General features: G+C 33.7%; 106 protein-coding genes, 2 tRNA genes, 1 other RNA gene, 1 pseudogene, 2 riboswitches and 1 other annotated feature (2 of these 113 only partly in view). Of the genes and pseudogenes, 30 read left to right on the top strand and 80 right to left on the bottom strand.

The features are described 5' to 3' along the window. Window positions 1–45: the beginning of a hypothetical protein gene (locus CLOST_RS00990; protein ID WP_013360388.1), read on the bottom strand. Its footprint begins 354 nt before the window's first position; the window shows 45 of its 399 coding nt (coding positions 1–45); it begins with the start codon at window positions 43–45; the stop codon falls past the left edge of the window. Window positions 46–183: 138 nt separating this feature from the next. Here CLOST_RS00990 and CLOST_RS00985 point away from each other — a divergent pair, with 138 nt between their 5' ends. Continuing rightward, window positions 184–1,017 carry a hypothetical protein gene (locus CLOST_RS00985; protein WP_013360387.1) on the top strand — a complete coding sequence of 278 codons (834 nt, stop codon included), beginning with the start codon at window positions 184–186 and terminating at the stop codon, window positions 1,015–1,017. A gap of 7 nt (window positions 1,018–1,024) precedes the next feature. On the opposite strand, the gene CLOST_RS00980 is transcribed toward CLOST_RS00985, so the two are convergent. Beyond that, window positions 1,025–2,104 (bottom strand): PIN/TRAM domain-containing protein, encoded by a 1,080-nt coding sequence (locus CLOST_RS00980; RefSeq protein WP_013360386.1) that lies wholly within the window; start codon window positions 2,102–2,104, stop codon window positions 1,025–1,027. 131 nt (window positions 2,105–2,235) lie between these two features. Between CLOST_RS00980 and CLOST_RS00975 the strand changes: the two genes are divergently transcribed. Then, a complete protein-coding gene (locus tag CLOST_RS00975; RefSeq protein WP_013360385.1) occupies window positions 2,236–2,622 on the top strand; it encodes a nucleoside triphosphate pyrophosphohydrolase family protein in 387 nt (128 codons plus the stop codon). 201 nt (window positions 2,623–2,823) lie between these two features. On the opposite strand, the gene radA is transcribed toward CLOST_RS00975, so the two are convergent. From radA to CLOST_RS00950, 5 genes are all read right to left on the bottom strand, one after another. Next, window positions 2,824–4,185 (bottom strand): DNA repair protein RadA, encoded by a 1,362-nt coding sequence (gene radA / locus CLOST_RS00970; protein ID WP_013360384.1) that lies wholly within the window; start codon window positions 4,183–4,185, stop codon window positions 2,824–2,826. A 22-nt stretch (window positions 4,186–4,207) separates the two neighbouring features. After that, window positions 4,208–6,673 carry an ATP-dependent Clp protease ATP-binding subunit gene (locus CLOST_RS00965; RefSeq protein WP_013360383.1) on the bottom strand — a complete coding sequence of 822 codons (2,466 nt, stop codon included), beginning with the start codon at window positions 6,671–6,673 and terminating at the stop codon, window positions 4,208–4,210. 14 nt (window positions 6,674–6,687) lie between these two features. Further along, on the bottom strand, window positions 6,688–7,722 hold the full coding sequence (locus CLOST_RS00960; RefSeq protein WP_013360382.1) for a protein arginine kinase: 1,035 nt from the start codon (window positions 7,720–7,722) through the stop codon (window positions 6,688–6,690). Further along, window positions 7,722–8,225 carry a UvrB/UvrC motif-containing protein gene (locus CLOST_RS00955; protein ID WP_013360381.1) on the bottom strand — a complete coding sequence of 168 codons (504 nt, stop codon included), beginning with the start codon at window positions 8,223–8,225 and terminating at the stop codon, window positions 7,722–7,724. The genes CLOST_RS00960 and CLOST_RS00955 overlap by 1 nt, the downstream gene beginning before the upstream one ends. Window positions 8,226–8,365: 140 nt before the next feature. Beyond that, window positions 8,366–8,737: a VOC family protein gene (locus tag CLOST_RS00950; RefSeq protein WP_013360380.1), complete on the bottom strand. Its 372-nt coding sequence runs from the start codon at window positions 8,735–8,737 to the stop codon at window positions 8,366–8,368. A 277-nt stretch (window positions 8,738–9,014) separates the two neighbouring features. Between CLOST_RS00950 and CLOST_RS00945 the strand changes: the two genes are divergently transcribed. Then, entirely contained in the window at window positions 9,015–9,470 is a 456-nt protein-coding gene (locus CLOST_RS00945; protein ID WP_013360379.1) for a Dps family protein, read from the top strand. 169 nt (window positions 9,471–9,639) lie between these two features. Here the strand turns inward: CLOST_RS00945 and CLOST_RS00940 are convergent, their stop codons facing one another. The 3 genes from CLOST_RS00940 to mnmA form a co-directional block, all read right to left on the bottom strand. Continuing rightward, window positions 9,640–9,948, bottom strand: coding sequence for a CGGC domain-containing protein (locus tag CLOST_RS00940; protein ID WP_013360378.1), 309 nt, complete (start codon window positions 9,946–9,948; stop codon window positions 9,640–9,642). A gap of 168 nt (window positions 9,949–10,116) precedes the next feature. Beyond that, window positions 10,117–11,022 carry a DMT family transporter gene (locus CLOST_RS00935; protein WP_013360377.1) on the bottom strand — a complete coding sequence of 302 codons (906 nt, stop codon included), beginning with the start codon at window positions 11,020–11,022 and terminating at the stop codon, window positions 10,117–10,119. Window positions 11,023–11,087: 65 nt separating this feature from the next. After that, a complete protein-coding gene (mnmA, locus tag CLOST_RS00930; protein WP_259369991.1) occupies window positions 11,088–12,233 on the bottom strand; it encodes a tRNA 2-thiouridine(34) synthase MnmA in 1,146 nt (381 codons plus the stop codon). Window positions 12,234–12,582: 349 nt separating this feature from the next. Between mnmA and rpsD the strand changes: the two genes are divergently transcribed. Beyond that, window positions 12,583–13,161: a 30S ribosomal protein S4 gene (gene rpsD / locus CLOST_RS00925; RefSeq protein WP_013360375.1), complete on the top strand. Its 579-nt coding sequence runs from the start codon at window positions 12,583–12,585 to the stop codon at window positions 13,159–13,161. Between the two features lie 76 nt (window positions 13,162–13,237). Here rpsD and CLOST_RS00920 read toward each other — a convergent pair whose 3' ends face one another. From CLOST_RS00920 to CLOST_RS00900, 5 genes are all read right to left on the bottom strand, one after another. Further along, window positions 13,238–14,302, bottom strand: coding sequence for an HD-GYP domain-containing protein (locus tag CLOST_RS00920; RefSeq protein WP_013360374.1), 1,065 nt, complete (start codon window positions 14,300–14,302; stop codon window positions 13,238–13,240). 2 nt (window positions 14,303–14,304) lie between these two features. Further along, complete coding sequence (locus CLOST_RS00915) at window positions 14,305–14,997, bottom strand: beta/alpha barrel domain-containing protein (RefSeq protein ID WP_013360373.1); 693 nt, start codon at window positions 14,995–14,997, stop codon at window positions 14,305–14,307. Window positions 14,998–15,031: 34 nt separating this feature from the next. Beyond that, window positions 15,032–15,517 (bottom strand): phosphatase PAP2 family protein, encoded by a 486-nt coding sequence (locus CLOST_RS00910; protein WP_231853137.1) that lies wholly within the window; start codon window positions 15,515–15,517, stop codon window positions 15,032–15,034. A 116-nt stretch (window positions 15,518–15,633) separates the two neighbouring features. After that, the gene (locus CLOST_RS00905; protein ID WP_013360371.1) at window positions 15,634–16,248 is read right to left on the bottom strand and encodes a hypothetical protein; all 615 of its coding nucleotides are present in this window, start codon (window positions 16,246–16,248) and stop codon (window positions 15,634–15,636) included. 33 nt (window positions 16,249–16,281) lie between these two features. After that, a complete protein-coding gene (locus CLOST_RS00900) occupies window positions 16,282–17,304 on the bottom strand; it encodes an HD-GYP domain-containing protein (RefSeq protein ID WP_013360370.1) in 1,023 nt (340 codons plus the stop codon). A 322-nt stretch (window positions 17,305–17,626) separates the two neighbouring features. On the opposite strand from CLOST_RS00900, the gene CLOST_RS00895 reads away from it, so the two are divergent. Further along, window positions 17,627–19,261: a methyl-accepting chemotaxis protein gene (locus CLOST_RS00895; RefSeq protein WP_162091636.1), complete on the top strand. Its 1,635-nt coding sequence runs from the start codon at window positions 17,627–17,629 to the stop codon at window positions 19,259–19,261. Between the two features lie 5 nt (window positions 19,262–19,266). On the opposite strand, the gene CLOST_RS00890 is transcribed toward CLOST_RS00895, so the two are convergent. The 4 genes from CLOST_RS00890 to CLOST_RS00875 form a co-directional block, all read right to left on the bottom strand. Continuing rightward, window positions 19,267–19,902 carry a hypothetical protein gene (locus CLOST_RS00890; protein ID WP_013360368.1) on the bottom strand — a complete coding sequence of 212 codons (636 nt, stop codon included), beginning with the start codon at window positions 19,900–19,902 and terminating at the stop codon, window positions 19,267–19,269. Next, window positions 19,902–22,214: a homocysteine S-methyltransferase family protein gene (locus tag CLOST_RS00885; protein WP_013360367.1), complete on the bottom strand. Its 2,313-nt coding sequence runs from the start codon at window positions 22,212–22,214 to the stop codon at window positions 19,902–19,904. Before CLOST_RS00885 ends, CLOST_RS00890 begins: the two co-directional genes overlap by 1 nt. 59 nt (window positions 22,215–22,273) lie before the next feature. Further along, window positions 22,274–22,377: riboswitch (SAM riboswitch) on the bottom strand. Next, window positions 22,378–22,665: a GIY-YIG nuclease family protein gene (locus CLOST_RS00880; RefSeq protein WP_013360366.1), complete on the bottom strand. Its 288-nt coding sequence runs from the start codon at window positions 22,663–22,665 to the stop codon at window positions 22,378–22,380. 12 nt (window positions 22,666–22,677) lie between these two features. After that, complete coding sequence (locus CLOST_RS00875; RefSeq protein WP_013360365.1) at window positions 22,678–22,935, bottom strand: TfoX/Sxy family protein; 258 nt, start codon at window positions 22,933–22,935, stop codon at window positions 22,678–22,680. A 334-nt stretch (window positions 22,936–23,269) separates the two neighbouring features. Next, window positions 23,270–23,493 (top strand) — a binding site (T-box leader). Window positions 23,494–23,545: 52 nt separating this feature from the next. Between CLOST_RS00875 and CLOST_RS00870 the strand changes: the two genes are divergently transcribed. The 7 genes from CLOST_RS00870 (at window position 23,546) to CLOST_RS00840 (ending at window position 31,255) form a co-directional block, all read left to right on the top strand. After that, window positions 23,546–24,811 carry an argininosuccinate synthase gene (locus tag CLOST_RS00870; RefSeq protein ID WP_013360364.1) on the top strand — a complete coding sequence of 422 codons (1,266 nt, stop codon included), beginning with the start codon at window positions 23,546–23,548 and terminating at the stop codon, window positions 24,809–24,811. A gap of 20 nt (window positions 24,812–24,831) precedes the next feature. Then, entirely contained in the window at window positions 24,832–26,148 is a 1,317-nt protein-coding gene (gene argH / locus CLOST_RS00865; RefSeq protein WP_013360363.1) for an argininosuccinate lyase, read from the top strand. A gap of 108 nt (window positions 26,149–26,256) precedes the next feature. Further along, the gene (argC, locus tag CLOST_RS00860; RefSeq protein ID WP_013360362.1) at window positions 26,257–27,303 is read left to right on the top strand and encodes an N-acetyl-gamma-glutamyl-phosphate reductase; all 1,047 of its coding nucleotides are present in this window, start codon (window positions 26,257–26,259) and stop codon (window positions 27,301–27,303) included. Window positions 27,304–27,320: 17 nt separating this feature from the next. Continuing rightward, window positions 27,321–28,547, top strand: coding sequence for a bifunctional glutamate N-acetyltransferase/amino-acid acetyltransferase ArgJ (argJ, locus tag CLOST_RS00855; RefSeq protein ID WP_041487059.1), 1,227 nt, complete (start codon window positions 27,321–27,323; stop codon window positions 28,545–28,547). A 12-nt stretch (window positions 28,548–28,559) separates the two neighbouring features. Continuing rightward, a complete protein-coding gene (gene argB, locus CLOST_RS00850) occupies window positions 28,560–29,420 on the top strand; it encodes an acetylglutamate kinase (protein WP_013360360.1) in 861 nt (286 codons plus the stop codon). A 4-nt stretch (window positions 29,421–29,424) separates the two neighbouring features. Beyond that, entirely contained in the window at window positions 29,425–30,639 is a 1,215-nt protein-coding gene (locus CLOST_RS00845; protein ID WP_013360359.1) for an aspartate aminotransferase family protein, read from the top strand. 94 nt (window positions 30,640–30,733) lie between these two features. Further along, window positions 30,734–31,255: a GNAT family N-acetyltransferase gene (locus CLOST_RS00840; protein WP_013360358.1), complete on the top strand. Its 522-nt coding sequence runs from the start codon at window positions 30,734–30,736 to the stop codon at window positions 31,253–31,255. 2 nt (window positions 31,256–31,257) lie between these two features. Here the strand turns inward: CLOST_RS00840 and CLOST_RS00835 are convergent, their stop codons facing one another. Continuing rightward, entirely contained in the window at window positions 31,258–32,493 is a 1,236-nt protein-coding gene (locus CLOST_RS00835) for a DEAD/DEAH box helicase (RefSeq protein ID WP_013360357.1), read from the bottom strand. A 320-nt stretch (window positions 32,494–32,813) separates the two neighbouring features. Here CLOST_RS00835 and CLOST_RS00830 point away from each other — a divergent pair, with 320 nt between their 5' ends. The 3 genes from CLOST_RS00830 (at window position 32,814) to CLOST_RS13350 (ending at window position 36,488) form a co-directional block, all read left to right on the top strand. Then, on the top strand, window positions 32,814–34,397 hold the full coding sequence (locus CLOST_RS00830; protein WP_013360356.1) for an ABC-F family ATP-binding cassette domain-containing protein: 1,584 nt from the start codon (window positions 32,814–32,816) through the stop codon (window positions 34,395–34,397). A gap of 180 nt (window positions 34,398–34,577) precedes the next feature. Beyond that, the gene (locus CLOST_RS13355) at window positions 34,578–36,143 is read left to right on the top strand and encodes a methyl-accepting chemotaxis protein (RefSeq protein ID WP_013360355.1); all 1,566 of its coding nucleotides are present in this window, start codon (window positions 34,578–34,580) and stop codon (window positions 36,141–36,143) included. Between the two features lie 33 nt (window positions 36,144–36,176). Beyond that, window positions 36,177–36,488, top strand: a complete 312-nt coding sequence (locus CLOST_RS13350) for an ATP-binding protein (protein WP_259369990.1) — start codon at window positions 36,177–36,179, stop codon at window positions 36,486–36,488. Window position 36,489: 1 nt separating this feature from the next. On the opposite strand, the gene CLOST_RS00820 is transcribed toward CLOST_RS13350, so the two are convergent. From CLOST_RS00820 to CLOST_RS00795, 6 genes are all read right to left on the bottom strand, one after another. Next, entirely contained in the window at window positions 36,490–38,070 is a 1,581-nt protein-coding gene (locus tag CLOST_RS00820) for a response regulator (RefSeq protein WP_013360353.1), read from the bottom strand. Window positions 38,071–38,181: 111 nt separating this feature from the next. Next, on the bottom strand, window positions 38,182–39,048 hold the full coding sequence (locus tag CLOST_RS00815; protein ID WP_013360352.1) for a radical SAM protein: 867 nt from the start codon (window positions 39,046–39,048) through the stop codon (window positions 38,182–38,184). 14 nt (window positions 39,049–39,062) lie between these two features. Further along, entirely contained in the window at window positions 39,063–39,380 is a 318-nt protein-coding gene (locus tag CLOST_RS00810) for a YbjQ family protein (protein ID WP_013360351.1), read from the bottom strand. Then, entirely contained in the window at window positions 39,361–39,591 is a 231-nt protein-coding gene (locus CLOST_RS00805) for a hypothetical protein (RefSeq protein WP_013360350.1), read from the bottom strand. Before CLOST_RS00805 ends, CLOST_RS00810 begins: the two co-directional genes overlap by 20 nt. A 1-nt stretch (window position 39,592) precedes the next feature. Continuing rightward, window positions 39,593–41,659, bottom strand: a complete 2,067-nt coding sequence (locus CLOST_RS13345) for a sensor domain-containing diguanylate cyclase (RefSeq protein WP_013360349.1) — start codon at window positions 41,657–41,659, stop codon at window positions 39,593–39,595. Between the two features lie 38 nt (window positions 41,660–41,697). Continuing rightward, window positions 41,698–44,025, bottom strand: a complete 2,328-nt coding sequence (locus CLOST_RS00795; RefSeq protein WP_013360348.1) for a bifunctional diguanylate cyclase/phosphodiesterase — start codon at window positions 44,023–44,025, stop codon at window positions 41,698–41,700. Between the two features lie 388 nt (window positions 44,026–44,413). Between CLOST_RS00795 and mgtE the strand changes: the two genes are divergently transcribed. Then, a complete protein-coding gene (gene mgtE, locus CLOST_RS00790; protein ID WP_013360347.1) occupies window positions 44,414–45,748 on the top strand; it encodes a magnesium transporter in 1,335 nt (444 codons plus the stop codon). A gap of 64 nt (window positions 45,749–45,812) precedes the next feature. Here the strand turns inward: mgtE and CLOST_RS00785 are convergent, their stop codons facing one another. The 9 genes and pseudogenes from CLOST_RS00785 to CLOST_RS00745 form a co-directional block, all read right to left on the bottom strand. Next, window positions 45,813–48,347, bottom strand: a complete 2,535-nt coding sequence (locus tag CLOST_RS00785) for an HD domain-containing phosphohydrolase (protein WP_013360346.1) — start codon at window positions 48,345–48,347, stop codon at window positions 45,813–45,815. A gap of 416 nt (window positions 48,348–48,763) precedes the next feature. After that, window positions 48,764–49,438 (bottom strand): Crp/Fnr family transcriptional regulator, encoded by a 675-nt coding sequence (locus CLOST_RS00780; RefSeq protein ID WP_013360344.1) that lies wholly within the window; start codon window positions 49,436–49,438, stop codon window positions 48,764–48,766. A gap of 119 nt (window positions 49,439–49,557) precedes the next feature. Next, complete coding sequence (pcp, locus tag CLOST_RS00775) at window positions 49,558–50,199, bottom strand: pyroglutamyl-peptidase I (protein ID WP_013360343.1); 642 nt, start codon at window positions 50,197–50,199, stop codon at window positions 49,558–49,560. A gap of 23 nt (window positions 50,200–50,222) precedes the next feature. Beyond that, complete coding sequence (locus tag CLOST_RS00770) at window positions 50,223–51,137, bottom strand: DUF979 domain-containing protein (protein WP_013360342.1); 915 nt, start codon at window positions 51,135–51,137, stop codon at window positions 50,223–50,225. Window positions 51,138–51,139: 2 nt separating this feature from the next. After that, a pseudogene (locus CLOST_RS00765) lies at window positions 51,140–51,828 on the bottom strand (DUF969 domain-containing protein). Between the two features lie 236 nt (window positions 51,829–52,064). Further along, window positions 52,065–52,286 (bottom strand): DUF1653 domain-containing protein, encoded by a 222-nt coding sequence (locus CLOST_RS00760; protein WP_422665476.1) that lies wholly within the window; start codon window positions 52,284–52,286, stop codon window positions 52,065–52,067. 48 nt (window positions 52,287–52,334) lie between these two features. Continuing rightward, on the bottom strand, window positions 52,335–52,898 hold the full coding sequence (locus CLOST_RS00755; protein ID WP_013360338.1) for a pyridoxamine 5'-phosphate oxidase family protein: 564 nt from the start codon (window positions 52,896–52,898) through the stop codon (window positions 52,335–52,337). 123 nt (window positions 52,899–53,021) lie between these two features. Continuing rightward, complete coding sequence (locus CLOST_RS00750; RefSeq protein ID WP_013360337.1) at window positions 53,022–53,720, bottom strand: pirin family protein; 699 nt, start codon at window positions 53,718–53,720, stop codon at window positions 53,022–53,024. Window positions 53,721–53,770: 50 nt separating this feature from the next. Continuing rightward, complete coding sequence (locus tag CLOST_RS00745) at window positions 53,771–54,370, bottom strand: nitroreductase family protein (protein WP_013360336.1); 600 nt, start codon at window positions 54,368–54,370, stop codon at window positions 53,771–53,773. Window positions 54,371–54,540: 170 nt separating this feature from the next. Here CLOST_RS00745 and CLOST_RS00740 point away from each other — a divergent pair, with 170 nt between their 5' ends. After that, window positions 54,541–54,867, top strand: a complete 327-nt coding sequence (locus CLOST_RS00740) for a winged helix-turn-helix transcriptional regulator (RefSeq protein ID WP_013360335.1) — start codon at window positions 54,541–54,543, stop codon at window positions 54,865–54,867. A gap of 874 nt (window positions 54,868–55,741) precedes the next feature. On the opposite strand, the gene CLOST_RS00735 is transcribed toward CLOST_RS00740, so the two are convergent. The 5 genes from CLOST_RS00735 to ffs form a co-directional block, all read right to left on the bottom strand. After that, window positions 55,742–56,584 (bottom strand): DUF3800 domain-containing protein, encoded by an 843-nt coding sequence (locus CLOST_RS00735; RefSeq protein WP_013360334.1) that lies wholly within the window; start codon window positions 56,582–56,584, stop codon window positions 55,742–55,744. 369 nt (window positions 56,585–56,953) lie between these two features. Continuing rightward, window positions 56,954–57,556: a recombination mediator RecR gene (recR, locus tag CLOST_RS00730; protein WP_013360333.1), complete on the bottom strand. Its 603-nt coding sequence runs from the start codon at window positions 57,554–57,556 to the stop codon at window positions 56,954–56,956. A gap of 12 nt (window positions 57,557–57,568) precedes the next feature. After that, window positions 57,569–57,916 carry a YbaB/EbfC family nucleoid-associated protein gene (locus CLOST_RS00725; RefSeq protein ID WP_013360332.1) on the bottom strand — a complete coding sequence of 116 codons (348 nt, stop codon included), beginning with the start codon at window positions 57,914–57,916 and terminating at the stop codon, window positions 57,569–57,571. A 45-nt stretch (window positions 57,917–57,961) separates the two neighbouring features. Next, window positions 57,962–59,620: a DNA polymerase III subunit gamma/tau gene (dnaX, locus tag CLOST_RS00720; RefSeq protein WP_013360331.1), complete on the bottom strand. Its 1,659-nt coding sequence runs from the start codon at window positions 59,618–59,620 to the stop codon at window positions 57,962–57,964. Window positions 59,621–59,783: 163 nt separating this feature from the next. Beyond that, window positions 59,784–60,048: signal recognition particle sRNA large type (ffs, locus tag CLOST_RS13705), an RNA gene on the bottom strand. 173 nt (window positions 60,049–60,221) lie between these two features. Beyond that, window positions 60,222–60,301: riboswitch (Fluoride riboswitch) on the top strand. A 66-nt stretch (window positions 60,302–60,367) separates the two neighbouring features. Here ffs and CLOST_RS00715 point away from each other — a divergent pair. Continuing rightward, window positions 60,368–61,570, top strand: a complete 1,203-nt coding sequence (locus CLOST_RS00715; RefSeq protein ID WP_013360329.1) for a cation:proton antiporter — start codon at window positions 60,368–60,370, stop codon at window positions 61,568–61,570. On the opposite strand, the gene CLOST_RS13340 is transcribed toward CLOST_RS00715, so the two are convergent. The 4 genes from CLOST_RS13340 to CLOST_RS00695 all read right to left on the bottom strand — a co-directional run bounded on the left by CLOST_RS13340 (window position 61,542) and on the right by CLOST_RS00695 (window position 64,786). Continuing rightward, the gene (locus CLOST_RS13340; protein WP_013360328.1) at window positions 61,542–62,177 is read right to left on the bottom strand and encodes a C40 family peptidase; all 636 of its coding nucleotides are present in this window, start codon (window positions 62,175–62,177) and stop codon (window positions 61,542–61,544) included. The two genes, CLOST_RS00715 and CLOST_RS13340, sit on opposite strands and share 29 nt — an antisense overlap. A gap of 81 nt (window positions 62,178–62,258) precedes the next feature. Then, on the bottom strand, window positions 62,259–63,950 hold the full coding sequence (locus tag CLOST_RS13335; RefSeq protein ID WP_013360327.1) for a diguanylate cyclase: 1,692 nt from the start codon (window positions 63,948–63,950) through the stop codon (window positions 62,259–62,261). Between the two features lie 164 nt (window positions 63,951–64,114). Beyond that, window positions 64,115–64,204, bottom strand: a tRNA-Ser gene (locus CLOST_RS00700). 108 nt (window positions 64,205–64,312) lie between these two features. Then, window positions 64,313–64,786 (bottom strand): nucleoside deaminase, encoded by a 474-nt coding sequence (locus tag CLOST_RS00695; RefSeq protein WP_013360326.1) that lies wholly within the window; start codon window positions 64,784–64,786, stop codon window positions 64,313–64,315. A 135-nt stretch (window positions 64,787–64,921) separates the two neighbouring features. Between CLOST_RS00695 and CLOST_RS00690 the strand changes: the two genes are divergently transcribed. The 4 genes from CLOST_RS00690 to CLOST_RS00675 all read left to right on the top strand — a co-directional run bounded on the left by CLOST_RS00690 (window position 64,922) and on the right by CLOST_RS00675 (window position 69,291). Then, the gene (locus CLOST_RS00690; RefSeq protein WP_013360325.1) at window positions 64,922–65,737 is read left to right on the top strand and encodes a copper amine oxidase N-terminal domain-containing protein; all 816 of its coding nucleotides are present in this window, start codon (window positions 64,922–64,924) and stop codon (window positions 65,735–65,737) included. Window positions 65,738–65,873: 136 nt separating this feature from the next. Beyond that, entirely contained in the window at window positions 65,874–66,752 is an 879-nt protein-coding gene (gene pdxS / locus CLOST_RS00685; RefSeq protein ID WP_013360324.1) for a pyridoxal 5'-phosphate synthase lyase subunit PdxS, read from the top strand. 1 nt (window position 66,753) lies between these two features. Beyond that, window positions 66,754–67,329, top strand: coding sequence for a pyridoxal 5'-phosphate synthase glutaminase subunit PdxT (gene pdxT / locus CLOST_RS00680; RefSeq protein ID WP_013360323.1), 576 nt, complete (start codon window positions 66,754–66,756; stop codon window positions 67,327–67,329). 339 nt (window positions 67,330–67,668) lie between these two features. After that, on the top strand, window positions 67,669–69,291 hold the full coding sequence (locus CLOST_RS00675) for a methyl-accepting chemotaxis protein (RefSeq protein ID WP_013360322.1): 1,623 nt from the start codon (window positions 67,669–67,671) through the stop codon (window positions 69,289–69,291). A 104-nt stretch (window positions 69,292–69,395) separates the two neighbouring features. Here CLOST_RS00675 and CLOST_RS00670 read toward each other — a convergent pair whose 3' ends face one another. Both CLOST_RS00670 and CLOST_RS00665 read right to left on the bottom strand, forming a co-directional pair. Then, window positions 69,396–71,639 carry a U32 family peptidase gene (locus tag CLOST_RS00670; protein WP_157858272.1) on the bottom strand — a complete coding sequence of 748 codons (2,244 nt, stop codon included), beginning with the start codon at window positions 71,637–71,639 and terminating at the stop codon, window positions 69,396–69,398. A gap of 20 nt (window positions 71,640–71,659) precedes the next feature. Beyond that, window positions 71,660–73,396, bottom strand: a complete 1,737-nt coding sequence (locus CLOST_RS00665) for an ABC-F family ATP-binding cassette domain-containing protein (protein ID WP_013360320.1) — start codon at window positions 73,394–73,396, stop codon at window positions 71,660–71,662. Window positions 73,397–73,658: 262 nt separating this feature from the next. On the opposite strand from CLOST_RS00665, the gene CLOST_RS00660 reads away from it, so the two are divergent. After that, window positions 73,659–75,455: a methyl-accepting chemotaxis protein gene (locus CLOST_RS00660; protein ID WP_013360319.1), complete on the top strand. Its 1,797-nt coding sequence runs from the start codon at window positions 73,659–73,661 to the stop codon at window positions 75,453–75,455. Window positions 75,456–75,555: 100 nt separating this feature from the next. On the opposite strand, the gene CLOST_RS00655 is transcribed toward CLOST_RS00660, so the two are convergent. From CLOST_RS00655 to CLOST_RS00535, 26 genes are all read right to left on the bottom strand, one after another. Further along, window positions 75,556–77,370 carry an ABC transporter ATP-binding protein gene (locus tag CLOST_RS00655; protein WP_013360318.1) on the bottom strand — a complete coding sequence of 605 codons (1,815 nt, stop codon included), beginning with the start codon at window positions 77,368–77,370 and terminating at the stop codon, window positions 75,556–75,558. 32 nt (window positions 77,371–77,402) lie between these two features. After that, window positions 77,403–77,561, bottom strand: a complete 159-nt coding sequence (locus CLOST_RS13990) for a hypothetical protein (RefSeq protein ID WP_013360317.1) — start codon at window positions 77,559–77,561, stop codon at window positions 77,403–77,405. 228 nt (window positions 77,562–77,789) lie between these two features. Then, window positions 77,790–78,260: a hypothetical protein gene (locus CLOST_RS00650; protein ID WP_013360316.1), complete on the bottom strand. Its 471-nt coding sequence runs from the start codon at window positions 78,258–78,260 to the stop codon at window positions 77,790–77,792. A gap of 253 nt (window positions 78,261–78,513) precedes the next feature. Continuing rightward, entirely contained in the window at window positions 78,514–79,581 is a 1,068-nt protein-coding gene (locus CLOST_RS00645; protein WP_013360315.1) for a uroporphyrinogen decarboxylase family protein, read from the bottom strand. 126 nt (window positions 79,582–79,707) lie between these two features. Next, window positions 79,708–80,556, bottom strand: a complete 849-nt coding sequence (locus CLOST_RS00640) for a MetQ/NlpA family ABC transporter substrate-binding protein (protein ID WP_013360314.1) — start codon at window positions 80,554–80,556, stop codon at window positions 79,708–79,710. 32 nt (window positions 80,557–80,588) lie between these two features. Continuing rightward, window positions 80,589–81,245: a methionine ABC transporter permease gene (locus CLOST_RS00635; RefSeq protein WP_013360313.1), complete on the bottom strand. Its 657-nt coding sequence runs from the start codon at window positions 81,243–81,245 to the stop codon at window positions 80,589–80,591. Beyond that, entirely contained in the window at window positions 81,235–82,209 is a 975-nt protein-coding gene (locus tag CLOST_RS00630) for a methionine ABC transporter ATP-binding protein (protein WP_013360312.1), read from the bottom strand. Before CLOST_RS00630 ends, CLOST_RS00635 begins: the two co-directional genes overlap by 11 nt. A 118-nt stretch (window positions 82,210–82,327) precedes the next feature. Continuing rightward, window positions 82,328–83,149 (bottom strand): DUF169 domain-containing protein, encoded by an 822-nt coding sequence (locus tag CLOST_RS00625; protein WP_013360311.1) that lies wholly within the window; start codon window positions 83,147–83,149, stop codon window positions 82,328–82,330. 9 nt (window positions 83,150–83,158) lie between these two features. Beyond that, the gene (locus CLOST_RS00620; RefSeq protein ID WP_013360310.1) at window positions 83,159–84,802 is read right to left on the bottom strand and encodes an ABC transporter substrate-binding protein; all 1,644 of its coding nucleotides are present in this window, start codon (window positions 84,800–84,802) and stop codon (window positions 83,159–83,161) included. A 53-nt stretch (window positions 84,803–84,855) separates the two neighbouring features. Continuing rightward, window positions 84,856–85,818: an ABC transporter ATP-binding protein gene (locus CLOST_RS00615; RefSeq protein ID WP_013360309.1), complete on the bottom strand. Its 963-nt coding sequence runs from the start codon at window positions 85,816–85,818 to the stop codon at window positions 84,856–84,858. Window positions 85,819–85,851: 33 nt separating this feature from the next. Then, the gene (locus CLOST_RS00610; RefSeq protein ID WP_013360308.1) at window positions 85,852–86,817 is read right to left on the bottom strand and encodes an ABC transporter ATP-binding protein; all 966 of its coding nucleotides are present in this window, start codon (window positions 86,815–86,817) and stop codon (window positions 85,852–85,854) included. 17 nt (window positions 86,818–86,834) lie between these two features. Beyond that, entirely contained in the window at window positions 86,835–87,659 is an 825-nt protein-coding gene (locus tag CLOST_RS00605; RefSeq protein ID WP_013360307.1) for an ABC transporter permease, read from the bottom strand. Between the two features lies 1 nt (window position 87,660). Continuing rightward, window positions 87,661–88,608 carry an ABC transporter permease gene (locus CLOST_RS00600; RefSeq protein WP_013360306.1) on the bottom strand — a complete coding sequence of 316 codons (948 nt, stop codon included), beginning with the start codon at window positions 88,606–88,608 and terminating at the stop codon, window positions 87,661–87,663. A 50-nt stretch (window positions 88,609–88,658) separates the two neighbouring features. Beyond that, complete coding sequence (locus CLOST_RS00595) at window positions 88,659–89,711, bottom strand: uroporphyrinogen decarboxylase family protein (protein ID WP_013360305.1); 1,053 nt, start codon at window positions 89,709–89,711, stop codon at window positions 88,659–88,661. Between the two features lie 25 nt (window positions 89,712–89,736). Then, on the bottom strand, window positions 89,737–91,524 hold the full coding sequence (locus CLOST_RS00590) for an ASKHA domain-containing protein (protein ID WP_013360304.1): 1,788 nt from the start codon (window positions 91,522–91,524) through the stop codon (window positions 89,737–89,739). Next, on the bottom strand, window positions 91,517–92,548 hold the full coding sequence (locus CLOST_RS00585; RefSeq protein WP_013360303.1) for a methylcobamide--CoM methyltransferase: 1,032 nt from the start codon (window positions 92,546–92,548) through the stop codon (window positions 91,517–91,519). Before CLOST_RS00585 ends, CLOST_RS00590 begins: the two co-directional genes overlap by 8 nt. A 13-nt stretch (window positions 92,549–92,561) precedes the next feature. After that, window positions 92,562–93,218: a corrinoid protein gene (locus CLOST_RS00580; protein ID WP_013360302.1), complete on the bottom strand. Its 657-nt coding sequence runs from the start codon at window positions 93,216–93,218 to the stop codon at window positions 92,562–92,564. A gap of 35 nt (window positions 93,219–93,253) precedes the next feature. Beyond that, on the bottom strand, window positions 93,254–94,324 hold the full coding sequence (locus CLOST_RS00575; protein WP_013360301.1) for a uroporphyrinogen decarboxylase family protein: 1,071 nt from the start codon (window positions 94,322–94,324) through the stop codon (window positions 93,254–93,256). A gap of 27 nt (window positions 94,325–94,351) precedes the next feature. Then, entirely contained in the window at window positions 94,352–95,218 is an 867-nt protein-coding gene (locus CLOST_RS00570) for a methylcobalamin--coenzyme M methyltransferase (RefSeq protein ID WP_013360300.1), read from the bottom strand. Beyond that, on the bottom strand, window positions 95,215–96,150 hold the full coding sequence (locus CLOST_RS00565) for a CobW family GTP-binding protein (RefSeq protein ID WP_013360299.1): 936 nt from the start codon (window positions 96,148–96,150) through the stop codon (window positions 95,215–95,217). The genes CLOST_RS00570 and CLOST_RS00565 overlap by 4 nt, the downstream gene beginning before the upstream one ends. Before the next feature lie 27 nt (window positions 96,151–96,177). Then, window positions 96,178–97,194, bottom strand: coding sequence for an ABC transporter ATP-binding protein (locus tag CLOST_RS00560; RefSeq protein WP_013360298.1), 1,017 nt, complete (start codon window positions 97,192–97,194; stop codon window positions 96,178–96,180). 10 nt (window positions 97,195–97,204) lie between these two features. Continuing rightward, window positions 97,205–98,248 carry an ABC transporter substrate-binding protein gene (locus CLOST_RS00555; RefSeq protein WP_013360297.1) on the bottom strand — a complete coding sequence of 348 codons (1,044 nt, stop codon included), beginning with the start codon at window positions 98,246–98,248 and terminating at the stop codon, window positions 97,205–97,207. A 30-nt stretch (window positions 98,249–98,278) separates the two neighbouring features. Beyond that, window positions 98,279–99,124: an ABC transporter permease gene (locus CLOST_RS00550; RefSeq protein WP_231853136.1), complete on the bottom strand. Its 846-nt coding sequence runs from the start codon at window positions 99,122–99,124 to the stop codon at window positions 98,279–98,281. Next, window positions 99,081–99,899: a DUF169 domain-containing protein gene (locus tag CLOST_RS00545; RefSeq protein ID WP_013360295.1), complete on the bottom strand. Its 819-nt coding sequence runs from the start codon at window positions 99,897–99,899 to the stop codon at window positions 99,081–99,083. The genes CLOST_RS00550 and CLOST_RS00545 overlap by 44 nt, the downstream gene beginning before the upstream one ends. Before the next feature lie 212 nt (window positions 99,900–100,111). Continuing rightward, on the bottom strand, window positions 100,112–100,576 hold the full coding sequence (locus tag CLOST_RS00540; protein WP_013360294.1) for a nucleoside deaminase: 465 nt from the start codon (window positions 100,574–100,576) through the stop codon (window positions 100,112–100,114). Between the two features lie 314 nt (window positions 100,577–100,890). Beyond that, complete coding sequence (locus CLOST_RS00535; RefSeq protein WP_013360293.1) at window positions 100,891–102,021, bottom strand: RNA-guided endonuclease InsQ/TnpB family protein; 1,131 nt, start codon at window positions 102,019–102,021, stop codon at window positions 100,891–100,893. A 100-nt stretch (window positions 102,022–102,121) separates the two neighbouring features. Between CLOST_RS00535 and CLOST_RS14045 the strand changes: the two genes are divergently transcribed. From CLOST_RS14045 to CLOST_RS14135, 4 genes are all read left to right on the top strand, one after another. Continuing rightward, window positions 102,122–102,346 (top strand): hypothetical protein, encoded by a 225-nt coding sequence (locus CLOST_RS14045; protein WP_013360292.1) that lies wholly within the window; start codon window positions 102,122–102,124, stop codon window positions 102,344–102,346. A 378-nt stretch (window positions 102,347–102,724) separates the two neighbouring features. After that, complete coding sequence (istA, locus tag CLOST_RS00525; protein ID WP_013360291.1) at window positions 102,725–104,302, top strand: IS21 family transposase; 1,578 nt, start codon at window positions 102,725–102,727, stop codon at window positions 104,300–104,302. Then, entirely contained in the window at window positions 104,299–104,799 is a 501-nt protein-coding gene (locus tag CLOST_RS00520) for an ATP-binding protein (RefSeq protein WP_013360290.1), read from the top strand. The genes istA and CLOST_RS00520 overlap by 4 nt, the downstream gene beginning before the upstream one ends. Beyond that, on the top strand, window positions 104,793–105,056 hold the full coding sequence (locus tag CLOST_RS14135) for a transposase (RefSeq protein WP_013360289.1): 264 nt from the start codon (window positions 104,793–104,795) through the stop codon (window positions 105,054–105,056). Before CLOST_RS00520 ends, CLOST_RS14135 begins: the two co-directional genes overlap by 7 nt. Before the next feature lie 613 nt (window positions 105,057–105,669). Here the strand turns inward: CLOST_RS14135 and CLOST_RS00515 are convergent. From CLOST_RS00515 to CLOST_RS00505, 3 genes are all read right to left on the bottom strand, one after another. Next, complete coding sequence (locus tag CLOST_RS00515) at window positions 105,670–105,993, bottom strand: hypothetical protein (protein ID WP_013360288.1); 324 nt, start codon at window positions 105,991–105,993, stop codon at window positions 105,670–105,672. Between the two features lie 4 nt (window positions 105,994–105,997). Continuing rightward, window positions 105,998–107,908, bottom strand: a complete 1,911-nt coding sequence (locus CLOST_RS00510; RefSeq protein WP_013360287.1) for a DEAD/DEAH box helicase — start codon at window positions 107,906–107,908, stop codon at window positions 105,998–106,000. A 153-nt stretch (window positions 107,909–108,061) separates the two neighbouring features. Beyond that, window positions 108,062–108,138 (bottom strand) — tRNA-Arg (locus tag CLOST_RS00505). A gap of 258 nt (window positions 108,139–108,396) precedes the next feature. On the opposite strand from CLOST_RS00505, the gene CLOST_RS00500 reads away from it, so the two are divergent. Continuing rightward, window positions 108,397–108,834, top strand: a complete 438-nt coding sequence (locus CLOST_RS00500) for a GNAT family N-acetyltransferase (RefSeq protein WP_013360286.1) — start codon at window positions 108,397–108,399, stop codon at window positions 108,832–108,834. Between the two features lie 683 nt (window positions 108,835–109,517). Here CLOST_RS00500 and CLOST_RS00495 read toward each other — a convergent pair. The 4 genes from CLOST_RS00495 to CLOST_RS00480 all read right to left on the bottom strand — a co-directional run bounded on the left by CLOST_RS00495 (window position 109,518) and on the right by CLOST_RS00480 (window position 112,253). Continuing rightward, window positions 109,518–110,123, bottom strand: coding sequence for a class I SAM-dependent methyltransferase (locus tag CLOST_RS00495; protein WP_013360284.1), 606 nt, complete (start codon window positions 110,121–110,123; stop codon window positions 109,518–109,520). A 102-nt stretch (window positions 110,124–110,225) separates the two neighbouring features. Further along, on the bottom strand, window positions 110,226–110,960 hold the full coding sequence (locus CLOST_RS00490) for a M48 family metallopeptidase (RefSeq protein WP_162091635.1): 735 nt from the start codon (window positions 110,958–110,960) through the stop codon (window positions 110,226–110,228). Continuing rightward, window positions 110,908–111,573: a FlxA-like family protein gene (locus tag CLOST_RS00485; protein WP_013360282.1), complete on the bottom strand. Its 666-nt coding sequence runs from the start codon at window positions 111,571–111,573 to the stop codon at window positions 110,908–110,910. Before CLOST_RS00485 ends, CLOST_RS00490 begins: the two co-directional genes overlap by 53 nt. A 29-nt stretch (window positions 111,574–111,602) precedes the next feature. Beyond that, the gene (locus tag CLOST_RS00480; protein ID WP_041487058.1) at window positions 111,603–112,253 is read right to left on the bottom strand and encodes a hypothetical protein; all 651 of its coding nucleotides are present in this window, start codon (window positions 112,251–112,253) and stop codon (window positions 111,603–111,605) included. A gap of 127 nt (window positions 112,254–112,380) precedes the next feature. On the opposite strand from CLOST_RS00480, the gene CLOST_RS00475 reads away from it, so the two are divergent. Continuing rightward, entirely contained in the window at window positions 112,381–112,893 is a 513-nt protein-coding gene (locus tag CLOST_RS00475) for a hydrolase (protein ID WP_013360280.1), read from the top strand. Window positions 112,894–113,023: 130 nt separating this feature from the next. Here the strand turns inward: CLOST_RS00475 and yjeM are convergent, their stop codons facing one another. Further along, window positions 113,024–114,544, bottom strand: a complete 1,521-nt coding sequence (gene yjeM, locus CLOST_RS00470; protein ID WP_157858270.1) for a glutamate/gamma-aminobutyrate family transporter YjeM — start codon at window positions 114,542–114,544, stop codon at window positions 113,024–113,026. Between the two features lie 394 nt (window positions 114,545–114,938). Here yjeM and CLOST_RS00465 point away from each other — a divergent pair, with 394 nt between their 5' ends. Continuing rightward, window positions 114,939–115,343, top strand: partial view of a Y-family DNA polymerase gene (locus CLOST_RS00465; RefSeq protein ID WP_013360278.1) — the beginning only. 903 nt of this gene lie beyond the right edge of the window; the window shows 405 of its 1,308 coding nt (coding positions 1–405); the start codon lies at window positions 114,939–114,941; its stop codon lies beyond the right edge, outside the window.

Genomic DNA, 115,343 nt, shown 5'->3' with positions numbered 1-115,343 from the left:
TATATCCTGACTGTCATAGACTTCATCGCCTAAAATTTGATACATAGCTTATACCTCCTTTTCACAAAATATATTTAAATAACTGTTTTATAATGGTATTATACACTATATATCAGTAGTTTTGAAAATTAGGTTTAGATTTTATTTGAAATAGCTATTTGTAGTAGGTTTGGAGGAAATAATATGGTAGTACGTTCAAGCTTAATCAGAGGTTTTGATATAAAAGAAAAATCCAGCAAATGGCTTATAGGCATTTTGATCGCTTCACTAATAAGCTTTTATATTTGGAGTATATATAGTGGAAATGGTGTGCTTGAGGCTGTAAAACACAGCCTAGTAAAAACTATGGGATTTTATCTTAGCTGGTGCTTTGCAAGAGAGCTAGACCCTGATGCAAAAGTGGAAGCTTTTTATGGCCTTGCCCCTCTTTTTATAATATTTATTTTTGTAGATGAAGTTCTCATACTGCCAGGGATATTTTTTTTGCTTCTCACTAGGATTCTAACTAGAAGCTCAGGAAGTATGGTTACAAATTTTGATTTGATTTTCGTCTTGTTTTTTTCAGTGTATCTTTATTTCTTTTATAGCTTTATTTTTCCTCTTAGCGCCTCTATATTTATATTTGCTGATTACAAGCTAAAGGGAGGTCAAAAAAGAAATATTCCTTATGCTAGCTTCATGCTTATTATTTCACTGCTTTCTTTTTTGAATCTGTATACTATAGAAAAAACAGAAACCTCTATAATAGATATACTTATGGTGTCTTTAATCACGCCTATGTTTGCATTTAGGCTATCTACTTTAAAAAATATCCTCTCTACCTCTGATAGAGATAAATATTTTCTAAGTCCAAAAAGAATAAAGCTAGCAGGAATACTGCTACTTATGTCATCGACTGCACTAGCTATTAATTACGGCTATATATTTCAGATGGGCTTTTTGTGGATGGCAATGCTTGGAATATCTATCCCTCATATCAAAAACTTAAAAACCCTCCAAAAACCATTGGAGGGCTAAGTTAACTTTATTTTGGCTTTGCAAATATCATACGACCTGCTGCTGTCTGAAGAACTGAGGTGACAAGAACTTGAAAAGTCTGGCCGATGAGCTTTCTAGCTCCTTCAACTACTATCATCGTTCCATCATCTAGATATGCTATACCTTGATTTTGCTCTTTACCTTCTTTTACAATAGTAACTAGCATCTCTTCTCCAGGAATTACAAGTGGCTTGATAGAGTTTGCCAGCTCATTGATATTTAGAACCTTTACACCTTGAAACTGAGCTACTTTATTTAGGTTATAATCATTTGTAAGTACCTTTCCATCTAGTACCTGTCCTAATTTTAAAAGCTTCATATCGACTTCAGCTATATCGTCAAAATCCATTTCACAGATTTCTACATCTAGCTTAAGCTCTGTCTGCATCATGTTTAATATATCGAGGCCTCTGCGTCCTCTTGCTCTTTTTAAATCATCTGCAGAGTCAGCTATATGTCTAAGCTCCTCTAAAACGAAAGTAGGTACCACTAGCTTGCCTTCTACAAATCCCGTCTGAGCAATATCAGCTATTCTTCCATCGATTACCACGCTAGTATCTAAAATCTTAGGTGGTATAGCATGACTGCTTTTCTTGCTGCTACCTTTTTCTTTGCCACCAATTGGTTTAACTGCATTTATTAGATTGGCTAAATCCTCTTTTCTTCTGCTTGCTATATTATAGCCTATATATCCGAAGAATATATAAATAAGTGTGGCTATAGGAGTTCCAACTAGTGGAATATTAATAACCAAACCGCTTATAAAATACGCTATTATAAGTCCTATTATAAGTCCTATACTCGAGGTTAGAATTTCACCCGTGGGCATTGATGAAACCTCATTCTCAATTTTGTTTGCTGCTTTTTGGCCTAGATTCATGATATAAGGAGAGAAAAAATAAAATATAAGTCCGAATGAAAGTGAAATAATAGAGGCTAATCCTATTTTTAATACTAAACTTTCAGGCGCATATTGTGGAACAATACGTTCCAAATAAATATAAAATGCTGCACCTATAGTTACTCCAACTAAAGATACGATTATTCTTAAAATCTTCTTTACCATGTGTTCACCTACCTTTCTAATTTTTTTGCCTAGACCCTAGTACATTATAGCACAATTTAATCAAATCTTCGCAGTTGACCTTTTACAGCATCTTTAAGTATAATAATATATAAATACAAGGAGGTAAAAAGATGGAGCTAAATGAATTTACCCAAAAAGTTGAAGAGGTTCTAATAAGACATAAAAGTATACTCGACATAATGACAAAGCTTCAAGAAACTGATGCCAGAACAACTAGAGCTGTAGCAAAAGCCGTTACAGAGTGTGGCTGTATCAGTATCAAGGCCTCCAAACAGCAGCTATCTACAGAAGTGGATTACTCTGAGCTTGATAAATTTACAAGTAATCATATAGATGGAGAGCTTTGTCCTAGATGCAAAGAACAGCTAGTTCATGAAATAGGCGATCATATTTTTTATATATCTGCACTGTGCAACACATTGAATTTAAGCCCTGGAGATATCTTAAGCAAAAAACATGACGAAATAACAACCCTAGGCAAGTTCAGTCTTTTTTAAACATCTTCACAGTACTATTTTACAATATATTAACCCTGTTATGATTTACAAATGACTTACAATACTGTGGAAATTCTGAGGAAAATAATATGTAAATTTAGGTAAAAGTCTATTTAAATTAGGCTTTTACCTTTTTTATTGTGAATAAATGAAGCTTTCTAGAGCTTATTACAATTCATAATTGAATTATTGATAATCTTCTTATTTAAATGCCTCAGCAAGAGCCATCTTTACATCTTTTACTCCTGTAATCTTAATTGAATTTATATTTTTAAGGTCCTTTGCTGTACTATAAGGCACTATAACCTCTTCAAATCCAAGCTTTAAGGCTTCATTAATACGTTTTTCTCCAAAGCTCACTGAGCGAATCTCTCCTGTTAAGCCTATCTCTCCAAAAAACGCCACATTGTTTTTGATTTCTCTGTTTGAAAAGCTCGATGCCACTGCGCAGGCTATCCCTAAATCAAGTGAAGGCTCGTAAATTTTTATTCCTCCAGTCAAATTCACATAGACATCCTGGCTCTGAATTCTAAGCCCAGCTCTTCTTTCTAATACAGCCAAAAGCATGTTTAGCCTATTAAAATCAATTCCTGTAGCTGTTCGTCTAGGTACTGCAAAGGTAGTTGGAGCAACAAGAGCTTGGATTTCCACTAGCATAGGTCTTGTGCCTTCCATAGTACAAACAATAGCAGTTCCTGGAGCTCCCACGCTGTGCTCAGATAGTAGAATTTTGGATGGATTGCTTACCTCTATCAAGCCTTTATCTGTCATTTCAAAAACTCCAAGCTCATTTGTAGAGCCAAAACGATTTTTTACAGCTCTTATCATTCTATAGGTATTGAATCGCTCACCTTCAAAATAAAGCACAGTATCCACTAGATGCTCTAGAACTCTTGGGCCTGCAATAGCTCCTTCTTTTGTTACATGGCCTACTAGAAAACAGCTGATGTTATTTGCCTTTGCTATATTCATAAGCCTTCCAGTTGCTTCTCTAACCTGAGAAACACTTCCTGGAAGAGATGTAAGCTCTGGCGATGATACCGTCTGAACAGAGTCTATTACTACTACGTCAGGCATAACTGCAAGTATCTCTCCTTCTATAGTATCTAGATTCGTCTCTGCCAGTATGAGCATATTCATATCACCAGAAAAAAGGCGAGAAGCCCTTAGCTTAATCTGCTGAGCTGACTCCTCACCTGAGATATACAGCACCTTTTTTTCCTTTGAAATATGGTGGGCTAATTGAAGCAGCAAAGTGGACTTTCCTATCCCTGGATCTCCTCCTATAAGAACAAGAGAGCCTCTTACTATTCCTCCACCAAGCACTCTGTCAAATTCAGAAATATGAGTAGTGAATCTATCAGCCTCAGTTCCCTCTACAGATTTTAAATCCACAGATTTTTGCAAATGTGAGCTTTGTTTTTTTGCTCTAGCAGTTTCCTTCTGGGTATAAGCTTCCTCTACCATAGAGCCACCGCTATTGCACTCTGGACAGATTCCCCACCATTTTGCGGATTCATAGCCGCACTGCTGACAGATATATTTGGTCTTTACCTTTGCCATATTTTAACCCTAGCCTTTCATTTTAAACTGTTTTTGTCTTTACTACGAAATCTAGCTTGTCATCCACTGCTGTAACTTTTATATTGTCAGAATCATTTATTTCTCCTCTTAAAAGCTTTTCAGAGATTTCATCTTCAAGCAGTCTTTGAATAGCACGCTTTAGAGGTCTTGCGCCAAACTCTAAATCATAGCCATTTTTAGTGATGAGCTTCATTGCAGCCTCATCTAGCTCTATAGTAATATTTTTATCCATAAGACGTTTTTCCAGATTTGATATCATTAGATATACGATTTTTTCAAGCTCTCTATCTGTAAGCGCATGGAATACTATAATATCGTCTACACGATTTAGAAACTCTGGTTTAAAGCTTCTCTTAAGCTCAACCATAACATTGTCCTTCATCTTTTCGTAAGCTGCTTTTTCTTTCTTTTCTTCATCTGTTACAGTGCTAAATCCAAGAGTCTTTTGCTTTTGGATAGTAGTTGCACCTACGTTTGAAGTCATGATGAGCACTGTATTTTTGAAATCCACAGTACGTCCTTTAGAATCTGTAAGTCTTCCATCGTCTAGAATCTGAAGCAGCATATTAAATACATCTGGATGAGCTTTTTCTATCTCATCAAATAATACCACAGAATATGGCTTTCTTCTGATTTTTTCCGTAAGCTGCCCGCCTTCATCATAGCCTACATATCCTGGAGGAGAGCCTATGAGTTTTGATACAGAATGCTTTTCCATATACTCACTCATATCTATTCTAACTATAGAATCCTCATCTTCAAACATAGCTTCTGCTAAAGCCTTTGAAAGCTCAGTTTTTCCTACTCCTGTAGGCCCTAGGAATATAAATGAGCCTATAGGTCTCTTTGGATCCTTCATACCTGTTCTAGCTCTTCTTATGGCTCTTGATATAGCTTCTACTGCTTCTTCTTGACCTATAACTCTTTTGTGAAGTATATTTTCTAAATCCAAAAGCTTAGTAGATTCTTCCATTTGAAGTCTAGTAACTGGAACTCCTGTCCATGAAGATACTATTTCAGCTATGTCCTTTTCTAATACTACTTCAGTGCTAGTATAGTTTTTCTTAGTCCACTGCTCTTTATTTTCGCCTAGCTGCTCTTTGATTTGCTTTTCTTCATCTCTAATTTTAGCAGCCTTTTCAAAATCCTGAGTAGCTATTGCTTCTTCCTTTTCCATAGAAAGCTTGGATAGTTTATCCTCTAGCTCCTTGATATTATCAGGCTCCATATATTTTCTAAGCCTTACTCTAGAAGCTGCTTCATCTATTAAATCTATAGCTTTGTCAGGCAAAAATCTATCAGTGATATATCTATGCGATAAATCAACGGCCGCCTTTATTGCTTCATCAGTAATCTTTACCTTATGGTGAGCTTCATATCTATCTCTAAGGCCGTGAAGTATTTTTATAGAATCCTCAGTGTTAGGCTCATCTACCATTACTGTCTGGAATCTTCTCTCTAGAGCAGAATCCTTTTCTATGTGCTTTCTGTATTCATCTATAGTAGTAGCTCCCATAACCTGGATTTCACCTCTAGCTAGTGCAGGCTTCATGATATTTGATGCATCTATAGCACCTTCAGCTCCACCGGCTCCTGCTAGATTGTGGATTTCATCTATAAATATAATCACATCTTTATTTGCTTTTAATTCCTCTACTATTTTTTTAACTCTCTCTTCAAACTCGCCTCTGTACTTAGCTCCTGCAAGAAGGTTTCCCATTTCGAGAGTCATAATACGCTTGTTTTTAAGGGTAGATGGGATATCTCCCGAGTTTATTTTTTGAGCTAGTCCTTCTATTATAGCTGTCTTTCCTACACCCGGGTCGCCTATAAGGACAGGGTTATTCTTAGTTCTTCTACTTAAAATTTGAATTATTCTTTCTATTTCTTTACTTCTACCTATTACAGGGTCAAGTCTGTTTTCATCAGCTTCTTTGGTCAAATCCACACCGTACTGGTTAAGTGTAGGGGTGTTTGGATTTTGACTATTCATAGAGCTTGTATTTCCTGCTTGATTAGGCTCTTTGCCTGCACTGCTTCCTCCAAGAAGATTCATAATCTCTTTAAATACCAGATTATAGTCTATACCTTTTTCCATTAGAAGCCTGCATCCTATGCACTCTTTTTCCTTTAGCAAGGCTAGAAGTAAATGCTCAGTACCTATATAGCTATGGCCTAGCATTTTTGCTTCCATTATACTCAGCTCAAAAATCCCTTTAGTTCTAGGGCTAAAGCCTTGAAAGTGAGTATTTGGAAGTCCAATACCCTCTAAATCTATTATTTCTCTTACTAGTGATTCAAGCGTAAGACCAAATTTGTATAGCACTTGATAAGCTATTCCTTGTCCTTCAGCCATCAGTCCCAAAAGAATATGCTCACTGCCAGCAATATTATGACCTAGCTTGCTAGCTTCCCTCTTTGCAAGCTCTATGGCTTGCTTTGCTCTTTCTGTAAAATTCTCCATCATTTTTGTAATCCTCCTTATCCTACAAAGTCAACATCTTTAAAAATCGTCCTGAGCAGATTTGCTCTACCTGTATCTATTTGTTCTTGGCTCTTTGCTTTATAATCTATGATTTGATTTCCTGGCTGTACCTTTATCATGATTCTGTTTATTTCTTCATCTGATATTCCTGTAATCCAGCCTAATCGTATTCCTAGCTTGATTTTAGAAAGATAGTTCATAGATTCATTTATCTTCATGACCCTGCTAGTCGCTAATATCCCAAGGCATCTAGAAATTCTGTCTTGTAATACTATACCCAGCTTTGAAACTAATATTCTTTCCGCTTCTATTTCCTTTTCGATTATTTGCCTAGTTATACCCATAATGCTGTTTACTATTTCTTCTTCCTTGAAGCCTAAAGTAAGCTGATTTGAAACCTGAAAAAGCGAACCTATAAACTGCGTTCCCTCTCCATAAAGCCCTCTAACTGCAAGGCCTATTTGAGTAGCATTTTCAAGTATTGGAGTTATAAAGCCCATCTCAACTAGCGCTGGCAGATGAACCATTACAGAGGCTCTCATTCCTGTGCCTAGATTTGTAGGGCAAGAAGTCAAATACCCTAGGTTCTCCCTAAATGCGTATCTTAAGTTTTTTTCCAGTAAATCATCCAGTTTATCGCACATCTCATAAGCATTATCCATATGGAGTCCTGGAAGAAGAGCTTGAATTCTCAGATGGTCTTCTTCATTTACCATTATCGACAGGGTATTTTGCTCATTTATAAATACTGCTCCTTTTGCTTCTTCTGACATTTCCTTGCTTATCAAATGATTTTCAAGCAGATATTCCTTGTAAAGCATATCTGCCTCAGCCATTATTACAGCGTTAAAGTTTATATCATAGCCATCTAAGCTTTCTTTTACCTTTGAGATAATGTCCTTTGCTTCATTTGCTTCTAATTTATTTGGAAAATTGTAGTCCTCCAAATTTCTGGCAAGTCTTACTCTAGAGCTCACAACTATGCTTTTTCTCATGTCCTCAAGCTTGCTTGCTTCTGCATTTTCGTTCATTATCCCACCTCTTTCTCAAGGAGCTTGATTTTATCTCTTAGCTCAGCTGCTTTTTCAAATTCTTCTGCCTGTATAGCATGAGAGAGCTCCGTTTTGAGCTTAGTGATTTCTCTTTTTCGCTTTATGTCAAAAGCCGCATGCTCAGGTATTTTTCCTATATGTTCTCCTTTTATTTGCACTCTTCTTATAAGAGGACTCAGCTCATCTTTAAAGGTTTCATAGCAAGCCTCACAGCCTACCTTGCCAAGAGATTGAAATCTGCTGTAGGTAGAGCGACATTTTGGGCAGGCTTTTTCTTTTTCAGCCTCATAGGTACTGCTCTTGTCCATATCCATTAGACTTGCAAACAAATCCTTGACTGAAAAAGGTATATTTATATCTATGGGCTTTATTTTTTTCTCATGAGCGCAATCTTCACAGAGCGATACCTTTGTAACTGCACCATTTATAACTTGCATATATGATATAGATGCTTCGTTTTGCTTACAATTTTGACAAAGCATGAAATCGCCTCACTTTCTATCCTAATTATTGCCTATTTTTTCATTTCTAAACTGGCTTGCTAAGTTTTTTTGAATTCAAAAGAGTGCCCCCATATTTTTATATGAGGACACCCTGGTATTTTACCTTATTGATTTATCTCTTATCTGTTTTGAGGTAATATCTCTAGCCAATAATTATCTGGGTCTGCTATAAAATAAATACCCATTGATGGATTTTCAAATACTATGCAGTCCATCTGCTTGTGATGCTCATGAGCCTTTTCATAATCATCCACAGTAAAGGCTATATGAAACTCATTATCCCCAAGATTATAAGGTCTATCCCAGTCTCTAAGCCAAGTAAGCTCTAGCTGATGAGCAGAGCTTCCATCTCCTAGATATACGAGTATAAAGCTTCCGTCAGAAGCTTCCTTTCTTCTTACTTCTTTAAGCCCTAGTGCTTTTTCATAAAAAGCCATGCTTTTTTCTAAATCTAGTACATTTATATTGTTATGTGCAAATTTAAATTCCATTGTGCCCTCCTTATATTTATGTTTACAACCGGATTAGTTCTAAATTGTCTGTTTTGAAATTATTGACTTTTAACAATCCTCATAAATATTATATACCACAAAAAAACTTATTCAAAAAAATTTTTTTAAAAAGATGTTTAAACTTATTTTAAGTGGTTATAATTGTATTATAGACAACTTTGAAATGATTACAATATAGTTTAATTAAATCATTTCTGGGTAAACTAATTAATATGATAAAAATAAATTTTATATAATTTTAAGGAGGAATTTTATTATGGCTAACAAGAAAAACGCTAACACTGTAACTCAGTTTCTAAATGTTCATCTATCAGATCTTCACGTTATGTATACTAAGCTTCACAACTATCACTGGAACGTAGAAGGAAGAGGTTTCTTCCAGCTACATGCAAAACTAGAGGAGCTATATGATGGCGTAGCAGGAGAGCTTGATGAAGTTGCTGAAAGAATCCTACAGTTAGGTGAGCGTCCATTTGCAACTATGAAAGACTATCTAGCAAATGCAAAAATTAAGGAAGTTGAAAGCAAAGGCATAAGCCCAGATGAAGTGCTATCTGCTCTTCAAAAGGATTATGAATATACAATCGAATCTCTTAAAAACGGTATTGATATAGCTGGAGAAGCAGACGACCCTGTGACAGAAGATATGCTGACAGGAATGCTAGCTGGCTATGAAAAGAATCTATGGATGATTAAAGCGTATCTAGCATAAATAAATTCTAAGCTAATAAATAATCAAACCCTCCTTGAAGTTTAAGAATCAGCTTAAGCTTCAAGGAGGGTTTTTAATTGTTTAAAACTCATTAGCTTTATATGATTATTAAACAATAATACTCATAGTATATATAGTAATCCCATAATCCTATTTAATCCTAAAGATATTAATCTAATATCGCTCTTCCATGAGTATAGCCTTTAACTTCAAAGTCCTTTGAGAGCCTTTCTAAAAGCTCCTGATATCCTGAGTAGCGTCTTCTAAGACAACTCGAAAGATGAACTGCTTCAACTTTATTTTTCTTTAATTTTTCTATTTTATGCTCCAAATCTCCGCCCACATGAGTAAAGCCTAGAATCTGAGCCTCTGGTCCATAGTCTGAAAACGAATCAAGCCTATTGAAAAACGCATTGAAGCAACCTTTTCCTGTACATCTTTTCATAGTATCTTCATTTACTAATATAGCTATTTTCATTTATTACCCTCCAGATGATTTGATAATCTTGTATTAAATAATTAAGTCCAATCAGGTTAATAGGCGATTGGACTTATAACCTTAATGTATTCACAGTAAAGAAATTAAGCTGATTCGTCTGTGATTTTTATCAAGGCTTAATATATAATTTCGAAATTATTCTCTCATCTACTGTGATATTTCTCTTTTAATCATCTTCACAGGTGGCTTGTTCATTGCTACTATAGACACCAGTATTATGGCTACACCTATAAGATTGCCCAGTCTTACAGGTTCTTTTAAAAATACTGCAGCAATTGCAATCGATACTATTAGCTCAACAGATGCAATAACTCCTAGCTTTGAAACCTGCACATTGTGAAGTGACGGTATGTAAAGGCAGTAAGGCATAGCTGCTACAAATATACTAAAGGCTATAAGTAATACTACAAGTCTTAAATCTTGAAGCATATATAGCTCGTTCATCGGCTTTGCAAATGGAAGTAGCATGAGGCTTCCAAACATAAAGCTGTAGATTATAATAGTAAAAGGATTATATGAGGATGCTGTTTTCTTGCTAAGTGCTGGCATCAGTGAATAGCTAAGGGATGCAATAAGTCCTAGGGATATTCCAGGAAGATCTGCTTTCAATGCTGAAAAGTCTCCACCACTTACTCCAAATATACAGCCTGCAAAGCATATCAGCACTGAAATTATTTTTCTTTTATCAGCTTTTTCCTTGTACATAAAGGTTCCTAGCAAAAACATAAACACAGGGGAAAAATAAAGCAGAACTACCGCTGTAAAGGTTCCTACTCTTTGAATAGACGCAAAATAAGTAAGATTAAATAATCCCTGCGAAATCACACCTATAACGCAAGCAGAAATCAGTCCCTTTAGGTCTATTTTTAAAATGCTCGGATCTTTTATTAAAAACCATCCTGCAAGCAAAGCAAATCCCAGAAATACTCTAGAAAATGCTACAAATTCTGCACTTAATCCAAATCCTCTAAGTGTCTGAACGAAAATACCAATCATGCCCCATAAACTGCCAGCTAGGGCAATCTTTAAATAGCTTTTTGTCTCTTTGTCCATTTTGACTACCTCATAGACTTTTTATCAAGTCTGTCCTTTGCATGTATTTTAATAAAGCTTTTTATCTAAAATGTCGGGTTAAGATATTTATACTTACTATTTACAGGCTCTATGGATTTTATAATGCTGCTTCCTAAACAGATATCTGCATCATAAAGTACAGCTACCTGTCCTGGAGTAACTGCTTTTACTGGATTGTCATACACTATATGAATGTTTCCATCTTCCATCTTGTGTACAGTAACAGGAATATCTTGCTGTCTGTATCTGAATTTTGCAGTGCAGTGAAGTGGAAATACTGGCTCCTCATCTAGCGTCCACGCTGGAGCTTCTCCTATTAAGGAAGTAGAATAAAGCGCTTCATGCTGCTCTCCTTGAGCTACATATAGAAGATTCTTTTTAAGATCCTTTCCAACTACAAACCATGGCTCTCCGCTTCCTACTCCACCTATTCCTATGCCTTTTCTTTGTCCTAGCGTATAGTGGTAAAGCCCATGATGCTGGGATATCTTTTTGCCTGTATCTACATTTATCATATCGCCTTTTTTCGAAAGCAGGTATTTGTCAAGGAAGGCATCAAAATCACGCTCACCTATAAAGCAAACTCCTGTAGAATCTTTTTTCTTTGCAGTGTAAAGCTCATTTTTTTCAGCTATTTCTCTCACTTTAGATTTTTCAAGTTCGCCTATTGGAAAAAGTGATTTAGAAAGAGCTTTTTGGCCTATTCTAGACAAGAAATAGGTCTGGTCTTTATTATTATCAACGCCTCTTAGCAAGTAAAATTTACCATCTCTTTCTTCTACTCTAGCGTAATGTCCCATAGCTATGTAATCAGCGTCAAGCTTAAGCGCGTAATCTAAAAATGCATTAAATTTAATCTCTTGATTGCACATTACATCTGGATTTGGTGTTCTTCCTTTATTGTATTCATCCAGAAAATAGCTGAACACTCTATCCCAGTATTCCTTTTCAAAATTCACTGTATAATATGGGATTCCAAGCTGGTCAGCAACTCTTCTTACATCTTCGTAATCCTCTGTAGCTGTACAAACTCCATCTTCATCCTTTTCATCCCAATTTTTCATAAAAATACCGACTACATCGTAGCCAGCTTCTTTTAAAATTACTGCTGATACAGAGGAATCTACTCCTCCGCTCATACCTAAAACAACTCTTTTTTTCATAATATCATCCTTTATTTTATACTTAATAAATTTAATGTAAATGCAATATATTATTATATCATAGCTATTAATTTGAAAACCAGTATCTTAGCTTCTAGTTTTTCTTAATACCTCTTAATTATATTATCCTCTTATTTTTATAAAACTCAATCCCTTTCACAAAACTAAAGTTTTTATAGTAAATCTTATACGGCTTTTAAGAGGCTCTCTTACAGCTATATCCTTTACTAAAGCTATAGCATTATTAATTATTTATTCGAATCTATATATCAATTGATTTAAATTATCGTTTACATCTCTTGGATTTTATCGTATAATAATAATCGGCTGCTGGACGTAATTTTATTATGTTTAGTATTTTTGAGGAGGAAACATATTGGCAAGACCAATGGGACCTAGATTTAAAGTGGCAAGAAGTCTGGGCGTAAATGTATTTGATCACCCTAAAGCGTTAAATAGAGGGGTAAAGCCACAAAAGAAAATATCAGAATATGGAAAACAACTAAGAGAAAAACAAAAACTAAAAGCCTATTACGGCGTACTGGAAAAACAGTTTAAAATCTATGTGGAAGCTGCTATGCATTCAAAAGGAAACTCTGGTGAAAAGCTAGTTCAAAGACTAGAACAAAGACTGGACAATATGACATATAGACTGGGCTTTGCATCTACCTTAAGGCAAGCTAGGCAGATGGTAGTTCATGGTCATATCCTAGTGAATGGAAAAAAAGTAGACAGACCATCTTATAAAGTAGAAGTGGAAGATACCATTTCTCTAAAAGAAAAATCAAAAAGCATAGCTATTTTCAAAGATAGCTTTACAAGCACAACAACCAATTTACCTTATCTAGAGAAAAATCTAAATGATTTTTCTGGAAAGCTAATTGCTGAGCCAAAACGAGACCAGGTGCCTATAGAGGTGACTGATTCATATATCATAGAGTTTTACTCTAAGTAGTATAATTAATAAAAAAAGCCTAAATCAAACTAAATGGTTTCATTTGAAACTTAGTTGAATTTAGGCTTTTTAAGTTCTATAAAAATTCTACTATTTCTAATTTAGCGTTTTCTTTATTTCCTAAATCTATCAGTTTATCGCCCTGAGTAGTTTTAATAACTGGTCTTGACAACTTATGTACAGATAAGAACACTATCTCACCTATCGTATCATCATTTAGCTTTACAGGATTTCCTATGTAGTTTTCCGCTATTCGCTTCAAAAATTCAGTAAGTATGGTTACGTCAAGCTTATCCATGAAATCTCTTTCCATGATTTTAAGTGCTTCAAAAGGAGTGAGTTTCTCTCTTTGTGGTCTCTTTGAAGTCAGTGCTGTATATACGTCAGCTATAGCTATAATCTTGGCATAGTAAGGTATCTTATCTCCTTTTAATCCCTCTGGGTAGCCTGAACCATCTTCTCTCTCATGATGGTAGCGTATAGCATTCTTAACTTGTTCACTTATAGGATACCCATCTAACATATCATATGAATACTGAACGTGCTTTTTCATTTCATTTAGTTCCTGTTCAGTTAAAAAACCTTTTTTCATAAGAATTTCCTTTGGAACTGAAGCCTTGCCTGCATCAGCTAAAATTGCACTTAAAGTCAATTCCTTTAACTCCTCTTCAGATAGCTTAAGCCATTTCCCTATAGCATAGGCTGATAGTGACACACTGTAGCAATGTGAGTAGGTAACATCATCGCTATCCTTTACCTTTTGCATCATCTGAAAAATATTCAATGTAGTTCCTGATTGCATACTGAGACTAGACTCAACAAGGCTGTTTAATTTTTCTTCCTCAATTTCTCCACCTAAAATACTTGAAATTTCATTTTCGATAGTGCTTACTGTGTCATGAAACTCCAATTTAAAATCCACTATTTCTTGATCAATTTTTTCTTTAGGCGATGGCGGTGCTACTTCCTCTGATAAAGTCAATACTTTTACTTTGTCTACCCTATGCTGTCTTAGAAGATTTTTTAGTATCATAGCATTGGAAACAGAGAAACCTCTGCCCACTATGAGGTTTCCCTGATTACTATATACATCTTCATCGATGATCATATCCTTTTGAATATCTTCAACCTGAATTCTCATTCTTACTTAAGTCCCCCTCTGTAATTTTCCATTATTTGCGAGAAAAGCTCTCCACTGCTCGGTGGAGTATAGGTTATAGCATTTGCTCCAGCATTAATAGTTTCTAGTATGCTCTCTGGCGTAGGTCCTCCAGTTGCAATAATTGGCATCTCAGGAAACTCATCTCTTATTTTCGAAACAATGGAAGCTGTTTTTGCCCCCCCAGATACGTTAAATATCGAAACACCCGCTTTTATTCGGGCTGCAATATCTTCTTTTTCAGATACCACAGTTATAACTATTGGTATATCTATACGTTTTTTCATTTCCATAATAAGAGCATTTGGAGTAGGTGCATTAAGTACTACTCCAAATGCACCATTTAGCTCTGCATGAAGAGCAATATCTATAGAGCGCTGCCCTGTTGTAAGTCCTCCTCCTACTCCGCAAAAAACAGGACTAGGAGAAACCTCTATGATAGCCTGAGTTATTGATAGCTGAGGTGTAAAAGGGTATACCGCAATAACCCCATCTGCATTTGAATTCTTTATAAGTGCTACATCGGTAGAAAACATAAGCGACTTAATACGTTTGGCAAAAATATTAATCCCACTTGCTTGATATATTTCCTTTGGAACTTCTACTATTTTTTTTCTTAGCTTTGACTCTATAACAGGAACAAATTTTTTATCCTTTGGAACACAATTATTTTCCATAATCTGTCTCCTCTCTTTTTCTTAAATTTCGAATTTATGTCTGGAGTTTTTTTCTAAGATATAGCCTATACACTAAATAGGCATCCATTAAGCCAAGCACTGCTCCTCCAAGTACATCAGTGAAATAATGCACTCCTAGATACAGCCTAGAAAAAGCAATCAGAAAGGCTAGAATAAAACAACTAAATCTATATTTCTTTATACCAAATAAAAAGATTCCTAAAACGGTAAATGATGAAGCTGTATGTCCAGAAGGAAATGAATAGCTTATAGGATGATTAATAATCACATCAAAGCTGTGCTTTATAAAAGGTCTGTCTCTTTGTATTATATTTTTTATTATTCCTTCTCCTAAAACCAATGTGAGCAGCAAAGCCATAATCATAGCAATGCCATAGGTTCTTGTTTGCTTGTAATATAGCATTATAAGTGCTAATAAAATCCAAATCAGACCCTTGTCTCCTAGCTTTGTTATAAAAGTCATGACATTGTCAAATAAAGGATTTGAAATACTATTCATAAATTGTAAAACAAATATATCTATCATTTTTCTTCACAAGCTTTCACATATAGTATTTTTAATATAACATATTATACCCTTTTAGTGGGAACTAATTTTGGTAAAAAAAATACCCACTAAAGGGTATTTTTAAAGTTTATGAATTCATTTGCAAATTCAATAAATTTATCTTTGGATGCAAAGTCGGCTCTTACATCACTGTTTTTATGGAAATCCTCCTCATACTTAGCAAGGTTCTCCATTCTATTGCTCACTTCTCTTAGTACATTTTCATCTAGAGTAATCCTTCTGCGAGTTCTAAGACAAGCTCTTACACTGCTATCTACCATCTCCATACGGTGAAGAAGTGCTACTGCTTGATATAAAACTCCTGGCTCCTGAAATCTCTGTACAGAGTCTAAAACCTTAGATACAGCTTCGCATAAAGCTTTAGGTTCGTTAGGGATTTTAGTTATCGCCTTTATTGCATATTCCGTATGAACTGAACTCTTTAAGTCTTCTAGTAGATTGACTAGACTATAGAATAAGCTTTCGTGGGATAACCACTCTGCAAACCTATAGAGTCTTATTGCCTTCGGATCATTTTTTTCCGACATTTCTTCAAGGTCCTCAAAAAACTCTCCTAGGGTTTCATAGCCTCCTAGATTCCTAAATTCTGCCATCAAAAGTCGTTGATCTTTTTCGTCTTTTTCTGCGATGATGTCTTCCAGGTTCATTTCCATAACATACATAAAATGCGCCCCCTATTAAGTTTTAAAAAAATACTAAAAAATTTCTACTATATGTTTATCCTTATACTCAGGACTTTGAAGGTTGACTACATGTCCATCCTCTAGCTTGATATAAGGCATAGAAACCTCATTCTCCGGCACAAAAACTATCTCTCCTACAGTTCCGTCGCTTAATCTCACAGAGCTTCCTATAAACTTGCTTCCAACTCTGTGTAAAAATACATATAAGGACTTTACATCTAGCTTTGTAATATATTCTCTTTCCATTATCCTTACAGCCTCAAAAACTGAAAGCTTTTCTGCAAGCTCTCCTCCAGTTGTAAGGTTTTGGAACACATCTGCAACAGCTATCACTTTTGCATATGGATGAATCTGAGTTCTAGTGAGTCCTTTTGGATAGCCTGAGCCGTCCATTCTCTCTTGAATCTGAAATGCTGCCTTTAATATATCTGTTGATACTGAATTTGCTCCCTTTACACTTGCAGGGTCTTGGTTAAAATCAAAATGAGCATACTCCATTATCTGACTAAGAAGTGCCGCTTCAGAAATTTCTTTAAGTTCTTTTTCACTAAGATACAGCCACTTTCCAATAGAGTATGCAAGAAGTGAAGTTTCTACTATCTGAGCATAATCATCTTGGTTTTCTAGCTTAATTTTTTCTATCATCTGGAAAAGGGTAAAAATTGAGTTTTCATACTCATGAGCTAGCTCTAATCCTTTATCTAAATCCTTAATCTCAGATATGTCGTTTGTTTCTTCAAAACGTCTTACATCTTCTTTTACTTCATTCATAATCTGAACAAATTCTTCTTTAAATAGCCTTACTTCATGAGCAATCCTTTGCTTTACGTCCTCTGATTCAACTACTTTTACAACTTCAGAAGGCACCTCATTTTTCACTAAAATTTGATCTATTCCATTTCTGTGTAAAACGATTGCAACAAGATCAGGATTCTCTATTTTGAAGCCCTTATATAATAATAATGCTCCTTTTTTACTAAAAATATCGCTATCAATAATCATGCCTTTTTCTAATTCTTTAATAGATACCTTCATAATTTCCCACTCCCGTCACATACTTTTCATATTTCATCGGCAAAATCTTAGTATTTATCCATAGAACTTAAGTATCATATTTATTTTTACATATCCTTATTATATCGTATAAATACATAAATATTACTACCCTTTTTTTATTATAACTATCAATTCTTAGAATTTATCAGAATTATTTTAAATTATTTAATTTTTATAATATTCCATTTTTATCCTTGTGTTAAAATAATTTAACTAATATAATGAATAATAATACCTACTTATATTAAATTTACATTTCGTATAAATTTCCCAATAAGGATGTGAATCAATGCTTAACCTCATGAATTTGAAAATCAGAACAAAAATCCTCGTTATTCCTCTAGCTATCTTGATAATATCAAATATTCTCTTAGCTGGAGTATCTACTTATGTAGCCCAGATGTATCTAAATCAGCAGATGGTCCAAGATGGAGAGCTCTTTGCAAATAATGCTCTTGAAAACTACAGGCGTATGAAATTTGTAAACGACAAGGAAATTAATAAATACCTGAGAGAGATTAGCGAATCAGAATACCTAATATATGCTAGTTTTTCTAGAAGCGACGGCACTATAACCTATCATAGCAACGAAGAAATGCGCGACCAAAAATACACAGACAAAACCATACTAGGATTGATGGAGACAAAAAAAGGTGGCTCTGCTAATTATTATTATCCTGCAATAAAAAAAGAGGTACTAAATATATCTATCCCTCTTAATGCTCAGGCAGGCTCATTTTTTCACATAGGTCTTTCTCTTGATAATGTACATAACAGCGTAAGAACCTTGATGATGGCTTTTTTAGTAGTTACAGCTGCTATACTTGCTGTTTCATTTATAATTTTACTAACTATTTCTAAAAAAATTATCAATCCTATACAAAGCTTATCCCTATCGTGCAACGAGCTTGCTAATGGAGATTTAACCAATGAAACTCCTGCCTTTGGAACCGATGAGCTAGGCGAAATGAGTCTAGGCTTTAATACGATGAAAGAAAATCTAAAATCCATGGTAAGAAGCATAGTAGATATATCAAACACAGTAAAGGATTCTTCTTCGCAAATAAATGTATCCTCTGAGCAACTGACTCAGACATCTGAGCACATAGCCTCTGCTATAGGTGTTTTAACTGAAGGCTCAGAAAAGCAAGTTGATTTCATGGAAGAAATCATGGAAAATGCAAATGACATCGGACAGCAAGTAGATCAAGTTGATGGAGAAATGCAAAAGCTTTCTAGCAGCTCAAAAATTATGAACAAGGATTTAGATGAGGTTCTTACAAGTATGCAAAGCATGGAAATGCAAATGGATATAATTTCAGACAGCACTGAAAAATCCCTTCATACAATTAAGGATATGGACCTGATATCAAACCAAATCGGAAATATAGTCGAGGTTATAAACGATATTGCCAATCAAACTAACCTTCTTGCACTAAATGCTGCTATAGAATCAGCTAGAGCTGGAGAAGCAGGAAGAGGCTTTGCCGTTGTTGCCGATGAAATTAGAAAGCTAGCTCAAAAATCCATAGAATCTGCTAACGATATATCGGAGCTTATTAAAACTACTCAGCAGACTATAGGAAAATCTAGAGATTCTATAGCTCAAGGTCAACAAGAAAGTAGTAAGGGTAAAGAAGTAGTACATCAAGTGGCTTCATCAGTGAAAAATGTTCAGTCCACTTTTAAAATGAATATAGATAATATGAGCAATCTTGGAAACAGCTTGCAGCTTCTTACTAACAGCAAGGAAAATATCATAAAAAACCTAACAGAAATAAATGCTATAATATCAGACTACGCTGCCTCTGCCGAGCAGGTATCAGCATCTACTGAGGAGCAAACAGCTTCTATGCAAGAAATGAGCTCTCTAGCTGAGGAATTGTTTACAAAGGCTGAAGAGCTAGATGGCCAAATCACAAAATTTAAAATTTAAATTTTTCAGGTTTTCATGCATGCCCAGGTTTTACAAGCATAACAATTTTCTCCTCTACACAGCCCTATGCCTTTTGGATAATTCCTAAGCTCAAGAGTAGATGAGGTTCCTACTATAGCAGTTATGCTCTTTTGAGGTATGAGCATTGAGCCATTGTAGCTTATAGTACAGGTATCATCTAGCTTTATAAGCTTTTCAGATTCATCTATAGCAATATCTCCATACCCAGGACTATATCTAAGAGTTAGAAATTTTCTCTTTTTGATATAGTCCTGTTTTAATCTCAAGTAAAGCTTTTCCATCAAAAAATCCACAGCAAATGATGCTAATTCATCGAGGAGTGTAGCCTTGTATATTTTATCTTCGCTTAGCAAGTCATGAATTTTATCATCTAGCTCTTTGCCTAGGGTAGCCCATATAAATATTGCCTTAGTAGAATTTTCAAGACCTTTAGCAAGATAATAGGATTTTATATCATACCCACAAAGCTTTACCATGAAGTCTGTAATGTTTGCAGGCAAAACCTTGTAACCTAGACTAGGTTTGATTTCTGATATAAGCTCAGATACCTCTGCTTCATCATAGGGTCTATCTATATATTTTAGTAGCTCTTTTGCATCTAGATTTAGATTTATACGCATTATTTTTCATCCACTTCCGTCAACGATTTTACTAGACCTATAGCTTTTATAGCATCTTTAGAATATCCATCAGCTCCTACCTTTCTTGCATAATCTTCAGTTACAACTGCTCCACCTACTATTATTTTTACATTAGGAAGCTCTGATTTAATATACTCTATAGTTGGCTCTAGATTTACCATGGTAGTAGTCATGAGGGCGCTTATTCCTATAATATCAGCATTTACTTCTTTTGCTTTTGCCACAAAGGCTTCTTTTGTGACGCTTTTTCCAAGGTCTATAATATTGTAGCCAAAAGGCTTTAGCACTGATTTTACTATGTTTTTACCTATGTCGTGAATATCCCCATATACCGTTCCAAAAACTAAGGTATGACTAGATTTTGCTTTATTTTCAAGCCTGTCAAATAATCCCTGAACTTTTTCAACTACTTGCATCATATCAGGTAAGAAAATTGTCTTTTCATCGTAAAGCTTTCCTGCCTGATCAAGTGCTATTAGCATTGTATTTATGACTTCTTGCTCTGTTTTTTCAGCTAGAAGGCTATCAAATGCACTTGGCTCTTCTTTATTAATAAGCTGATAAATCAGCTCTCCTTCTATAGTCAATTTATCTATATCCTCTAGCTCTATATAGGTTTTATTTGATATTTTTTCTTTTCCCATAAGTATCTGGGCTGACTCTATGGTTTCAACTATACCTTTTGAGCTAGCACTTGCAATTGCCATGGAAAGTCCACTTCCTATTAGCATAGAAAGCAAGGTTTGATTTAATCTATCTCTATTTTTCATGCCATAAGAAACATTGCTCAGCCCAAGAGAGGTCTTTATTCCTTTATTTGATAACTGCCTTACAATCTCTACTGTATCAAGTGGCGATATGCTGTAGGTTTTATTTGTGAAAAGCAGTGGGTCTATATAGATATCTTCAGCCCGTATTCCTTCACTTAGGAGTCTGCTCTGAAGCTTTTCTGCTATTTCTACAGTTTCAGCTATGGTAGTTGGCAGTATTTCATTTTCTATGCATAGTCCTATCACACTAGCACCATATTTTTTTGCAAGAGGAAGGATTTCACTTAATTCCTTTTCGTCCAATGCAACTGAGTTTATAAGCGCCTTTCCTGCATAATTTTTAAGCGCCTCTTCTATGATTTCAGGCTCTTTGGAATCTATGCAAAGTACAAAATCAGAATTTAGCTGTCCACTTATCACTAGCTCCCTTGCTAATGCTTTTTTATCTGCTCCTTCTGCATTGACATTGATATCAATTACATCTGCGCCTTTTAAGCACTGCTCTGATATAACGCTTGTAAGCCCTTTTATATCAAATTCTTCCATATACAGCTTTACAGCTTTTCTTGCATGAGGATTAATGGCTTCTCCAATTAAAATAAATGCTTCTGAAGAAACCACCTTGCCTTTTGAAGCAAGATATCCATGAGAGCTTGCTTTATTCTCCTTAATATTTTTTACTTCTATGCTATCGACTAGCCTTCTTAGCTCTTTAGTAAACTCAGGAGTAGATCCACAGCAAGAGCCTATATATCCCATATTAAGCTCAAAATATGGCTTCATTTGATTTGCAAATTCACTAGCTGACATGCTATAAACTACATCTTCTCCTACAATCTCAGGCATCCCTGCATTTGGCTGAGCAATAAGCTTTACACTGGTATACTTTTCTATCTCTACAAGTAACTCAAGTATATCCTTTGGTCCTTTTGAGCAGTTTATTCCTATGGCATCCACTCCTAGAGCATCTAAAATAACTCCTTGGGCAGCTGGCGATACTCCAGTCAAGGTATAGATGCTGTCATAGGTCATAGAGGCGAGTATAGGAATTTTTATATTGTGCTTCTTAAAAATATCCTTTAATGCAATTATTCCTGCTCTTAGCTCTCCTATATCGCTAAAGGTTTCAAAGATTACATAATCAGGCTGAGATATAGTTATAGCTTCAAGCTGTCTGTAAAATATCTCGTACATTTCTTCAAAGCTCACATCCCCTACAGGCTTTACAAATTCACCTGTAGGCCCTACAGAAAAAGCTATCTCTTTGCCTGTAGTTTTAGCTAAGTTTATTCCTGCAACGTTAATCTCCATTACCTTATCCTCTAGGTCATAGCTTTTTAACTTAAGAGGATTTGCTCCAAAGGTATTGGTTGTAATTATATCTGCTCCATTATCTGCATATTCTTTATGTATCTGCTTGATTACTTCGCCTTGAGTTAAGTTTAACTCCTCAGGACATTCAAAACATATACTTTTGCTAATAAGCTGACTTCCAAATCCACCATCGAATATTTTTATCATTGCTCTCTCCTTTACATTAAAAAAAGCTTTCTCAAAGAGAAAGCCTAGTTATAAGTTTTCTCTTATCTTCCTGCTAAGCAGTTGGATTTAGCACCTTTTCAGCCTGGGCTGAAGGTTGCTGAGACTTCACAGGGCCATATCCCTCCGTCTCTCTCGATAAGAATCATACTATTGAGTTTTTAATTAATGCTTCTTTTTGAAGCTTTGAGAGTTTTTTTATACTGCACTCTCTTTTCATTGCACTGCTTTTTGTATCGTGCCTTTCCACATAAACCAAGCTAACTGGAAGCCTTGCTCTAGTGTACTTTGATGCTGTTCCTTCACAGTGAAGTTTAAACCTCATATCGATATCCACTGTGTATCCAGTGTACAAGCTGTTATCTTTACATCTTAGCATATATACATAAAACTGCCTAATATTTTTTTGTAGTAATTCTTCTTGTTTTTTCATTTAATCCCAGCTTTACTTTTTTTCTGAGTCTGCAAATCTCTTTAAATCAGCTTTGATATCGTCTGCCAGATCATGCCATCTTATCCCTTGTATAGCTCCTTCTAATGCATACAGGGTGTTAATGCAGGCATCTATATCATGCTCTTTTAATATCACATATGCAGATTTTGAACCTAGCTTTCTAAGCTCTATAGGAGTAGTTATTCCTGCATTTATTAATCGTTGCTCTAGTGTTGGTCCTATGTTTTCCATATCTGATAGCTTACTCATATTACTCTCCCCTTTTAATATATACTCTATTCATTCTATATATTTATTAATCTACCAAAATTTAATACCTCATATAATAAATCATCTACTTACTAAAAATATATATAATTTAAATTATATTAAACAAAATTTGCTCAATTGTAAACAAAAACTTTAACTTTTGTAAAAATATTTTAAAAAATTTTTAAGCTTTAGGAAAATGTTTTTCATAATAATTTCATGGCTATTCCCCGATTATTTATATATAAAAATAATTTTTTAAAACATAAAAATATATTTTTTGATGTTGACAAGTAAAAATTAAATCCCTATAATCAGAAAAAAACAAGTATATGCATATCCAGTGATGGGAAAAGTAAGCTAAGAGATGACTCCAGCGAGTCGGCACAGAGTGGAAGGCCGACAGTCTCACCTTAACCGAACAAGGGACCCTGAGGATGCCTTTTGAAATCAAAGTATGAAGGCACGGCTGTCGCCGTTAACGATATCGAGTGAATTGTATTAGTGCACAAATACAATTAATTAGAGTGGTACCGCGGATATAAATCCGTCTCTTTGTAATACGAAGAGGCGGATTTTTTTAATTTCTAAAATAATGGAGGAAAATATAATGAAAACAAATAATATAACTAAAAAAGATAAAATAGTACTTGCTTACTCTGGTGGACTTGACACTTCTATAATCATTCCATGGCTAAAAGAAAACTACAATGCAGATATAATAGCTGCTTGCATAAACGTAGGACAAGATGAAGATATGCAAAAGGTTCAGGAAAAAGCTATAAAATCAGGAGCATCAAAAGTATATATAGCTGATGTAGTGGATGAATTTGTAAAAGACTATGTATATAAATCGATTAAAGCAAATGCTCTTTATGAAGGCAAATATCTTCTAGGAACTGCTCTAGCTAGACCTTTAATAGCTAAGAAGCTAGTAGAAATAGCTCATATAGAAGGCGCTCCTTATATCTGCCACGGATGTACTGGAAAAGGAAATGACCAGGTTCGTTTCGAAGTAGGAATAGCAGCTTTTGATCCAGATATAAAAGTAATTGCTCCATGGAGAATCTGGGATATCAAATCCCGTGAAGATGCAATAGACTATGCAAATGCAAAAGGCATAGAGGTTCCTTGTACAAAAGATAAAATCTACTCAAGAGATCAGAATCTTCTTCACATCAGCCATGAAGGTGGAGATTTGGAAGATACTAAAAACGAACACAAAGCAGATATCCTTTACATGATGACAAAAACTCTTGAAAAGGCTTCAGATGAAGCAGAATATGTAGAGCTTACCTTTGATAAAGGCGAGGCTGTAATGCTAAATGGCGTATCACTTGAGCCACACGAAATGCTAGCTCAGCTTAACCAAATAGGTTCAAATCATGGTATTGGTGTACTAGATATGATAGAAAATCGTCTAGTTGGGATGAAATCAAGAGGTGTATATGAAACTCCTGGTGGAAGTATTTTAGTTCAGGCTCACAGCTTGCTTGAAAGCCTTACTCTAGACAGAAATACAACTCATACTAAAAGCATCCTAGCTCTTGAATATGCAAAGCTAATCTACGATGGCTTATGGTTTAGTCCACTTCGTGAATCGCTAGATGCTTTCTTTGAAAAGACTCAAGAGATGGTAAGCGGCACAGTAAAAATCAAGCTTTATAAAGGCAATATAATGCCAGCATCAATAGACAGTCCTTTCGCACTTTACGATGAAGCTATTTCATCATTTGGAGAAAGCCCTCTTTATGACCACAAGGATGCAGAAGGCTTTATAAATCTATATTCACTGCCTACTAAGATACAAAGCATGATGAAGAAAAAAGTTCAGCAACAAGAAGCTCTTAAAAACAATATAAAAGCAGTAGGCTAAGCTATAAATAGGAGGAAGTAATGAAACTTTGGGGCGGCAGATTTAAAACAGAAGAAGACAGCTTTATGGATAAGTTTAACAGCTCGTTTAATATAGACCAAAGACTTTGGGAGCAGGACATAAAGGGCTCTATAGCCCATGTGTCCATGCTCAGCAAGTGTCACATATTAAGCAGTGATGAGGCTGAAAAAATAATAAAGGCACTTGAGCAAATACATGCAGAAATTCTAGATGGAAGTCTTTTTCTTGAAGGTGAGTTTGAAGATATTCACAGCTTTTTAGAATATCAAGTAACTCAAAAAGCTGGAGCAGTAGGAAAGAAAATGCATACTGCAAGAAGCAGAAACGATCAAGTTGCCCTTGATATGAAGCTATATGTAAAGCTCTCTGGTCAGGAAGTAATAAAAAGCTTAGAAAAGCTCATATCAGCTATAGAACAAAAATCAAATGAATCTAGCTTTCCTATGCCAGGCTACACTCATTTGCAAAGAGCTCAGATAGTTACCTTTAAGTATCATCTTATGGCATATTATGAAATGCTTTCTAGAGATATGAAACGTATAGAAAACGCCCTATCCATAATGGATACTTGTCCTCTTGGAAGCTGCGCCCTAGCAGGAACTACCTACCCTATAGACAGAGAGTTTACAGCAGCTATGCTCGAATTTGAAGCTGTACAAAAGAACACTATGGACTCAGTAAGTGACAGAGATTATATAATAGAGATGATTTCTGCATTTAGCATCATAATGATGCATCTTAGCAGACTATCAGAGGAATTTATAATATTTTCAACCAAAGAATTTGACTTTATAGCTTTATCTGATGCCTACAGCACTGGAAGCAGTATCATGCCTCAAAAGAAAAATCCAGATTCGCTAGAGCTAGTAAGAGGCAAAACAGGCAGACTTTATGGCAATCTCATGGGAATCCTAACTACTATGAAAGCTCTTCCTCTAACCTACAACAAGGACATGCAAGAGGATAAGCAGTATTACTTTGAAAGCCTAGACACAGTTATCGACTGTATCACCATCATAGAAGGAGTAGTAAGTACTCTCACCGTAAAATCTGAAAATATGGAAAAAGCTACAAAGGGAGGCTTTTTAAATGCTACAGAGCTTGCAGACTACTTAGTAAAGCAAGGAATAGCATTTAGAGATGCTCATAGCATAGTGGGGCAGGTAGTAAAGCACTGCGAAGCAAAAGCTATGGAAATAGACCAGCTTTCACTTGAAGAACTAAAGGCTTTTAGTCCTCATATAAAGGAAGATGTGTACAGCTATATAGAGCCTTCTTCTATACTAAAGCAAGGCACTAAACCAGATATGCTTTAATTACAATTTCAAAACATCATATAGGACTTCATAAAATCTTGGAATGGTAGTTGATACTATTACTCCTTGATTTTTTTTACCCAAAATCCGGAAGAAAGGTGTGAACTTATGATAAAAATCGGAATATTAGGCTCAACTGGATATGCAGGAAGTGAACTCGTAAGGCTACTTAGCTCTCACCCTTATGCAGAAATTGTATTTCTGGATTCTAGAAGCTATGAAAATAAATCCTACACAGACATCTATCCACATCTAGAGTCAAAGCTAGATAAAAAATGCTCATCTATAGACCTTATGGATGATTCTCATTTCAAAAACCTAGATCTTTTATTTTGCGCTCTACCTCATGGGCTGTCCCAAATAGCAGTAAAGCAGGGACTAAAAAATAAAGTTAAGGTGATCGATTTATCCGCTGACTTTCGTATATCTGATGTAGCTTCATATGAGCATTGGTATCAAGTTGAGCATTTGGCTAAAGAAGAAGTAAAGCTTGCTGTGTACGGTCTATGTGAAATAAATAGAGAAAAAATTAAAACTGCAACCCTAGTTGCAAACCCTGGGTGCTATCCTACGAGCATTCTACTGGCTCTTTATCCCCTTCTTAAGGAAGGTGTAATAAAAGCCCAAGGCATAATAGCAGATTCAAAATCCGGCATCTCAGGCGCAGGAAGAAATCTTTCAGATGCCAACCTTTTTTCTCAGTGCAATGAAAACATAAGAGCTTATAGTCTATGCAAACATAGACACATACCAGAAATAGAAGAGCAGCTAAGCTTATATTCTGATACCACTCTTACTTTGCAGTTCACCCCTCATTTGATTCCTATGAATAGAGGTATCCTAAGCACTATATATGCAGATATGAATAAAAATCTTTCCTGCAGTGAGGTTTATGACCTATACATCACCTACTACTCAGATGAATATTTTGTAAGACTGCTTTCAGGCGGTAAGCTTCCTCAGACAAAAGCTGTATCTGGTTCAAACTACTGCGATATAGGATTTGATATAGATAAAAGAACTGGAAAAATAATAATCGTAAGTGCAATAGATAATTTAATCAAAGGCGCATCTGGACAAGCTGTCCAAAATATGAACCTTATGTTTGGCTTAGATGAGCATATAGGTATCAATCAGCTTCCTATGTGGCCATAGAAAAGGAGGAGATACCTATGAATAAATATATAGTAATAGATGGAGGAGTAAGCTCTCCAAAAGGCTTTCTTTCCAGCGGAATTCACAGTGGAGTCAAAAAAAGTGGAAAAAACGACCTTAGCCTAGTATATAGCGAGGTTCCTGCATATAGCTGGGCAATGTTTACTACTAATAAAGCCTGCGCCGCTCCTGTCACTTTATCAAAATCACATATTCAAGACCAAAATATCCAAGCAATAGTAATAAATAGTGGCAATGCCAATGCCTGTACTGGTCAAAAAGGGCTAAGCGATGCCTACGAAATGGCTACAGTAACAGCCAGTGCTCTAAATATTGCTCCTCAAAATGTAATTGTATCTTCAACTGGACTAATCGGCCTACCTCTTGAGATGGATAAAATAAAAGCAGGAATAGCTAAAGCCGCGAGTGCTCTATCCGTAAACGGAAGCGAGGAAGCTGCAAAAGGCATAATAACTACAGACGCACACCTCAAAACCATAGCTGTGCAAGTAACTATAGACAATAAAGTCGTAACTATAGGCGGCATGGCAAAAGGCTCTAGAATGATACATCCTCAGATGGCAACCATGCTCAGCATAGTAACTACAGATGCAAATATAGATAAGACTTACCTCAAATATCTCCTTAATGACACTACTGAAAAAACCTACAATATGATATCCATCGACGGTGATACAAGCACAAACGATATGGTAGCTGTTATGGCAAACGGCAAGGCTTGTAATAACGAGCTAAATGCAAATCATCCAGAAGTACAAAGCTTTGCAAATGCCTTTGCCTTTGTAAATGAATACCTAGCAAAATCAATAGTTGCGGATGGAGAAGGAGCTACAAAATTTATAGAGGTGCAAGTTGTTAACAGCAACACTCTAGCTTCTGCAAAGCTCGCTGCAAAATCTATTTTGACCTCTAATCTTGTCAAAACTTCACTATTTGGCGAAGAGAGCAATTGGGGCAGAATTCTCTGCAGTATAGGCTACTCAGGAGCTCAGTTTGATATGGATAAATTAGAAATCAGCCTTGTAGGAGATAATAAAGAAACCATAAAAATAGTAGAAAATGGTCAAAGTACTATATTTTGCAAGGAATCAGCAAAAAAACTTCTCAAAGAGAGAAATATAACTATCCTTGTAGACTTCAAAACAGGCAGTCAAAACTCTATCGCTTGGGGCTGTGACCTATCACATGATTATGTAAAAATAAACTCTAGCCATATAAGTTAGGAGGAAAAATTCATGGTAAATCAGCTTACTCCTCAGCAGAAAGCTCATGTACTGCTTGAGAGTCTATCCTATATCAAAATCTTTCATAAACAGATAGTAGTAATAAAATACGGTGGCAACGCTATGATTAACAATCAGCTCAAGGAATGCGTAATTAGAGATATTGCTCTTCTTAAGTACATAGGAATAAACCCTGTAATAGTGCATGGAGGAGGGCCTGAAATAAATGAACTAATGACTCTTTACAAGAAAAAACCGGAATTTATAAATGGTCTTAGAGTGACAGATGAAGAGACTATGAAAATCACTGAAATGGTGCTCACTGGCAAAATAGCACCTGAGATAGTCTCTCTATTTAGCAATCACGACATCAAAGCTCTTGGGCTTAGCGGAAAAGACGGAAATATCATAAAAGCCAAACAAAAAAGCGAGGAGCTGGGATTGGTCGGAGAAATCACTAGCATCAATCCAGAACTTATCCTATCTGTGATAGAAAAAGGCTATGTGCCAGTAATTTCACCTATAGGAATAGGTGAAAACGGAGAAAGCTACAATATAAACGCTGATGAAGTCGCAGGAAAAATAGCTATAAGCCTTAATGCCAAAAAACTCATCCTTATAACAGATGTAGCTGGTGTGCTTGAAAACCATCAAGATCCAAACACTGTAATATCTGCACTTAATATCAATGAAGCCTATTCCTACATAAAAAAAGGAATAATCAAAGGTGGAATGATTCCTAAAATGTTCTGCTGTCTCAATGCTGTGACTAACGGTGTGGAAAAATGTCATATAATCGACGGCAGACAATTTCACTCCATTTTGCTGGAGGTATTCACAGACACTGGTATCGGCACAATGATTACTGCATAAAAGTATGAAAGGAGCTGTAAACATACAAAATATAATAGATGAAGGTCAAAAATATCTAATGTCAAACTACGGCAGATTTCCAATTAGCTTTAGCCATGGGGAAGGCTGCAGAGTATATGACTATAATCAAAGAGAATATATAGATTTTCTAGGAGGAGTAGCTGTAAACATCCTCGGCTATAACAACAAAAAACTAAACGATGCAATAGCTACCCAAAGTCAGAAGCTGATTCACATATCCAATTATTTCTGGATAGATACTCAAGTTAAGCTAGCAAAACTGCTCGTAGAAAACTCCTTCGATGGCAAAGCTTTTTTCTGTAACTCTGGTGCAGAAGCAAACGAAGGGGCTGTAAAGCTAGCTAGAAAATATGCCTACAGAAAATATGGTATCCAAAAAAATGAAGTCATAGCTATGACAGGCTCATTTCATGGCAGAACCTTAGCGACGCTTAACCTAACAGACAATCCAAAATACAAGGAAGGCTTTGGTCCTCATCCAGAAGGCTTTAAGTTTGCAAAGTTCAATGATATAGATTCATTTAAGCAGGTCCTAACAAAAAATACCTGCGCTGTTATTTTTGAGCCCATCCAAGGTGAAGGCGGAATAACTCCAATAGATAGCGACTTTATCAAGAAGGTATCTGAGCTTTGCAAGCAAAATGATGTTCTTCTCATAGCTGATGAAATTCAAACAGGCATGGGTAGAACCGGGAAATTATTTGGCTACCAGCATCACGATATCACCCCAGACATCATGACAGTGGCAAAAGGTCTTGCGGGTGGATGTGCTATAGGAGCTGTAATAGCTAAGGTAGAAGTGGCAGATGCTTTTCAAAGTGGAGACCACGGCAGTACCTTTGGCGGAAATCCTTTAGCTTGCGCCGCAGGTGTTGCCACACTTGAGACAATCCTGGATGATGAACTTGCTGAAAATGCTGAAAAAATCGGCGAATATTTTAAATTAAAGCTTCAATATCTGTCTCAAAAATATTCAGTAGTAAAAGCTGTGCGTGGCCACGGTCTTATGCTTGGACTTGAGCTTAGCATACCTGGAGCAGCTGTAGTTCAAAAAGCCCTATACAAAGGCTTCCTTATAAACTGCACTGCCACAAATGTGCTCAGATTTATTCCACCTCTTATAATAGGAACTAGCGAAATAGATTTGCTCATAGAAATACTGTCCGAAATATTTGAAGAGCTTGAGCTTGCCGCTTAGTAAGCCCTTATGTAATTTTCTTGTCGCTTTCTGACTGTAATTATATGATACAATATTTATGTAAAATACTAAAAGGTCATGGAGGCGATGTATTGTGCAAAACCTACTATTAGAAAACGACATAGTAAGAGTCAGAGCTTCTTCAGAAAGCGATATAGACTATATAATGAAAACAGAGAGCGACCCTAGCAATTCTCCTTATGTATTTCAGTGGACCTATGACCAGCACAAGGCTGCTATGGAAAATCCTGATATCCTTCATCTATTAATAGAAGATAAAGATACAAGTGAGCCTACTGGCTATATGATAGTGGCAGGAGTTCTCAGTCCTCATAAGAGCATAGAGCTAATGAGAATAGCAGTATCCCAAAAAAATAAAGGCTTCGGCCGTGACAGTATTAAACTGCTACTTGCCTATGCCTTTGATACACTAGGTGCTAATAGAGTATGGCTAGATGTCAAAGAATACAACTACTCTGCTCAAAGCCTTTATAAATACCTTGGCTTTGCTCAGGAGGGGCTTTTAAGAGAAGCTGTATTTCACAATGGAAAATACGACTCTATCTACATCATGGCAATACTCAAAAAAGATTATTTAAAACAAAAGAAAAATTAGCCTTATCTTTTAGGAGCTCTTCCTTTATTCCTTGAATTTTTCTTTGAATTCTTCTTTAAAAAGTCATCAAATGATGGCTTTTTCTTTGCTTGAGGCTTTGCTTTACTATCCTCATGCTTTACTGCCTTATGCATTTCTATCTTTTTTACATCTGCCTTGATATCCCCTTCTAGTTTTTCAAGTGATGCATTGTGCTTTGGTGTTACAAAAGTCACTGCTGTGCCCTTTTCTCCAGCTCTTCCTGTTCTTCCTATTCTGTGGATATAGGTGTCAGTATCAAGTACCATATCGTAGTTGTAAATATGAGTGATTCCATCTACATCTATTCCTCTAGCCGCAACATCTGTAGCAATAAGAAGCTGAATCTTTGCGTTTCTAAAATCCTTCATGACCTTTTCACGCTTAGCTTGGCTTAAATCTCCGTGAAGCTGGTCACAGTTATAGCCTTTTTGAGAAAGGTCTTCATAAAGAGCAGTTACTCTTCTTTTAGTACGGCAGAAAACTATTGCCATAAAAGGCTGCTGAGTATCTATCATCTCGCATAGAGCTTCTTGCTTTTTTCTGTCCGTAGTATGGACTATGATCTGATCTATCTCGTCAAGCGTCACATTTTGTCCTTTTACACTCACATAATGAGGTTCATTCATATAAGTTTTGGCTAATTTTTTCACTTCTTTATTAAAGGTAGCTGAAAAGCACATCACTTGTTTTTCTGATGGGGTATAAGAAAATATCGCATCCACTTCATCCAAAAATCCCATGTGAAGCATCTGGTCAGCCTCATCTAGTACCAGCATCTTTAGCTTGCTAAGGTTTAGACTTTCTCTTCTAATTAAATCCAGGATTCTTCCTGGTGTGCCCACAACAAGTGGAATATTTTTCTTTAATTTATTAAGCTGCTTTTCTACATCCTGTCCACCATAGGCAGATAGGATATTGATGCCTTTTACGGATATCAGCTTTTGAGCCTCTTCACTGATTTGGATTGCAAGCTCTCTAGTTGGCGAAATAATAAGTGCCTGAGTATCCTCTGAATCTACATCGATTTTTTCCAATATCGGAAGTAAAAAAGCAAGGGTTTTTCCCGTTCCAGTTTGAGCCTGAGCTATTACATCCCTTCCCTCTAATATATATGGAATGGATTTGACCTGTACCTGAGTAGGCGTATCTATTCTAAGCTTTAAAAGCCTTTCGCTAAGCTCATTTGTAATCCCTAATTCTATAAAATCTTTCTTCATATAATAGTCTCCTTAAAATTAACATAAAATTCATTTTATCATTTATAACAATATATTGCTATATTTTACTTTCAAATTCATATCCACAGAAAAATATAAAATTCTTGTTAAATCAGTGGCTAAAATTGGACTTTTGCACAATGTTATCCACTTATCCACAGATATTATACACTATTTTATCAACATATCCACAACAAAAACTTCCAAAATTGTGGAAAAACTTTCCTATATGGGTGTAAATTTGTTTATTTTATCCATTATATATGTTAAAATGGAAACTGTGTGTAAATTAACGAAGAATAACTGGAGGAATAAATAAATTGATTAGTGTAACTAACTTGGCTCTTCGCTATGGCGATAAAAAATTATTTGAAGATGTTAACCTAAAATTCACACCTGGCAACTGCTACGGTGTAATCGGCGCAAACGGTGCTGGAAAAACTACCTTCCTAAAAATCCTGTCTGGAGAAATAGATGCAAATGCAGGTGAGGTTCATGTAGCTCCAAACGTGCGTATGTCTGTACTAAAGCAGGATCACTACAGATATGACGAGCATAGTGTCCTTGACACAGTAATAATGGGAAATGCCCGCCTATATGAAATCATGAAAGAAAAAGATGCTCTATATGCTAAAGAAGACTTCACAGATGAAGATGGAATCAAGGCTTCGGAATTAGAAGGCGAATTTGCAGAGATGGACGGCTGGGAAGCTGAATCCGATGCTTCTTCACTACTTCAAGGTCTAGGCATAGGAACTGACCTTCACTACAGTCTGCTTAAGGATTTAGAAGGTAGCGAAAAAGTAAAGGTACTGCTTGCTCAGGCTTTATTTGGCAAGCCTGGAATTTTGATTCTTGACGAGCCTACTAACCACCTTGACATCAAAGCTATAAAATGGCTTGAAGAGTTTTTAATCAGCTTTGACGGAACAGTTATAGTAGTATCGCACGACAGACACTTCCTTAACAACGTATGTACTCATATGGCTGATGTGGACTTTGGAAAAATCAAGCTTTATGTAGGAAACTACGATTTTTGGTATGAATCTAGTCAGCTAGCTCTTTCACTTATGAAGGACCAGAACAAGAAAAAAGAAGAAAAAATCAAACAGCTTCAAGACTTTATCGCTCGCTTTAGTGCCAATGCCTCAAAGTCAAAGCAAGCTACATCAAGAAAGAAAATGCTTGATAAAATAAATATAGAAGATATCCAGCCCTCAACTAGAAGATACCCATATGTAGGCTTTACTATGGAAAGAGAAGTAGGAAATGACATCTTAATGGTAGAAAACCTATCAAAGAGTATAGATGGAGTAAAAATCCTAGACAATGTATCTTTTACAGTTAGAAAAGGCGATAAAATAGCATTTTTAGGCGAGAGTGAAATAATGGTAACGACTTTATTTCAAATCCTTGCTGGCGAGCTAGAGCCAGACAGCGGTACAGTAAAATGGGGCGTAACTATTACAAAATCATATTTCCCTAAGGATAATGCAAAATATTTTGATGGCATCAAGATAAACCTAGTTGACTGGTTAAGACAATACTCTGTAGAGAAAGCAGAAACTTATATTAGAGGCTTCCTAGGTAGAATGCTGTTTTCTGGAGAAGAAGCTCTAAAAGAAGTAAATGTGCTTTCTGGAGGAGAAAAAGTTCGTTGCATGCTGTCTCGTATGATGCTAAGCAGTGCCAATGTACTAATCCTAGATCAGCCTACAAACCACTTAGACCTTGAGTCTATCACAGCTGTAAACAACGGCCTAAAGGATTTCAAGAGCAATGTATTATTCGCTTCTCATGACCACGAGTTCATCCAAACAATAGCAAACAGAATCATCTACTTGACTGAAACTGGAGCTAAGGACTACATGATGACTTACGACGAGTACTTAGATCAGATATAACTGAGTTAACTTAAAAAAATTCATAAGTAAAACCTAATACTTAAGAAAATATACAGTTTTCTAAGTATAATATAGAATAAAAAAAGGGATTGCCTAAAAAAGAACACGGTTCTTTGTAGGGCAGTCCCTTTTTTCGGGTAGAAAATACTTAGTTTCATATAAAATTCTAGGGGTGATAGTATGCTGAAATCTAAATCAAGACTAGCCAATAAATTATCCTTCTTTATAGCTGTACTGCTTCTTGCAGTTTTTTTGCTAATCTCAGTATTTTGCTTTAGAATACTATTCACCCAGACCCAGCAAAATCTGCTAAAGCAAGTAGCTCTTCAGGAAAAAGCTATCTCAAGCGAAATAGTTCACATATTTGAAAATGCTAGGCAGTATACTCATCAAATGTCTTTAAACAGAGATATAACTACTTATCTCAAAGGCGTTGATTCAAAAGACGAGATTAGAACTCATGAAAATTATCCTTATGTCCTAGACTATCTTACGAAGATAAAAGAAAGCAGTCCTCTTCACTTTCTAGCTTGGGTAGCAAATGAGAAGGCAAACTTTTACCTTGATAATTCAAACACTGTCCCTGATGAATCCTATGTGGTAAAGGATAGACCTTGGTACGAGGTAGCACTCAGCTCTGATAAGCCGGTTTTTACAAATCCCTATGTAGAGTGGAATACTAGAAAAACTGTTGTTTCTTCTATTCAGGCCCTTAGAGAAGATACTTCCGTCTATGGCTTTGTAGTAGTAGATATAATGCTAGACACCATCCCTGGAATTATAGAATCCAGAACCGTAGATTTTAATGATAAAACATTTTTAATTACTTCAGATGGAACCTATCTATATCATCCAGATAAACAAAAAATTATGACAGAGTCTATATATGATGATGGGCTATATGAAGCTATGAAATCTAGTACCTTTAAAGATTTTTTTGAAGAGATAAAATATAATGATACCTCTTACTTTATGAGCTCATACACCATAGGAGAAAATGGCTGGCAGCTTATATCTTTAATAGATTCAAACCGAATAAAAAAAGAAATTATTAATATATTTACTTCTATAGTTTTTATTGTGCTATTCTTCTTTCTTCTAGCAATAATTTCCATATATTTTATTGTCAGCAAAACCACTAAGCCTTATTCCATCTTGAGTATCTTTGCTGATGATATAGCTAATGGAGATTTTTCCAAAAATATTCCGGAAAATTATTTAAAAAGAAAAGACGAGATGGGTGTAATATCCATATCCTTTCAGCGGATAATAGATGCTTTTAGAGATGAAAATCAAAGTCTAGAAGAAAAAATAACCGAAAAAAATAGAGAATTAGAAGAGCAGTATGAATATATATTTCAAACAGAAAAAGCTGCTTCTCTTGGCAATCTAGTAGCAGGAGTAGCTCATGAAATTAACACTCCTTTAGGGATAGGAGTATCTACAGCTTCACATATATCACAGCTCAATAATGATGTACTTCAAAAATTAAACGATGGCACTATGACTAAAGAAGACTTAAAAAATTTTATGATAAACTTAGCTGAATCATCTAGCCTTCTTGAAAATAATTTAAATAGAGCTTCTGAACTTATTAAGAGTTTTAAGCAGGTTGCTGTAGATCAAATAAGTGAAGCTAAGACAAGCTTCCTTCTAAAAGACAATATTAACTCTGTAATAATTAGCCTTAGGTCAACATATAAAAATGCTGGACATACTATTAAACTTGATTGTCCTGAAGATTGAGAATTAAATAGCTATCCTGGAGTTTATTCTCAAATTTTTACAAATCTCATAATGAACTCTATAGAACATGGATTTAGTAACAAAGAAAAAGGAAAAATCTATATAAAATGCACTGCAGACCATGAGTTTCTCTATATGCATTATGAAGATGATGGGATAGGCATATCAAGTGAAAACCTAAAACAAATCTACGAGCCATTTTTTACAACCAATAGGCAAAATGGAAACAGCGGGCTAGGCATGAACATAGTATTTAACCTAGTAAATCAAAAATTAAAGGGCACAATGTCTGCACAAAGTACCCCTTTAGAATTTACTAGCTTTGATTTTAAAATTCCTATTTAATCTAATCATTGTGGGAATAGATGATATCTTTCACTTCATCTATTCCCTCTAAAAACATATTCAGCAAGATAGGATCAAAATGCTTTCCACTTTCATTTCTCATAATATCCACTACCTCATTAATAGGATAGCTTTCCTTATAACATCTCTTACTCACAAGAGCATCAAACACATCAATAATAGCCATCATCCTAGCATAAAGAGGTATGTTTGTCTTTGATAAGCCCCTTGGATATCCGCTTCCATCGTATTTTTCATGGTGGCAGTATGCAATCTGAGCCGCCTTTTCAAAATGAGGGTGGTTGTTTTGGCGAAGGATATCATATCCAATAGTTGTATGATTTTTTATTATTTCAAACTCATCAGCAGAAAGCCTCGCAGGTTTTTTTAGTATCGAATCTGGAATTCCTATCTTGCCTATATCATGAAGGACACTTGATATTGCTAGGGTTTCACATTCTTTTTTATCCAATCCATATCTGGATGCAAGAAACTTCATCAGCAAGGATACTCGCTTTACGTGATTCGAGGTTTCATTCGAGTGTCTTTCTATAGTTTCACTAAGAGTAAATATTATATCCTTTTGGCTCTTTATTAATAAATCTCCCAGCTGATAATTTTCCAAAGCAAAAACATAGTTATTGATAAGAAGCTGAATAAGAGCTTCATCAAAATTTTCTTTTTTGGATTCTATATATACAAAGGTTCTGCTATTTTGAACTCCTTTATTAAAAAATATAAAGCCCTTTTCAGTAAAAACAATATTTTTATTTGAATGCTTACAGTTGCTTATTTTAGCAAATATATCCTGAAGCTCTATATTTTCTTCTATGCTAGTATTTTTATATGATTTATACTTCCCACTAGCAGATATTATCTTGAATTCATTCGCACAAGAAGCCACTATAAATCCATTATTACTGATTCGCTTTTCAATTATACTTTTATCAAAATCATAGTTATATTTTTGAAATAACTTAATATGCTGAAATATAGAATCTAAGAACTCATCAAAGCTATTTTTTTGAAATAGCTCTCCACTTATTTTGACCATTTCCTCCAAGGATTTTTTAGTCGTCTCAATTTGAATCAAATCTCTATAGGACCTAAGGCAAGAATACATCATAGTGTATAGCTTTTGCCTTGTCATTTCAGTTTTTAGCTTATAGTCATTGATATCATAATCTCTTATCAAGCTTTCCTCTGGTGCATATCCAGGCTGACCCGTTCGAAGCACTATTCTAGTAAATTTATTTTTTTGTACCTGTCTTATATGCTCCACTACTTTTATGCCAGAATTCATTTCTTCCATTACCACATCTAATAAAAGTACAGCTGTATCTTCATGAGCATTTATAGCCCTTATAGTTTCCTTGCCAGAAAAAGTATGAATGAGCTGAAGTGGTGAATTTTCAAAATCGAAGTCTTGAAATAGCATGTCTGTAAGTGTATGGACATCCTTATCATCATCGGCAACTATAATCTTATAAAAAGTATTGCTCGAGAGCATTTTCTTTGAACCAGAATCTACTGCCAAAAAATCTAAATCAAACTTACTATCCTCGAAATTAAAATTGTACATCTTCATCTCACCCCTTGTGCTTTTACATTTTTTGTTAATTTATATATTGTGAATATTTACCCAAAAAAAATCATCCTAATTAATAAGGATGATTTATACTTGAATTTTTTCTTACAGACCTCTTAAATACTCGGGTTTAAAATCGTCTTCCTTTAGAGCAGTATCTATTTCATTTAAAAGTCTTTGTTTATCTGCGCCTAGTGTCCCTGCAAGAGCTACGTAATTAGAGGCATGGTTAGCTCTGAATATACAGCTTTCAAGATTAGTATTTTGTATAAATAATCTAAGCTCTAAAAGAACTGCTCTAGGCTCAAGAAGTAAAAATTCTCCGCTTTGATAATCTTCATAAAGCTTTGTGCCTTCCTCTAGCATAAGAGTAAGAAAGGATGCATATTCTGGCTGCATTTCATTTACTAGCTTCGCACACCCTATTGCATGAGCTGCCGAGCCTCTAGGTCCGCCTAGTCCTGATATCATAGTGACAGAAAGAATAAGCCCAGCTTCTTTAGCTTTCTTTCCTGCTTCTAGCATGTCCGCGCTGGCTACTCCTTTATCTATCTTTTGCAAGATAGTATCATCGCCTGACTCTATCCCCATGTATAGCATTAGCAGTCCTTTTTCTTTTAATAGAGCTAGGTCTTCACTGCTCTTTCTCATTATGTCCTGTGGAGTCGCATATGCACTTATCCTCTCACGCTCAGGGAAAAGCTCATTTATTTTGTCCAAAATAGCAATAAGCTTATCAGTAGGAAGTACCAGAGCATCTCCATCTGCCAAAAACACTCTTTTTACTTTAGGATAAACTGCTCTAGCAGACTTTAAATCCTCAAATACTTCTTCTAGCTCTCTTATTCTAAACTGCTTGTCTTTATACATACTGCAAAATGTACATCTATTGTGAGCACATCCTATAGTCACCTGCACGATTAAGCTCCTCGCCTCACTAGGTGGTCTATATACCGTTCCTTCATATCTCATTTATTATCCCCTTACTATTTATTGATGAATTTTACTGCGGTTCCATAGGCTATGACCTCTGCAGCTCCTTGCATAACTGCACTTGATGCATATCTAATATTAACAACAGCATCAGCCCCCAGATTATATGCTTCTTCTACCATTCTCTTTGTTGCTATAGCTCTAGCTTCATTCATCATTTCAGTATATGAATCCAGCTCTCCACCAACCAAAGTCTTTAAGCTGTTCATTATGTCACTTCCCACATGCTTAGACCTAATAGTAGAGCCCTTTACAAGTGAAAGCATTTCTAGTTCCTTGCCAGTTATATAATCAGTATTTACTAATATCATCGTCCTCTTCCTCCTTAATTTCTCTTAGCCTTCTAAATAAAGCTATAACCATAGCAAACATAACTCCTATGGATATCGCTCCTATAGACAGCATAAATAGCTTTATTCCAAGTGGTTCAGAAAGGCTCATCCCCTTTAGCGTCATTACTGCATACACAAATAAATATACGCAAACTACTATCGTTATAACTATAGGTATTATTCTTTTCAAGCTACTCATCTCCTTTAATACCCATTTCAATCATAGCTACATCACAAATTTTCTTTGTTCTAAGCTTATCCTCAAGTGTCATTGAATGCTTATTTTCTATGGCATTTCTAAAATCTATTATAGTATTTTTCTTAAAAATTGCACTTTCTGTTATTTTATTACTGTACATATTGCTGTCTGAATCAGTGATTATACTGCTTATCTTCTCCTCTGGCTTATATTTTGTAGCATAGCCAAAGGATATGGAAAGTGAGATTCCTTCAACCTTTTTATCCTCTAGACTTGCTCTTATCCTCTCTATCAAAAGTCCAGCAGCCTCAGCACCAGTTTGAGGAAGAACTATTCCAAATTCATCTCCACCTATTCTAGAGAAAATATCATTTGTTCTTAGCTCTTTTTTTATACTGCTCGCAGCAAGCTTTATTAGCTTGTCACCAGTTGCGTGACCTTTTAAATCGTTGGCAAGCTTAAGTCCATTTATATCAGCATATATTATGGTAAGTGGAAGATTCTCCTCTTTATCTAGCTCAATTATCTGTTCATCAAAATATCTTCTGTTGTATATGCCCGTAAGTGGATCATGATAACTCATATATTCTATTTTTTCTTGTTTTTTCTTCTTAACAGTATAATCTCTAAACACTATAACCATACCCGTTATTTTGGATTTCGAATCCTTAATAGGAGAAATGCTGTACTCTATGGGAATCTCAGCTCCACTTTGAGTTCTCATTTTCGCATAGTATTCCTTATTGTAATATTGATTTTCGCCCCATGATTTAGGAAGCCCTACAGCCACCTTGCAGTTATCAGTTTCACTATATATGTCGAAAATCTCTTCTATTTTTCTGCCGACAATCCTATCTTCCAATCTATTTATATGTGCCTTTGCTACAGGATTTACAAACTCGACTATCCCTTTTCTATCCGTTGCTATTACTCCATCTGCAACTGAAAATAGTATGGTTTTCAGCTTTTCTTCCTTGTCCTTAACAGCAATGCTTGCTAGCTTTTCAATGTTTTGGGCTATCTCAACTATCTCATGATTTGAATGATAATATTTGAGCTTTTCTAGATTCTCTCCATTTGATATCTTTCTTATTCTGTTTCCTAGCACTATAAGCGGCCTTCCAAGTCTAGTATTTAGAACTCTACTTTGAAAAGCTCCCAAAATCAATGCAATAATAATGCTGATTACAGCTAGAATAAATATGGTCTGATATAGAGGAAGCAGTACCTCGTGCTTGTTTACTATGGTAACTAAATACCATTCGCTGTCTCCTAAAGCGCTGTAAAAAGCCCATGACGGTTCTCCGCCCTCATCAAAGTTGATTTCTCCACTAAGCGACGGCACTTCAGCTCCAAAATATGAAAAAGTTTTTTGAATCATATTTTGATTAGGGTGAACTAAGATTTTCCCATATCCATCTATAATAAAGCTATATTGGCTTTTGTATAGATTTTTTTCATTTATAATATTGCTCATATTTTCAACTGTTCTATCAATAGAAAGCACGCCTACAAACTCTCCGTCCATACCATACAGCGGAGTACTCGAAGAAACAAGCCACTGCTTAGTACTTGCATCTTGATAAGCTCTTCCTAGAACTACTTTATTTTCTTTTATATCCGTTGCATGTTTGTACCAAGGTCTCTCTCTAGGGTCAAACTCTGGTGGCGATGTCCAGTTATCTATGATTATCCTGCCATTTTCGTAGCCAGAGTAAATGTACATTATATTCTTATCTGAATTATAGTAATCTCTATAAAGTGAGCGTACCTTTGAAACTAAAGCTTCGTCATCACTTAAGCCAGCAGTTCTTACATCTGGATTGTTTGAAAGCACCTGAAGTGTATTTGATATGGCTCTGCTTTGATTTTTAGCTATCATAGCCATATGGTAGTTTGAATCGTGAAGTGCTTGCTTTGCATGATTTACTTGCATGTAATAAATGCTCGTGCAAAGTATGCCACCAAACAAAAGTAAGGTAACCAGTGAAAAAACAACGCCAAGATAAAAAACCTCTTGCTTTATAGAAAGCTTTCTTTTACCTAAATTCTTAATCACTGGGCTCCCCCTCCCATTGATGATTTTTTACACAAAACTTAGGGTAATTTTTTAAGCATTTGCTCTAATACAGATGCCTTCTGAGGTTTACTGATGTAATACCCCTGAATTTTATCGCAGCCCATAATTTTAAGTTTTTCCATATGCTCTAGTGTCTCTACTCCTTCAGCTGTTATTGCAACGTCCATAGCCTTTGCCATATTTATTATTGTATCTATGATAGTCATCGCATTACTATCCTCTAGCATATCTCTTACAAAGCTCTTGTCTATTTTCAAGGTATCAATAGGAAATTTTGTAAAGTAAGAAAGTGAAGAATAACCCGTTCCAAAATCGTCTATTGAAATCTTTACTCCTAGTCTTTTTAATTTTAACATAGTTGCTAGCTTTTCATTTACATTTTCCATAGCCGTAGTTTCTGTTATCTCAAGCTCTAAATACTCAGGAGCTAAATTAGAAAGCTCTAGAGCGATTTTTACCTTGTCCACAAAGTCGGGCTTTTCTAGCTGGTGAACTGATATATTTACAGAAATAGCAGTAAGTCCAAGTCCTTCGTCCTGCCAAGATTTATTTTGCCTACAAGCTTCCTTTAGAATCCAAAATCCTATATCCTCTATATAGCCTTTTCTCTCAGCAAATTCAATAACTACAGGTATAGGAAGTCTGCCATAGCTTTCATTATCCCATCTAAGAAGTGCCTCATTTGATATTATTTCGCTTGTTGTTATATCTACTATAGGCTGATAAACAAGGTAAAGCTCCTCTTTTTCAAGAGCCTTTGAAATTGCATCATCTAGCTCTTCCTCTTCTTTAATCATCCTGCTGATGGCTTCATTGTAGAATTCATATCCGTTTCCACCAGAATTTTTTACCTTTAGCTTTGCCATAGTAGCTTCGTGAATTACCTCATCGTAGCTGCCTTTTTCCATAGACATTATGCTTGTTCCTATACTAGTTTTAAGTCTAAATCTGTGCTGATTCATATCTATAGGAAGACCACATAGCTGCCAGAGCTTGATTATCCTGTTTTCTAAGCTTTCATAATCTGCTTCCCATAAAAATACTATTATCTCGTCGCCAAAATATCTTGCCACCATCTCAGAAGGCATCTTAAAATTGAGTATTCTCTTCGAAAGAGTTTCAAGTACTTTATTTCCAGTTTGATATCCACTTATACTGTTTATGCGTTTAAAATCATCTATTGATATTATTGAAATAGAAGCTATTCCATACTCTCCGATCAAGCCTTCCATTTTGTATGGAAGCTCTAGCATAAAGCTGTTAAAATTATACAGTCCAGTAACTGGGTCTCTATATGTGAGATTTTTTATATGAGAGAGCATGGCATTAAAGCTTTTTCCCGCTTCACCTAGCTCATTATTAATTTTTTCATCAGCCTTTACATTTAAATCTCCATTTGCCGCACGTTCAAAAACCTTCTTAAGATTTTCGATAGGCTTTGATAATGTTCTAGCATAAAGATAAAGAATAAAAGCAACAATAATAAAATATATAAGAGTCATACGTTTGAAAAATGCTATTATTGTGCTTATTTCACTAAAGGCTTCTTCATATGGTATGGATACGATAAATGTCCAGCCAGGAGAGCCTTTTATATTTGAAAATGAAGCCATAAATTTATGTCCCTCTGGACAAGTGTAAATCATCGTTCCCTTTTCATCCTTAATAACTTTATCTATATCCTCTTGATTTGGAATTAAATGAGTTGCTTTAGTATGTATGCTAATATCCCTAGAAGGGTGGGCAACTATATTTCCATTGTCATCTAAAATCCACGAAAATCCGCTTTTTCCTACGTCTATACCACCTACTACTTCATCCAAAAAAGCCGTAGAAAAAACTGCATTAATAAGCCCTATCTTTATACCATCTCTTTTTACTACATGAGATACTGTTATGATTGGGATATTTTCCTCTGCATACGGACTTATAAAAGGATCCGAAATCCAGTAATCCTTATCTCCCAAAATAATTTCCTTAAACTGCTCCTGCTCAGAAATATCTAGCTCTACACCTTTGGTGTTCATTCCTTTTCCTTCTATATCAGAAAAGCTCATGTTTCTATATTTGTCCCCAAGATTTACGCTTATTAGAAAGTCCATAATTTCATCTTTATTCATATCTTGCACTACATTTGACTGGCTTAGCATCTTAACTTGCTCTAGTGCTCCACTAAGCTCCTTGCTTATTTGGTCTGAGCGCGCAGTAGCTATCTCCAGATACTGAGCCTCAACATAAGGGTTCAGTTTCTCAAGTTGTTTGGTGCTAAAATAAGCTAGGCTTGAAAAAATCAAGACTGCTACTAGTACCAGATATATGAGTATTTGGGATTTAATTGACTTCATGAGTTTTCTCCTAAATCTTAGGTTAAAGTGTATTTACCATTTATTATAACTCATTAATAGTACTTTATGTCTAAAATTATACTATTTTTTACAAAAAAAGGCACCTTTTATAAGGTACCTGAAATAACTATATTCATTATTACATTTTTTTCGCTTCATCTTTTAGAATCTCTGTAGTTGAGCTTATAGGACTGAGGTGTTTTAGCAAATTAGGTTCGAATATTTATTCAAATCATTTCTTGTTTCTTTATACATCCAAAACTTTTTATCGTATATTTGCAAAATCTTCCTTCTCATTTATAATCTAAATTGCTAGACATACGCTTTGTAAAGCTTTAAAATAAAGGAAAATCAAGTAATAAATGCAAAACAGAAAGTGGGTGGTATTGTGGAGGATAAAAATCAAATACTGGAGTTCATCTTAGAAAGTCCATTTGAAACTATATTGGAACAAATAGACGAGATACATCCCGTAGATTTTCTAGAAGCATTAGGAGAATTTGACGATGATCCGCTCATAATACTAGAAAAGCTTCCAGACGAATATGTAGCCTTACTGCTAGATTATGCAGAGGACGATGAAAAATTCAATTTGCTTTCTCTATTTTCTAAAAATAGGCAAGCTCAGATTATATCTGAAATGTCTTCAGATGAGCTAGTCGACTTACTTGGAACCCTAGATGAAGATGAGCAAAATGAAATAATCACCAATATGAACACTGAGGAGGTAGAAGAAGTAAAAACCCTTCTATCCTATGACCCCGAGTCTGCCGGCGGTATCATGGCTACAGAGTTCATATCCATAAAAGAAACAGATACTGTAAATGAAACTATAAACTACCTTAGAACTATGGCTCCCGATTCAGAAACTCCATATTATATTTATGTAGTAGATGACCTAGATGTACTAAAAGGGGTAGTGCCTCTAAGACAAATCATAGTATCTACTCCAGACACTCTCATAAAAGATATTATGATAGAAAACATCATAAGCGCTCCTGTAGATATGGATCAGGAAGAAGTCAGCCATATATTTGAAAAATACGGCTTTATGGCTATTCCTGTAGTAGACCATAATGGAGAAATCCTAGGTATAATAACAGTCGATGACGTAATGGAAATAATGAAAGAAGAGTATACAGAGGATATGTTCAGACTTGCTGGACTAGATGAAGAGGAAAAAGTAGCTGGTACTGTCATAGGAGCTATCAAATCTCGTCTCCCATGGCTTTTAGTAAACCTCGTAACAGCTACCTTAGCTGCTAAAACAGTAAGCCTTTTCGAAAATACAATCGCTCAGATAGTAGCTCTTGCCACCTTCATGCCTATGGTTGCAGGTATGGGAGGAAACGCAGGCTCTCAGACACTTACATTAATCATAAGAGGTATTGCCATAGGAGAAATAAGCTATGAAAATCAAGCTGGTATACTCAAAAAAGAAATAGCTATAGGGATCATAAATGGACTTTGCCTTGGACTAGTAGTTGGGGTGCTAGGATATTTCTGGGTAGGCAGTCTTGCCTTTGGCTTTGTAATCGGAACTGCAATGCTACTTAACCTCATAGTAGCTACTATATCTGGATACCTAGTTCCAATCCTGCTAAAAAAAGTAGGCATAGACCCTGCTCTAGCCTCTGCTGTGTTTGTAACTACTGTAACTGATGTTCTAGGATTTTTCTTTTTCCTAGGACTTGCAACAGTAATGCTTCAGTACCTGATATAAAAAAAAGCCATAAGAACTAGAAATCAAACAATACATTTCTAATTCTTATGGCTTTTACTATTTATTAGCTTTTATCAAATATTTTTAAAAAAGCAGTCACTACTTCTGGATCAAATTGTATATTTGAATTTTTCTTTATTTCTTCGATAGCCATTTCTTGACTTAGAGACTTCCTGTATGGTCTTTGAGCTATCATAGCTTCAAAAGCATCTGCTACTGCTATTATCCTAGCTATCAGAGATATCTGTGTTCCTTTTATACCCTTTGGATATCCCTTTCCATCAAACCTCTCATGATGTTCGAGGACGCACTGAGCAAGCGATGAATATTCATCAACAGACTTTAAAATATGATATCCGCTTTCAGGATGTCTTTTTATCTCGTCATACTCTTCTTCTGTTAATTTGCCCGGCTTATTTAAAATATCTTCTTTAATCGCTATCTTACCTATATCATGAAGTAGTCCAGCTAGCTCTATCTCCTTTACTTTCTGAACACTTAATCCCATGGATACACCTATTTCTTTTGCCAACTTTGCAACCTCTACAGAGTGCCTTTTTTCTCTCTCGTTCTTCTCACTTAGGGTCTGCATGATTATGTTTACAGTTTGATTTCTCATACTTTGACTTTCAACTATTTTCTTTCTGAACATGTGATTCTCAGCTTTTATAAGAGTATCTCGTATAGATTGGCTTACATCAGTCCTAACTTGCCATCCAGCTGATATTGATATAACTATATTTTCTAACTTTTCAGCACTTACTAGCTCATATAGTTTATCAACGAGATATTCTGCTTCATTCTCATCAGTATTTGGAAACACCATTAAAAACTCATCTCCACCTACTCTGCATGCAAAGCCTCCTTTGGAATCACACGATATTAGATTTTTAGCTACTTTTTTTAATAATTCATCTCCAATATGGTGTCCAAAAGCATCATTTGTAAGCTTTAGTCCATTGACATCAACCATCATAATAGCAAGAGGCAAAAACTCTCTTCCACTTAGCTTTTCAATTTGCTCCTCATAGTACCTTCTATTATAGAGCCCCGTTAATTGATCCTTGTATGTTAGCTTTAGAATATATTCTTGTTCTTGCTTTTCTGAAGTAATATCTCTTGAAATAGCTAGCACTTCATTGTCATTGCTTTTTACCATTCTTGATTCATAAGTTCTCTCTGAACCATCTATATTAATATTATATTCAAATTTTTGCGGTTGCCCTGTTTCTATAGTTTTAGCAATACTCATTATAGCTTTTTCAGAAATATCAGGAGGCATAACCTCACTTATATTTTTTCCTATAAACAAATCTTTGCTTAAAACAAGTCCAGCTTCATCATTTGTTTGGCAATCAATAAAAACTCCTTTTGAATCATACATGAATATTATATCTGGTAGTACATTTATTATGGCAGCATTTCTCTTTTGGCTTTCTTCAAGTAATAGCTTGCTTTCAAGTAAATCATTTTGATTTTGCTCTATTTCTTCTTGATATGCCTTTAACTGATTCATAGCTGCAATTAATTCTTCATTAGATGATTCTAATTCATCTTTACTTTCTAATAAATCTCTAAAATAAACCTCGGTCTGAGCAAGCCTTGCATTTACTGTTTTTCTGATATTTTCAAAAGGGTCACGTTTTAGCTCTTCCAGTCTATAATTTATATTATCTGTGATAGATATCTGTTTTATGTCATTTTCTAACGTATATGCAGGCTTTATGATAATTTTATTTTGAATAAGGAACATTATAAGAAGTAAGCCTACTAGAAATATAACTGAGATAATTAAGATATTTTTCCACTGCTTATCATAATAATTTTCACTTCCTATAGAATTAAACACTCCTACATATAAATTCGTTCCATCAATATGAGATATAGAAACATAACCCTTTTCATTATTTAGAGTAGCTTCTGCTACAGAAGTTCCTATGCTTGATATATTGCTTGATATTTTTAAAGAAGTATCTTCGAGAATTGGTTTCCCATCATCTTGTGTTCTAGACTTAGCAATAAGTTCAAACTCTTCATTTAGTATAAAGAACTCCCCATAAGAGTCATCTTGAACTGAAATCAGATCTACAATTGAATCCAATGATAAATCAGCACCTAAAACTCCTATAACTTGACCGTTATTACTATACACAGGTTTTGCAATAGTAATGATATACTTCTCACTGGTCGCATTTAAAAATACATCTGTAATAACTAATTTGCCGTGATTTATTGCTTTTACATACCACGGTCTAGTTCTTAAATCAAAATCCTCTGGAGGAATCCATCCACTTCCATTTACAAGTAAATTATCTGTTGAACCAAAATATATCGATTCAATATTACTATTTTTATTCAGCATTGCCTTCATGTAATCCAGCAATTCATCATAATCTAGCTGACGTTTCGACTCCATATATGTACTTAAATTATTGATTATTTCTGACTTTTTTTCTAATTGTGAGCTAATACTGGTTTTATAGTATTCGTTTTCTATAGTAAGATTTTTTTCTACCTCCTCAAGCAAGCGTGTATCAAAAGTCTTAAATAGACTAAATATTAATCCTATCGCAATAAGAGCCGCTATAATAGTATACAAGTATAGCTTTATAATAAACTTTTTTATGATATATCATCTCCTTTTCTAAAATTTTAATATACATTTGAAATATATATAGTATTCTAGTTTTATAATTTTATTCTCAAATCGTATCTTTTTTTCAAGTTATTTTTTCATTATAACTTTATATATTATTCACAAGCAAGGAAAATAAAACTTTATACTCAAATAAGCAACAAAAAAAATAGTACTTTATGCCAGTACTATTTAATACTACAAAACTATATCGAGGGTTCGAATCCCCCTCTCTCCGCCACTTTATATTATATTTATAATTCCCAGCATCATAAACCCTATCGTGTTAATAGCAAGATTTGCAAAAATATGAACTATCCAAGAAGCTAAAAAACTCTCATACTTTTCTGCTAGATAATTAAAAATATATCCTACAATCATTAATCTTCATCTTGCAAATAATTTTCAAGGTTTTTCAGATTATCTATACTTATCTCTTTATTTTTTACCGTTATAAGCTTCCTCTTCTTAAGTTCATTCAAATCATTAGTAACTGTAATCCTAGAGCAACCTATAAGTTCAGCTAGTTCTTGATGAGTAAATATCCTGTTTAGAACAGTTTTGTCATCCTTTTTAGTTGAATCTTGGTAACTGAGCCTTAGCAAAGTATCTGCCAATCTTTTTATAGATTTATTAAAAACCATACTTTTCATCTGAAATAAAGTTATTCTATACTTTCTAACCATACTGTGAATAAAAAATTCGTAGTTTTTAGGACTTTCCCTCAAAGCCTGTTCTAGTGCTTTCTTATTTATTATTGCCACTTCAGATGCTTCCACTGCTTTTACAATAAGCTCGCATTTACTTTGAGTAAAATAATCCATTTCACCAAATATTTCTCCTCTTTTGAGGAAAAACAGTGACTTTTCTAACCCTTGAGGACTATAAAGTGTTTGTTTCACTGTTCCTTCTAAAACAATTCCAACAAACTCATATCCTTCTATATCAATTAGTTCTTTTTTCTTATATTTCTTTATATTTCCAGAAGATGCTAGATTTACAAAAAACTGTTTCATCTCTTCCTGCTTTTTCTCTTCAAATAATAGGTCATACATTTGCTTCACCTCTACCAAAACTTATACAATCATTTACATAAAATTTATGCTAAATCAATTATATCATAGAGGCAAATTAAAAGAGCCTTCGCTAATTTATAGCAAAAGACTCTTTATTATTAGCAGATTGCTCCACCTGATTTTTTAATATCTTCATTATTTATTACAGCTGCTTTTATGGCTGCTTCTAGCGCTTTAGTTATATGCTCAACTGGCATATACGGCTGATTCTTTTTATCCAAGACCTGCTCATTTATAAATGGAACATGGATAAATCCGCCTCTCATATTTTTATAGGTTTTATTGATATGATATAAAACTCCATACATAATATGATTACATACAAAAGTTCCTGCAGAATTTGAAATCGATGATGGTATACCTTGGCCTTTTATTTCTTCTACCATGGCTTTGATTGGAAGATTCGAAAAATAAGCATTTTCTCCATCTTCAAATACTGGAATATCTATGGGTTGATTGCCTTCGTTATCTTCTATCCTAGCATCATCTACATTTATGGCTACTCTTTCAACTGTCATATCATATCTTCCACCTGCTTGTCCTATGCATAAAACAATATCCGGCTTTTCTAATTCCATAGCTTCTTTTACTTTTTCTATAGATTTATTAAATACTGTTGGAATCTCAAGCTTTATTATCTTTGCTCCCTCTATTATATCTTTTATACCTTTTACAGCCTCCCAAGCCGGATTAATTTTTTCTCCTCCAAAAGGATCAAAACCTGTAATTAATACTTTCACTAAATTCCCTCCTTAAGTTATATCTAAAATGCCCAAAAATACATAAGTGCTATATGGGTTAAAAGCATTGCTATTGCAAATGGAATCTGACTTATAATTACTCTTTTTTCATTCTTAGTTTCCAAAATTGCAGCTGGAACAACATTAAAATTAGCTGCCATAGGTGTCATAAGAGTTCCACAATATCCTGCAGTCAAAGCTAAAGTTCCTACTATTGCAGGATTTGCTCCTTGTGAATATACAAAAGGAATTCCTATACCCGCTGTAATAACTGCAAATGCAGCAAATGCATTTCCCATTATCATTGTAAATATTGCCATGCCTAGACAGTAAGCTATTACTCCAAGCAATATATTCCCTTGAGGTATAACGCTAGATATCCCTGTAGATATAACCTCTCCTACACCAGCTACAGCAAAAAGTGCTCCTAGAGCTGCAAGAAGCTGAGGCAGAATACTCGATGAACCAATCTGCTGCAATAATCTGCTTCCATCATATGAAATATAGCTTGGATTTGCTTTAGTCATAGCTAACGTCATTATAATTGAAATTACAGTACCAATACCTAGACCTACTAGTCCTCCAAGTGTTGTAAACTGAGCTATTAAGAAAGCAAATACTGCCATACTAAGCGCAGGAAGGAAAATTTTATTTCCAATACGTTCTGACTCTCTTTGTCTAAACTCATCTGGTGCATTTTCCTGATTTCCAATAGCTACTTGTTTGAAGGCTGTAAGTCCTCCCATAGCTAATATCATGATTCCAACTATTTCAGCTGGAATATATTTTCCTATCATAAATGTAAGTCCCAACAATATCCAAAACATAGCTGTCCCTATTTTTTTAGGATGATTAGCATCCTTAAATGCCATATAGGCTGCTGAAAATGCTACAAGTCCAGAAAGTATATAAAAAATCTCTAATAGTATATCTACCATTTCTACGCCCCCTTGTCCACTTTCTTATTTGTTAAAGCTCTTTTTTGAATTCTTTTATCAAGCATATGATTTTGAACTACTGAATATACAAATGCTATTATAGCTATAGGTATTGATGCCTTGGCTACACCCAGTGGCTCTACCTCCACACCTAGTTCTTTTAAAGTACCTACGATAAGCAGGACTCCACCACTAGCAATAAATACATTTTTCCAAAAAAGTTCCCTATATTTTCTGCCGCAGCAGAATAACCTTTGATTTCTTCTAAATCTTCTTCGCTAATTTCTCCATGATTAGACTCTGCTGCTCCTTGCGCCATAGGAAGCACTAAAGGTCTGATAAACTGCACATGTCCTCCTAATCTTAACGATAAGGCAGCTGCTATTTCTCTAATAAATGTATAAGTAGTGATAACCTTGCCGGCTGATACAGTCTTCATACTTTTTATCAAATCCGACGCTCTTTCTCTAAGCCCATATCGTTCTAGTATTCCTATAACTGGAAGTGTAATTAAAAATAATGACATATAACGGTTTGTAATAAAAGCTTCTCCTAGAACTGAAAGGATTTCTGGAAATGATAACCCTCCAACTAATCCCGTAGCTATTCCAGCAATAAGCACTACAGCTATCGTGTCTAGCTTCAGTGCAAAACCAATAACAATAATTAAAACACCTATAAGTTTAATCACCTATATCCCTCCTATCATTTTTTAATAATTATAGATTCAATATATAAAATTTTCTGTAAAATAGACTACATTTTATATATATAAAATTATTTTTTGCAAAAAAATAACCCAAACTTGGGCTATTTTAGATATTTACCATTATTTTATTATAAAATTATTTATTCCTATATTCATAGATTTGCCATCTAAAGTTCCCACAACTATGAGTTGCTAACATTAACTAACATTTTCTATGTTTATATCTCTTCAAATCTATTCACCATCTGCCCATTTACTTCCACCTGCTCTAGAAACATATCAAGCGGTCTAACCCATACTCCCATTTCGCCATAAAGAGCCTGATAAATTACTAGCTCTTCTAAGGTTTCTGAATGCTTTGCTATATGCATTACTAGATATTCTTTGCCCTTAAAATGTCTGTATTTCTTGCCAATCTTTAGTGTCCTCAAATATTCCACTCCTTTAATGGTTATTCACGCTATACTAATATATACCAAATTTTATATTTATTCCATTCTTCCAAATTTCATTTCTATCCCTTTGGAATCATACTTTTTTCTCTTGCCTGTAATGCTTTCTATTGTTATTTTGTAGACGTTTGTTCTTCCTAATCCTACTTTTATTGCAATATCAAAATATGCCATTTTATCTGGGGTATATTTTTGACATATGAGCTTCATTGCATGAATTTTTTCAGCCTCATTTTCTAATTTTTCTACTGTCCCTGAAGCTATAGCTGATTCAAATTCTGTAGTAAATACGCTACTTATAAAAGTTACGGCTTTTGATTCATCTATTGCCAGCTCATCTAGTTGAGCTTTAGTATAGTTATCTGGTACATTTACTTCACCTACAAAGGCTATACTGACTTTTTGATTATGGACTAGGGCATGAACTTTTCTACCATCCATAGCTGAATGAAAGTATAAATTTTTATCGTCTCTTACTATCGATAGAGGAAGACCATAAGGCATATTGTCACCATCTATCATAGATACTATGCCATATCTAGATTTATCTATTATTCCCAGTGCAAATTCTTCACTCATTTCTCTATCTTTTCTTCGCATGAGATACCTCCTAATTGGATTTATATATATCTTACACCATTATTTATAATAATCAAAATACCCCAGAAAATAGAATTCTTACTCTATCCTCCAGGGTATTATAAACTTCATTTATTAAATTTTTTATGCTTTTTTCATCTCTATTACTAGCAGATGGATGTTTTCCAGAGCTTTTATTTTTAGATTTTCCTCTACTACTTCCATTGCATCTCTTTCGCTTAGATTTATATCATTTACCTCTGAGCTTCCTTCTATTTGAACTATATAGGCTTGTCTATCGCTGCCCATTAAAAATTCAGTTTCCTTGTCCTTATCTAGCTCTATTACATAAAAGTTTGCATCTTGATTTATTTGTATAGGGGCTTCCCCGTTTTTGGCTGATACCATGTGAAACCACTTGTTTTTTCTGTCCTTCTCATCTATTTTGAAATCTCCATAGTTAGGTTTATGGTCCTTTTTATCTGGAAATATCCATATCTGAAGTAATCTTAGAACATCTTTTCCTAGATTGTGTTCGCTGTGATATATTCCTGTTCCTGCGCTCATATACTGAACATGACCTCTTGATATAGTATTTCTGTTCCCCATATTGTCTTCGTGAGTAAGCTCTCCATCTAGCACATAGGTGATTATCTCCATATCTCTATGAGGGTGCATGTCAAATCCAGTGTCTGAAGATACTAGGTCATCATTTACTACTCTTAGAACTCCAAAATTTATGTTATTTGGATTATGATAGTTTGCAAATGAAAAGTGAAAAAGGCTTTTGAGCCAAGGCGACTCACTAGAGCCCATATTTTTATGATATATTTTCCTTAGCATGGTAATATCCCCTTTCTAAAAATTTGAAACTTTCATATATAAGCTACCGATTATAAATAGGTTTTTACTCTCTCTTCTAGTGGCATGAACTCTTTCTCTCCTGCTCCTGAGACTGGCTTTCCAAATGGCATCTGAGCTACTAGCTTCCAGCCTGAAGGTATGTTCCACTCTTTTGCTACATCCTCTTCTATTAGTTCATTGTAGTGCTGTAGTGACGCTCCTAAGCCTTCTACTGCAAGAGCTGTCCATATTACATACTGAAGCATTCCACTTGATTGCTGTGACCATACTGGGAAGTTATCTTTATATAGCGAAAACTGCTCTTGTAAATTTTTAACAACGTTTTGATCTTCAAAGAAAAGTACGCTCGCATAGCCATTTCTAAATGAGTCGATTTTTTCTTTTGTAGGTGCAAAATTTTCTTCTGGCACTATTTTCTTAAGTGATGCTTCTGTGATATCCCATAGCTTGTTGTGATTTTCCCCAAATAGTACTACGACTCTAGCACTTTGAGAGTTAAAAGCCGATGGTGTATGAAGTACTGCCTCATTTATAACCTCTTGGATTCTTTCATTTGATACCCCAGATTCTTTACTTATAGCGTAAATTGATCTTCTTTCTTTTAATGCTTCATAAAAATTTTTTGACATTTTCATTTCCTCCTTAGAATTTTCATTTTATATTTTCTTATTATTATTTCGTTTAAAAAGTATTCGTTTGTCTTATCCTGTTGCTTATGCTATAATTATATATCATATTTACTTTTATGTAAGTATGCACTTTTTAGTAAGGTACTACCCAAAAGGAGAGTTATGGAATTATGGAAACTAAAACAGATATGAAATATAACTGCCCCATCCAATATACTTTGGACTTAATCGGGGGAAAATGGAAGCTTGTCATCCTATGGCATCTAGCTAGCGAAGGCATCATGAGATACAGCGAGTTAAGAAGAAGCTTAAAAGGCATCACTCACAAAATGCTAAGCCAGCAATTAAAGGAGCTCGAATCAGATGGGTTCATTCACAGAGAGGAATACCCTCAGGTTCCCCCAAAGGTAGAGTATTCTCTTACTGATTTTGGAAAATCAATACTTCCTGTTCTAAAAGGCATGAGCGAGTGGGGAACTTTAAATATGAACAAGTAAATCTAATTTATTAGCATGAATCCGACTTATTGAATTATCTGAGGTATAAAAAATGATTTATTTTAAGTACAAAAAAAGCAGAAGGTATATTGGAACACATCCAATTTATCTCTTGCTTTTTTTGAATTGTAAATTCAAATTGAACAAACACAAAATCCAATATCTTTTTGAAACTGGAATATAATTAATTATCAATATAATAACCACCTACAAACTGTAGAATTCTCTAATTACATATCAATATTCGTACAGAATAAAAAATAACCTATTTTGAAAGAAATAGAGTTAAAGTTATAAACTCATTAGGCTAATAACCTTAAGATATAGCTACAATGATTATTAAATTTCTAAATACTCTGTGTAATGAGCTTAAAATATGTAGTGTTATCAATCATAATATTTTTCTATGTCTAATTAGGCATCTATAAAAAGAACAGGATAATTATAGCAACAAATAAAAACTGTTTATATGTAAAGAATTCAATGATATATGTATAATCTCTTTGTATGGAAATAATCATCGATTTTATTCAAGCTTAGGTTCATACAAAATAAACCGAAGCTTTGCTGGTGGTAACGTGCTAGTATTTTCAAATCTTGACAATGTGAATATACATCTCTTTTGTAAAATTATATTTTGGCCATTCTTATTCACTGGGTTAAATGAGGACGAATTAATATTACGAAGTTCCTATAAAATTAATGTTTTATTAATAATCATTATAATCATGAAGTAATAGTTAAATTTATTATTGCAATCTAAGAGATGTTTATTTGACATTTTATATCATATATAATAAACTCATATTGAAAGAATAAAAGATTCTTTCTGGGGCTTACATTGCGTAGGCGACCGTCTTAATGACGGTTTTTTTTATGGAAAAACTTTCAATCCATATCCACTATAATTAGGATAACCGTATATTTTTTTCTCCAAAATTTCAAAAGGTTTATCCTTAGTATTAAATTTTATATGTTTATGTATAGGGTATGAGTAAAGGTCTGCGCATTCTAATCCAAAGTATGATAATTGCTCTTGGTGTTTTTTGCACCACTTAGGGTTAAAATATACTCCTTTAATCTTCTTAAAGTAGCTGTCATTTACACATCTAGTACCTTTATCAATAACTTCTTTAATGTGATTTAATACAAATCTATCTTCCCCCGCACCTCTTGCTTCTAAGACAATAACCCCATATTCATTAGGTTTTAAGTAATATTTAACAAACCTTTCCAGTACAAAATCTAAACATAAATTGTATGGATGTAAAGGGGTTATATACTTTTTACAATGTTCTTCTTTGTCTATTGTGGATGAAAATATTGTTGCCGGTAGATTTTCCATAAATCCAGAAAGATCACATATGAAATTATTATAATCTATTACTTTATCACTAAAAGGCCCTTTTCTTCCCCTTACTTCATTCGAATGAAAACATACTCTTTTAATTTTTATATTATTATAATTAAACTTGCCCTCATCCCAATATTTATCTTTAAGCGAAATAATATTTTCTCTTACTTCTAGGAAATTTTTTTTATTTATTACGCATCCTGTAATAGTAAATATCTTTTCATTAATATCAATTTTGCTACCTTTTTTAATTTTCTTTTGAATATTTTTTAGAGATGACTCACCATTTTCATCAATAAACATAATTACATCAGTGTGTTTCGGCCATTTTTCTATATATGTAGGTCTATTTCTCCATCCCAATACCAATCCCTCCTCCATAATGTACTTATTTTACCATAACATAGTACTAAGTTTAAACTTATCAACTACCAATTTTCATAGATATATATTATGTATTCCTCAACAAAATCTTATCTCTTTTTATTACAAGACTTCATAATTATTTTATAGCTACAAAATCTATAACACTGTCTTGAAATACTTAAAACTATCAATTATTATAAAAAATATACTAAAAAATTAAATCAATGAGAATAATAGCTTAACTTCAATAGAATTAGAAGATGAATAAGATAAACTGAAATAAAAAGCAGGAGATTTATTGGTTTTTTCCAACTTATCTCCTGCTTTTTTGAAGAACTTTATTTTGCTTAAACAAAAATTTTTTGATTAAAAAATCTCTCGTCTTCCTTCTAACGCTTTTGTTATAGTCACTTCATCTGCGTATTCTATGTCAGCTCCTACTGGGAGTCCATGTGCTATACGAGTAACTTTTATGTTAAATGGCTTTATAAGTCTAGCTATATACATAGCTGTAGCTTCGCCCTCTATGGTAGGATTCGTTGCTAGTATTACTTCTTTTAGCTCTGGGTTTGCCATTCTTCCTACTAGTTCCTTTATTTTTAGCATATCTGGAGTAATAGAGTCCATAGGTGATATGGTGCCGTGAAGCACGTGATATTTTCCATGAAATTCTTTTGTTCTCTCCATTGCGGCTACGTCTCTTGGATCTTCAACCACACAAATGATATCAGAGGTACGATTAGGAGAATCACAGATACTGCAAGGATTTTTGTCTGCTATGTTACAGCAGGTAGAGCAGTAGGTTATGTTGTTTTTTGCTTCTACTATAGCATGAGCCAGTGCTTTTACTTGGTCTTTGTCCATATTTATAACGTGAAAAGCTAGTCTTTGCGCTGTTTTTCTACCTACCCCAGGCAGCTTTGCAAATTCCTCAATCAGTCTGCTGATGGGTCCTGAGTAATAATCCACTATATCACCTGCTTAAAACATGCCAGGCAGATTAAGTCCTGATGTTACTTTTGACATGCCACTGCTCATCATTTCTTCTGCTGAGCGAAGAGCTTCGTTTACCGCTGAAAGCACTAGGTCTTCTAGCATTTCTACATCGTCAGGATCAACTACCTCTTGCTTTATTGTTATTGATACAATTTCTTTTTTACCATTGGCTTTTACTGTTACAGCTCCGCCACCAGCAGATGCCTCTACCTCTTTTTCAGATAGCTCGGCTTGGATTTTTTCCATGTCCTTTTGCATCTTTTGTACTTGTTTCATCATATTATTCATATTTCCTGGCATTGCTCCGCCTGGAAATCCGCCTTTTCTAGCCAAATTAATTCCTCCTTTAAGCTTTTTATTCTATTTATTATATCATATTTAGTCTTCTCTTTCTCGTATTTCTAAAGGTACATCTGGAAATGCTTGCTTGATTTCCTCTATTATGTTTTTTTCTTCATCTATCTCGTCTTTTTTTATATTTCCCATTTCTCTTTTGAATATAAATGCTACTTTTAAAGGCTTATCAAATACTTTAGTAAGAGCTTGGGATATATGGTCAGCATTTATTTGAGTTTCGATAGTCTGTTTATGAAAAGCAAAATTATCGTCGTAGCCTATGTATATGCAGTCATTTACGTAGCGTACAGGTTCTCCCTCCATGAGTAGTGCCTTTAGGTGGACATTTTTCTGCTTTCTTAAGACCTCGTGTACCTGTGTCATTCTCGCTTTTACTTCCTCGAGCTTTTGTTTTTCGCTGTCGTCTATATTTGCCTGTAGTCTTACATCGTCAATATAGGGCATAGCCGCCTTGGCTTTTTTTTCTTCCTGATACTGGATTACTTTTTCTTTAGGCTTTTGAACGCCTTTTTCTAGGTTGCTGATTTTAAGCTCAAGCTCATCTATTTTTCTACTTAGCTCCTCTATCTGGGGAAGAGTTGCCGCTTCACTGCTACTTGATATCATCTGTGTTAGCTTTGTAAGCCTTATAAAGCAAGCTTCTATTAGGATTTTAGGTTTTGTAGCGTACTTTATTTTTACTTCTAAATCAGACAGGGTTTCTATTAGATTTATTATAAAATCCATATCTACTAGAGCTGCACTTTCTTCCAAAGCTTCAATTTCGTCGCCTGAGTGGCTAAGAAGCTGACTAGCTCCTGATTTACATACCATCATATCTCTAGTATATGATATGAAGTCTCTTGTAAATACTTTTAGGTCTTTACCTTGAGCTTCTATTTTTTGAAGGTTTTCAAGTAAGGTTACTGTAGTTTTTTCTTTTATGCCTTTTACAAATCCATGAAACTCTCTGTAATCTAGCTCTCCTATTACATGAACTACATTTTGATATGTCAGCTCTTTGTATGCAATAGCTTGGTCTAAAAGGCTAAGAGCATCTCTCATTCCGCCATCGCTTTTTTGGGCTATGAGCTCTATAGCTTCTTCTTCGTAGGTCAGACCTAGTTCATCTAGGATTTTTATCATTCTTGCTATTATTTGATTTTTGTCTATTTTTTTGAAGTCAAATCTCTGGCATCTTGAAAGTACAGTTGCTGGAATTTTTTGAGGCTCTGTGGTTGCAAGTATGAATATTACGTGAGAAGGAGGCTCTTCTAGAGTTTTGAGTAGAGCATTAAATGCCCCTTGAGAGAGCATATGCACCTCATCTATTATGTAGACCTTGTATTTTCCATATGAAGGAGTGTAAACTACATTTTCTCTTAGCTCTCTTATGTTGTCTACGCTGTTGTTTGAGGCTGCATCTATTTCGATTATGTCCATATCACCTTGCACGCAGACGCTACATTTGTGGCAAGGCTCCTGATTTACTGGGTCTATGCAATTTACTGCTTTTGCAAATACTTTTGCTGTAGAGGTTTTTCCAGTTCCTCTTCCTCCACTAAATAAATAAGCATGAGAAACAGAGCCTTCACTTATTTGATTTTTGAGGATGCTGATTATTTGTTCCTGTCCTACTATATCTATAAAGCTAGTAGGTCTATATATTCTATATAAAGCTTTATGCATGTTTTTTTCCATGATTTTTGCTTTTCAGTCCCTTCAGTACACTAATTGAAAGTATTCCTAAATCTATATTAGCTTACTTAAATATTATATCAGATTTACAGCTTGATTTATTGATTTTGTATATAAAAATAGACCGTATGAGGATTCATACAGTCCAATATGTGAAAATTTAAAGCTGTGCACCTGCCTTCGTGTGAGTATCATAAACGGTATCAAAGCAGTTAGCTCAATCTAGGCACCCTCGCGGCACACAAAAGGGTCCGCTTACCGCTGCTTCCTTCCGGACCTGACGGGGTTCACAGTCTTCCGTTGCGCGAGACCCAGGTCTCAACACCACTTACTCTTTCCAGCTTTACAAATGCTCATACTCTGGCAGGAATTCGACCCTGCTGAAGCGGATTGCAGGTTACAAGGCACCGCTAACTCCCCATCTAGCACAGCAAATCCTATAGACAAATTTTCAGTAGATAATAGTTATCTACTCATGATATTATAAACAAGTTTGCTCTATTTGTAAAGTAAAATTGCTTTATAGCTGATTCTTCAATCACTTCGTATTAATTGTGGTTTCTCCGCTAGATATATGTTGATTATTACTGCCTTATGATGATATTATATTTATGGGAATGAAGTTCTCCCCTAGCAGTATTTGCTAAAACCGCTTTTTCTAGAGCTGATGACTTCTGTGAGTATTCACAGAATTTGTCTGCTCTTTTTTAATGTGAATACAAAAAATTAATATAGAAAAGAGGAAATACTATGCTGTTTAGTTTATCACTGATTTTAATTTTAGGCTTTTCATTAAGCGGAATATTTAACAGGTTAAGACTTCCTGGGCTTTTGGGCATGATCCTCACTGGGATTATCCTCGGCCCTTACGCTCTTAACCTTATTTCTCCCGATATTTTGGATATATCTTCAGATTTAAGAGAAATAGCTCTTATCATTATATTAACTAGGGCTGGACTTAATATCGACATAAAGGATTTGAAAAAAGTAGGAAGACCTGCGATACTTATGTGCTTTGTCCCAGCTTTGTTTGAAATAACTGCTGTTACGCTTCTTGCTCCTATATTTTTTAATATCTCCTATATAGAGGCCGCTATCATGGGAAGTGTTCTAGCCGCTGTATCTCCAGCTGTTATAGTTCCACGCATGATTCATCTTATAGATTCAGGCTATGGTAAGGACAAAAGTATACCACAGCTTATTATGGCCGGGGCATCTGTGGATGATATTTTTGTAATTGTACTATTTGCTTCTTTTATGGGCATGTACTCAGGAGAAGGCTTTAATCCTACTTCACTGCTTTTAGTTCCTGTTTCTATTATATCTGGTATGGGGCTAGGTATCATCTCTGGATTTATTTTTGTGAAGGTTTTTAAAGCCATTCATGTGAGAGATACTGTAAAGGTACTAATAATGCTAAGCATTGCTTTTTTGTTTGTTTCATTTGAAGACTTTATAAAGCCATATTTTCCTGTATCCGGGTTACTTGCAGTTATGGCATTTTCTGCTACTATACTTTCAACCTATGAGGTTCTTGCAAAGAGAATCACTGGAAAATTTTCTAAAATCTGGGTTGCAGCTGAAGTTCTCCTGTTTGTTTTAGTTGGAGCGGCTGTTGATATCTCTTATCTAAAAGGAGCAGGTATAGCCTCTATTGTATTTATATTAAGCGCACTAGTATTTAGAATAGTTGGAGTAAATGTGAGCCTTCTTGGAACTTCACTGGATAAAAAAGAACGTATTTTTTGCTCTATAGCTTATCTTCCAAAAGCTACAGTTCAAGCCGCTATAGGAGCTGTTCCTCTTGCCGCAGGGGTAGGCGCTGGAAATTTAATTCTGACTGTAGCCGTAGTTGCTATATTAATCAGCGCACCGCTTGGTGCTATCGGAGTTGACAATACTTACAAAAAGCTACTTCATAAATCTAAGACTGCTTTTTCCCAAATTCCTTAGCCATATTGGCAAGCACTACCCACTGCGCCCAGTTTTCAGGACTATCATAGAGATTTTTGATATGCACGCTAGGGTTTAATATATAGCCTAAATCCGCTAGCACATGTATAGAATCAACTGCATACTGCTTTTCTTTTTCGGTTACTGTTATCATCCATTTAGGTGGATTTGTCGAAGCATCTAGGTGTTTTTCAGGTACTTTTGACAGGTTTATAAATCTTCTAAAGTACTTGAACACCTTGCCATCATCTACGGTCACACCTTTTGCACTATAGCTACAGTGAATCCACTTTCCATCTCCAAGGTAAAGCCCTATATGATTGATTTCACTGTTTTTATTGGGATCATACAAAAATCCAAGATCAGCTATCTCAAGCTGTGACTTATCAATAGGCTCACTTACATGCCACTGATGCCAGCTTCCATCAGGTACAGCTATTCCAGCAGCTAGGTAACAATATCTCACAAAGCCCGAGCAGTCTAGCTCCTTTGGTATCGCTGGCGGAACTGCTTTTGCTCCTAGGCTATATCTCACATGCTTGTCTTTTAACATTCTAGCTGTATCGATTATTTCTTGCCTATTTATAAAATTCTGAGTATCAGTCATAATATTACCTCCAAACAAAAAAACCATATAGATTAGTTATCACACTTATCTATATGGCTTTTTATTTGATTTGGTAGGTTTTTATTTATTGAATAGCTCAAAGAAATCAAAATCGCTCTTTATGATATGACCTACTACTACGTCTTGTACTACATATTTTACGACTGCTATAGGAGAAATAAGACCTTTTTCTAAAGCATCGTACATATTTTTAGCTTTTATTACTAAGTCATTGTGAATCTTTTTATGCTGCTCATACTCTTCATAGCTATGCTCTAAAAGTATGGCTTCTTCATTTTCAAAATGCAGAGATACATGATCTAGCAGTCGTTTAAACATAACTAGAATTTCTTCAAGGTTATCTTCAATAAAGCAATTTGAAATTATATCGTTTGATATGCTTATAAGCTCTTCATGCTCTTTATCTATCTGAGGATTCCCACTTCTAAAGAAAGGCCCCCAGTCTATATTTACTGGAATTCCACCTTTTGCTATATATACTTCCTCATCATAAACTACCTTATTTCTTCCTGTAAGCTTGGCTAGGTAGAGAGAGTTATCTACACGTTTAAACAAGCTGTCTTCAGTGTCTTCATTCTGGCACTGCGTAACTCCAAAGCTAGATGTAATCTTCTTTACCCCTTTAACTCTTAGAGTTTCTACTTCTCTTCTGATTTTTTCTGCAACTATAGTGGCTTCCTCAAGATGCGCTCCTGGTAGCATTACCAAAAACTCTTCTCCTCCCCATCTGCATAGGACATCTGTTTTTCGTATGAGCTTTGAAACCAAATCAGCAGTACCTTTTAGCACCAAGTCCCCTTTTTGGTGGCCATACTCATCATTTATCTGCTTGAAAAAATCCAAATCGAATAAAATCACAGAAAAGGTTTCTCCATTTTTACAGCCTTTGAGAAATTCCTTTGAAAATTTTTCCTTTAAATACGAGCGGTTGTAAGCCCCTGTTAGAGAATCTCTCATTGCTCTTTGGTAGAGCTTGTTTGTCTTATTTATATTTTTCTTTTTTACTTTGTAGTTTTTGATGCATGAGCTGAGTCTAAGCATAAATAGTTTAAAATCTAGTGGTTTTAGTATAAAATCATCTGCTCCGATGCTGAGGCAGTGAGAAATAGCTCTTACATCTCCATACTGAGTCACTAGGATTATTATGCCATCGTTATTTTGCTCTCTGATTCTGTGGATTACATCCTCTCCATCGTAAACAGGCATAACCAAATCTATCACATAAAGGTCATATTTTAAATCTGAGTTTAAGAATTTTTCAGAATCATTGTAGTAGTCTACAGTATGAATCCCGCTTTTATCAAAAAAATCATTTAGTACCTGCAAGGAGAATCTACTGTCATCCACTACTGCTATTTTCATGTTTTTAAGACTACTTATGGTCTGAGTTTCCGACTCTATACTGCTGATATATCTTCTAAAGCGCTTCAGGTCTATTTTATCCCTATCTATAATCGCCATAACTCCATTGTCATATAGGTGCTCTTTCATAGCTACACTCATACCATGGGATATGATAATGGTATTTACTAGATATTTCTTTGCCTCTAGAATTTTATTTAGCACTATCTCGCATTGCTCCTGAGATGTGCAATCTGCTTCTATGATTATTAGTCTGTAGTAATCTATATTCTTCTCGTGGTTTTTTAATTCATCAAAGGTCACTGTCTCATAGCCATTATATCTATCTCTTATCGCAGTTTTTATTTGAGTTGAAAGGTTGGGATTATTTGCTATATGCAAAATTCTCATAAATTCCTCCATGTTACATTTAAAAGCAGCTTAGTATTATACACAAATAATAGTATTTTAAAACCAAACTACTTACAGTAAATTAAACTTACTAATTTTGGAAAGTAAGTTTAAAAAAACCTTGCATTACAGTAACTGTAATACAAGGTGTCTACTTTAGATAATGGCGGAGAGAGGGGGATTCGAACCCCCGATACAGTTCCCCGTATACCCGCTTTCCAGGCGAGCTCCTTAAACCACTCGGACATCTCTCCATAGTTTATTAATTAGTGCATCAATTATTGGAATTTTATCTATATCATTTGTGTGCAGTAATACATTTTGCGTATTCTTCTTTAACTACCTTATTAAGGTTTTTTATTTTAAATTTTATTTTTACTTTCCTTTTTTAATCTTCTTAAATGCCTAAAGAATCTCTTAATTATGTACGGACTGATAGTCTGGATATATTCATAGTTTACATTATGAGGAATCATTCTGTCCTTTAAAATAGGTAGATAGCTCGCTACACATCCTCTTTTATCGTCTATTGCTCCTATGTAGAGATTTTCTATGCGTGAATCCATGATGGCCCCACTACACATGATGCACGGCTCTAGCGTCACGTACATATCGCAGCCAACTAGCCTCCATCCACCTAGATGCTTAGCTGCATTTTTTATTGCTATTAGCTCTGCATGTCCTAGAGGATCTTTATTTTGCTCCCTATTGTTATGAGCTCTTGCTATGATTTCTCCATCCTTGACTATGACGCATCCGATTGGAACCTCATTTATGCTATAGCTTTTTAAAGCTTCTTTCAAAGCTTCTCTCATAAAAAATTCTTTATTCATCATAAATCGCCTCGTATCATTTTATACAAAAATCCACTGATTGTCAATAATATTGTAACCTTTGGCCCTTGTAATGACCTCTAGGTTAGTATACTATTAAATTAATAATTTTTTAAATATTTTAGAGGAGAACTTTATATGAAGAAAAATAACATTTTATTTAAATCTTTTCTGCATAAGCTCGGAATTATCACTCTTATTCTCATATCAATTTTTAATTTTTCTCATGGTTCATCTCCAGTATATGCAAACCACAGCATAGGTGTCTACATAGATAACAAGCCACTAAAAATGGACGTTCCACCTATAATAAGAAGTGGTAGAACTCTAGTTCCCATTTCTGCTATAGGAAATGCTCTTAGCTGCAAAATCACTTGGAATGAGCGAAATCAAAGCGTAATCATAAGAAAGCAAGCTTCAATTATAAGGCTATCTATAAATAGTAAGCTAGCATATATAGATGATAATCCTATGCATCTAGACTATCCCCCTGTAATAGTCAATGGCAGAACTATGGTTCCTCTTAGCTTTGTTGCAAATGCTCTGAATTACGATATTAAGTGGGACCCAGTTCGTATGAATGTATATGTGCATTCTGACCCTGTTAATATGACTATGGCAGAAGCTAAAGCTGCTGATAGCTCAATTAAGGTACTAGATATTACTACACTAGAGATGAATATAGATGGTCAGATCAAAAAAGTTCAGCTTGCAAATGTAGTGTGCGCAAATGAAGACAATAAGCTTTTAAACACTGGTGGGGCTTGTATCTTAGGTAGTATTTCAAATCCTAAACTAGATGAAATTAAAGAGCTTTTAGCTTCAGGAAATGTAAGTGTAAAGGTTACTCAAAATCTAGATAAGGACACTGTAATAGCAGAGGTGTATATCGACGGAGCATCCTTAAGTCAGCTTCTTATAGAGCTAGGATATGCAAATAGTATAAAGAATTAATCTAGAGCGTATCGATTCAATTCTCCTTTTTCAGTAAGTTTATCATAATTGTATTGTAATTTTCCAAATAATATGGAAATATATAGGAGTAACACCAATACAATTATCGATACACTTACATAAAGGGGGCAATACAATGGAAAATCGTTATGACTTAAACAAAAACTTAGCTCAGATGCTAAAGGGCGGAGTAATCATGGATGTAACAAATGCACAGGAGGCTAAAATAGCTGAAGAAGCTGGAGCTTGTGCAGTTATGGCATTAGAAAGAGTACCTGCTGATATTCGTAAAGACGGAGGAGTAGCTAGAGCCTCTGACCCTAAAATGATAAAAGAAATTCAATCAGCTGTATCTATACCAGTAATGGCAAAGGTTCGTATAGGGCATTTTGTAGAGGCTCAGATTTTAGAAGCTCTGAGCGTGGATTACATAGATGAAAGCGAAGTGCTTACACCAGCAGATCCTAGTCTTCACATAGATAAAAAAGCCTTCAATGTGCCTTTTGTATGTGGAGCAAAGAATCTTGGAGAAGCACTTAGAAGAATCGGCGAAGGTGCTTCTATGATTCGTACTAAAGGAGAGCCTGGAACAGGCGATGTAATTGAAGCAGTTCGCCATATGCGTATGATGAACAGTGAAATAAGACGTATACAGGGACTTACTAAGGAAGAGCTGATGAATGCAGCCAAAGAGCTTCAGGCTCCTATAGAGCTAGTGACTTATGTACATGAGCACGGAAAGCTTCCTGTTGTAAATTTTGCTGCAGGTGGAGTAGCCACTCCTGCCGATGCTGCTATGATGATGCAGTTAGGCTGTGATGGTGTGTTTGTAGGCTCTGGAATATTTAAATCTGGAGATCCAAGAAAGCGAGCTGCAGCCATAGTAAAAGCTGTAACAAATTATAATGACCCTAAAATATTGGCTGAGGTATCAGAAAATCTTGGCGAAGCTATGGTAGGTATAAATGTATATTCTATATCAAAAGACGATATAATGGCAGACAGAGGTTATTAATATGAAAACAATAGGGGTTCTCGCTCTTCAAGGAGCTTTTATAGAACATGTAAATCATATAGAAAAGCTAGGCCATAAAGCTGTAGAAATACGAAAAAAAGACCAGCTTGAAGGCATCGATGGCATCATTCTTCCTGGTGGAGAAAGCACTGCAATAGGAAAGCTCCTAGTCGATTTTGATATAAAGCAGGCTCTAAAAGAAAAAATAGAATCTGGGTTTCCAGTTTGGGGTACCTGCGCAGGAATGATATTACTAGCAAAAAAACTAATAGACGACCCTATAGTTCATCTTGGCTGCATGGATATCACTGTCAAAAGAAATGCCTATGGAAGTCAGCTAGATAGCTTTATCACCGTAGATAATATAAAAGCACTGGATGACAAGCCATCAAAGCTAGTTTTTATAAGAGCTCCATATATTGAAGCCATAGGAAATACTGCAAAAGCTCTTCATACTGTAGATGAAAATATAGTAGCTGCAAGGCAAGAAAATATGATGGTCACATCCTTTCATCCTGAGCTTACAGATGAAACCCTGTGGCTTGAGTACTTTATAAACAATCTCGTTATAAACTAAAAAAACAATACTAAAATCACTAGCAAATTTTAACTTTATCCTTCCAGTTAGATGTGGTCTTATAATAGACGACTTATCTAACTGGAAGTTTTTTATGCTCTTTTTTAATCACTCTTTTAATTTTACAAAGTTTTCTCTTTTTAGTCTAAATCAGTAGTGATATTTTAATCTATTATTATTTTTTATACTTGTTATATAATTTATTTTATATATATATGAAGTAAATATAATTTATGTTAAAATGTAGTCAATATATCCTAATGCATTTGTAACATATTGTCTAATACATAATACTACGGTGTAAGGATTCACAATAAATAGTGTAAAGTGAGGTAAAAAATGAATAAAAATACGATATTCATACTGATATCTATACTGCTAGGAAGCGGCGTAGGTTATGCTTACGGAAATCAAATGCTAGGTTTAGTTCCAGCTCTAGTAATAATCGTACTACTTATAGCTATTGCTATATACATATCTGCTTCTTCAGGCATCACTTCAAATAAAGACCTGATAAATGGTCTAAAAGCTGTAGTATCTGGAGATTACGGCTATAATTTCAAAATGAGGTTAGGAGCTACTGGCGAAATGGGCGAGGTGGCTGCCGAGCTTGATAAAATCATGCTGGCTGTAAATCATATGATTGCTAAAATGAAGGTTTCTGGAGAACAAAGTGCTTATGAAAGCGAAAAGGTATATCACCAGCTCGAAATCAACAACGAGGTCTCTTCAAACATCAGTCATGCCGTTGAAAAAATAGCTTATGGCTCTACAGAGCAAAAGGAGCATATAGATGAAATAACTGAAAATTCATCTGAAATGACCAAGCATGCAAGCTCTATAGCTGATAAATGCGAGCATAACTACAAGCTATCTGTTACAGTAGAAAAAAGTGTAAACGATGTAAAGCAGTACGTAGATAAGCTCCTAGATGGAATAGAATTTACAGGAGATGTAACAAAAACCTCTGCAAGTAAGATTCACGATTTGAAAAGAAAAGTGGAGAATATATCTAACTTTATAACTGTAGTTACTAAAATCTCAGAGCAAACTAATCTTCTAGCTCTAAATGCTTCTATTGAGTCAGCAAGAGCTGGAGAAGCTGGAAAAGGATTTGCCGTAGTTGCAAATGAAGTTAGAAAGCTAGCAGAAGAATCTAGGCTGGCATCAGAGGATATCATAAAAATAGTAAATGAAGTAGTAAAAGAAACTGAGCTAGTAGTAGAGCAAATAGATAGTAACACTGCAACTGTAGCTCAAAACGTAAGTATGGTTTCAGAGGTAAAAGCCCTCATCGAGCAAACTGCTACTCACATAAATCAAATGGAAAATGAAATTTCTTCTATCAAGGATATTACTATAAACCAAGCCAAGGAATCTGAAAAAATTGCTGAAGCTTTAGCTCAAGTATCAAATCTATCAAACGATATAGCATCTCAGACTCAAAATGTTTATGCAGCTTGCGAAGAGCAAACCTCAAGCGCAGAGCAGATGATGTCTTCATGCGAAATATTAACAAAATCATCAAAAGATGCACTCGATCAAGTTAAAGAGTTTTCTAAAGGAATTGTAATTAGCGAGTTAAAGAAAAAAGAAATAAATCGTTTAGTCTCTGAACTAAAAAAGCTTGCTCTGACATCAGCTCTTACAGGAATGGATTACAATCAGCACAAAAAAGCTATAGATGATATTGTGAGTAAAGAAAAGAATCTATCTGTAGTATATTCTGCAACTCCAGAGACTCACAATCTACACTACATAAACCTCAACCTTAAGATGGATACTGTCGCTTTTAGAGAGTGGTACAAAAACCCACTCACATCCAAAAACAATTATATTTCTGAGGTATATGTGCCACTGGGTTCTGATAGTCCATGCGTAACTATATCAGTGCCAATAATTGATAACGGACAAGTGGTTGGAGTTCTAGGTGCTGATTTAGAATTATCAGAAATTCAATAAATTATTAATTTAAAAACCTTTGTAAAAAATGCTCCTTTGGATTTATTAATCCGAAAGAGCATTTTATTTTTAAAAGCAATGTATAGATTTCAACTGGGATATTTCTACATAATCTCTTTATTGAAATGTCCTCTTGTGTCAGTTTCTTTGTTAAATATAATTTGATTATCTTTACTTTTTAATTTTTTCATTGCCATATTAATGGTTTTAATAACCTGTTCTTTAGATTCAACCGTAAAATTCAATCTAAATGCCTCTACTCCTTCAATGTTTTGAACCTCATCTAAAAGATTGAGAATCTTTCCATTAAGTATAGTTGTAGTACAATCATCATGAGTAATGATAGGAAATGTACCATGCTCATCTTTTAACTCATAGCTCCTAGTTTTACAACAACCGCATTGATTCATTTTTTTTAGTGGACAATATTTTGAAAACATCATAGGTGCTCTACCATATACAATCATCTCTAGCGCTGGATAACCATCATTTTTTTCATAGTAAGAACTTATTAAATCCTCAATTTGCGTTTTGTTCAATTCGTATGATAGAGTAACTCGTTTTGCTCCTAACTTAAATAATTCGTAGCAGCTGTCTGAATTAACAACATTTAGAGAATAGTCTGTAATAAAAGGATTTGTTTTTCTATAATGGTAAATTCCACCATAGCCTCCAATTAGTAATTGTCCTTCTTTTTCCTTATAATCATTTTGGTTTCTTCTAACAGTATTATCAAAATAAATTTCTTTAATTCCACAGCTCACGCAAGCATCATACTGCTCCTTAGAAGTTACAGAAGCAGTAAAGAATGGCTCTCTTGGAGTAAAGCTTATTTTTTCTTTTGCCTTAAAAGCCTTGATGCTTTTTTTCTTGCTGTTAAGCTTTAGCTCATATAAAGCTTGTACAATTTCTCTTCTTGCTACATTTAACAATTTTGCTGGAATAAATACATTACATTCCTCATAAATCACATTATTAAGCTCAAATATTGTATCATTTAGTCTTGAAAATTGTTTTATTACTTGCTCTTTTGTTGTTGGATTATTAATTGCTTCACTTAGTATGTCTTCGCCTTCATATAAAAAGTTAAAACCCAAGCCTTCTGCTTCTATAATAAGCTTTGAATTTGGTTGTGCATTCACCTTAATATCCAGATTAAAACGCTTAAATTCTTTTTCGAGTGACGATTCTAGCTCTTTGTAATATAAGTAATCTTTTGTTAAATATACGACATCATCCTTAGAAAGCTTTTCTTTTATTTTTATATAGCCTACATCATTAGCTCTATTTATTAGCTTACCTTCTTTATCGTACAATTTTACGACTGTTAGAACAATATCTTCATTGTTATGGCTTATCCTTATAATATCATTTTGATTTAAAGGTCTTGTGAGCTTTATTTCGTACATACCTTTAACAATATTACTAATTTTTCCAATTTCATAACCATAATTGTTTGGTCTTAAAATATTTGTTATATCTTTCTTATCTTCATGAAATAAATATCCTTTAGTAAATGTTCTATTAAAAGTTTTGCTTAGATTTGTTTTATCTTCTTCAGTTATTTTATAATCTAGAGCTCTTCGGTAGCGTGATACTACATTAGCAACATAGGCTGGTTCTTTCATTCGCCCTTCTATTTTCAAAGAATCAATTTCCTTTAAATCGTCAATATAATCTATTGTGTTTAAGTCCTTCGTGGATAAAATATAATTTTTTCCTAAAGCCTCATCAGCTGTCTTATCGATTATTTCATATTCTTTGCGACATGAACCAACACATCTTCCACGATTTCCGCTTCTGTAGCCGATTAACCCTGACATTAAACAGTTTCCAGAATAAGAAACACATAAAGCACCATGAACAAAAATCTCTAAAGGTACCTGTGCTATTTTCTTAATCTCTTTTACTTTTTCAATGGGAACTTCCCTAGACAAAACTATTCTTTTTGCCCCTAATTCCTTGAAAAATAAAGTCCCGTCTAAATCATCTATCCCCATTTGAGTTGAGCAATGCGCTTCCATATCGGCAAAATTGTTAACTAAGTAATCAAAAGCAGCAAGATCGGCAACAATAATTGCATCAACTCCTATTTCATTTAATTGATGCATCTGCTGCTTCATAGCTTCAATTTCGTTTTCAAAAACTATAGTATTCATAGTTACATATATTTTGACATTTCTAAGATGAGCATAAGAAATAGCTTCTTTTAACGATTCAAAATCAAAATTCGATGAGTATGCACGTGCTCCAAATTTTTGCATTCCTAAATATATCGCATCACATCCATTAGAAATTGCAGCTATTAAAGCTTCCATATTTCCAGCTGGAGCTAGTAATTCAGCCATTTTTCCCTCCATATTATTCTCTAATTCGAGCTAATTTCTTCCAATTGATTGCAAAGCTTTTCTACTTTCATTAGCTCATCCATTTTAAAAGCTAATGTAATTTTTGCTTCTAGCTCTTGTTTTTTCTTATCTACTTCTAAATACTCTTTATTGAAATATTTATCATATACCATCTTTCGAAAGGTTCTTGTACGCATACGCTTTAGTGTCTTATCTTCTACTAGTAAAACATAGTCTGCACAATTAGCGATAAGATAAAAATCGTGGCTAATCATTAGTACCGCTCCTTTATATTCAGAAATAGCTTTTTCCACAGCCATTTGGACATAAATATCGAGATGGCTAGTAGGTTCATCCAGTATAAGAAGCTCAGCATTGGTATTTGCAATCATGGCTATTTTGAGCAAATTCTTTTCTCCACCAGATAGCTGTCCAACCTTTTGCTTTAAGGCATCCCCTTCTAGACAAAATTTCTCTAGATATCCACTAATACTCTCTTTTGTCTCAAAGCCTAAATTCTCCATAACTTCAAATACAGTTTTTGTCTCATCTATATTCTCATCTGTTAATTGTGATAAGCATGCATAATTTATATTCTCATCAATTTTAATTGAGGGATGATTGTTCTTTAAAATATCTTTTATCAAAGTAGTTTTTCCTGTACCGTTTGGACCAACAATAGCTACTTTTTCTCCTGATTTTAATTCAAAGCTAATATTTTCTAACAAAACATCGTCAAATGAAACGCTATAATCTGTAACGCTTAAAACCGTATAGTCATCTTTTGCTTCGACTGGCTTAAACTCAATAAGTGGTTCACGAAGTTCAATAAATGGCTCTTTAATTTGTCTTGCAAGTAAACGGTCAAGTTGTGTTTGTTTAGCATTTACAGCATTTCCAAGTGTAGGATTAGCCACTATTGTAGCTCTTATTCTAAGAGCATCGACCATCTTCTCGGTACGATAAATTTCTTCTTGTTCTTCGATACTTTGTTGCTTAAGTTTTAACTTTTCCTTTAATTGAGAACAACGATATTCTGAATAACTACCATCATATTCTTGAATATCGCCGTCCTCTAAATGTAAAATCTTATTAAAGCAATGATTCAGTAAATATCTGTTGTGTGTAATAGCTAGTAATGTGCCCTTATACCCATTAATCAGCTTGCAAAGTCTATTTAAGTTTCCAAAATCAAGAAATACATCTGGCTCGTCCAAAACAAGAAGGTTTTGAGATAATAACATTTCTTTCATAATTTGAAGTAATTTATACTCTCCACCACTGAGTTCTGATAGCTTCGTTTCCTCTAATTCACGCATACCCGCTATATATAGTTGTTTTTGGATATTACTAATATAATTATCTCCATCCATTGACACAAATTCATCGAGTAGAGCTTGGTACTTTTCAAATAAAGGCTCTACATTCTCAGCTACAGCCATTTCTTCACATATAGCAACTGTAGAATTTTGATTTTTAACGAATTTTTCGCTCAAATATTCAAATACAGTCTGCTCTTGTTCTTTATCTCGCACTGCAAACTGACTAGCATAACCAATACGGCAACTTTCATCTTTAATTATCTTACCGTCGTACATATATTTATCTGGGTTAATAATCATATCAACAAGAGTCGATTTACCCGAGCCATTGCTTCCTATAAAAGCGCAGTGTTGTCCCATTTCCAACGAGAATGAAACCTCTTTATACAATACTTTTGCAGGAAAATCAAAGGAAAGCTTTTTTACTTGAATCATTTTGTTATCCTCAATTCTAAAAGTTTTTATCTAAATTATCACAGTAAATTATAGCAACTAGCACTACATAACACAAGAAAAGTTCTCAAATAATGATATACACATTAAAATTCTCTATATAGCTAATTACATAGCTAAAAACTTATTGTATAATTAAAGTTAAGTAGTTTTAAATTTGCCCTCTACGGGTAATGGTGTAAGGAAAAAATATTTTTTTGAAATAAATTTGTTTTATAGTAATCATTTGAATGGGGGCATAATTTTGAAAGGTACTGTTGTAGGAACTTGGGTCAAAACTCTTAGTCGTATGTATCCAGAAGATATCGTAAAGGAAAAAATGAAAGTGGCAGGAATGGACCCTAACAAAGCCATATCACCACTAGACGATATAGAGGATGCTAAGGTTTTTAGATTTACAAACGAAATATCAAAGCAATTTTCAATAAAAGAAGAAGACCTATGGAGAGAAATAGGAAGAGATAATATCAAAGCATTTTATGAAGGCTATTCATCATTCTTCAAAAAAGCAAACCTATTTCAATTTCTAAACTCCATGAATGATGTCCACCAAGTAGTTAGAAAAAGAATTTCAGGATCTAACCCTCCTGGACTGGATATGGAGATAATAGGAACAAACGATGTACTGCTTACATACCGCTCTAAACGTGGTATGTTTAACTATCTTCATGGACTTATAATAGGCGCTAAAGCTCACTTTAACGAAGACGTAAAAGTAAAAGAGCTATATAGAAAAGATGGTGAGATGCAGCTTCAGCTTACCTTTCCATATGAAGTGAGAAAAAGAAAAACCTACCAAATTAACAAGCTAATGTCTCTAGGCTTTATAAAGGATTTGGGAGCAAAGGTTTCTATTTTCGCAGTGATTATAGGGCTAATAGCTGGATTTTTAACCAAAGATGTAGCCTATGGCTATGTGATTGCTCCAGTAGTAACAGCACTTTTTGCATTTATAGGCTTTAAAATGCTGAGCCTTCCTCTTGAGGATATAAAAAATGAACTAAATGCTCTTTCTGCTAAAAACTTTGTAATAACAACAGAGATAGCTACAGGAAAAGATATGTACGAAGAAATCCACAGTGCTCTTAATAAATACAAGGAATCAGTAGCTGAGGACTTTATAGGATTTAACAGTATGACTGAAGAAATGCAAGGCTTTAGCGATACCTTAAGTGGGATTTCTAAAAAAATGGACACTACCAGCAAGGATATAGCAGATGTAGTAGAGCAGCTTGCTTACTCTGCAACTACTCAGGCTGATGAAACCGAGCACGGTGTGAGCATGCTTCAGGACAATGTAGAGAGCATCAAAAATATATCTGAGCAGGAAAACAAAAACAAAACCGAGCTAGAGGACGCTCTTACCAATATCAAGGATTCATTCAAGGCTCTTGATAACACAGTAGTTAGCCTTGGAAATATTCTAGAGAAGTTTGAAAACGTGAGAAATGAAAGTATTAATTTAAAAAACAAAGGAAAAGAAATAGAAGAAATAGCTTCGTTTGTATCAAGCATATCTTACCAAACTAACCTGCTAGCACTTAACGCTTCTATCGAGGCGGCAAGAGCAGGAGAAATGGGAAGAGGCTTCTCAGTTGTTGCTGAGGAAGTTAGAAAGCTTGCAGAGCAGTCAGAAACTGCCGCTGATAACATCAAAGAAAACGTATATGGCTTCTTGTCTGAAATGGACAACATGGTAAGCAGTATAACAGATCAGTACGATGTAATAAATTCAGAAAGCACTTCTATAAAACAAGCTATAGAAAAAACAGAATCTGCCAACGGCAAGATAGAAACCGTAGCTGAGAAAATGCTAGTAACAGCAGTAGAGCTAGAGAGTCAATCAGAAAAAATCACTTCTATGTTTACAAACATAGAATCCCTAGCAGCTATAGCTGAAGAAAACTCTGCATCTACTGAGGAAGTAAGCTCAAATGTAACTAGCTACTCAGAAGAAATTCTAAAGCTTACTGAAGGAATAAACGACTTCAAAAAACTTACAAACGAGTTCAAAGGATATATTTCAACCTACAAGCTCTAAAAGTTCTTATTAAATCTTTGCAACTTGTAATAAATTTTAATAGTTTTTATTTAGTATTAAAGCCTGATTTCAACATTTCGCTGAAATCAGGCTTTTTAATTTACTTAGGTTTCTTTTTAGCATCTATATCCTCTGGAAGTGTATCTTCTTCTTGATTTCCTTGAGTATATAAATCGTAGTACATTCCTTTGAGAGCCATCAGCTCGCTATGGGAACCTTGCTCCTTTATACCCTCTTCAGTAAGCACTAGTATCTTATGAGCCCCTCTTATAGTAGAAAGTCTATGAGCTATAGTAAGGGTAGTTCTTCCTTTAGAAAGCTCTACTAGAGACTGCTGGATGATTCTCTCACTTTGGTTATCAAGAGCTGAAGTAGCCTCATCTAGTATAAGTATAGGCGGATTCTTTAAAAATACCCTAGCTATACTGATTCTTTGCTTTTGTCCTCCAGAGAGCTTTACTCCACGCTCTCCTACATAGGTATCAAATCCATCGTGCAGATTCATTATAAAATCATAAGCTCCAGCTAGCTTTGCCGCATACTCTACTTCTGCTTTTGAAGCTCCTGGTCTTCCATACTCTATATTTTCAAAAACACTGCCTGAAAATAAATACACATCCTGCTGAACCATTCCTATTTTAGAACGAAGGCTGTTTAGAGTGAAGTTCTTAATGTTGCTATCATCTATAGAGATATTTCCTTCAGTTACATCATAAAATCTAGGAATAAGATTACAAAGAGTGGTTTTTCCTCCACCAGATGGGCCAACTAGAGCTATGTTTTCTCCAGGCTCCACTACAAAAGAAAGCTTTGAAAGTACTTTATTGTGGTCATCTGGATACTCAAAGCTCACATTGTCAAATGTAATCTTGCCATCCACATGCTTTAGCTCTACTGCATCAGGCTCATCTTTTATATCTACATCTGTATCCATAATCTCAATAAAACGCTCTATGCCTGTCATTCCTCTTTGGAACTGCTCCATAAACTCAACTATTCTTCTAACAGTTGCAAGAAGAGTAGTAACGTACATGATGTAGGCAAGTAAATCCGCTGCGTTTATTCTTCCATTTAATATGAAAAATCCTCCAAGAAGTATAACCATAAGGTACATGATACCGTCAAAAATTCTAGTCATACTATGAAAGCCTGCAAGATATTTATATGCCTGTTTTTTAATTCCTAAAAACTTTTGGTTGTCTCTTTCAAACTTTTCTTTTTCGATTTCTTCATTTGCAAACGAACGAACTACTCTCATTCCAAGAAGAGCATCCTCTATCCCTGCATTTAAGTCTCCTATGTGATTCCTTTGGCTTTTAAAAGCTGACCTCATAAGTCTGTTAAACTTCGTAACACTCACTAGCATTATAGGTATGAATATAAATATTGCCATAGTAAGCACTAAATCTATTTTCGCTAAAATAGCAAATGATATTACTAGCTTTAGCGCACCTATAAAAAATTCCTCAGGGCAGTGATGAGCAAACTCAGTTACGTCAAATAAATCACTCGTTATCCTAGCCATAATCTGACCGACTTTTGTGTTGTTGTAAAAAGAATCTGATAGATTTTGAAGATGAGAAAAGGCATCCCTTCTCATATCAGTTTCTATCTTTGCGCCCATTATATGGCCTACACTTGACATATAGTAATTGCCAAGCACATCTATAATTCTAAGTACGAAATAAATTCCTGCCATCTGCCATATCAGTTCTTTAGTAAGAAGAGCCGCATCTTCCATTCCGACAGTTGCTATCTTTCTAAGGATAAGCGGAAGTGCAAGCTCGCAAAGTGTTGTAAGAGAAGCAAAGAATAAATCTAAGTAAAGTGTAGTTTTATACTTAGAAAAATATGGGACAAAGCGTTTAAATAATTCCCATGTGCTGTGTTTTCTATTTTGTACATTTTCCGCCATGCTTTCCCTCCTTAATAAAATCCAAGTAAGTTTTATTTATTAAGAGAACCTGCTCTTTTCATACTTTTAAATCCTTTACTCGGACCTGAATTCGTTTTACTAGTTGTACTACCAGCCTTTCCTTGCTGTGTACTTTTCTTCTTTTTTTCTTCAATTATTTTTTTCATTTGCTCTATACTTGTATTTGACATACCTTAACTCTCCTTTTATTTAAGTGTTCTTTTTTTATTTATAAAACTCTCTATATAAATAAATTATTATATCACACTTCATTATACTAACCTATAGTAACTAATTCTACTACTTTTTATTAATTCTAACCAACGATTCCATTTCTCTACTGAATTTAAAACATGAAAACAACTAAACCATTAAAATCACTTATTTAAAAGCGATTTTAATGGTTTACTTTTGTACACTTATTCTAAATTTGTTGATAAATTAAGCTTTGTAGTGATTTTGAACTGTGTAAGAGTCATATTTTTCTTTAATCTATCTATCATTCTCATTCTATCAGATCTATATTTAGCTACTCTAGATGCACTCCAAGTTAAATAGATATTTACTAAAACAGTTTTCTTATCATATTTTTTAGGACGGCCACGTTTTTTAGATTCACACTCAATAGCAATTTGAGATTCAGATATCGGAACTTTAAATTCTAGCTCCTTAGAAACTATTTTTTCTTTAGAAAAAATTTCACCAGTATCTGGATTAACTTTTACGCTCCACTCATTTTCCTCCCAAACTAGCTTTTTGAATTCTTCAGAAGATTTTTTTAAAGTATAGCTAATTACAAAATTATGATTTTGTGAATAAAGATGTTCTAAATTACTACCGCTAAATTGAATTACTCTCAATTTACCTTTTCCAGTAACAGTGACATACATAAACTATTCCTCCAGAACATTTTATCTTTATTAAATCGTAAGTGAATATAAATGTACATGATTATTATAAAAAATACAGAAAAAACCTCGATTCTTTTGATAAAATCAAGGTTTCTCTATTTTGAATTCATTTTTACTTCAAAAAGTCAGGAATTAGTTATTATATCAAAATTATTTGAAATTTTTTATTTCATATCAATAATATTCTATTAACTACTTCATATAATTAATATTTTAGATTGGAACTTCATTACTAATTATATCTACCAAAATCTTTACAAGCTTTTATCATAGCATGTACATTAGCCGGTGGAGTATGTGATGGCAGCACACAATCTGGAGTCAAAATAAATCCTCCTGGATGATACTTCATTTTTTCTATAATTTCTTTAGATGCTTTATATACATCCCTAGCAGAACCTATTTGCATCAATGTAGTATGAACATTTCCACCTATTACATAATCTTCACCTAGAGCTTTTCCAGTTTTTAATATATCCATCTCGTGTCCTGGAGTAAAAATAGTTCTAGGTACTAACTTAATATTTTCTTGCCAATGTATCAAATTTTTAGTATGATCCCCACATAAATGAATTGTCCATTTTTTAATCCCCATATTTATAAATTTTTCATGTATTTCCTTAACATAAGGTAAGCTATATTCTTCAAACATTTTAGGAGACATAAGCTCATGACACTCCATTGGATAAGTAGAGAAAGCAGAACAATTTTCAGAACCAAATTTATTAACATAAATTTGACCAACTTCTAAAATATAATCAGTAGCTATACGTAATAAGCGATGTACTAAACTAGGTTCTTTGCGAATCCATCTTAATAGCAACTCAGCTCCTACAATACTTTCCGCTATACCCATAGGTGAACCCGCTCCTACAGTAACAGAAGAAAATCCTTTTTCAACACTTAATTCTCCAAACCTTAAATATCGGCTCATAGCGGGTGCTGTCATCGGATTAGGCACTTTTAATTTCTCTACTTCATTTGATGACTTAATCGCTCTTTTTGTTAACTTTGGAAGTGTTATTCTTGGAGAATCTGGTATTTCAATTAAACCTCCAAAATCCCAACCATTTCCATCTGGAATATTATACGATGGCCCAGCATCATATCCATGAAGCTCTCGTGCCAAAAGTTGAGCTTCCATAGCTTTTTCAGGTTCTAAAAAATATTCTTTAGCATTCATATTAGTAATATATGCTGCATATAGACTTACAAGTGGATTTACCGGGACTCTATCTATTTTTTCTCTCGCAATCAATTTTTTCATTCTTTCATTTGATGACATTACTTCCTGAATCATAAATCTCCTAGTTAAAAACTATGTTTTATGTACTACTAAAATCTATTTTCAACTAGGATATCACCACCTTTAATAGAATTTCTTAAATAATTCTAAAATTATTTTAAACCATTCATAACTATACAATTAATATGCTGGAATATATGCCCCTTCTAATTCCTCATCCATATATTTTCTCATTTTTTCATTAGTAAGAGCAGCTTCTAAATGTTTTACCCACTCTACATTTTTATTGTCTTCTCTAAGTACGATAACATCTGCATATCTTTTGGTATCTTCTTCATTGTCAAAAATAATAGCACTTTTAGGGTCTTTACCACTCAATAACATATAAATTCCATATCCCACTACTGCATCTACATCTTCCATAGAACTTATTAATTTAGGACCATCAATTTCTATTAAATCTAAATTCTTTGGATTCTCTATAACATCAAGTTTTGTTGGCAAATCCACTCCATCTTTTATTTTAATAAATCCATTTGATTCTAAAAATCTTAAGCCTCTTGTTCTATTACTAGAATCATTTGCAATACCAATTTTAGCACCATTCGGAATTTCTTCTAAGCTTTTTAATTTACTGGAATAAATACCATAAGTGCATGCTATTCCTTTTTCTCCATATTTAACTAAGTTTGTACCTCTTTCCTTATTAAATGCATCCAAGAATGGAACATGTTGATAAAAGTTAACATCTATACTACCTTCATCTAGCGCAATATTAGGAGTTACATTATCATCAAATACTATAACTTCTAGTTCATATCCACTTGTACTTTCAAAATCTTTCTTAGCTTCTTGAACTATGTCCTTAAAGAAACCCGTTGTTCCAATTTTAATAATCTCTTTTTCTTCAACTTTCGTATCAACTTCACTACTCGTATCATCACTTGAATTGGCATTAATAGAACATCCTACCATAGCAATACTCAACATAATAATACTAAATAAACTAATAATTTTTTTTGATTTCATAATAAAAATCCTCCTATTTTTTAAATATAATTTTATTTTAATTTTCTATACAAAAAATTACCTGTAGCTTGCACTATTTGTACTATAAAAATAATCACAACAACTGTTCCATACATTATTGTTGTATTAAATGACTGATATCCATAGGTTAGAGCTACTGCACCAAGACCTCCTGCTCCTAAAGCTCCTGCCATAGAAGAAAAGCCTATTATTGATATTATTGCCAATGTAATACTAGATATGATTAAAGGAATAGACTCCTTAATCATTACCTTAAAAACAATTTGGAGGTTAGAAGCTCCAAATGATTTTGCTGCCTCTATTAAACCTTTATCTACTTCGTTTAAACTTGATTCAATTAACCTTGCTATAAAAGGTGATACTACAACGGTAAGAGGGACAATAGCGGCTTTTGGACCAATAGATGTCCCTACTAATGCTCTAGTTAAAGGAATTATCGCTACCATCAAAATAATAAATGGAAAAGACCTAATAACATTTATTAGTGTATTTAACACTTTATATATTGTCTCATTTGGATTTAATCCATCTTTCCTTGTTATACTCAATACTATAGCAATCATAAATCCAAAAATAGTTGAAAAAAAAGTTGAAAAAAATACCATATAAAATGTCTTTAATAACTCAGGCCAAATAATGCTATTTAATATTGTTAAATTATTGTCCATTATCTATCAACCTCCATTTAATTCCTAAAGTGGTAAGATAATCAGTAATAATTCCTACGTTTTCTTCTTCTGTATTTATTACTATTGAGCCTAAGACACCATCTCTGTATTTTTCTAACTTTCCCCAAACTATTGAAAAATCAACATCTGATTTTCTTGCCATTCTAGAAATAATGTTTGTTGCAATATCTTCTTTTCTATAAAACATTCTAATATTTTTTCCTTTACTAGGCAAAATTGAATTTTCTTCTTCTCCTAGAAGATTAATTAAAGATTGCGGTTGCTGAAGAAAAATATCTTCCACATCACCTTTAGTAAGCAGTTCTCCATGTTCTAGAATTCCTACTTTTGTACAAATTTCTCTTATTACAGACATTTGATGTGTTACTACCACAATGGTTATTCCCAATTTTTCATTTATATCTCTTAGTAATTTTAAAATTGAACTTGTAGTCTTAGGGTCTAAAGCAGAAGTAGCCTCATCACAAAGAAGTATTTTAGGATTTAATGCTAATGCCCTAGCTATAGCAACTCTTTGTTTTTGTCCACCACTTAAGATTTTAGGTTTATCGTTCATTTTCTCTTCTAATCCTACTAATTCTAATAATTCTTTTACTCTTTTATCTATATCTTTTTTATTATATTTCCAGCACTCCATTGGCAAAGCAATATTTTCATATACAGTTTTTCTGTTCATTAAAGAAAAATGTTGAAAAATCATACCTATATTTTTTCTAAACTCTCTAATTCCTTTGTTGTAGTAATCTCTTACTTCAATTCCATCAATCATTAAGCTACCACTATCATATTTTTCAAGTCCATTAATACACCTAAGAAAAGTTGATTTTCCCGCCCCACTTCGACCCACTAATCCATAGATATCCCCTTCTTCTATCTTAAGATTAATATCTTTAAATACCTGAGTATTTCCAAAGGACTTTTGTAAATTTATACTTTCAATCACTTTTTAGCCCTCCCCAAAATATTTATAATCACTTCTTATTACATATATACTTAATCTCAATTATTCACCTCTATTCTTAATTGCTTAAAACCATTTTATTTTTCTTGAAATTTAGGATTTATTCATGATTTCTATCTTTTATTCTCATATCTTTAACTTTTTGGTCATATTCTCTTAAGCCTTTTCCATAATTGTAACTCATATCAAACTCTATTTCGAAGTCATAATCAGCTGATTGATCAAGGATGCGTTGTTTCTCCTTTGGATTCAAAACTGGATTAGCTGTAGCAACTATTCCCTCTAGCAGTGAATCAAATAAATTTATAGGAATTGCTACTCCTAGTTCACCTTTATCAAATCTTCCATTTGCCCTCATTCCCCTACACATTAAAGTAAGATTAATGTCATTATTGGAGTAAGGCTTGGATACTAAATCTGCACAAGAAGCTTGATTCCCAAAAAAATTCAAGTTCTTTGGTGTACCATATTTATATGCATAACCTTGCATTGTCCTCATTATAGTTTCTGCGCAATCAACAAAAACAACTAAATCTGCATCTTCCATTAATTCTAGAGGGCCAACAATAAGGCCATAAATATTTTGATTCAAGTATTTCATGCTTTCTACTATTTCTCTTGCAATAGTATTGCTTTCATATAAGCCACAGTACTTGTAACTACGCCCTTCTAAAATAGTACTGTCTGGTTTTTGTATACCTAAAGCATATTTTGCATATTCGCATGTTATATTTTCATCAGAAATCTTATATATATGACCTTCCATAGCTTCTCTAAAATGGAAACATAAGGGACCATTTTTTAAAGGTTTTTCTAAATTAATGGATTCAAATTCTTCTTTTAAATCTATTAACTTAATTCCAATTATTTGTTTTTGGAGATTCAAAACTATGCTAGCTTTTTTTACATTAACATTTTTCATATACTACCTCTATTCACTTATCCAAACATTCCAAAAATAGGGTTGTCCAAATCCTGCATAACCCTTTAAATTATCTTTAATTCCATACAACCTCTTATCGTTAAATACTTTGATGTATGGCAAAGTCTCCCAAAATTCATTATAAAATTCTTGTACTATTTTATACCTTTTGTCATAATCCATTTCTTTTTCCATTCTAGAAAAAATTTCATCAATTCTTCTTGAATCTTCATCATCCCAATTTGTAATCCATCCATTTGTTCCTGTCCAAGGTTCAAATACTTGTGGGTCTGGATTCATATCACTCCAACGTGAAAGTGTAATATCCCATTTTCCATTTTGCCTATAATCACTATATGTTGATTTATCATATAATTGTACTTCAACATTTAAACCTATTTCTTTTAGTTGATTTTGTAATACTAAGGCTCCGTTACTCATAAACAAGTCAGCTTTTTCACCTAAAATCGTAATTAATTCTCCTCCATAATTAGATTTTTCAACATATTCTTTTGCTTTATCTACATTATGATTATTATAGATTCCTTCTCCAGCCTTAGCATCATACCAAATACTTCCTTCTGCAAACCAAGAACCGTCATCAACACTCCAAAATTTACTATCTCCTATTTGTGCCGCTGCCATATCATGAGGATTAATTGCATATGCTACACTTTTTCTCAAGTTAATATCACTAAATGGACTTTTGCCACTGTTAAATGCTACCACTCCTATAGTTCCATAGTTTGCAGCAGTAGGAGATATTTCAGGGAAACTATCCACTTCATCATATCTATCTGTCGATAACTCATCTATAAAATCATATTGTCCACTTTTCAAACCAGAAACTCTAACACTTTCTTCTGGAACAAATTCAATAGTAACTTTATCTAAGTATGCAACTCTTTTACCAGCTAATCCAGAAGCTTCAAGCTCAAGTGGTACGTAATCATCATATTTCTTCAAGACCACTTTTTGTCCCATTACTATTTCATGAAAATAAAAAGGTCCTGTTCCTATATGTTCTGTGATAATTGATTCTCCAAATTTATCTATTATTTCTTTTTTCTTCACTAACATCTTCTGTCTAGATACTGGTGAAGCTAAAATATTAATAAAGGGAGCATAGACTTCATTAAAGTTAACTACTAACTTATAGTCATCAACTATATCAATCCCAGTAAATGTATCTGCTATTGCTGCACCAGCAGGATTTACTTTAAACCATCTTTCCATTGATGCTTTTACATCATCTGCCTTCATTTCTTCACCATCGTGAAATTTTATACCTTTTCTCAAAATTATTTCATATCCTTTTCCATCATTTATAACTTTATATGATTCAGCTAAATGTGGAACCGCTTGATTTTGGCCACTAAATTCAAATAAGCCTTCATATGTATGATTTGTAACTGCAGTTACAACCCAATCTGATGATGGATGATCTGGATCGAAATTATCTGGTGCTGATTGAAAAGCAACTGTTATTTCTCCACCAAACTTTGGTTCTAAGGTTTCTTCTGTAGATGAAGCTTCATTAGCTTCTTGAGATGTAGCTTGAGTAGTAGTCTCAGATTTACATCCTACTAATAGTGTTGCTAAAAGCGAAAATACAAGCATAAAATTCAATACCCTTAAAAATTTTTTCTTCATTAACATCATTCTCCTTTTATATTTTTTTATGTTAAAATTTGGAAAGCCTTTTATTAAATTTTTAATAAATTATATTTTTTGCAAGCTACATAATGAGTGTTAGTAATTTTTTGATATTCATTCTTATAATTGTTACAATTACTATCTTTATAAGGACACCTGTGATAAAAACAACAACTATTTTCATCATAGTCTGACATATTTATATCTTGATACTCAGTATTTAAATCAAAACTACAATTTGCTTCTAGATTTAAAACGGAATCTAATAAAAGTTTGGTATAAGGATGAATCGGAGTATCAAAAATCTCTTGATTAGTTCCTACTTCAACTATTTGCCCTAGATACATTATTGCAACTCTATCGCTCATATGCTTGACAACTGACAAGTCATGAGAAATAAATATATATGAATACTGGTTATCCTTTTGCATTTTTTTTAATAAATTCAATATTTGTGCTTGTACCAATAAATCTAAGGCTGATACAGGCTCATCACAAACAATTAAATCTGGTTCTGTTGCTATTGCCCTTGCTATACCAATACGCTGTCTTTGCCCACCTGAAAATTCATGCGGATACTTTTTCAAATCATCTACACTTAAGCCTACACTTTTTACTAAACTTTCTGTTTTCTTCTTTAGTTCTTCTTTGCTTAAATCTTTATCTGAACTTATTGCTTCATATAATAATTTTTTGACATTCATTCTAGGATTAAGAGATCCATACGGATCTTGGAAAATAATTTGCATAGATGGTCTGAGATTTTTAAGTTCTTTTTTAGAAATAGTTCTGATTTCCTTACCTTTAAACCATATTTCTCCAGAATCAGCTTCAATAAGCCTTAATATAATTCTTCCTGTCGTAGTTTTTCCACATCCGGATTCTCCTACGATAGAAAAAACCTCTCCTTTTTTCAAACTAAAATTGAGATTTTTAACTGCAGGATTAGTATTTTTATCAGATGAAAATTTTTTACTTATATTTTTTACTTCTAGTAAATATTCATTATTCATTTCTCAACATCCATATTCTTTAATAATTTTATTTTAAATATTTTCCCAACACTTAACTTTCCCATTACTATTAACTTTAGAAACTAATAAAGGTCTATTAAAAAAACATCTTTCTTGTACTTCTTCACATCTCTTTGAGAATTTACATCCTAAAATTATCTCTTCTGGCCTAGGGACAGAACCATTAACAATTGTTAGTTTTTCTTGCCCTTTTATTAATTCTCTAGCTGAACTCAAAAGTTTTTTTGTATAAGGATGCTTAGGATTATTAATAATATTTTCTGTTGTGTCTTCCTCAACGATTTCTCCAGAATACATAACAATAACCTTTTCACACATTTGTGAAATTACAGCTAAATCATGAGATATAAGTAGTAATGACATATTCCTATCTTTTATCAATTTTTTAAGTATCCTTAAAACTTGAGCCTGAACAGTTACATCTAGTGCAGTAGTCGGTTCATCTGCTATTAATAATAAAGGATTACAAGATATTGCTATAGCAATCAAAACTCTTTGTCTCATTCCTCCAGATAATTCATACGGATAACTTCTTATAATTTTCTCCGGCTCATTAATCCCTACATCACGTAAAAGTTCTAAACTTTTATTGTATGCTTGCTTTTTATTCATTTTTAAGTGAATAAAAAGTGGTTCTGATATTTGTCTTCCTATTGTTAACAAGGGATTTAATGCTGTCATTGGCTCTTGAAAAATCATTCCTATCTCTTTTCCACAAAACGTTCTCAATTCTTTTTCTGATATATTTGAAATAACTTTATCTCTAAAAATAATTTCTCCATCAGTTATATTTATATGTTTATTCAATAAACCCAGTATGCTTTTCCCCGTAATGCTCTTTCCACATCCTGATTCTCCAACTATACCCAAAGTCTGACCTTTTTCTATACTAAAAGATATATCCTCTAATATAGTCACATTAGTTTTTCTTTCTTTTGCTTTTATTACTACCTTATTAAACTCTAATAATCTACACATAATACCCCTCTTAAGTCTTAATTACGTTCTCTTGGATCATAGTAAATTCTCAAACCATCGCCAAAAGTATTTAACGAAAAAACAATCAGCGAAATAGTTAATCCTGGAAATGTCATAATCCATGGCGCTGTCATAAAATAATTTCTACCGTCATTAACCATACCTCCAAGACTAGGCATGGGCGCTTGAATACCTACCCCTAAAAAGCTTAGAATTGATTCATTAAGTATCGCCATTGCAAAAATATATGTCGTTTGGACTATTATTGGAGATATTATATTTGGAAGTATACAATGTGTAATAATATATAAATCTCCTTTTCCTATAGCTATTGTAGATTCTACATATTCAGTTTCTTTTACTTGCTTTACTGAGTTATATGCTATTCTAGCTATCATTGGAAAATATGAAATCGACAACGCTATAATAATATTCTTCACCCCAGCTCCCAATATTCCTGCCAAGGCAATAGCCAGTATTATAGTTGGAAATGCCATAATCGCATCTACAACTCTCATCAAAAACTTCTCTGTGATTGGATAATATGCAGATATTGTTCCAATAAAAACTCCTATAATTAAACTTACTAAAGTGACTGAAAATCCTATGAACAAGGATATTTTAATCCCAGAGCAAGTTCTTGCAAAAATATCTCTGCCTAAATTATCTGTGCCCATAAAATTTTGTAAATGAGGGCTTTCTAATCTATTAGCTGGTGATACAGAGGTTGTATCATTTTGTGTAAAATATGGCCCTGCTAATGCTAATAGTATAGGTAATAAAATTAATATTATCCCTAATTTCATCTGAGTATTTTCTAATTTAATTTTATCAAGTATCATTTTATTCAAACCTTGTCCTTGGATTTATTAAAGTACATAATATATCTACAAACATATTTGTAAAAACAAATATAGTTCCTATAAACAATAAGACACCTTGAATCAACGGGTAATCACGATTGTTTACAGCAGTAATTACAAGATTTCCTGTTCCCGGTATATTAAATATCTGCTCTATGACAGCTGCTCCACCTAAAAGAGCCGCAAATCCAAAACTGACTACCATTATTATTGAAGATAAGGCATTTATAAACGCATGTATATGTATTACTTTATTTTCTGAAAGCCCTTTTGCTCTTGCCGTTTTCAAATAATCTTGTTGCAAAATATCTATCATCTGCGTTCTTGTCATTCTAGCAATTTGTCCACTATGCATTACTCCTAAAACAATAGATGGAAGCATTAAATCATATATAGATATGAGCAGCCCTGCAGATTCAATATTTCTATATCCTGCAACTGGAAATAAATTGATTTTCACGCCTAAAATGTGAATGAAAATTATTGCGATCCAAAACGCTGGTAAGGATATAGAAACTAATGAAGCAACTGAAAAAAACTTATCAAAAATCATATTATGTTCTCTAGAAGCCTTTATCCCTACAGGTACTCCTATAATTACGCTAATCATCGTAGCCATAAGCGCCAGTATTAATGTAGGTTCTATCCTAGATATAATAATATCAATTACTGGTTCTTGCCAAATTAAGGAATTTCCCATATCTAACTTTATAAAACCAAATATCCAAGTCAAAAATTGTTCTATTAGTGGCTTATCTAGATTTAATTCTTTTCTCATACTATTTATTTGTTCTGGAGTAGCTTTATCCCCTAACATTGTCATAACAGGATCTCCAGGCATCATATGTATAATAAAAAACGAGAAAAGTATGATGATAAATATTACCAATATTCCTCTTGCACTTCTTTTAATAATATAATCTAACATGATTTATTACTTTATCCTTCCATCTAAAATAAAGAGCATAATTAACAAAATTATTTCATTCTTCCATATACTCTAGCTGCATCTATAAAATGCATAATTTTTTCAGGCGGAGTTCCTATTGGAATATCACAGCCTGAAGCTAGGATGTAACCGTTTTTACTGCCCATTCCTTTTTCGCAGCACACTCTTACAGCTTCATATATATCTTCTTTAGTTCCATTTAAAATTACTCCAACTGGATCTACATTTCCTATAACTAGAACTTTGTCTTCATAGCCCTGCCTGAACTCGCCTATGTCTTCTATATTGTCTAGGCTAAATCCAGCTATTCCTGTACTTACTATTTCTTCCCATACAGGCTTTGTTTTTCCGCAGATATGCATTATGCCAGTGCCTCCCATTCTCTTTCTTATATGGTCTTGGCAGGTCTTGATGGTTGGAAAAACAAACTCTCTGTATACACTTTTATTTATAAGAGTACTTGATGCAATAGGATCAGCTATCCCTGGCGTAATTCCTAAATCCATAATTGCATCCATGACATTAAGTGTACTTAGTGTAGCTATTTCTAACACTTCTTTGATTTTATCTGGATTTCTTCTTAAATCTCTTAAGAATTTTTCTGTGCCTATTAAAAACGCTGTCGTAGTAAATGGCCCACCCACTGTATTTCCTATGTTTACCTCATTACCTAGCTTATCTTGAACTATTTTTAAAGCTTCAATATATAGCTTTAGCCTTCCATCCTTATACGGATTAATAGGCTTTAGCTTAGAGATTTCTTCATAGCTTGATATCGCAGGAGCAGCTATTTGAGGTATATCATTTTTCGAAAAGTGAAGCCTTGCGCCCATAGCTTCGGGGATTCCCTGAAGTCCAGGCCCTATACTGCAATTGTCCGCTCGAAACATATGAAAGGTTCTTATTATAGTATCTACAATTATTTCAGTGCTGTGGTTATAGTCATCTAGAGAGTAACCAAAATAAGTGGCATAAGACTCTCCAGTAAAAGGACAGCAGGGCACTCTATCTATTTCTTCTCCCCTGCCAAATGCATCCATCCTTTCTTTTGGTGTCATTTCATCCTTTGGTATAGCAATCATAATAGCCCCCTACTTTCTTTAAAAATTAAAATAATAGGCAATCAGCAAATAGTCTCTCGTATCCATCAGATGCTCCTAGCTCCATATAGTCTATAGTTTTTGCTATTTTTTCAAGGTCTTTTTTGACTTCATCTGACATAAGCGCCATATATGCGCCAGTTTTTGACGAGTTTCCTACATAGGTTATTTTGCTTTCTACTTCTTTTGGAAGTATTCCAGTACCTGTTAAGCTATCCACTGATAGATGAGAGCCAAATTGCCCAGCAATTACGACCTTATCTAGCTCATTTATGGAGATACCAGATTTATTTAGGAGAGCATAAAAACCAGAAAGTATAGCACCCTTTGCAAGCTGTATCTGCCTTATATCTGACTGAGTTATATAGAGAGTCTTGGCTTTATCTTCTATCATAAACTCTCTTTTTTTGCCATTTAATCTAATGTATTTTTGTCTATAGTCATCCTCTGCTAATTTTTCTTTTTTTATAAAGCTTCCGTCTTTTTTTACTATTCCTGTTTTTAATAATTCTCTTAATGCTGCTAATATCCCACTACCACATATACCTATTGGCTGCTGCTCCCCTATAACCGAGAGTCTGACTTGCTCTTTATCTATTACCATATCCTCTATAGCTCCAGTTGCCGCTCTCATGCCACAGCTGATATTCATTCCTTCAAGTGCTGGCCCTGCCGCGCAGGAGCAAGAAAGAAGCTTCCCTTTGCTAGCAAGTACAATCTCGCCATTGGTACCTATATCAATAAATAAAATATTATCTTTGCTGTCATGAAGCTTTGCAACAAAAGCTCCAGCTACTATGTCAGAACCTATATAAGAGGATACTCCAGGTAGACAGTATAGCTTGCCATTACTATTTATGTTTATCCCTATGCTAGAAGCTTTTATGTATTTTGATTTTACAAATACAGGTGCATAGGGAGATTTTCCAATTGAATTATCTTTTATTCCAAGTAAAAAATGAAGCATAGTAGTATTTGCAGCTACTGAAACCTCATATATATGCTCTTTGCTTATATTTGCACTCATGCACATTTCAAAAGTCATTTTATTTATTAAGTTTACTATTTCATGTTGAAGGTTTTTAACTGCCTGCTCTTCATTTTCTAGAGCGTAGGTGATTCTAGTAAGAACATCGAGTCCAAATTTTTTCTGAGGATTTATATCAGAGCTTGATAATATAGCCTTGCCACTTTTCATGTCCACAAGGTCAGCCGCTACGGTTGTAGTTCCGATATCTATCGCAAGTCCATAAATATTATCTGTTGTATTTCCTTTTTCAATTGCAATAACCTTATCCTTGTCAAATACAGCTGTCCCAGCTTCATCAAATGGTTCTATCATTTTTAAAACATCAAAATCAACCTCATCTAGTGAGAGGCTCTTTAAAATTGCATCTTCAAAAGAAATTTGATTTTCAAGAGAAGGCTTTTCTATCTCAAATAATTTCTTAGATATAGAAGGACTTAAATTAAATTCTGGCATGTATCCTGTAGTTAAAATCTTATGCTCTCTTTCCTTATGAAGAGTTTCTATTACTAAATCACTTTCTGGATGAATAAGGCACGAAAGCCTTACTCCTTCTTTAATTTCACTTTCACTTAGAAATTTTTTCTCTGCTTCAGGTATTTCGCCCAGACTTCCTTCTGTTATTTTTACTTTGCATTTTCCGCAAGAACCCTTGCCATTACAAGGGTTCTCTATAAATATATCGTTGTCATGAAGAATTTGAAGCAGATTTTGACCAGGCAAATACTCAATAGCCTTACTGCTTCCTTTTACAAAAATCTTAGGCATTATTTTTTGCATCTCCTTCTGTCAGTGCGCTCAGCATAGACCTTACATTTTTCAGCGAGGACTTCATACCCAGTCCACATGCTGGCGAAATGATATCAGAACCATCAAGCACGCATTTTTTTGTCATATCTGCAATTTTTTGCATCTCCCCAAACTCGATTATATATGTACTTACATTTCCCATAATAAGTCTATTTCCTAGGTTTTTCTTGGCTTCAGAAATACTCACTATAGAATCAAAGCTAAGTACATCACTTTCTATCTTGTTTACTTCTTTATATACGTTCTTCATTTGTCCACAGATATGCACTATGCTTCTTTTGCCCAGCCTTTTAACCTCAGCTATTATTTGGTTTATGTATTTTACTGCAAATTCATCAAACAGCTTTGGTCCTAGTATTTCCCCTGTACCACTTGGGTCAGATATAGCTATGATGTCTGCCCCTGCTTCTATCTGCTTTATAGCAAACTCTGTAATTTGCTTTGTAATAAAGGTCATGTACTCATGAGCTTTTTCGTTATTCTTTCTTAGCTCCTTATAAAAAACTACAGGCTCCATAATGGAGCTAGCCGTGCTTATCGGCCCTGTGATATTTCCTATTATAGGAACCTCTGTATTTTTGGCTTTGAGAATTTTTATGGCCTCTATTACTGTGCTTGATCTTCCTTTAGAAAAATCTATAGCCTCAAGTTTTTCCCACTCAGATACAGAGCTTATGTTGTAATTTATTACATGAGGCTCATAGATATTGCTCCCCATATCAATGTCTGCTCCAAATTCCTCTGCTTCAACAGTCATACAAAATGGAACTCCATAGTTTTCAAAACAACCTTCTTTATACACAGCCTCAGATAAATCAGCCATCTGCTGAGGATTTTGGTGAGCATCTGGAAAACTTATTTCGCATAGCTTCATAAGTTCCTCTGTCACCATGTTCATCATTCCACCTGGACATATGCAAGGAGGTCTATCTACTTCTTGATGATTTAGAACCTTTTCTAGTCTTTCCTTTGGAGTAAGCATATAAATCTCCTTTCTATGCAGTAACTAGCAATTTTTTTGCAAGCTTAACTGCCTCAACTGCATTTGAAGAATATCCATCTGCCCCTATAGTGTCACAGTATTTCTGAGAAATGGGCCCTCCACCAATTAAAACCTTAACCTTATCTCTTAGTCCTTCTTCCTTTAATCTGTCTACTACTGTCTTCATTCCACCCATAGTAGTAGTCATAAGAGTAGATAGACATACAAAATCTGCTCCTACTTCCTTAGCTTTACTTACAAAGCTATCAAGAGGAACATCTCTTCCTAGGTCAATCATTTCAAAGCCAGCTGTTTCTAGCATTATTTTCACAAGATTCTTTCCTATATCGTGTGTATCCCCTTCTACTACTCCAATTACACCCTTTATCTTTGCTTTATCAGCTTCCTCTGCTGGCAGGTGTGGTCTTAGTATGTTAAGCCCTTCATACATTGCATCCGAGCATAAAAGTACATCTGTAACAAAATATTCTTCCTCATCATATAGCACGCTTGCTCTGTTCATTCCATCAACTAAGCCTTGCATAATACCATCAAAAGCTTCATATCCTGCTTCTATATATTCTTTACTCGCCTCTATTACATCCTCTTCTTCCATATCTACTACGCCGTCTGACAGTCTCTTTAGTAAAGCCTCTTTTGATTCGAACATTTTATTTCCTCCCTAAAAGTAGTTATTCTATATTTTTATTTAAAATTTGCTGGGTCAAGCGGCCATTTGCCATATTTTCTTGCTGATTCCATAAACTGATCTATATTCTCTAGTGGCAGATTACCAGAAAGGTCACAACCAGATGCAAGAATATATCCACATGGACTGTCATAGCCTTTTTGGATACAATTTTTCACTGCTAAGTCTACATCCTCTTGATTTCCTAGATAAAGGACTTCAACTGGATCTACGTTTCCTAGTATAGGTACCTTATCTCCCACCATTTGTTTTGTATACTCTAAATCTACTCTATTATCAATACTAAGCATATCGCAGCCTGATTTGACCATATCTGACACTATAGATGTAGTATCTCCACATATATGGTAGCAAACCATCCCCTTAGCTTCGTGAATTTCTTTCATAAGCTCGATAGTATAAGGAAGAACAAATTCTCTATACTGTTTCTGATGCAGTATAGTGCCTGATGCTATAGGGTCACATAATAGTATAAGTACCCCTTCCTTAATAAACTCTTTGCATATCATTTTTAAAGCTTCATTACAAAAATTAATTAATTTATGAAGCTTCTCTGGATTTCTTCTTGTAGCTCTTAAGAGGTTTTCTGTTTTATAAATACTTGCTGCTGCAGTAAACGGTCCTGATATCAACACTCCTGTAGGTACCTCATGTCCGATTTTTTCTATAATTAGTTTTGCCGCCTCCAAATGCAATTGAAAGGCTTTGTCATTTTTTAGCTCTAGCTTTGACATGTCTAGGTTATCTACATCATCCAAATCTTCAAGGATATATTTAATAATAGCTGGCACTGCATCTTCGGGGTCAGTCATTTCACTTCCTAGAGCCATACCTACGCCATGAAGGCCATACTCAACTACAGCTAGGTCATTTCCAAATCTTTCATAGCAAGCAATCTGAGCATTTGCCTCGTTTACTGCACTGCTTCTCTTTTCCTTATGAGTCATTCCCAAAGCCAAGCCTGACATTGAGCACGCTACTGGCATAGCCAAAATTCTGTCCATTGGCTTTCCTGTCATAAAAGCTCCTAATCTTTCATTAGGGGTCATCTGATCTTTTTTATGCATATATTTCCTCCCAAGTTCACTTTATATTTATATTAATTCTATGGATTTTATGACTCCATCTTTCAATATATAATTTTTATTCTTGATGCACATTTCTCCCAAAAACTTTGCTTTTCCAATCATACTAACGCAAGCTTTGTCGTATTTCATAGACTCTTTTAGCTCAACATTTTTCCATTTTGCTTTATTCGTTCCAATTAAAGCAAAAGATGTTTTGGGACAAAGTAGCATAACAGAATCATCAGTTATAATCTGCTGAGCTTCTTTTAATAGTGGGTAGGTAAACATCTCAACTATTTGCTCGGATAGTTTGGGTCCTAGGATATTAAGCCCCCCAGAAGAATCTCCATAACTAAAAATATTAACTCCCATATTTTGTGCTTCCCTTATAAAGCGAAGTAATTCAACTCTCAGCTTTTCTAAAATTTTCTCCATTACTTCAGGAGATTTTTTAAAAGCTTTAAAAACATACCTCAAATCAATTAGAAGGTTCAAAATCGTAAATGGTCCCGATATATATAGTGCTACATTTTCGCCTTCTTGCCTTAGATAACTACAAGCTTTTAGAACCTCTGCCAGTCTTCCCTTCGAAAAATCAAGCTCAGAAATGCTCAGTAAATCTTCTATGCTGGATGTGAGATAATCCTTGCCTCTAGGTCCTATCCTTTCATCTCCGTAGTTTATAACTGCGCCTAAGGCTTCTCCTTCTAGAGTATGACAAAAAGGCAAAGTGCAAAATGATGCGTCTTCATGATTTTTAATCTCTTTAGCTAAAACTGCCATGTCTTCCCAATTTTTATAGGCATCTGGAAATTTAAGCTTTGTTTTTTGGACTATTTCCTCGTTTACTCCTGCTCCATTATTATATGTACAGTTAAAATCAGTTATGCTCATATTAATGCCTCCAAAACATCAGAAAACAAACCTTTGATATATGCTTGGTTCAAATTCTTGCCTATCACCGATAGCTTTGTCTCCTTGCTGTTGTTTAGATACTCCCAGTCAAAATAATTAGGAGTAAAATCAAAATGTACAAAGCTAGAATCTACTAGCTGAATTACTCCTTTAGCTCTTAGCACTGTTCCCAATTCTCTATTTTTGAATATATTTGATAAATTTGATAGCTCTTCCATAGATAATTTGTTTGGATTGTGAATTGAAACTGTAGTAAAATAACTCGTTGCTGGAGTTGTTTTACCTGAACCTATAACATTCAGTTCATGATTATATGCAGTTTCCAAAATATCTAAGGTTTTTTGGGTAGGATAGGACAGATAGTCTTCAGAAAAAATAACAGCCGAATTATTGACAGCTTTTATCTCATCCATAATTTTCTCAAGAGCTGATTCAGTTACATCCTCTATGTGAGTTATTATTATAGCTTTGGCATTTTCAATTTGATTGATATAAAACTCTCCAAAGCTATCTATATAGTCTTCGAATGAGCTAACATCCACTAAAGTAACCAAGCTCTGAATCTCAATAGCTTTCCCCGAAGTCTTTGATATATCCTCACAGACAGCTACTATATCGGATAGGCTACCTACCCCAGATGGCTCGATAAAAATATGCTCTAAATCATAATTTCTAGTGAGTTCATCTATCGTAGTTCTAAAATCCTTTATCAAGCTACAGCAGATGCAGCCTGAAAATATCTCTTTTATTACTAGCTCTTCCGTGATAAAAAGCTCAGAGTCTATGCTTACATCAGAATACTCATTTTCAATTAAAGCAATTTTTCCTTTCATAAAAGGAATCACATTTCTAATAAAAGTAGTTTTTCCTGCTCCTAAAAATCCTGAAACAATATGTAGTTTAGTACTCAATCTAATTCTCCTTTGCCATTGCTTTAACTAATCAAAATATAGAATTTTATCTGGTTTAATTTTTAAGTTCACTTTGTCTCCAATAGAAAAACCACTGCATCTGTCAACTAATACATCCACATCTACATATTCATCCATGATTTTTACAGAAAATCTAACAATATTGCCTTGAGGTATGAGGTTACTTATCACACCAATTAAAATAAACTCATTAGCTTTAGCTTCAAGCTTTTCTTTATGAATTTCTATAGACTCAGGTCTTAAGCCTATAGTATGCTCCTTGCTATACTTTCCACCTGTTATCTTAGAAAAAATTTGAGCTTCTATGACATTATAATTCCCCATAAAAGAAGCCACATATTTGCTTTTTGGCGTAAGATAAAGTTCAGCTGAGGTTCCTGACTGCTCAATTACTCCATCTTTAAATAGATGGATGGTATCAGACATTATCATTGCCTCGTCTTGGTCATGAGTTACCATTATAGAAGTCATATCATATTCCTTATGTAGTTCTTTAACTTTTAGCTGAAGAGCTTTTCTTAGCTTTGCATCGATGGCATTAAAAGGCTCATCAAGTAGCAATACCTTCGGCTTCATTACGAGAGACCTCGCAAGTGCAACTCTTTGACGTTCTCCACCTGAAAGCTGAGAAGGGTAACTTTTTACTTTTTCCAGTAAGTTTACAGACTCTAGAGCGCTCATAACTTCATTTTTAATTTTACTTTCTGGCTCTTTTTTTAACTTTAGCCCGTAAGCAACGTTATTAAATACATTCATAGTAGGAAATAAACAGTAAGACTGAAATATCATTCCTATATTTCTATCTCCTGGATTTTTATGAGTAATATCTTCAGAATCTAGCATTATTTTTCCATTATCTATACTTCCAAGGCCTGCAATAGACCTTAGAAGTGTAGTTTTTCCGCATCCCGAGGAACCAAGAAGCGTAACAAATTCATTTTTTTTGATAGATAAACTGATGTTTTTAAGCACCTGATTATCTGCATATGACTTACTTACATTTATAATATCTATATAAGACATCGATAACACCTTACTTTACATCTTGGGCTTTTTCAACAAAACTCATATCTATGATATTGTCAAATCCAACTTTATTTTTTAGAACTCCTGTCTTTAATGAGAAGTTTTCCATAGCTTCATATCCTTCTGCTGATATTTTGCAATCAGGAGAATACGCTATTTTTATAAGAGAAATTCTTTCAATTAAATCTTCTTTTGTACTTCCATCATGATATGGCATAAGTACCTCAGCTACTTCTTCATCGCTGTGTGATGTAAGCCATTTTGCACCTTTAACTGTAGCATTTACAAATTTTTGCACTGTCTCTGGGTTTTCATCTACAAATTTTTTAGTAGCTGTTATAATAGAGCCTTCAAATTTCTCTGAGCCAAAAACTCTTTTTTTAGTTTCCATATCTGCACCGTCTACAAGGAAGTTTGCTCCTATTGCAGAGAATTTGTTTCTGTTGTAGTGATCCATATAAGAAGCATCAATAGTTCCTTGCTCTAAAGCTGTAATAGATGCTCCATACTGCATTTGAGCAAAAGTAACATCCTCTGCTGGGTTAAGTCCGCCTTCTTCTAAAATGCTCCAAATAAATGAATATGGTGCTGAGCCTGGTGCTCCTGCAAATACTGTTTTTCCTTTTAGCTGTGATATTTCAGTAATATCCTTTGAACCTGCAAATCCGTAAAGTCTAGTAGTGTCAAGTGCTGCAACAACTTTTGATTCTAATCCTTCATCAAAAGCTCTAAACACTGGTTCTATAGATAGCATACAAAACTGAGAATCTCCAGCATGCATACCTTGGAAAGCAACTGGTCCATCTCCATATACTGCAAATTCCACATCAAGTCCTTGCTCTTCAAAATACCCCATAGCATCTGCAATATGTACTGCTGCATAGTTCATTCCTCTAAATTCAGATACTACAACCTTCGTAAGTTCTTTTGACTCTGACCCTTCAGTAGTCTCAGCAGGTGTAGCTGTGTTACTACTACATCCAGTAAAAATACTCATAACTAAAGCTGCTGATAAAACTAAATTTGTAAATTTTTTAATATTTTTTTTCATAATCTTCATCTCCTTATTATTAAATACAAATTAATCTTGATTTTTTAAATTTTCCATTCTAAGGCTAGTAACCGTTCTCCATACGAGTAGCTTTTGCTCCATAATATCCAATATTTTGTTTAGTCCTAGTCCTACAAAAAGCAGTATAACTATGCACGACATCACTCGGCTAATATTAAAATATGAAGTTGAATAGGTAATCATCCAGCCAAATCCACCTTTTGAGCCTATGTACTCGCCTATAATAGCTCCTACAAGAGCCGCACTTACTCCCCCTCTTAGCCCTGACAATATCCATGGCATACATGAAGGAATTACAACTGTTCTAAGCGTTTGAAAATGACTTGCTCCAAGAAGATTTGCAGATTCCAGTATTCCTTTATCCATAGACTTAATAGCTCCATAGGTTGCTGAAAATACATTGAAAAATACCATTAAGCCTGCAAGAAAAATCTTAGAGGTAAGCCCTAGCCCAAACCAAAGAACATACACTGGCGCAAGTGCTAACTGTGGAATACAGCTAATTGCTGAAATTATAGGAGTTATTATTTCTCCAATAAAAGAGAAGTATCCAAAAACTATTGCCAGCAAAATACCTATAGCACTTCCAAAAAATAACCCCCAAAATACCTCGGTAAGTGTTATAGATGCATGCTTATATAACTCCCCACTGGTAAAAAAGACCATTAAATCCTTTAGAATCTGACTGGGATAGCTTGTAAATATGGGATTATAGCTTCCAGATGATGCACTGTACTCCCACAAAAAAATCCCTGCAATAATAAATGCGCTTCTTATAACCACTACGCTAAAATATCTTTTCTTCTCTTTATCAATGCTTCTCATTTTTTCGTTTTTCCCTTTTTTCTTTTTCATATTCCGTATAATAAGTTTTTCCATATTCCATTTCCATACACTCGATATTATTTAAAGTCAGTTCTTCGCTTATTTCTGATTTTCTTTTATCCATCTCTACAGCATTTACTGTATTGTATATACCTTCTATGACTTCGCTAAATAAAGACATCGGAATTCCTACTGCCCCCTCATCTTCAGCCCACTCAGCTAAAAATCTAGTCCCTGAGCAAAGCAAGGACATATTTACAGTATTATGTATCAAAGGATAGGCAGTAGCCTCTACACATACTCCTTGATTACCCGACATGCTAAACTGCTTACTTATTCCTTTGTTATATGTATAGCCTTGGATTATTCTCATTAGCTCTCTTGGTTTTCCTATAGCAATAACAACATCTGGCTTGTCATTGCTACTAAAAAACTCTACCGGCTGAACTAAAACTCCATATGTATTCGATAAAATATTGCCTGTCTCAAGCGCTGCTCTTTTTGCTACATTTTCATCTTTAAAAAGTCCAAGTCTGTATGGCGCCGTTCCATCCAAAAAATCATCCGCAGGTTTTTCTAATCCAAGTGCCCTTGTGCTACCTCCACACCCCGAAGTTAGCTTATCAAACTTTATTCTATGCCCTAAACTAGCTGATTTTACTGCTACACAATAAGACAGAGGATTTATAAGATTAATTACATCGTAGGAATCAAACTCTTGCTTATTTTTAATCAGCTTAACCCCAACAATTTTTCTCTCTATATTTAGTAATGCATAAGCTTTTATAATATCGTTTTCAAACATTTTCTTTCACCTCCTTGTTTCATATAAATTCATTTACATCTCCACCCCTTTTTATATCTATACGCAAAATGTATACATTATGCATACACGTTTTTAGCGTAGCATGTTGTATTATCAATATCAAATTGAGTTTTTCTATTTAAAGTATAGAGTTTATTTATGCAAAAAAATAAGCCCTATCATTTTTAACAGGACTCATGAAAACTATTTGATTAGTATAAAATTCTTTCTTCATCCTCTTCATATTTTCTAAATGGCTCTAAGCACTGCTCTCTATCTATCTGACATATTTTCATTTTTTCGTTTGAATGCTTGTTTTGTAGTACCTCATAAATATAACTATCATCAAACCCTATATCCTTTGCATCATCTTGAGTCGCTCCATAATATATAAGTGGAATCTTAGCCCAGTGAGCTGCACTATAACACATAGGACAAGGCTCGCAGGTAGTATAAAGTATGCAGTCTGAAAGGTCAAACCTTCCGAGTAATTTGGTCGCCTCTCTTATTGCTACTATTTCTGCATGTGCAGTAGGGTCATTGGTTTCTATCACTTTGTTATGGCCTCTAGCAATTACTTTATTATCTTTTACTATAACCGCTCCAAAAGGTCCTCCAGCTCTTAATCCTATCCCCTCAAACGCTTCTTTTATAGCTTCTTTCATAAACTCGTCCATAATGCACCTCCCATAGCTTTCACCCTTATTTTATATATACCCAAGGCAAAAGAAAATAGGCTAGTTAGAATACTCCTCTTTTTATTAAATAGTCATTTTTTATTTATATATTACTCAAGAGGACTTGAACCGTTGCATAAAACTTATAAATATATAAATTTTACTTACATTATTTGTTACCAAATAACATTTCCTATTCATCGAGTTCTATTTTGAATGATTTCTCACTCTACTTTAGTTTGGTGTAACTCTCCAAGGACTTAAATTCTCCCACAACGCAGGATACATATAGTATAATTTTTCAAAATCACCACTTATACTATTTTATAGTTTGCAAGATTAATCGAAGCATTTTTATCTCTATCCATTGTCAATCCACATTTATCACAGTGATATATTCTATCTTTAAGCTTTAAATCTTGTTTAATACCGCTACAGGAAGAGCAGGTTTTACTCGAAGGATAGAATCTATCTACTTGTAAAAATTCAATGTTATTAAATTCACATTTGTATTTTATTTGCCTTATAAATTCATAGAATTTTTGTTCAGCTATCGCCTTAGATAAATGCTTATTTTTCATCATCCCAGTTACATTTAAATCTTCCATAACTATTCTATATGGATTTAACTTAACTATCATTTTTGTAGTTTGGTGAAGATGATTGTTGCGGATATTATTAAGCTTTCTATGTAATAGCTTAATTTGTTTTTCTAACTTTATGATGTTACTGGTTTTGTTATATCTGTCTCCTGATTTATTCGCTTCGTATTTTCTTGAAACTTGTTTTTGTAATCTTATTAATCGCTTTTTTAGTTTCTTAACCTTTACAGATTTATTAATGTTTTTAATAGGCTTATTAAAACAGCTCACATAAGCTAATTCCTTAATACCTAAATCTATGCCGATACTTAAATTATAATCAAGCTTAGCTTTGTTTTCGCTATGTTCAAATCCAAATGTAAGATACCAATACTTTCCATCAAAATGACATCTAGGATTAACATAATTATCTAATTGTGGAATATTGTAGTTAGAGGAATACTTAACCTTTCCTATCTTTTCAATATTCACCTTAGCATCTTTAAATTTAAGAGCATCATATCTAACATAAAAGGATTTCTTTGATTTTTTCTTCGTTTTAAATTTAGGTTTATCAGAAGTTTTGTTAAAAAAATTCTTGTAAGCATATTCTAAATCAGTAAATGCTTGAGATGTTATTTGGCCGCTTACCTCATATAACCACTTGAAATCATCTGATTTCTTAACAGAGTTATTAAATTCTTTTCTAATTTTAGCCTTTGAAGGCTTTAAACCTTTTTTATACATTTCTTCCCATTTTGCCAATCCCCAGTTGTATGCAAATCTAGCTACTCCTACTGATTTAAACATTAATATTTCTTGTTCTTTAGTCGGTTTCAATCTGATTTTTATCGATTTAATCACAATTTCACCTCCTTAACTTGAAAGCCAAGTTGATATCAACTTGTAACCATTTGTCTTTTATGTTATTATACAATAAAATAAACACGGAGGCTATAAAGTCATGGGTAAAATATCTGATAAAAATACTCGAACATTAATAACTATACCTAAAGAACTTAAAACTGAGCTTGAAGAAATTGCTAAAAATCAAAACAGAAGTTTTAACAATTTAATAATTACTATTTTAAAAGATTACATTAACTCTTTCTGTGCCTCTAAAAGACCAGAAAAAGCAGCCTCAAATTCATCAGACAAAGGGTCTACCCTCGAAAAGAGACCTTTATAACTTTTAAATAAGTGTACAAAATAATGTTTTCTCTCTTCTAATTTTTTTCTCTTTCCTTTAAATTTTCTACAGAAGTATCTTTTAATTCTACGCTTTTCATTTTTTTCACTCCTTAAGTCAATTTCTTTGTGCAAAATGTTACTTTGTTATGTGTCCTTTTTATATATGCTCTATATTAAAACTTTACATATACTTTTCACATTTTGCACAAATCTTTATTTTCCAATATTTGCAGACTTTAAGTTTATAATCGTATTTAAAAGTTATATTACTATGAGGTTTGTATATGTTAACCTAAAAGTACCCCAAAATATAATTGAAATATCCCCTAGAGGAAATTTAAAATATCCCTATGACAAATCATAGGGAGGCTTGGGGATGATAAGCTTAATGGATAAGCAGGAAATAATTTTATCTCATTTTAGGGAAGGTAAATCTCAATGGCAAATTCATAGAGATACAGGATTTGACAGAAAGACAATTCGCAAATATATAAATGATTATGAATTGAAAAAGCGCAAGCTTTTAGCATCTGACGAAAGTAATATGGCCTTGATAGAGGATTTAACAGCTGCTCCCAAATATGATATTAGTAATAGAGTTAAAAGAAAATTATCTGATGAAATAATTCAAAAGATTAATTTTTACCTAGAGGAAAATAATATTAAGAGAGAAACTGGAAGGAGCAAGCAACAAAAGAAAAAGATTGATATTTATGAATGTTTGATTGAAGAAGGTTATGATATTAGTTATCCTACTGTTTCAAACTATATAAAAACTACTTTGGATTCTTCTAAAGAAGCTTTCATAAGGCAAGAATATCAATTAGGAGAAATATGTGAGTTTGACTGGGGAAATGTAAATTTAATAATAGCTGGTAAAGCAAGGAGTGTTCAAATGGCAGCTTTTTCTTCAGCTAAGTCAAATTATCGTTTTGCATATTTGTATCATAATCAAAAGATGGAGAGCTTTTTAGATGCTCATGTCAAGTTTTTTAATAAAGTTGGTGGTGTTTACAAGGTTGTAGTTTATGACAATATGAAGGTGGCTGTAAAAAAGTTCGTTAATAAAAATGAGAAATATCCTACGGATGATTTACTTAAACTTTCTTTGCATTATGGTTTTAAATATAGGTTTTGCAATGTTTGTAAAGGTAATGAAAAGGGCCATGTAGAAAGGAGTATTGAGTATATAAGAAGAAAGGCTTTTAGTAAGAAAGATACTTTTGATTCTATTAAGGAAGCAAATGAATATTTAGCTAGCGAGTTAGCTAAGTTAAACGATAGAGTTTCTAAAGAGTTTAATAAAAGTCCGAAGGACATTTTACTAGAGGAATTATCTTTTCTACTTCCAATCATGCCAAGTTATGATATAGCTAGAACTATTGAACTTAGAGTAAGCAAGTACTCTACTATAAGTGTTGATGAAAATAAATATTCTGTACCTGATTGTTTAGTTGGTAAGTTTGTTTTTACTAAAATTTATCCTGAGAAAATATGCATCTATTACAGGAATAATTTGGTTGCAGAGCACAGTAGAAGTTATCTTGTACATGATTGGTGCATTAAGATTGACCATTATATAAATACCATAAAAAAGAAGCCTGGGTCTCTTCATTCTAGCACTGCAATGCAACAAATGAATCCCACGCTCCAAACAATCTACAATAAGTATTATACAGAAAATCCTAAGAATTTCATAGAGCTTCTTGAATTAATTAGTGAACATGGATTGAATAAAATTCAAAATGTTATTTATGAGTTAGAGAATTTGAATCCAATTTCGATTAATACTGAGAAGGTTAAAATGCTTTGCAATAGAAATATAGATGAAAAGATTACTATTAAAGAAAGGTCTACTAAGATTGAGCAGTATTCTAGAGAAATTCTAAGTTCTTATGCAGATATTTTAAATAACTCATCTGTAGCCTTTCAAGAGGAGGCTAAAATTATATGAGTAAAGAATTTGATGAAAAAATATTTTGTCTTGCAAAGGAACTAAAGCTACCATATACTTCTAAATTTTTTAAAGATGATATATCTCAGGCAAATACAGAAAGTAAAAGTTATGAAAGTTTTTTATTTGATATTTTAGAAAAAGAGTATGATCTTAGAAAGGAAAATGCAATAAAGAATAAAATCAGAAATGCTAAATTCCCATATAAAAAATATATAGAGGATTTAATAATCGATGATTTGCCTAGTGATGCAAAAAATAAAGTTACAGCATTTTCTTCTCTTGATTTTGTTGAAAAAGGTCAAAATATTATTCTTGCAGGCAACCCTGGTACAGGAAAGTCTCATATTGCAATAGGTTTAGGCATTAAAGCCTGCGTGGCAGGATACTCGGTTCTATTTACTACTATTCCTCTTCTTGTTAATGAGTTAAAAGAATCTAGATCAAATAAGACTCTTCGTACTTTGAACACAGATTTCAAAAGTATGATTTGGTAATAGCGGATGAACTAGGGTATATTTCTTTTGACAAAGAAGCTTCTGAGCTCCTATTTACTTATCTTTCTTTAAGAGCTGGAAGAAAATCAACAATCATTACTACTAATTTATCTTTTGAAAGGTGGGAAGAAATATTTAAGGATCCAGTAATGACAGCTGCTATGATTGATAGATTAACTCATAAATCTTTCATAGTAAATATGAATGGAAACTCCTATAGATTAAAAGAAACAAAACTTTGGTTATCAGAGCAATAATTTTTTATCCTCTAGAGGATTTTTCAATTAGAAAATAGGGGATTATTCAGTTGACAAATACAGAGGTTTTGATATTAAACCAAAAAATCTTTCTGTAGCTTATTTGTAATAGCGTAATGATGCATTAGAGATTACGCTTCATGTGCTCTTAATTTTTAGAAATCCAAATAAAATTGTTGCACTAGCAAGAGTTAATTAATTTCTTCAATGGTATTTTTTTTCATACAATTCACTCTCGTTAAATATAAAAATGTGGAAAGCAATTTTTCCTGCCGTCGGATAACAGGAAGAGCTACATCTATTTTTAGTATTGTAATCAATATAGTATTAATGAAGAATTACATATACTCTGACTCCAATATATTTTGGAGTGATATAAATATGCTGAATCACGTTCTTTGCTCTGTTTTAATTACCAATAAAAATTTACACTATCCACACAAAAAAATAATAATCTTTTTTTATTTCACCGTTCTATTTTTGCTACACCCTGCTTCTCGTCGAATAGAAACTTTATGTTTCTCTAATTTCTATTCATTTATGATATAAACGTAAAAAAAATAAGCGCCTTCCAAATTAATAGTAAAGGTACTTATTTTTGCTGTAATCAACATTATCCTATTTTAGATAGTTGAATATTATCTAGTTCTAAATATTCTTTTTTTAACTCTTTAAGTTCTTTTTCCCTATTAAACATACATTGCATTTTTTCATTTTGATACATCATAATCTTCTGAAGATAATTGTTATTATCAAATTCATAATAAAAAATTGTATCAACTTTATCAACCAGACATTTCATTTCTGAAATAAATTTATTTTCTTTTTTATAATACTTAACATATTCATAGTTATCTAGTTTAGCGTTATCCAACAAATTATATGGTGTAATTATAGGTAAATTACTTAGTTTGAATAGTCTGCTTAGTATATCCATATCTTCACCTCTTTTTTAAATTATCCACTTGATTTTCCAAACTGTAATCCAGCTGTTTTTCTAGATCATCTAGAATATTAAGCCCCTTATCCAAATCTTCATCTGTCCATTTTTTTCTTTCTTTCCCTATCGCTTTCTTAAGACAATCGTTAATATAGAATGCTAAAATTCCATCGTTTTTATTCACATATTTTGCTATATAATTACATTTTGTTTTTATTATCGATAAATCTTTCAAATAATTCTTATCTTTATCTATATCATACTGCACCATAAGTCGTGGCACAATATCTTCTTTTATTCTAGCATCTATATTTTTTTTCTTTTTACTATAAAGTAAATCTGGTCTCTTCGTTTCATCTTCATCACTTTCAGCCTGTTGTATTATAAGTTTAGCCTGCTCATCGGTTATATTGTCTCCGAATATTTTTTTCAAGTCCCTTATTTTTTGTTTTAATTCAGCATCCTTTTTCTTGCTTAATTCAAATAGCTCTGTCGATAGATATTCTTCACTTTCAACCCTATATGCTCCAATATTTATAACTTTACCTAATTCTTCTTCCTCAGAATCAACAGATGTTGACTTAGAATCGAGCTCTTTATTTATAATATCATCATAATCTTTTAATCTTTTAATAATTTCACTCTCTTGAATCTCTACTTTATATTTTTCCCATAGATGTTCTAACTCTAGGTTTTTATGTGCAATTACTTCTCCTATATTATCTTCTACTTGTGCATCATCATCTTCAATAAACCTCAAAATTCTTCCTATAAATTGAGCATACGGCAATTCATTTCTAAACGGCCTAAATATAGCTGCTATAGACAAATACGGATGATCATATCCTTCTCCAAGCATTGCAACATTAACCACTACATCTACTAAATTATTTTTTATTTCGTCAAATAATCGCTCTTTTTTTCTTTCTTCCAAATTACTATGTATCAATGCAACACTATAGCCGTGTTTTTCATACAGTTTCAGTATTTCTTCACCATGGTATATACTACAAGCAACGGCAATTATTTTGTGAGGAATTTTGCTACCTATATTTTTTTTCTTTTCAAGGAGTCTTATACTTTCCTTAACAATCTTTTCAGAACAATCTTCTGATAAAGCTACTGATCTAGTTATCCATTCCATGTCCTTTAAATTTAACGCATATAACTCCTGGATAGAATATGTTTTATCTGTATTTTTATCTATTGTTAGTCTCAGTTCATCCGGGATGAAAATGTTATTTCTAAGACTCTTTACATACCCATTTGCCATTGCTCTGCTCAAAGGATATTTATATATCAATTTCCCATTTATTTCTTTTTTATCAGTCCTGAAAGGCGTTCCTGTAAGTTTTAATACTTTTGATTTATCAAAATAATTTACACACTCAACCCAAGTATCAGCAGTAGAATGATGAGCCTCGTCTATTATTATCATATCAAAGAAATCTTTAGATACTCGATTAATTAAAGATGAATCCAATCTAGACTGAAGCTTATGAATATTTAAAATAACTATATTTGCTTTATTCAAGACTTCCATAGGGGTATCTTGTCCATTGTATTCTATTATTGTGGGTAAAAATTTCCTTGATGAAAAAACATTTCTTTTTAACCAAAAATTATTATAAATATCTGGATTTAAAGCATCAATAACCGTGTTTTTTATTGCAGCATAAGGGGTAACTATAAGAACTCTACCTCCAGATACCCCAAAAGGAGCTATTGCCATGAAGCCAGTCTTTCCGACTCCAGTAGGTAGAACTACTAAAGCATTTCTATTATCATATTCTGAGTTGAAATATTCCTTAATCTCTATATAAGCTTCTACTTGAGGATATCTTAATTCTTCATTTCCTAATATATTCGGTTTTGAATACTTGAAATAATTTTCCATATATTCTAATGACAAAGCGCCCACTCCCCTACCATATTTTTCCTTAAATTATAGCATAGAATAAGGCACATATAATCTTTAAGATCTTATAATAAATTTTCCCTTGGTGGCTAAAAAGTAGCTAAACTAAAAAATACAAGAGTATAAAACTCTTGTATTTTTTACAATTGGTGCACCCAATAGGACTTGAACCTACGACTCACAGTTTAGGAAACTGCAGCTCTATCCAACTGAGCTATGGGTGCACGATTTAACCAAACAGCTCCTTTACTATGATATCACTTTAATGTTAGCTAGTAAATATTTTTTGAATGATTGCCTTATTTTCTTCTCTCTTCAAATATATTAAAGTTAGATGTGTTTTTATCAAGATATAGAAAAATTGATATTACTTGAACATTAGATTACAATAAGGTTATACAGGTTATTAACGATTTTACACAATCCCCAAGTTACAATGGGTAGGAAAGTCCGAAGTAAAGTTTTTAAATAAGGAGATTTTTATGGAATATGAAATTAAAGAATTAAAATTACAAGATTTAGATACATTAATAAATAAGTATATAATTTACTACAATGATGAAGGAGGAAGATGGACATATACTCTAGCTAAAATAAGACTTGAGCAAAATTTTTTAACTCCATCTTTTTACGGTGTTGGACTGTATGACAAGTCTGAATTACTTGGATTTGCAATTGGGTGTTTCAAACAATATGACGACCTTCTTATTTACTATTTAGAAGAGATACTAGTATTCAAAGAATATCAAAATAAAGGATTAGGAACGAAATTATTACAAGAGCTAGAATCTTTAGTAAAGAAGCAGGGTGCAGAAAAGATAAATTTATCTACAACAAATGAAAAAAAACATCAAAAATTTTATTCTAGACTTGGATTTGAAAAGTCTGACTTCCTCGTTCCTATGTTGAAAAAAATCTAACATCGTAAAATACATTTTTTATGCAAATTCCACATAATAAGACCCTCTCGACCAACTATTTTTTTGAAATAACTCTATTTAATTCCTTTAAGCGTTTTTTATTTATTGTATATCCTTGAACTATATACAAGAACTTCATTATTAACTGTTGCATCCTCATGTCTAATGAATGAAAAACCATTAATTCGTAGATTTTTCATCAGTATCAGTTGTAGCAAATTTTGCGACAACTGAACTATCCAGTTCCCCTTTGAGAGCATTATTTATATGGTTTCCTGTTGTTTTTATATTTCTATCAAATAGTTTAGTTGTTGCCTGTTTAACCTTTATATTGATTTTTTATATAAAAATAGGAGTACAGCTTCTATATATTAAATGAATTCCCTTTATAAGAATCTGAAATAAGGAGACTTGAATTATTCTTTGATGCACTACGAAATGAGAAGAAGATTTATGATTCTTAATTTGAAATAAGGAAAGTTAAAGTTATGCCTTATTTCAGAAAATCTTAAGTTTTTGAAATATAGTAAAAAATCTTCAATAAAATTATTCAAAATATGAAATAGCAAAATTTTTTGATTCAAATTTGATTCAAAAAACAAAAAAGAAGCTGGAATTTAAATTCTGCTTCTCAATTTACATTGAAATTTCAATACTTTTAGGTTTGTATTAATCAAATATCTTCATATCCTCCTAAACGCATTAATTTGAATATGCCCATCTATTTTGAATTTGAAAATTTCAAAGCCACATTCTTCAAAATTTAGCTTTATTTCTTTTGGAGAATAAAATTTGACATCTCCTGCTTTTGATAGTGGTACAAATGGATTTAAAATTGCACGAATGATTAATGGATAGTAGATATCAGCTATATAGACTACTCCTTTTGGCTTTAATATTCGCCTCATCTCTTTAGCAAACGATTTTGGGTCAGGAAAGTGATGGTAGGCGGCGCAAACTGTTACTATATCAAACATTTCATTACCAAAAGAGGTATGTTCGCAACTACTTACTTCAAATATCATATCAGAACAGCTTTTTTTGGCATTTTCAATCATCTTTTCTGAAATATCTATACCATAACCTTTGATACTGTGATTGTTTGATAACATTTTAAGAAATGTAGCATTTCCACAAGCAACATCTAAAATTTTGCTATTTGTATCTATAATCATCTCTTCTAATAAAAGTTTTTTGAATTTCAATGTGAATATACCTTCAGGAGTTTCATCATAGTTATCCGCTTTTTGATTATAACTTTCACGTGACTTATCCTCAAATGTTTTCATATCCCAAATCTCTCCCCAATAAATAAAAAATCCTCTAATTTTCAAGGCTTCCTAAATATTAATCCAGCTGTAATAGCTATAAAACTAAGTTTTAGAGTTAAATCAACAACAGAGCTTCATACCATGCTCTTTTAGCCACTTTCTTTTATCTTTATAATCTGGCATGACTGAAGATACTCTACTCCAAAAGTTTTTAGAGTGGTCTTTATGTTCCATATGGCACATCTCATGAATGACCACATAATCAAGGACATCAGGCGGTGCCATTATTAGTTTGTAGTTAAAAGCCAAATCATTTTTATAGGTACAGCTTCCCCACCTAGTTTTTTGAGCTTTTATTTTGATATTATTTGGTTTTAGATTGAAGTATCTGCTATAATATTCCACTCTATCAGCTATGGTCATCTTCGCTTCGTTTTTATACCATGACCAAATGGCATCTTTTATTGCTTCCTCATCATGCCTAGGCATAGTTATGATTAATTTATCTTCATATAGCTTTACTTCAGGCTTTTTTAGTTTTTCATCTATCACTACTCTAAGCAGATAATTTTCTCCCCTATACATAAATGTCTCTCCCTCTACATATTCTTTTTTTATAGGAGTTATGTCTAGTTTGCTAAGAATTGCTAGTTTTTCTATTATCCACTTGCTTTTATTTCTCACACTTTTTTCTATTTGTTCTTCCGATATATAAATAGGCGCTCTTACTGTTATGATACCTGGTGCCTTAATACTGATTTCTAAGGTTTTTCTTTTCGAATAGACTACATTATAATCTATTTTAGTTGTCTCTAGATTCACGCTGTATTTCATTATTCCCTCTTTTTTCTTCATTTTCATTAGAAACCTGTTCTTCATTTCTTAAAGCTTCTTTCTTCGAAGATTTTTTAATTTCTTTATTAACTTCATTCATTGTTTTTACAATTTTTTTATTAATCCCTCTTATTTTATCTTTCATTTCAGAAAGCTTCTTTCTTTTTTCTGAAACATCTAGCCCTCTACCTTCATCTGCTTTGATTTCACTTTCTAATACATGAGCATTTCCCTTAATTTTTATACTTGCAGAGGTTTGAAATTTCACTTGATTAAGAGAGCTTGTTATACTAAACAAATTTGTCATTTCCTGTTGCTCATCATCAATGTAATTTTTATCTTTAAGCTGCTCTTTAATTTTTTCTTCACGTTTTTCTTCTTGCTCTTTTCTAATTTCTAAATCTCTTTGTATGATTTGTTTGTTAAGCTCATTCAATTGCTCTTTCAAATCTTTTTGCATTTGTTTTTTCTGTTCTATAGATAAAAATTTGTTTTCAGATACTGAATATATCTGCTTTTGAATATTTACAATTTGATTCTGCAAGCCTTCTTTTATCGAATCTTTTTTATTGTATTTCATCAAGGTATTGTTAGAAAGAAAACCGCTTTGATTTCTGATTTCTCCGAGTTTCATGTATTTTATCCCCCTATAATTTCTATTTATTATATCCTCCAATATACTCCATTTGGCAATACTCGCAAATATCCATCAAATTCTTCATTAATCGCGCCTGTATTTACATCTCTTACTATCACACTCTCATGATACTCTGGATCCTCATACCACCGAGAAAAATATAAATCATTTCCATCACGAACTATCAAAGATTCAGTTTTTCCTATTACTATTTTTTTACTTTCCGGCCATATTATTTCATAAATTCCATCGTTAGCATCTCTGCACAGCATTAAAGGATACCCTTTAAGCATAAGGTTGTAGCAATCAGAAGTTATTGACAGAGGTAATTCTTGAATAATACTAAGCTTTAGGTATTCTGGTTCATAGCTATATATTTGTATTACTTTTAAATCAAAGTTAACTACTAAAAAATTAAACTTTCCATTATTCCATATTGGTTTTTCTATATATACATTAGATTTCATTTCAAATGGACTATGCACAGTGCCTTCTGGATAATGTATCAAATGACAATTCATACCTTCAAAGTTATGTCCTAATTTTACTATTTCTTCAGCTTCATACAAGTCGCAAAATGTTTTTTTGCTTTCTTGGCAATAATACCACTGTGAAGTTCCTTCAATTAATTCTGGATAGCAGTCTGAGATTCCATGTATTTTTATAATATTTATCATATTCACCTCATAATTCATACTAATTTATTCTTTGATTCTAACATATTTTCTTCATTAAATTATTACAATCCAGAATCTGGGTATAATTAATAATAGCAAGCTTTTATTTTTTTTAGGGGGCGATTTTGTGGAAATTAATAACTCATTACCTATCATCGATTACTCTGATAACGAGACTGGATGCTGTCCTAAGTTTCATCCAGAAAATTGGGATGAGAAGATTTTTAATTTTGACGAGCTTAAATTCATCAAAGCATCGACAAAAAGCTTTATGCATATGCCTATAAACATGGGCAGTGTTATGACAAAAACCTTTGGAGCTATTCAAGGTGCAAAAGCAGAAACAACCGAGCAATATCTTATACTTTCAAAGGACATTTCAAGTTGGAAATCCGACCATTATTTTTTAGTAGCTTCAGATGTTCCTGGCTATGAGAGCTTATCTCTTAAGGGAAACTATTATGCCAAGGTTTATGATGGAGCTTTCAAAGAACTGCCAAAATGGATGAATGAATTTGAAGAATTATTAAAGAGTAGGGGCTATAGTTCACATGACATGATGGCATTTTATACTACCTGTCCTAAATGCGCTATTCATTATGGACATAATTATATCGTTTTGTTCTCTAAAGTATCATAGTTATTAAGCTAAAAAGCCTGATAAAAACAAATTTATTGTTTTATCAGGCTTTTTATTGTGAGTTAGTTAATTTATTGGGTTTTAAGTAATATAGCTTTTATATTTCTAGTAAATCTTTTGCTCTTAATTATTATGCTACTTTTTTATTTGATTCTTTGCCCATTTTCTTTTCATAGCTAGAGTACATTACTAATGCTACTACTGTAAAGAATGCTGGTCCAGCTATACTCCAAATAGTAGAGCTTAGGTCTCCTTTTAGAGCTGGATCTATTATTGTAAAGAAGTTTGCAAATCCAACTGTAAATACAACTATTATACTAGCTATTTTTGCACTTGATTGAGTTTTGTATATAACAAATGGCTTTTCAATTTCTTTTTTAGCCTTGAAGCTGATGAAAGCTCCAGCTATGAACATATATGGAAGAGTCATTGCAACGTTTGTCATCAGTACTAGCTTTGTAAAGAATGCAGACATTGCATCTCCACCAAATGATACTAAAAATAACATTACAGATACTGCTGTGCATTGTAACCACATAGCTGCTTTTGGCATTCCGTCTTCTACTTCAGACATTCTTCCTGGCCATAATTCCTTTGGTGTTCCTTCGATTAGTTGCTTTAGTGGAGCGTATGTAAGTGTGAAGTATGCACCCATAAGTGCTAATACCATAGATGCTCCTACGTATCTAGCCATCCAGTTACCCATAGAAACAGATACTGCTTCAGTAGCACCAAATGCTTGTCCTAATTGATATCCTAAGTTGTTCATTATTACATAAGCGGCATTACCCATATGTACGTTTTCAGAAGATAGTACGTTTGTCCAGTTTACGAATACTCCGCAAAGCAGGATTCCAAGTGCATATCCTATAGAAATTACTATTGCTGCTATTGTTAAGCCTTTAGGGAAAGTAACCTCTGCATTTTCAGTCTGGTCAACCAGTCCTCCAACTACTTCAGTTCCTCCAAAAGCAAAGATTGCAAATACTAGAAAAGCAAGTATTGCTATAGGTGATTGGTAAGCTGCATTAGGAGATGAAATAAATGACTCTACTCCAGTTATAGGCTGAGCTAATTGTCCGCCATTTCCTATAAATACAGCTATTGCTCCTATAATAAGTACTACGTTTAAGAATGTTACTGCGATTCCACCTACTGATGTAATCTTTTTGATTTTATCAAGTCCTTTTGTAGATACAAAAGTAACCATAAATACCCATAGGATTCCAAGAATTCCTAAAGTTTGTGTTGATGAAAGTCCAAATAATGACCATGTAGATGTAGTGTCAGTTCCGAAGATAGCATTTGAGAATACTACCCAGATTCCAGAGCCTACGTTTACCATCCAAATTATGTATGAAGCATACCACATAAATGTTCCTACGAAAGCGTATTTAGGTCCTACAGACTTTTCCATCCATGAATAAATGCCACCTTTTTCATTTTTGAAAGCTGCTCCGTATTCCGCCATCATAAAAGCAAATGGTATAAAGAATGTAACTGCAGAGATTATGTACCAAGGAATAGCACCGTATCCCATAAGGAAAAACGATCTAGGCATGTTCGCAAATCCGAACACTGAAGTAAAAATCATAAGTATTAATGATACCAGTGTTAACTTTTTAGAGTTATCTTTACTCAATTTCTTCATTCCTTTCGTAATGTTTAGAATTTTTTAAATTTTAAATATTTATAATATAAAAAACATTAGTGTGGCATATAATATTTTTTATACGGATTAATTATAAAACTAGTATGTTATTTTTGCAACAATATAATGCAAAATTTTACTCAAATCGTTATACTCGAAATATTTAATCTAATGAATTTATTCTTTATTTTTTGTATATTTTAAATTAGTCGAATATTGCGCCTATTGTAAATAAGAGATAATTGATGTGATTCATAATTTAAATAAATTTTTAAAATACACTTCAATTACATAAATTAATTTAAAAATTTATCGTTAAATATTTATCTATATTTATTAACGCTTTACAGAACATACGTTCTTGTTTTAAAATGAATATGAGGGAGTGATTTATATGGGCGAAGATATAGATTATTCAAAGCTACCTAGAAGAGATGTGCTATGCATTGATGTTAAGTCTTTTTTTGCATCTGTAGAAGCAGTAAGACGAAAGATTCATCCTCTAGATGCTTATATTATAGTTATTTCTGATTTTGAAAGACCTGGAGCAGTAGTTCTTGCTTCTTCTCCTAAGGTAAAGAAGGAATTTGGTATTAAAACTGGCTCAAGAAAGTTTCAAATACCAGAAGATCCAAAGCTAATGATAGTAGAGCCCTCTATGAGTCTTTATCTTGAAATAAATCGCAGAATCTGCGATATTTTCAGAAGGTTTGTAGCTGATGAGGATTTGCTAGTATACAGCATTGATGAAGCTTTTTTAGATATTTCTGCAACTAGGAAATTATTTGGTGAGCCTTTA

The organism is Acetoanaerobium sticklandii, assembly GCF_000196455.1.
Classification (GTDB): Bacteria; Bacillota; Clostridia; order Peptostreptococcales; family Filifactoraceae; genus Acetoanaerobium; species Acetoanaerobium sticklandii.
This window is presented reverse-complemented; position numbering and strand designations above follow the sequence as displayed.

Coding starts and splice junctions, on each gene's coding strand:
- CLOST_RS00835 (WP_013360357.1), bottom strand. CDS start 32,493: ATGAAGAAAGATTTTATAGAATTAGGGATTACAAATGAGCTTAGCGAA.
- argC (WP_013360362.1), top strand. CDS start 26,257: ATGATAAAAATCGGAATATTAGGCTCAACTGGATATGCAGGAAGTGAA.
- CLOST_RS00960 (WP_013360382.1), bottom strand. CDS start 7,722: ATGAACGAAAATGCAGAAGCAAGCAAGCTTGAGGACATGAGAAAAAGC.
- CLOST_RS00555 (WP_013360297.1), bottom strand. CDS start 98,248: ATGAAAAAAAATATTAAAAAATTTACAAATTTAGTTTTATCAGCAGCT.
- CLOST_RS00650 (WP_013360316.1), bottom strand. CDS start 78,260: ATGTATGTCACTGTTACTGGAAAAGGTAAATTGAGAGTAATTCAATTT.
- CLOST_RS00940 (WP_013360378.1), bottom strand. CDS start 9,948: ATGAAAATAGCTATATTAGTAAATGAAGATACTATGAAAAGATGTACA.
- CLOST_RS00875 (WP_013360365.1), bottom strand. CDS start 22,935: ATGAGTAAGCTATCAGATATGGAAAACATAGGACCAACACTAGAGCAA.
- CLOST_RS13990 (WP_013360317.1), bottom strand. CDS start 77,561: ATGTCAAATACAAGTATAGAGCAAATGAAAAAAATAATTGAAGAAAAA.
- CLOST_RS00490 (WP_162091635.1), bottom strand. CDS start 110,960: ATGAAGAAAAAAGAGGGAATAATGAAATACAGCGTGAATCTAGAGACA.
- CLOST_RS00810 (WP_013360351.1), bottom strand. CDS start 39,380: ATGATATTAGTAAATACTGATTATATAACTGGCAAGGAACTAGAAATG.
- CLOST_RS00895 (WP_162091636.1), top strand. CDS start 17,627: ATGAATTTGAAAATCAGAACAAAAATCCTCGTTATTCCTCTAGCTATC.
- CLOST_RS00640 (WP_013360314.1), bottom strand. CDS start 80,556: ATGAAATCAAAAAAAATTATTAGTTTATTTAGTATTATTATGTTGAGT.
- CLOST_RS13335 (WP_013360327.1), bottom strand. CDS start 63,950: ATGAGAATTTTGCATATAGCAAATAATCCCAACCTTTCAACTCAAATA.
- CLOST_RS13340 (WP_013360328.1), bottom strand. CDS start 62,177: ATGACTGATACTCAGAATTTTATAAATAGGCAAGAAATAATCGATACA.
- CLOST_RS00905 (WP_013360371.1), bottom strand. CDS start 16,248: ATGTATGTTATGGAAATGAACCTGGAAGACATCATCGCAGAAAAAGAC.
- pdxT (WP_013360323.1), top strand. CDS start 66,754: ATGAAAACAATAGGGGTTCTCGCTCTTCAAGGAGCTTTTATAGAACAT.
- CLOST_RS00740 (WP_013360335.1), top strand. CDS start 54,541: ATGGAAACTAAAACAGATATGAAATATAACTGCCCCATCCAATATACT.
- CLOST_RS00570 (WP_013360300.1), bottom strand. CDS start 95,218: ATGAGCATAACTGATTTTAACTGTACATATAATAATGGAGCAGGAGTA.
- CLOST_RS00620 (WP_013360310.1), bottom strand. CDS start 84,802: ATGAAGAAAAAATTTTTAAGGGTATTGAATTTTATGCTTGTATTTTCG.
- yjeM (WP_157858270.1), bottom strand. CDS start 114,544: ATGAAGAAATTGAGTAAAGATAACTCTAAAAAGTTAACACTGGTATCA.
- CLOST_RS00545 (WP_013360295.1), bottom strand. CDS start 99,899: ATGTTTGAAAACGATATTATAAAAGCTTATGCATTACTAAATATAGAG.
- CLOST_RS00900 (WP_013360370.1), bottom strand. CDS start 17,304: ATGAAGGTATCTATTAAAGAATTAGAAAAAGGCATGATTATTGATAGC.
- radA (WP_013360384.1), bottom strand. CDS start 4,185: ATGGCAAAGGTAAAGACCAAATATATCTGTCAGCAGTGCGGCTATGAA.
- argJ (WP_041487059.1), top strand. CDS start 27,321: ATGAATAAATATATAGTAATAGATGGAGGAGTAAGCTCTCCAAAAGGC.
- CLOST_RS00615 (WP_013360309.1), bottom strand. CDS start 85,818: ATGAATAATGAATATTTACTAGAAGTAAAAAATATAAGTAAAAAATTT.
- istA (WP_013360291.1), top strand. CDS start 102,725: ATGATAAGCTTAATGGATAAGCAGGAAATAATTTTATCTCATTTTAGG.
- CLOST_RS00590 (WP_013360304.1), bottom strand. CDS start 91,524: ATGCCTAAGATTTTTGTAAAAGGAAGCAGTAAGGCTATTGAGTATTTG.
- CLOST_RS13355 (WP_013360355.1), top strand. CDS start 34,578: ATGCTGAAATCTAAATCAAGACTAGCCAATAAATTATCCTTCTTTATA.
- CLOST_RS00480 (WP_041487058.1), bottom strand. CDS start 112,253: ATGATAAATATTATAAAAATACATGGAATCTCAGACTGCTATCCAGAA.
- CLOST_RS00935 (WP_013360377.1), bottom strand. CDS start 11,022: ATGGACAAAGAGACAAAAAGCTATTTAAAGATTGCCCTAGCTGGCAGT.
- CLOST_RS00625 (WP_013360311.1), bottom strand. CDS start 83,149: ATGAAAAATGTTAATGTAAAAAAAGCTAGCATAGTTTTGAATCTCCAA.
- CLOST_RS00580 (WP_013360302.1), bottom strand. CDS start 93,218: ATGTTCGAATCAAAAGAGGCTTTACTAAAGAGACTGTCAGACGGCGTA.
- CLOST_RS00595 (WP_013360305.1), bottom strand. CDS start 89,711: ATGATTGCTATACCAAAGGATGAAATGACACCAAAAGAAAGGATGGAT.
- CLOST_RS00985 (WP_013360387.1), top strand. CDS start 184: ATGGTAGTACGTTCAAGCTTAATCAGAGGTTTTGATATAAAAGAAAAA.
- CLOST_RS00495 (WP_013360284.1), bottom strand. CDS start 110,123: ATGAAAACATTTGAGGATAAGTCACGTGAAAGTTATAATCAAAAAGCG.
- CLOST_RS14045 (WP_013360292.1), top strand. CDS start 102,122: ATGGGTAAAATATCTGATAAAAATACTCGAACATTAATAACTATACCT.
- argB (WP_013360360.1), top strand. CDS start 28,560: ATGGTAAATCAGCTTACTCCTCAGCAGAAAGCTCATGTACTGCTTGAG.
- CLOST_RS00540 (WP_013360294.1), bottom strand. CDS start 100,576: ATGGACGAGTTTATGAAAGAAGCTATAAAAGAAGCGTTTGAGGGGATA.
- CLOST_RS00815 (WP_013360352.1), bottom strand. CDS start 39,048: ATGAGATATGAAGGAACGGTATATAGACCACCTAGTGAGGCGAGGAGC.
- CLOST_RS00485 (WP_013360282.1), bottom strand. CDS start 111,573: ATGAAACTCGGAGAAATCAGAAATCAAAGCGGTTTTCTTTCTAACAAT.
- CLOST_RS00915 (WP_013360373.1), bottom strand. CDS start 14,997: ATGGAAAATAATTGTGTTCCAAAGGATAAAAAATTTGTTCCTGTTATA.
- CLOST_RS00745 (WP_013360336.1), bottom strand. CDS start 54,370: ATGTCAAAAAATTTTTATGAAGCATTAAAAGAAAGAAGATCAATTTAC.
- CLOST_RS00690 (WP_013360325.1), top strand. CDS start 64,922: ATGAAGAAAAATAACATTTTATTTAAATCTTTTCTGCATAAGCTCGGA.
- argH (WP_013360363.1), top strand. CDS start 24,832: ATGAAACTTTGGGGCGGCAGATTTAAAACAGAAGAAGACAGCTTTATG.
- CLOST_RS00665 (WP_013360320.1), bottom strand. CDS start 73,396: ATGATTCAAGTAAAAAAGCTTTCCTTTGATTTTCCTGCAAAAGTATTG.
- CLOST_RS00975 (WP_013360385.1), top strand. CDS start 2,236: ATGGAGCTAAATGAATTTACCCAAAAAGTTGAAGAGGTTCTAATAAGA.
- CLOST_RS00635 (WP_013360313.1), bottom strand. CDS start 81,245: ATGGACAATAATTTAACAATATTAAATAGCATTATTTGGCCTGAGTTA.
- CLOST_RS00955 (WP_013360381.1), bottom strand. CDS start 8,225: ATGCTTTGTCAAAATTGTAAGCAAAACGAAGCATCTATATCATATATG.
- CLOST_RS00755 (WP_013360338.1), bottom strand. CDS start 52,898: ATGCGAAGAAAAGATAGAGAAATGAGTGAAGAATTTGCACTGGGAATA.
- CLOST_RS00920 (WP_013360374.1), bottom strand. CDS start 14,302: ATGAGAATTCAGGTTGAAGATATTCAAAAGGATATGATCATCGATGAA.
- CLOST_RS00550 (WP_231853136.1), bottom strand. CDS start 99,124: ATGAAAAAGAAAAAAGGGAAAAACGAAAAAATGAGAAGCATTGATAAA.
- CLOST_RS00770 (WP_013360342.1), bottom strand. CDS start 51,137: ATGGTAGATATACTATTAGAGATTTTTTATATACTTTCTGGACTTGTA.
- CLOST_RS00880 (WP_013360366.1), bottom strand. CDS start 22,665: ATGAAAAAACAAGAAGAATTACTACAAAAAAATATTAGGCAGTTTTAT.
- CLOST_RS00560 (WP_013360298.1), bottom strand. CDS start 97,194: ATGTCTTATATAGATATTATAAATGTAAGTAAGTCATATGCAGATAAT.
- CLOST_RS00845 (WP_013360359.1), top strand. CDS start 29,425: ATGAAAGGAGCTGTAAACATACAAAATATAATAGATGAAGGTCAAAAA.
- CLOST_RS00675 (WP_013360322.1), top strand. CDS start 67,669: ATGAATAAAAATACGATATTCATACTGATATCTATACTGCTAGGAAGC.
- CLOST_RS00655 (WP_013360318.1), bottom strand. CDS start 77,370: ATGGCGGAAAATGTACAAAATAGAAAACACAGCACATGGGAATTATTT.
- CLOST_RS00965 (WP_013360383.1), bottom strand. CDS start 6,673: ATGATGGAGAATTTTACAGAAAGAGCAAAGCAAGCCATAGAGCTTGCA.
- CLOST_RS00950 (WP_013360380.1), bottom strand. CDS start 8,737: ATGGAATTTAAATTTGCACATAACAATATAAATGTACTAGATTTAGAA.
- pdxS (WP_013360324.1), top strand. CDS start 65,874: ATGGAAAATCGTTATGACTTAAACAAAAACTTAGCTCAGATGCTAAAG.
- CLOST_RS00795 (WP_013360348.1), bottom strand. CDS start 44,025: ATGAAGTCAATTAAATCCCAAATACTCATATATCTGGTACTAGTAGCA.
- CLOST_RS00780 (WP_013360344.1), bottom strand. CDS start 49,438: ATGTATGACCTATTATTTGAAGAGAAAAAGCAGGAAGAGATGAAACAG.
- CLOST_RS00605 (WP_013360307.1), bottom strand. CDS start 87,659: ATGATACTTGATAAAATTAAATTAGAAAATACTCAGATGAAATTAGGG.
- CLOST_RS00515 (WP_013360288.1), bottom strand. CDS start 105,993: ATGGATATACTAAGCAGACTATTCAAACTAAGTAATTTACCTATAATT.
- CLOST_RS00890 (WP_013360368.1), bottom strand. CDS start 19,902: ATGCGTATAAATCTAAATCTAGATGCAAAAGAGCTACTAAAATATATA.
- CLOST_RS00575 (WP_013360301.1), bottom strand. CDS start 94,324: ATGCATAAAAAAGATCAGATGACCCCTAATGAAAGATTAGGAGCTTTT.
- CLOST_RS00820 (WP_013360353.1), bottom strand. CDS start 38,070: ATGTACAATTTTAATTTCGAGGATAGTAAGTTTGATTTAGATTTTTTG.
- CLOST_RS00870 (WP_013360364.1), top strand. CDS start 23,546: ATGAAAACAAATAATATAACTAAAAAAGATAAAATAGTACTTGCTTAC.
- CLOST_RS00585 (WP_013360303.1), bottom strand. CDS start 92,548: ATGCTTACTCCAAAGGAAAGACTAGAAAAGGTTCTAAATCATCAAGAA.
- CLOST_RS00695 (WP_013360326.1), bottom strand. CDS start 64,786: ATGATGAATAAAGAATTTTTTATGAGAGAAGCTTTGAAAGAAGCTTTA.
- dnaX (WP_013360331.1), bottom strand. CDS start 59,620: ATGGAAAAAAACATGCATAAAGCTTTATATAGAATATATAGACCTACT.
- CLOST_RS00610 (WP_013360308.1), bottom strand. CDS start 86,817: ATGTGTAGATTATTAGAGTTTAATAAGGTAGTAATAAAAGCAAAAGAA.
- CLOST_RS00885 (WP_013360367.1), bottom strand. CDS start 22,214: ATGATAAAAATATTCGATGGTGGATTTGGAAGTCAGCTTATTAGCAAA.
- CLOST_RS00945 (WP_013360379.1), top strand. CDS start 9,015: ATGGCTAACAAGAAAAACGCTAACACTGTAACTCAGTTTCTAAATGTT.
- CLOST_RS00600 (WP_013360306.1), bottom strand. CDS start 88,608: ATGTTAGATTATATTATTAAAAGAAGTGCAAGAGGAATATTGGTAATA.
- CLOST_RS00645 (WP_013360315.1), bottom strand. CDS start 79,581: ATGATTCAGGAAGTAATGTCATCAAATGAAAGAATGAAAAAATTGATT.
- CLOST_RS00500 (WP_013360286.1), top strand. CDS start 108,397: ATGGAATATGAAATTAAAGAATTAAAATTACAAGATTTAGATACATTA.
- CLOST_RS00750 (WP_013360337.1), bottom strand. CDS start 53,720: ATGCTAAGGAAAATATATCATAAAAATATGGGCTCTAGTGAGTCGCCT.
- CLOST_RS00715 (WP_013360329.1), top strand. CDS start 60,368: ATGCTGTTTAGTTTATCACTGATTTTAATTTTAGGCTTTTCATTAAGC.
- CLOST_RS00520 (WP_013360290.1), top strand. CDS start 104,299: ATGAGTAAAGAATTTGATGAAAAAATATTTTGTCTTGCAAAGGAACTA.
- CLOST_RS00980 (WP_013360386.1), bottom strand. CDS start 2,104: ATGGTAAAGAAGATTTTAAGAATAATCGTATCTTTAGTTGGAGTAACT.
- CLOST_RS00670 (WP_157858272.1), bottom strand. CDS start 71,639: ATGGCTGAATTACTAGCTCCAGCTGGAAATATGGAAGCTTTAATAGCT.
- CLOST_RS00910 (WP_231853137.1), bottom strand. CDS start 15,517: ATGAATAGTATTTCAAATCCTTTATTTGACAATGTCATGACTTTTATA.